Raw genomic sequence first — 115343 nt, forward strand, 5'->3', positions numbered from 1 at the left:
CCGTTTAACATTGCGTCTTACTCGCTTTTGACGATGATGATGGCTCAGCAGGCGGGTCTTGAGCCGGGCGAGTTCGTGTGGACGGGCGGCGATTGCCATATTTACGACAATCACGTTGAGCAGGTGCTTGAGCAGCTTTCGCGCGAGCCATACCCGTATCCGCAGCTTGAAATTCGTAAGGCGGATTCGATTTTTGACTACGATTACAGCGATTTTAAGGTGGTTGATTATAAGCATCATCCGACGATTAAAGCGCCGGTTGCGGTGTGATAATTGCGAAATATTTTGCTTGTTTTCGCTTGATTTGCTTGGTTTTGCTTGATTTTGCATGATTTAGTTTTTAGGTGGAGAAAATGGAAAGTAGCGTAAGTGCGGTGAATAATTTTCCTGTGCGACTGATTTGGGGAGAGGCTTTCGGTTTGGACGGCAAGCCCGGTGCGATGGGCGTGAACGGCGGCATGCCGTGGCGACTTTCCCCGGATTTGCGCTATTTTAAGGCGATGACTATTGGCTGCCCTGTGATTATGGGTCGCGGTACGTGGGATTCGATGCCGCCGAAATTCCGTCCGCTTCCAGGCCGCGAAAATATTGTGGTTACGCATAATCCGGATTTTGTGGCAGATGGAGCGCGTACTTTTACTAGCATTGACGCGGCTTTAGATTATGCGCGCGAATGGCTGGAAAATAGGGAAGCGCTGGAAAGTCAGGAAAGCGTATCTCAAGACTCGCCTCAAGACTCGCCTTTAGACGGCCCCGCAATCTGGGTTATTGGTGGCGCTGCGATTTTGCGAGAAATGCTCGCGAATTATCACGCTGACGCAGCTTACGTAACGCAAATCGACGCAAAAGTTGCGGCAGACACCTTTGCTCCCGACCTTCAATCGCTTGTTGTGGCTGGAAAATGGTGTGTTGCGCGCGAAGGTGAGTGGCAGGAAGCGCCGCTGAAAGTTGGTGGCGAAAGCAATCCTGCAAAATACCGCTTCATGGTATATAAGCCTGCAAAATAAGCTATTAAATCGCGAAATAACTATCGAATTACAAAGTAAACGAGAAATCGCAGAGTAAGCGAGGAATCGCAAAGTAAACGAGGAAAAATGACTGAAGAATCAAGCAAAATCAAGGTCGACGCGCGTCACCCATATACTGTTATGACGGTTTGCACGGGCAATATTTGCCGCTCGCCAATGGCGGAAATTGTGTTGCGCAACGAGTTCCAGTTGAGGGGATTGGGCGACGTCGTTGCCGTGCGTTCCAGCGGCGTTAGCGACGAGGAGTACGGGAATCCAATTGATCGCCGAGCGCAGAAAGAGCTTACGAAACGCGGGTATAGGCTGCCGGTTTCGCATTTTGCGCACCGAATTGAGGCGGATGAGATTGCGGCGACGAACCTGTTTTTGCCGATGACAGCTTCGCATATGCGCTCGCTGTTGCGCTTGCTTCCCGCGGAAAAGCGCGAGCTGGTGCACATGTATCGTGCGTTTGATCCGGCGCTTCCTAAGCCGCAGCCGGGTCGCGAGATGCTGCTCGATTTGGCAGATCCGTGGTATGGTGGCCCGCGCGAGTTTGAGGTTGCGATGGATCAGGTTGAGCAGTGCGCGCCTTACATAGTCGATTGGGTTGTCGCACGCATTGAGAGGGCTGACTAAACTAAGCGTTCCAAATGTGCGCTGACGACCTGCTTGAGCGCAGCATTGCGCGCGCGTTAACCGTGCGAGCGTTCTGGCGTTATTCTGGAACATTTTCGGGAGTTTTTTCCGGCGTTTGTTGTTGTTTTGGTGGTTTTTTGGAACATTTCCCGGAGTTTTTCTCCGGGTTTTGTTGTTGTTTGGCCATTTTGTGGAACATTTGCGGGAGTTTTTTCTCCGGCGTTTGCGAACAAGCTTGCGGATATAGTTGCGGATATAGTTTATAGGTATAAGTTTATAGGTGTAATTTACGGGTGCAAATTACCGTTCTGTTACTTTTACTTGGGAGGATTTATGGCAGGTTTGGCTGTTGAAGACGTGCGCGAGCGTGTGCAGGACGCTTGGAATGACGTAGTTTCCGTGCTGAATAAGAAGATTTCGCTTGCGGCGGTGTCGGCTAAGGGAATTGCCGGCGAGCATATGCAAAAGTCCGCACAATACGTGGCTGGGGTATTGCGTGAGGTTGGTATTGATGCGCGCGTTGAGCAGTCCACGAATCCGGACGGTACTCCGGGGGCTTTTGAAGTGGTCGGCTCTCGCATCGTAAACCCAAGCGCGCCAACGGTTTTGCTGTACGCGCATCACGATGTGCAGCCAGTGCCAGACCCATCCGAATGGGAAACCAACCCGTTTGAAGGTACCGAGCGCGACGGCCGCCTTTACGGACGCGGATCTGCCGACGACGGTGGCGGAATTGCGATTCATTACGGCGCTTTGCGCGCGCTCAGCGACGATTTGCGCGTGAATATTAAGGTATTCATCGAAGGTGAAGAAGAAATGGGCTCACCAAGCTTCATTCCGTTCATCGAGTCTCATAAAGACGAATTTGAATCCGACGTAATTATCGTGGCTGATTCCGGCAATTGGTCTGCCGAAATCCCAAGTCTCACAACGAGTTTGCGCGGAAATACCGACGTGGACGTAAAAGTTAAAGTTCTTGGCCATCAAGTACATTCCGGCCAGTTCGGCGGCCCAATTTTGGACGCTTACACTCTCGCTTCCATGCTTATTGCCTCGCTTTACAACGAGGCTGGCGACTTGGCGGTTCCTGGAATTGAAGCAGAGGAGCCGGTCGGCGGTTTGCAGCGTGACTTGGACGAGGCGCAGGTGCGTGCTGACGCTTCCGTGGTTGATTCGTACAAGCTTGCCGGCACTGGTTCGCTCGCCGCGCGCATGTGGACTAAGCCGAGCCTTACGGTAATCGGCATGGACGCGCACCCAGTTGAGGGCAGTTTTAATGTGATCGCGCACGAAACTAAGTTGCGTCTTTCGCTTCGTACCGCGCCTTCGCAGCGTCCGGAAGAAGCGCAAAAAGCGTTGTGTGACTTTTTGGTATCTCACGCGCCATTTGGTGCGGAAGTTACTGCAGAGCCGATTGATAACGGCATGGGTTGGGCAATGGATCCGGATGCTGTGGCAACGAAGGATGCGCTCGCTTCCATGCGTGATGCTTTCGGCGTGGAGCCGGTGAATAAGGGCGAGGGTGGCTCGATTCCGTTTATTCCGGAGCTTCAGCGCATCTTCCCGAAGGCGCAGGTACTGGTGACGGGTCCGGAAGATCCTAAGTCCAATGCGCACAGCCCTAACGAGTCGATTTCTTTGCCGGGATTGCGCGGAAATATTGTGACGGAAGCGCTTCTTTTGGATCGATTGGGCGAGTAGTTCCGCACAACTTTCCACCAACTTTCCGCACAACTTTGGTGCATAAGTGACATTTTCTTTACACTCACGTAAAGGGAATGTCGCTTTTTGGCGTGATTTCGACATTTTCTGTACACGGCTGTAACGAAACTGTCGTTTTTGGGGGAGATTTCGTTATTTTCTTTACATGACTGTAAAGGGAATGTCGCTTTTTGGCGTGATTTCGACATTTTCTGTACACGGCTGTAACGAAACTGTCGCGAGCGTTACGCCCGTATGCGTCTAGTCTGTCGCGTAATCTGCAAACATGACTTGGAATCCATTTGCAAAGAAATCCGTCGCCAACGAAGCTAGCGTCGGCGCGTCGTCGTCGAAATTAGCAGCGAAATTAGCACCGGAATCAGCACCGGAATCAGCACCTAAATCTCGCGAAAAGAACGCCCCTACGCCAAAGCGCGCTACGGCTCAGGCGCAGAATCTCCGTCCTCTGGTGCCAGCTGATCGTAAGGCCAGCGCAAAGCAGGCGCGTGCTCGAATTAGAGAGCGCGAGAACGTGCAGTATGAGGCTATGCGCACGGGTGATTTGGCACACATGCCGAAGGTTGAGCAGCTCCCATGGCGCGTGTACATCCGCGATTACGTGGATGCGCGCTTTAATATCGGCGAGTTTTTCGTGCCGGTTGCGGTGGTAATAATGGCGTGCCTGTTTGCACTTTCGCAATTTACAGTAGTGTATATTGTGCTTGCTGTGCTGTTATATGTTTATTTGTTTGCTGCAGTTATCGACATGTATATTATGTGGCGTAAGTTGCGTAAGGAACTTGCGAAACGTTTTGGTGAGGCTGCTGTCTCTCGTAAGTCGCGTTCGGGAATGTATGCTTGGAGTCGTGCGATGCAGTTGCGTCGTTGGCGTTTGCCGAAGCCGAGCACGCCAAAGCGAGGAAATTGGCCAAAGTAAGCCGAAGTTAAGCAAAAGTAAGAAATATAGTAATCGCAAACTTATCAATATTTGCACAACCTACTATTATTATTTGAGATAACTCAAAATAACGCGAATATCAGGGGATAAACGCATGGCACAAGATAAAGCACAAGACAAGGCCCACAATCCGAAGCAATCCATGAAAAAGCAGGGTATGGTTTCACAGATTATCCGCATCTATAAGTACACTCACGCGGATGATAAGCAGTTGCCGCTGTGGTTAGCGGCTGCGTTTGTGGCGCCAATAGTGGTGGCAGTGGTGATTGGACTGCTGTTGCGCTGGTCGATTGTGTCGTGGATTATGATAATTGTTACCGCGGCAATGCTTGGTTTGTTGCTGTTTACGGTGGTGCTTACGAAGCGCGCTGATAAGGTTGGTTACGCCAAGTTGGAAGGTCGACCGGGTGCGGCTGCCGGTATCGTGTCGGCGATTAACAAGGGTGGTTTTAAATTCCCGCAGCAGCCGGTGTGGGTGGATCCGCGCACGAAGGATGCGATTTGGCGTGGCACTGGTTTTAACGGTATTTTCCTGATTGGCGAAGGTAATTATGAGCGTGTGATGCACGCAATGGATCGTCAGGAGCACGCAATTAAGAGCGTAACCGCCGGTTCTAATATACCGGTTTATCGTATTTCTGTTGGTAATGGTGCGAACCAGGTGAAGCTTAAGGAATTGCGCGGTAAGGTGCTTCGCGCTAAGACGTTGCAGCCGTCGAATCACAAGTTTGCGTTGTTTAATAAGATTCACCCGAACCGCCGTTTCTTCCTTACGAAGACGGAGCTTGCAATTTTGAACGAGCGTTTGCGTACGTTGCAAAGCAAGAGCGGATTTGGTATTCCAAAGGGGATTGACCCTACTCATCCGCAGCGTATTAGCCGACGTGCGATGCGCGGTAAGTAAATTATTTTTGTTTGCGACGGATTGGCGACAGTTACTTTACGTAAGTGTGAAGTGACTGTCGCTTTTTGGTGGGATTTCGACATTTTCTGTACACAGCTGTAACGAAACTGTCGCTTTTTGGTGAGATTTCGACATTTTCTGTACACGGCTGTAACGAAACTGTCGCGCGTAAACAATCAGTCTCGTTGCAGCGTGCGTCGACGCGGTGCCGTACAATCGTCAATCGACACGGGTGCTTTGCGTTGGTGCGTTACTGCGCACCGCCAAAAGCTGAGAGAAAACCGCTTGAACGTGAATCCGGTTAATGCCGGCGCACGGAGGTCAGTTTTTCCCGTGCCTGAGAGGTGTTGCAAGGTTTCTTTGTAACGCAAAGTATTGCATTGCGCACAATGTAACGCATTGCAACACACAACAAGAAAGGCACATTTTATGTCAGAAGAAAATTATCAGGTAAATATGCAGTGGCGTGTTGCCGACATTGCAGTTGCGTCGGTTATCGGCGTTGTTTCTGCTTTTATTTATTGGGTTGTTGCAGTATTTTACGCTGTTCCTTGGGCTGCGCTCGACAACATTGTTCCAGGTTTTGGCGGTCTTATTAATGGTCTTTGGCTGTTTGCCGCTCCTTTAGCTGCTGTTATCGTGCGTAAGCCGGGTGCTGCTATTTATGCAGAAGTCGTTGCCGGTGTGCTTGAGGCTTTGATGGGCAATCAGTGGGGTGGCGCTGAAACCTTCGCTATTGCAGCTGTTCAGGGTCTGTTTGCTGAGATTGCTTTCGTTATTTTCGCTTACAAGAAGTGGAATTTGAACACCATGATTCTTTCCGGCGCATTAACTGGCATTGGCTGCTGGGGCTACACCTTCCTCGGCAAGTTGCAGGGTATTAATTTGATGGGCCCTTACGGTGTTCCATACCTCGTCAGCACTGTGGTTTCCGGTATTGTGATTGCTGGTGTTTTGATGTGGCTCCTTTACGTTGGAATCGCTAAGACCGGCGCGCTTGACCAGTTTGCTTCAGGCCGCGAAGTGCGCGAAAAATAGAGAATAGCGTATTTGCAAATAATTAAATAATCTATCATTGCCATAAAGGATTTACTATGCCTGATGCTGCTCAACCAGCAGTTGATAAAGCGTTTACTGCCGACGCAACCTATTCGCAACAAGCTGAAACTTTCCTTCCAACAGATTCGCGCGATAATAACGCTGGTAACGCAAGTAACGCAAGTAACGCTGGTAACGCTGGTAACGCTGAGCTTTGTTTTGAAAATTGGGGTTATCGTCATGCTTCCCGCCACAATTTCGCTGTGCGCGGGTTGAACCTCACGATTCAGGCCGGGCAACGCGTGCTGTTGTTGGGCGCGTCAGGCATTGGTAAATCTACGATTCTAAGCGGCGCCGCTGGCTTAATTGGCAATGATGTTGCGCGGAAGGGTAATGCCACTCTCGTCGAGGATGCCGATGGTGGTGTGAGTGAGGGGCGCGTGCTGGTTGACGGCGTATCGGTGCGTAAGGCGCGCGGTCGCGTGGGGATGGTTTTGCAGGATCCGGATGCGCAAGCGATTTTCCAGCGTTTGGGAGATAACGTTGCGTTTGGTCCGGAAAATATGAATGTGCCGCGCGGTGAGATTTGGGATCGTGTGCGCGAAAGTCTTGAAAAAGTTGGGTTGGATGGTCTGCAATTGCATCGTGCCACTGCGCATTTAAGCGGTGGGCAGTTGCAGCGTTTGGCGCTTGCTGGAGCGTTGGCGATGCAGCCGAGTGTGTTGCTTTTGGATGAGCCGACTGCGAATTTGGATCCGGATGGTACGCGGCAGATTGTGGGGGCAGTGCGCGCGGTTTTGGATTCGACGCGTGCCACGATGGTGCTTGTGGAACATCATGCGGAGCCGTGGATTGACATGATTGACCGCGTGGTTGTGCTTGGGCTTGATGGTGAGGGTGTCGCGAACAACGAAACTTCTCGCGACGAAACTGTTCACGACGACGATATTGCGCGTGCGGCTTCTTCGCACACGGTGATTGTGGCGGACGGCACTCCGGACGAGGTGTTTACGCGCGCCGACTTGGACTTTGAGGATCTTGGTATTTGGCTTCCGGAACGCTACAAGAAAAACGTAAAATCTTCTGCAAATGAATCTTCCGTAAGTAATTCTTCCGTAAGTAAATCTTCCGAAAGTAATTCTTCCGCAAATGCAGAATCTTCTGAAAAATATTACGAAAACTGCGATCCGGCAGAAGGCTACGGAGAAGTGCTGCTTTCTACGAAGGATCTTGCTATTAGTCACAATGACACGCCGATTGCGCAGCATATTAATTTAGAGTTCAAAGCTGGGCAGATTACGGCTTTGGTCGGCGCGAATGGTGCTGGAAAATCAACGCTTTCGCTCACTTTGGCTGGTCTTTTGCCGGCGGTCGGCGGCGAAGTTGTGGCGGGTGAGGAGCTTGCTAAAGGTGCGAACGGCACGGATCCAATGAAGTGGAAGTCGCCTGATTTGGCGAAACGCATTTCGTACGTTTTCCAGAATCCGGAGCATCAGTTTGCGTGTGGTTCGGTGTTGGATGAGGTGATGTTGGGGCCGCTTCGCACTGGAGCTCCGGCAAGCGAGGCGCGTGTGAAGGCGGAGGAGTTGCTGAAGCGATTCCGTTTGGATCGTTACGCGAAGGCGAATCCGTACACGCTTTCCGGCGGTGAAAAGCGTCGTCTTACTGTGGCAGCGTCGCTTGCTGCGGCTCCGCGCGTGCTGATTTTGGACGAGCCTACTTTTGGGCAGGATCACAAAACGTGGCTGCAGATTATTCGTCTTATCGCAAGTTTGCGTAGCGAGGGCGTGAGCATTATTGTGGTGACGCACGACCGTGAGCTGGTTGAAGCGTTGGGTGCGCGTTTGGTTGAGTTGGTGCCGGAAAGTGGGGAGGGTAAATCCGCCGCGACTTCCGATGCCGACGCATCTCCAGCCGCCGCATCTTCCGCCGTAGCCGACGCCGAATCTTCTGCATTTTCCGAATCTTCCGAGGCTATTTCTGCAACCACCGACGCAACCGATATTTCGCGTATCAAAGTGAGCGCCGTAAACAATCGCAACGAGGAAGCGAAACTTTCCAGCCGTTCGCCACTGCTGGCATCACTAAATCCGGTATACCGTATTTTTGGAGCGTTTATCGTATCCATGCCGTTGATGTTTACTCTCGACTGCTTGTCCGCGTCGGTGGCGCTTGTGCTGGAGTTTGCGATTTTTGCCTGCATTAAGTTGACGCCGTTGCGTGTGATTCGCCTGTCGTGGCCCGTGTGGGTGGGTGCTCCTACTTCCGCTCTCACCGTGTTGCTTTATGGCAAAAGTGGCGGAAATACTTGGTTCCAGTGGTGGCTGATGCACGCTACGGATCGCTCTGCGCTGCTGGCTGTGGCCACGTCGTTGAGGATTTTGGCGATTGGTATTCCTGCGATTGTGACGGTTATTGGTTTGGACGCCACGGATTTGGCGGATGCTTTCAGTCAGGTGCTGCATTTGCCGGATCGTTTCGTGTACGGCGGCTTGGCTGGGATTCGATTGTTTGGCGTGCTGCAGGATGATTGGGCTGCGCTGACTGCGTCGAGGCGTTCGCGCGGTCTTGGCGACGAGCGCCGGCTGCGCGCGTTCTTCCCGCAGTCGTTTGCGCTGTTGGTGCTTTCGATTAGGCGTTCGACTACGCTGGCGGTTGCTATGGAAGCGCGTGGTTTTGGGGGAGCTGGGGAGCGCTCGCATGCGAGGGTGAGTCGTGTGCATGTGCGCGATTGGTTGTTCTTGGTGGTTTGCGCGCTGGTGCCGTTGGTTGCTGTGGCGGCGGCGCTTTACTTCGGTACCTTCGCCTTCCTCGGCGGCGCGTGATGGTTGCGCTCCAAACATGGGGAACTTTTCTCGTGTTTGGAGGGTTTGTGGGTTGTATGGCGCTCCAAACTTGGGGAATTTATCTCGCGTTTGGAGGGTTTGTGGGTTGTGCGCAACGCTCGCGTTTGGGGACTTGGAGAGTAGGTAAGTCCACAAAATCGCGCACGCCAGTCACAACCTAGTTCCTAAGTATCGCAACACGACTCTGCCCTGCCTTCGTCAATCGAGACGAAGGCAGACCTCGCTTGCGTTGAAAGCACACCGGTGCTTTCAACTTGAGCAAGCTCGGCGCTCCGAGTTGCTTTCGCGCGCGCAATGCTGCGCTCAAGCAGGTCGTCGCGCGTGTCGCGCTGAAAGTGGCGGTTTTGCAAGGGTTTTGGTGGCTGGTAGGGGTTTAGCGCGGCGTTACCTTAAAGTTTTCTGGGAAAAATCTTTGAAAATGTTGAAACTACTGTTTTTTACGGTATAAAGCCGAAAGTTTAGTATTTTTTAAGGCGTTTTTGGCATGCGCAGTATTTTTTAATGCTATTTAGCGTGTTTTTTATGGTTTCTTGAGCGTGTGCGGGTCTTGACTTTTGCGAACGGGGGGGGGGTATGTTAATAACAAACGCCGGTAGATCCTAGTTTGCTGGCGTTGAGATACGACCCACCCTATTGAGTCGTATAGCAAATTTTTCTTCGCGTACCTAGCGCGAAGGAGAAGAAGAAAGGAAAATATTATGTTGAATAAGAAGGCTATCGCCGCATTCGCTGCTGGCGCCACTCTTCTTTCTGGCTTGGCTGTAGCCGCTCCAGCACTCGCTGAGAATACTAAGGACACCAAGGCTCCTGCTGCTGCTACTCAGGCTGCTCCTAAGGATGAGAAGCATGAGGCTGCTGTAAAGAAGGCTCAGGATAAGGTTAATAAGTATACTACTGCTGTTCAGAAGGCTAACGAAGCGGTTGCTAAGGCTCAGAAGGGTCTTAACAAGGCTAATCGCGCTGTTGAAGATGCTCAGGATAAGGTTGATGCTGCTCAGGATCTTCTTAATACTGCCACTCCAAAGTTTAACGAGTATAAGACTGCCAAGGATGCTGAGACTCCTCTTACTGATGCCGTGTCTGATAAGGTGTCAGATGTCAACGCACTCTTGAAGGATGGAAACCAGATTCCTGATGCTAATACCCTTGCTAACGCTGTAAAGGCCAACTTGCTTGATGGCAAGACTGAGGCCGAGTTAAATTCTGCTTTGGCTAATCTTTCCGTCGCTAAGGCAAATCTTGGCGCTGCTCAGGCTAAGACCACTGCTGCTTTGACTGCTTTCCAGACTGCTGCTAAGGGTACTGCTGCTAACTACACTGCTACTGATTTGAAGCCTTTGCAGAAGGCTGTTGAGAAGGCTAAGCAGGCTGTAGAAGACCTTAAGAAGGATGGCACTGCTTACGCTAAGGCTGATGCTGCTTTGAAGAATGCTCAGGAAACTTTGGCTGAGAAGCAGGAGCTTCTTAATGATGCTAATGCTGAGCTTGCTGAATTGACTAAGACCCCAGATTCTAAGAAGCCAGAAGGTGAAAAGAAGCCAGAAGGCGAGAAGAAGCCAGAAGGCGAGAAGAAGCCAGAAGGCGAGAAGAAGCCAGAAGGCGAAAAGAAGCCAGAAGGCGAAAAGAAGCCAGAAGGCGAAAAGAAGCCAGAAGGTGAAAAGAAGCCAGAAGGTGAAAAGAAGCCAGAGTCAGGTAAGGTTGTTCTTCCTAAGAAGGCTGAAGAGCTTAAGGCTTATGTGGAGCAGGTTAAGGCTGCTTTGAAGGCTGAGAAGGATGCTAAGAAGGCTGCTGCTGTTAAGGCTGCTTTCGATGAGTTCGGTAAGGCTGCTAAGGCTCTTAAGGCTAATAAGGATGATAAGGCTGCTAAGGCTGCTTTTGCTGCTGCTTTGAAGAAGCTTGCTACTTTGGTTCCTTACACTGCTGCTAAGCCAGCTCCAAAGCCAGAACCAAAGCCAACTGAGCCTTCGCTTGTTGATCCTGCTGGTACTGATCTTCTTAAGACGAATTATCAGGGCTTGTCTGCTGAGCTTGCTGCTCGTGGTGTGACCAATGTTGCTGCTTATGATGCTTTGCTTAATAGGCTTCAGTTTGGTTTGAAGCAGACTGGCTGGGAGAACATTTTGAAGAACTTCGGTGGCAATAACTGCGCTTACTTGAATGGTCTTCGTCGTCAGCTTCAGAAGGCTGTGCTTCACTATGGTCACGTTGAGGCTGCTGTGAATGATATCAAGGCTGAGCTTGGCGAGGATATGAAGGATGCGAAGGCTTCCGAGAATTTTGATGCTGCTAAGGTTATCAAGGAGAAGCTTGCTAAGGCTGCTGGTTTGTTGAAGATTGCTGATAACAACCGTACTCGTGCTGCTGGTTTGCTTGATTCTGCTAATGATCATGCTAAGGATTTGAGCTGCGATACTGGTGCTAAGGAAGTTCGCGATGCTATGGATAAGGAGCCTAACTCCCCATTCAAGCCAGCTCCTGCTCCAAAGCCAGCTCCTAAGACTCCTAAGGCTCCTAAGCTTCCTAACACGGGTGCTGTGGTAGCTTTGGCTGCTGTTGCTGCTTCTGTGCTTGCTGGTATGGGTGCTGCTCTTCGCAAGATCCGCCACTAAGCTGCTTAGCAGGCCTGGTGTTTAATACTGGGTTTGGTGTTTGACTGCTTAGTCTAGTGCGTTGTTTGGCGTGCTAGGCTAAGCGGTTTTTATTGATTATTCTTGTGCTCGGCGTGTGACGGCTTGTTTGGGTTTGTTGCCTCTGCTGGTGTTGTTTCTGCTGGTTGATGTGGTTTGCCGTTTTTTCTTTCTTACCATTGATGCTGGTGGGGGTGGTGCTGGTGGATGCTGAGTGCTGGGTGAGTGTTGTCTTCCGCTAGGGACGGGTGATGATGCTTGTAGTGTGAAAGGCTCGCGGTTTTTCCGTGGGCCTTTCTGCGTATTGACCTGCCGAAGCGCTTAAAGCGTAGCGCGCGTAGGCACTTCAATGCGGAAACTCGCTTAAGTTGGAAGTCCGGGGGACTTCCAACGCGAGTTTCGTAGCGAGCGCGTCGCAATCCGCGCGAGCGTTTCTCTCGTGTTTGGAGGGTTTGGCATGGTGTGGTGCTCCAAATGTGAGGAACTTTTCTCGCGTTTGGAGGGTTTAACAAGTTTTCCCGCCTCGCATCCCTACTAGCGTGTATACTTTCACAAGTTGCGGGCCTGTAGCTCAGTGGATAGAGCGTCTGCCTCCGGAGCAGAAGGTCGTGGGTTCGAATCCCATTAGGCCCACTTTTGATTTTCTACTTGATTTTCTACTTCCCTACTTATCGTCGTAGTGGCCTTTGCAGGCGTAGATTATAATCGAGTCATCTGTAAATGAGTAAACGATTCTATCCTTATCATTTACTCGTCTACTCCAGCAACCAGAATAGTTTCCTTTAAGTGGTTCAGGCTTACCTTTTCCGTCTATTGGATTCCGCATAATCTCTTTAATAATATTGTTAAGCTTTTTACGAGTCTTATTATCGCTTTCCCAATAGAGATAGTCACTCCAGGCATCTGGAGTCCAAGCAATTTTTCTCATTGTTTGAACCCTACGTCTTAATCCATTATTAGATTGTGCTCTTCGAGCTTGATTGTACCATTTCTCACGCCGTTAATTTGCGATTTCAAATATGCTTGATTTGACGGTTCGTAAAACGGATCTAGCGAAAAATCTAACGGTATCCTCTTTTCGCGGCCAATCGTTTTAATAAACACGTTCAGCGCGGCGCTCATAGAGATTCCGAGCTCCTTGCAAACTCGTTCTGCGTTGAGTTTGTCTTCTTTCTTTGCTCGAAAGTTTACGTTTACCAGATCTGTTGTTGCTGTAGTCATTTTGACTCCTATGTCTATGGTGAATTTTGTACTTTTTCTTATATCTCTCATATAAGTATATAATAATTCTATACAATGTAACGTAAATATCATTAATTATGCAAGCAATTGTTATCAAATATGTGTAATGCGAAGATGAAAGAAATAGTGATAACTGCATATATGTATAAGAAATTTCTGTATAGGAATTATCAGTGTGATGAGTGCGTGAATGATCAAAAAAGCATTATTCGATACGTTGCAGGTGATTTTATAAAAAAGGCATCTGAGTATACAAAAGAGTACGATAAAGCGAGTAAATTTAACTCATTGCTTGCTTTTATTTGTACTGTTATTGACAGTTGGATATGTGAAAGATAAAATTGGAAATGCTTGAAAACCTTAGGGTTTTGGGGGGCGGAAGTGCGAGAGCGCATCTGCCCCGATTTTTTTTTGCTGCGCAAACGACCTTTTCTTTACACTTGCGTAAAGTTTTGGTTGTGTTTTGTGAGCGCGGCTAATCCGCGCGAGCGACACGACCTGCCTTTTCGTTTGGAGCGTAGCGAGTAGGCTTGGTACGCACGCAGGCTGGCAGCACAATATGTAGTGGAAGTGTATATTTGTTATAACAACATTTAGTGCAAGACACGCCGACAAGATAAATAACTTTGTGCAAAAATAGTTGCTTTTTTTGTGTAAATTATTCGAATATTAAGTGTTCTACAGTAGATTTTTGGGTGTATTTACGTATAAACAAAAGTTTTTCGTAACTCTAAAAAAATTCTTAAAAAATCAGTTGAAATCCTTCATGGGGGGGGGGGTATAACTATTAGTGCTTCAGATTTACGATGCGCCTCATAGCATCCAGGGGTATGCTGTATTGTAGTTAATACTCTTGTATGGCTTGAGCAATTGGTTTACATCTTGATTATTGGAGTCGCGTTCGTTGACTCCTGATGTGTTTGAGTGGAAGATTGCCAATTGAATTGTTCTGGAGTTGTAGGCTCTGCAATGAATGGCTGAGATTTTTGCGTTTGAAAAAATCGCTTTTGGGGTGATTTGCGCGAAAAACGGGTTTTAATTGCGTTGTCTATACCTGTCCGCGGTATCAAATATCGTGCTGCGAAAACTTAAAACACAACTTAAAACAAAATTAAATAACAGATATTTATAGGTGTTGCCGCTGCGCATGCTGCGGCCGTGAATTAGGAAGGTGAGGATTATGCTACCAGCAAAGCTCCGTGGACTCGCATCACGCGTGGGTCGTTTTGCTCTGAATTCTTTCACTGCGCATAAAAATCACCAAACTGATGGTGTTAGGGACCATCAGTGCTCTAATTCTACGGCTTCCGCAGCTTCCGCGTCCGCATCTGCAGATTCTGACCATCACAGTACCTGCGCTCAAACTGTTTCTGTAGACGCTCGCACTGCACGCCAAGACCGCACTTTCCGTACATCGCGTACCTTCCGTACCTTCCGTCGCGCAATACTAGCGTTTTTTGTCGCCGCAATCACTGTACTAACCATGCTTATAGCTCCACCTGCAAAACAGGCAAATGCTGCAAGTGTTTGGTGGGATTACGCTGGTAATGGTTATGTTGCCCCTACCACTGAGGATAATCGTGGTAGAAAAGATAAAGAGCATACTTATGATGCTGCTGATGCATTTAGAGATATGAGGATTGAAGATCCAATTGTTGAAAAAGAAAATGGAAGAATTAAAGTAACTTATAAAATAATTTTCAACAGGAATGCAGAGTTTGCTAGGCAGCTTGATGCAGGTGAAATGCAGCCTAAAGGAAATAAACCTAAAGATGGAACTGCTTATCTCGGTAAACCTACTTTGTCAGTGTTTTTGCCTAAAGGTCTAGATAAAAGCTCAATACTTGTTAAACGCTATTGGGAAGGCTCAAGCGGTAAGGTACAAACAGGTGATACTTCTGCGCAACTTGTTCGTGAAGATCAAGATGATATGCGCATTGGTACTTTGAAAACATTTGCAGGGGCTTGGACAGCTTGGACATATACTAAAGATCCTAGTGATCGTGGGCAGTTTAAAGGTTTCAACGATAATTGGAATGATAATCTTGGACCTTCGAGTGGAGACAATGGCGTTGGTGGTGGACTTCCACATCCTTACACATACTCTCGATTGGAGGGTGGACCTGAAAATTGTCAATATGGCATGTGTGAAATATATAAGTGGAATCAGAATAATCTTTTTGAAACGTTGTTCGCTAGTTTGGAATGGGACACTGGTGATAAGCGCTTTACGTGGATTGTAAGTGCTTACTTAGAAAATGGATACACAGAAAAAGATATTTATACAAGGATGCCTGTAGCTGCTGGCTTTAGGAGTAACTGGCGTAGAAATAAGTATGCTGTTTTTGGCCCATTTGATACTGATGGTGACGGCATACCTGATTATGTAGAACACTTACATAACATGAACCCTAAAGGTGTGGATGACATTAAATATCCGCAGTATGAGGATTCTATGTTGAAGGATTATGGTAAGGACAACGTTCCTCTTACTATTTATGGTCGTAAAGTAACAATAAAGCCTATTATTAAAACAGGTAAATGGGAGGGCGACAGTTCTAAAGGCAAGTTTGTGTATGATGGAAAAACTTCCTCTGATCTACCTGATGATATTGGAATACGATACTCAATTGTAAGCAAGTCTGATAATACTATTGCAACAGTAAATTCTCCTAACAGTATGCCTGAAGGATCTGTTTATATTAATCCTAAGTCAGGATACATAACATATAATCCGCGTAAGACTGATAAATATAAGACTTTTACTTTTGGAACAAAAATTACGTATCCTAATCCTGAATTGTACAATTGCAACAATTCTAAGACTCTTGAATACACTCACGATATGAAGGTTAAGGTTATACCTCAATCGTGGATATACAATCCTGTTTACACTCCAATTGATTTGACAGAAAAAACTGGTGAAAATCAGAGAGATGTTATACCGATTGTTTACACTGCTAAACCACAAAGTGTTAAGGATCCGAGCAAGAAGAATTATAGTTTTATTCAGGCTGGTGATCTTCCTCAAGATGCTACTTTTGAGATTAAGCAGTACACAAAAAAGTCTGGTAGGAGCACTCTAAATAGCGATCCTATTCTTGATTGGTCTCGCATAGATCAGCAAGATAAAAATAATGGACAAGTCCGTTTTTATTCAAACAAGTGGAGAGAGCCTGGAGATTCCGGGAAGTACCGTACTCCTGTAGTAGTTCACTATGCGGATGGTTCTAGTTCTACTGATGGCGACGCAGGTAATGCTGATAAAAACGGTGATTTTGCTAAGAGCGTAGTGTATGCTTCGGTTAATCTTAAGCGTCCAAATCCTAGAGATTCTGAGCTGAAGCTGAATATTCATAATGGTTATGGCGGGTCTAATTTAGGAGATAATGGTTCTGTTACTATTACTGTTAACGATCCGCTCAAATCAAGTATTTGGATTGATTCGTGGGCTCAGTATCAAATTGGTCAAATATCGTTGAAGTCGCTCTGTTGGAAGGAAACAACGCAAAAAGGTGGGAAAGTAGAAAAGTCAGACTATACCTTTAGCGATTTGTCCAAAAATAATAACGATAATACTATTAACGGTTTAACTTTTAAGCAGACTGAAAAATGGCCCCACGCTAGCGATACTGAACAGGAAACTTGCTTCTCCAATGGAACATGCAATAGCAAAAAGTTGTTTGATAAGGACGCTTTTACTATTGAACGTTCGCGTGGTGAGATTTCCGGCACGCCTAAGAAGGGCGGTAAGTACGTTTGCCGTGTGTTTGCTTTGAGAGATGGAAGCCAAGCAAAAACTGATTTTGATACCGCTGTCAAAAAGAAAAACTATAACGTCACTTTGCCTAGTGGTAGCCAAAAATACGACTGGCAGTCTAAGACAGTAACTTTTGTTGCGCATTCTTTGGCTCACAAATATAACCCTCAATACGTAAAGGTGAATGTGAAGGCTGGGCATAGGGGAGGAGTTACCTCGGCTGCTCCAGTAAGCCAGAGTGGTTCTAATGGCGTGAAAGGTGACGATAAGAGTCAAAATGATCTTGTACCGAATGGTACAAGGTTGCCAAAAGGCACATGGTTTGAGTTAAAGAAGTATAAAGATTCTAAGACAGTTCTTTCATGGTCTAAGTTTGAAGGTAAGCAAAGTAACAAGAAATCAGGTGAGGATAAGCCTGACGATACTTCTTCTGAAGAGAGGTATGGTAAAGTTACTTTTGTGCCACCGAATGGTACCTTGGTCGGAGAGTATAGCACTCCTGTAATTGTGCATTATCCAGATGGTTCAACTTCTGAAGACCCTGACTCTGGTAATCTTGGCAAACCTGTTTATGCACCTGTGTCTGTGACTGATCAAGATATTCAAGACGATGATTTAAATCTCAGGGTTTATTCTCAATATGCTGGAAGACAAATTGGTGACAATGATCAAACTGGTATTCGTTTCCGCCCGGATGAAGTGTTAGGTGATGGTAAAGGCAACACTAAGCCAATGTTCTTTGACTCGTGGTCAAGCGCTAAGCCAGGAAAAATTTATCAGCGCATGCTTTGCTATAAGTTAGACAAGGCAACTAATAAGCGCTCGAACTATGAGATTGATGGTGTTAATGGTTTAACACTTGCTGGTCGAGAAGGCAATACTCTAGACGGTAAGTTTACTGATAAGAAGCCTTCTCAATGGACGAGAGCTAATAATGAGCAGAGGAATGAGTGTCAAGCCAATAGCAGTAAATGCAACAGTAACCTTTACCTATATGGTAATGAGCATGATACCACGGAGCGCACTTGGGGCTGGTTGCATGGCAAGGTAAACACTAGTGGCGACTATGTGTGCACTGTGTACGCTATTAAAGACCTTGAAAATAAAGATGGTAAGCATGGCGATTTGCAAACTAAGTTTGATACAGAGCTAAATAAGTTTGTAAAGAACCCTGGTGATCGCAAGTTTGAAGATGTTATTAAGACAGTCTTAAAGGATCATAAGGGTAGCAAAAACAATCCTATTGATGCCACTCAAAGGCACGTTGATTGGGATTCGGTAACCTTCCCAATTCATGTGCATAACGACGCTCACTACTACAACCCGAAGTATGAGACCAAGCAGATGGAGGCTGGTACCAAACAAGCCACTGAGGTGCCTAAGAGCGAGAAGAATGCTAATGGTGCGGATAAGTTGCAAGAAGATGTGCGCGTAGGCGATCTGCCGGACGGAACTTGGTTTGAGTTTAAGAAATCTTTAAGCTACACATTCTTTGAGGATGATCAAGATAATAAAGCTGACTCTGGTAATTCAGCTAAGAATCCTACGGGCAAGTTTGGCAAGGTTACATTCCGACCGCACAAGTGGTTCCCTGCTGCAACTGACAAAGTGCAGGTTATTGTTCACTATCCTGACAATTCCACTTCTGAAAATAAGGACTCCGGTAACAACGGCAAGCCTATTTATGCGAATGTGAATATTACGCGTTCGCATGATGAAGATGCTAATAATTTGCACTTGAATGTTGGTGATAAAGAAAGTAGTACCAACTGGCAAGATACTACTATTAACCTTAGTAAAGGCGAGGAGCTAAATACTACTAATAAGACGACTCGCTGGCTTGATTCTTGGTCTCAGTATAAGCCTGGCCAAATCAATTTGCGCACAATCTGCCATAGGGTTAATCCAGATCGCACTAAATCTCACTACCAGTCGGGCGGCATTGCTGGTATTACGATGCAAGATGTAAAGATTTGGGATCATACAGAGGATGCGAAACAGCAGAAAGCTTGCGAGAAGGATAGAAGCAAGTGCCACCCTGATACGCAGCTCTACGACGATTACATTACGAATGGTAACTCACGCAACACAACTGAGCGTACTCGCGGATGGATTAAGGGTACGGCTAAAGAGACTGGTGATTACGAGTGCGTAGTGTACGCGATTAAAAATAAGCAGCATCTTATTAATGACAATGACGATTTGCTTGATAGATTCGACAAAGCTGTTAAAACACTCAACAAAGATGCGAGTAAGAACAACACTGATCCTTTGAAAGACTTCAAGTGGAAGCTTGATGGTGATAACGGCAGTAAAAACGCTGTGGAAGGCGTTGACTATGCGAAGCGCACAATACCAATCCACATTCACACGCAAGCTCACAAATACAATCCTGTGTATGAGAAAGCGACTGTGCAAGCTGGTAAGGAAGTACAGTCTGGTTTACCAAAGAACAAGAAACCTACTGGCGATCAGGTAAAAACTGATTCGCTTGCATATAAAGCGATTGCGGATGACGATACAGAGTTCCCAAATGGCACGTGGTTTGAGCTAAAGAAGGACGCGTCGTCGCCTGCAACGTACGATGACGCATACGATTGGTCATTCTGGAAGAATGGTCAGAAGGATAGTAATGCGCCTAATAGGCAGAGCGTAACGGCTGGCAGTAATCCACTCAATTACAATGGTAATGATACTGGCATAGGCTCAGGTTCTAAGTATGGCAACGTCACTTTCCATCCAGATGCAACGGTTGCGTCTAAAGATTACTACAAAACGCATGTGATTGTGCACTACCCGGACGGATCCACTTCGGACGATACTGATGCTGGCAATAACCAGTTTAAGGCTTCAGCGAGCGCAACCAGCACTATGAATCCGGTGTTTGCTCCTGTAAAGGTTACGAAAAATAATAATAACAACGACCTTCAAATGGAGTTGCTAAGGTCTGAAGATGCTGATCCTCAGCACGATTCTCTAAGCACCAGTAATCCACTTACCGTTATGAGCGGCACGAGCCTTACTAAGAACCCGTATGTGCGTGCGTGGAGTGTTACTAATAAGAATCCAATCACATTCCGCATGTTGTGTACAAAAGATGGTCAGCAAAAGTGGAGTCGTGGCCTTGATGATTCGTTGAATATGCATTTGGACGATAAGAAGGGTGGTTACGGCGAGTTCGTAGAGCCATGGCCGTTTGCAACTCGTGAACAAAGAATCGCATGTAGCATGAATGACCAAAATTGCTACTCTAATTTGCTGTACGGTTTTACGAAGGGAACTGGTCCTCTCGACAAAGTTAGCGCTGTTGCGCGAAGTGAAGTAGAGATTTCTGGTATTCCTCAGCAAGCTGGCACATACACATGTTCCGTGTATGCTCTTAAAGGCGATAGAGTCGAAAATGTAGGTAACGACAAAAAGCATGTTCTTGGCGGCAATCTTGATAAATTCCAAGATATTTATAACACTGCAACTAAAACCGATAACGGAAAGTATATAACGGGCATTGATTGGTCTACTTTGCAGCCAACGCAAGGTGTGTTTAATGAAAAACATATGGGCGCATTTGGAGACAATTGGCAACGTATTACCTTTAAAGTGAACGTGATCGATCCGCCTAAATTCGCGCTGCCAAAGACCGGCGGCGAGGGGATGAGCATGGTGCTGCTGGTGGTGGCGATGATCGGCATGTGCGTTATGTGCGGCGCGTTCTTCGTTGATCAGACGAAGTGGGGTCACGCGATGCTCGCCGGCGTGGCTGCTGGCATGATGGGTGGTTTGCACGGAATCGCTCGCGGGATAACCGCAAGCCTCACGCAATCTCACGCTATGCAAGCTCGTACTACGCAAGCCAACATCGCGCGAAACAGCAACGGCAACCGTAACACCAACAGTAAGATTTCCGAAATTTGGCGCGGTTTAGTCAAAAAAGTCAAGAATATTAGGCGATTTGACGATTATTCTGCGTCCGTAAAAGATTTTGTCCGCAAAGCCACCGGATGGTTGCGTGCCGTATTGAGGCGCGTCGGAAGGTGGGCTACCGAAAGGTGGCGATGCTGATGAAAATTTTTGCACGCAAACCTGCGCTCCAGCTGGTCTAAAGACGCAACTGGCTCGCAAGCTTGCAGTGCGATTCGCGCTAAAACTTGTTGCGCACCAAAAGCGCCCGCGAAACGTGGCTTGCTTACGAAATGTGGCTTTCTCACGAAACGTGGCTCGCTTACGAAACGTGGCTCGCTAAGCGCAACACAATAACAAACAATAAACGTATTTTCCTCAAAACCTGCCCACAAGGGCACTGAACAAAGGAGAAGAAAGTGAATAAATTCACTAAACAATGCGTGGCGGCATTTGCCTCGCTCGCAATGGCTGGCACGCTGTGCGTCGCCGGCGCCGTGGTTGCAAACAACGTAGCATTTGCTAGTGGTGGAGCTCAGACAACTCCTGAGCCTGCACCATGGGATACGTCTGCTGCCCAAAAGACTGGTACTATCAAAATCACCAAGTACAAGGATGAAGGCACTAATCAAAAGAATACAAAAATTCAAGGTGCTACATTCAAGATTAGTAAGGTTGATACCATTGATAATGCACCTGTGACTCTTACCACGAAGGATGGCTGGGTTAATCTCGCTAAGAAAGTCAAAGCTTTGAATGGTGAGACAGGAACTAAACCTACTGTTACTACATCTGCAGTAACTGATGGTGAAAAAGCTACTAATAGTGAAGGTGAAGCAACATTCTCTGGCCTTGCAATCGGTTTATACAAGGTTGAAGAAGTTGCCGCTGCTCCTGATTATTCTAACGATGTTGCTCCGTTCTACATGACGGTTCCACAGATAACTCGTACGGCTAATAATACAAACAATACCTACACTTACGATATTACTGTTGATCCGAAGAACGCTTACATTAAGGATAATGTGACTAAGACTGCAGACACTACTAAGATGGTTGGTGCTGGAGATGATATCACATACACTATTAGTGCAAAGCTCAATAAGACTAAGTCAACTAACGGCAAGGATCTTACTAAGGACGATTTGCAAGATTTCACTATCTACGATGATGTTTTAACTAATGCGTATGAAACTGTGGATACAAGCATTGTTACTGAGGTTAAGATTAAAGACGAACAAACTGCAATGTCTGCAACTGATGACTATTCCGTTAGTGAAGAAGATGGAACTGCTAACAATGGTATTGGTGCAGATCGCAAGCGTATCAAGGTAACCTTTAAGACTGAAGATAATAAAGGTATCAATAAGATTGTTACAAAAGCAAATACCCTTGATGCGAATCCAGTAGAAATTCTTGTTACAGTAAAGCTTAAGTTGAAGAGCGATTTAAGTTCATTCATCGGTTCAGATAAAAAGTTGGAAAACAAGTCTGGCTTTATTCCTGGCCATAGCCCTAATATTGATCCAAAGCCAACTCCTGGTGGCAGTGCAAAGACTGAGTTCCGTAAGTTCCACATCTTCAAGTACGACGGAACGACTGAAAAAGGCACTAGCAGTACAGATGGCCGCAAGGCTTTGAAGGGTGCTCAGTTCAAAGCGTTTGCTGATAAAACTGAAGCTGAAAAGTGCGCTAAGGATCCTGATGGCACAGATACTTGCAAGAATGCTATGACCGGTTTTGTGGATGCAAAGAACACTACCGCTGGTGACAATGGCACAATTACCACCACTGGCAAAGACGGCAAGACTACTGATTACGTTGCCAAGGTTACAGATACGAATAGCAAGATTTATCTTGTTGAGGTTAAAGCTCCAGAAGGATATACCCGTTCTGAGCAGGCCTATGAAGTAAATCTTGAGTCCAAGGCTTCTACTGCTAATGATGCTGTGCTCGAGTATGAGGTTCCTAACGTCCCAGATAACAAGGGTGACTTCTGGTTCAAGCTTCCAAAGACTGGTGCCGCTGGCGTTACTATTTTCGCTATCGCTGGCATGGGCTTGGTAGGTATCGGCATCTTCGTCTTCATGCGTAACCGCAAGAAGGATGAAGAACATCAGAACGCCTGATTTGGGTTTTGATGCTCATCGTTAGGTGAGTGTCTTGTGGGGTGCAGGGGTTTATACTCCTGCGCCCCACCCAATTAATAACTAAAAATAACTAAATAATAAACTAATTCATTATTGCTCTGCTAACGTTGATTGCTTGTTGCTTAGTGAACTTTAACATTAGTGCTGCTGCACACGCTGATTACTTATTGCCTAGTGAACACTAGCATCAGTGCTCCGCAGACGTTGAGTATTTATTGCCTAGAGAACACTAGCATTCGCGCTGCTGCACACACCACACTAGACTCTACTACCACACCACAAAACACTAGCGGTTTTACTAGTAGTGAGAGATAGGAATTGCTTGTCGAGCAATATAAAAGCGGAGCGATAGTAATAATCTTGTTGATGAATAACTATTTCCGCAAAAAAGTAAGCAAAAAACTAAACTTAACTACCTGTCCACTAGATCAAATGAGGTATAGGAGCGTAGCGCTGCGAGACAAGTAATTCCTATCTCTCACAGCCACATCTCATAATTACCGCTCACACTACGCACCTAAAGCAATCTAAGCCTAATTATCCCACAGAAACGGAGGAAGCATGAAATTAAACGACGTTGTTGCTAAAGTATATGCTTTCCTCAACAAAATCTCCCAAAATAAGCTTTTCAAAAACAAAACTAACCAAACTAACGCAACCGAATCAACCGCAACCAAAGCAACCCAAACCCCCGCAACCAAAGCAAAACCCGCCAAAAAACCAAAATCTAAGCTCCGCCGCATAGTTGAGCCAATCGCATTCGTGTTGGCAGGTATCTTGTGCTTCAGTTACCCTGTGGTTTCAACGCTTTGGAACAATCGCGTGTCGAAGGAGATTTCTTCAGCGTACGACAAGTATAATCACGATCAGGCTGGGGATGTGCGCCGTGCTCACATTCGCGCCGCGAAAATGTATAACAAGCATCGTAAGAATATGCTTACCACGGACCCGTATGGTCCGGATGGCCAAAAAGATATAACTAGCACACCTGAATACAAGCGTTATCTTAAGGTGCTGGACGAGCCTATGGGCATTATGGGCATTGTGAAGATTCCGAAGATTGGCGTGAAGTTGCCGATTTATCACGGCACGTTGCAGGAGACGCTGGCGCATGGTGCGGGCCACTTGTATGGCACGGATTTGCCGGTGGGTGGTAAGAACCGTCACACGGTGGTGACGGCGCATACGGGTCTTGCGGACGCTACGATGTTTGATGATTTGGTGAATTTGAAGAAGGGTGATTTCTTCTACTTTGACGTGCAGGGGGAGACGCTGCGTTACAGGGTGTTCCGTATTAGCGTTGTTGAGCCGCACGATATTAGTTTGTTGCAGCGCGAAAAGGGGCGCGATTTGGCGACGCTGCTTACGTGTACCCCGTATGGCGTGAATTCGCACAGGTTGTTGGTGACGGGGTATCGCGTGCTGCCAGATCCGGTGAAGCCGCCGGAGGATCGTGTGCAGTGGCCGTTGTGGATGACGCTGTTTATATTGGCTTTGATTATGTCGCTGGCGGTGTTGACGACGATGATTATGGCGGTTGTTGGCAAGAAGCGTCGCGAATGGGATGTTCGCGGTAAGCATTTGGCGCTGATTTCGCGCAATGCTGCGCTCAAGCAGGTCGCCAGCGCAAACGCCGGAGATTCTCCCCGCGTTTGGAGCGCTACGCAAACTTACGTTTAGTAGAAAGCCGACAGTCAAAAACAACTGAGCTCTTGTTCTAAACAAACAAGAGCTCAATGAAATCACGTGTAGGAGCAACCTACACAGGTAAGATAAATTTTAACACATTCCCTGACTGTTTGCATCTGCCGTATTGTATTTTGTGGGAAATATCAATTAAATGTACAATATTTTCATGACTGCTAATGCAACTTTTACTCTGAAAGAAGCGCAACAATTTTGTGGCGTGGCGAGATTTGATCGTTATATGCGCGATGCAAATAATGATTTAGATACGGCAATGCTTATATGCAAGTCGAATCATGAATTAGCAGGAATATTGCATGAGCAGATTGGATATGTAGAAATATGCGTGCGTAATTCAATTGATTTAGAACTTCGCAAACTTGCATTGAAAGAAAAGCAGAATGAGGAATGGACTAATCCTCTTTATACGCCAGATTTGGTTAAAGATTTGATTGAAAATCAAATCAAGCAAGCGAGAGAAATTGCAGTTCGATCGCATGCTGGTGAAAGTGTAAATCATGATGACATTTTATCTAAACTCATGTGGGGAACTTGGGTAAAACTTGTTGGATCTTCGGAAACAAAAGGCAGCAATCGTATTCAGCAAAAACTTTGGAAAGAGGCTGTATGCAATGCGTTTCCATTTGTGAATTGCTCCAAAATTAATAAAGAAACCGATGAAGACAGGAAAATAATAGCAAAAAATCTTATTTACATTAAAGAGATTAGAAATAAAGCAGCTCATTTTGATAATTTATATAACATAGCTAAAGGGAAAAGAAATCTTACGAATGCACTGTTTACGCTACTTCATGCAGTTAATAAGTCGTTTACGACTGGATGGATTGATCCAGCAAAAATACGTAAAGCTGCTAATAAATATTTGGAACTGATTAAGTAAATTGATGAAGATGAAGTAAACAAGATTGAAGCAGATGCGCAAGTTTAGGGCAAGAAGCGTCGCGAATGGGATGTTCGCGGTAAGCATTTGGCGCTGATTTCGCGCGATGCGATGCGGAAATTGCGCGAACGATCTGCTTGAGCGCAGCATTGCGCGCGCGAAGGCCGGAGAATAATCTCCGGCAAATGTTCCATAAAATCACCAAAACAACAACAAACGCCGGAGATTCTCCCCGCGTTTGGAGTGCTCAGCCCTACTTAACCCTCCAAAATGTGAGATAACGCTCGCGCAGCGCTTTGACTGCGCCAATAACGAAAAGGCGGCATTGGGCGTTGTTTTCTCAGTTGGGTAGCTGAGTTAGTAACAGTGTTAAGGCTGTGAGCGTTGTTTTCTCAGTTGGTTGTCTGAGTTTTTAACGGTGTTTTGCTCATTGCATTTACTACTTATCTCTTGATTAGACTTGCAAAATGCCTTGGGGGGGGGGGTATAGTTGCATACGCTGTTGCTGCAATTATGAGAGATTTTGCAGTGTTGTGTGGTCTTTTATGTTGTAATGATGACTACACAATTTTGAGAGTTTGAATTTAACGAAGGGGATTAGAGATGTTTCCGCGGCGTCGTCGTAACAATCTTTCTAAGATTATGCGCGTAATTTGCGGTTTCACGTCCTGCGTGCTGACTCTCGTAGCTCTAGCTATTGTGCCTATTGCTCCGTCAAGCGCCTCAACTGAAACGCCTAAGACTTCGGAGAATTCTGAGATTAACTCTGATAAGCAGCCTAAGCAGCAGACTGAATCTAAGCCTGAGCAAAAGGTTAGTAACAAGCCTGATAGTAATACTGAGAAAAATCCTTCCGCAACGGCTAATACAAATCCTTCTGCAACAAATAATCACGAATCTGTAAATAATCAAGAGTCTACAAAGCCTAAAAGCGAAACTTCGAATAAATATAATAAAGGCAATAAAGCTGATCAAGATAAAAAAGTTGATCAAGATAAAAAAGTTGCCGAATCTACGAAAACTGGGTCGAACGGTGACAGAGGCTCTGCCGACAATGACCAAAACAGCGCGCAATACTATAATCCGGAGTACCAAAAGACTCCGAATATTGTTGCTGGCAACTTGTCTACAAGTGCAAACAATAAGTCTGGTACGCCTAAAAGCAAGAAAATACGTAAAAATAACAAAGTTAGAGTCGGATTTCTTCCTGTTGGAGCGTGGTTTGAAATTAAGCCAGATGCAAAAGATGCAGAAGACGCTTCTAAATGGGCTGTTTTTAAAGGAGAACAGTGCGAAAATTCTAAAGAATGCACGACAACAAAAGCCATTCCTAATAGTACTAGTTCTTCAAAATATGGTGTGATTACGTTCCGTCCGGATAGGTGGACTAAAAAAGGTCGTTACAAAGTGCACGTAGTTGTGCACTATCCTGATGGAACATCTACTTCCGATGATAAGAATGCTGGAAATAGTAAGAATGGCGTGTCTTCGCCTGTTTATGCATATGTCGATGTTACACGATTTGATCCGCAAGTTGGCGATTTGCAACTTTCAATAAGTAGCAAAGATGCAGAAGATTTGAAATATGGACAGTCTGATAGCACAGATTTAGTATTAATGGCTGGTCAAGAGGTTGGGAAAACCACTTTTGATGCTTCTGCGCATCTTGGTATAGGCAATATTAGTCAGCGCGTGATTTGCTACGAAAAAGATAAAAATGGCAAGCCTGTTGATGAAAAATACGAGTCTGGTGGAATTAACGGTCTTGAATTAAAACAAGATGCTACTAACGTAAAAGTTTGGCAGCATGCAAGTTATGATCAGCAAAAGAAGTGCTTTGATGATCCTTCTAAAGACTGCAGCGTAGATGATTTCCTCTATGACGATTACGTGTACAACGAGTATGTTAAAACACATCATAATTTTGAACCTAAGCGAGTAAACGAGCGTACAGTCGGACAGTTTAAGGGAACTGTGGGGAAAACCGGTGATTTTGTGTGCAAAGTTTATGCTTTAAAGAATTCCGTTAAAGATGACGGAAAGCAAAATGAAGCTGTAGTAAATAAGTTTGATGAAATAGCTGAACAAAAGAAAAATAAAATCGATGAAATTGATTCTGCGCTAAAGTCAGAAGATTTGTTTAAGTTAAGTAGAGGTATTGCTTGGGAATCTAAGACTTTGAATATTGCTGTTCGCAGAATGTCTTACTACTATCAGCCTAATTATGGTGACGGAATTAATATTCTTCCAGGCCAAGTTGCAACCTCTATTGTGCCTGTTAATAAGTGCGGCGTAGGCGATAATTGCAATAGCAAGTTAGCTCGCACGCACGATCTTCCTGACGGAACTTGGTTTGAAATAAAGCAATATAAAAAGGATGAGAAACACCCAGTTCCTGATTGGGCTTCTTTTATTGACGATGAAGATAACAGCGATCAAAGTAATAAACCTAGCGATGGAAGTAAAGTTGGAAAAGATGACAGTGAAGGTTCTGGCGCAGTGTACGGAAAAATTACTGTAAAAATGAGCACTTGGATTAAAACAGGGGATTACTATGTGCCAGTGGTTGCGCATTATCCTGATGGCTCTTCTTCAGAGGATGAAGATTCCAGTAACGAAGGCAAGCCTATTTATTTGAAAGTCTTAGTTAATAATTCTGTGAATGTTAGCGAAGGTGATTTAAAGTTACGCGTGACGACCGAAAAATCTTCTGCTGGCGGTGTTTCTGGTTCACAAGGTGATGATTATGGTGATGTGGATCCAGACCAGGGCATTACTATGATGCGCGGAATGCGCTTTTTGAATCCGTATCTTGATGCATGGTCGATTCGTGACGTTGATACTAAAATTTCGCTGAAAGTTTTGTGCACTAAGCTGAATAAAGATGGAGAAGTGGGTGCTAATGCAACCTGGTCTAGCAGTATTAATGGCTTGAGTGCTCCTACGGAGGACCAAATTCATAAATGGGGTCATATTAAAACTGTTGCTGAACTTGAAAAGTGCAAGAATAGCAATACGCAACCTTCGTGTGATGCAAGTCGTACCCTATTTAGACGAGATGTTGAAGCTAGCGACTGGGATGAGGAAAATCCGTTCTATGCCGTCGAACGCACGGATTCGATTATTGCAGGCGCGCCTAAAGAAACTGGCGACTACCAGTGCGCTGTGTATGCGTTGAAGCCGGAGGCGCTTGCTGTTTATACAAATAAAGTGGGTGGCGCAATTTCCGTAGCAAATGGCGATTCGCTTCTTGACAACGACACTAGCCTCACAAAAGGCAAGGATTGGGCGAAGTCAGTGTTCCCAATCCATGTTGTTGAGCCGTTCAGACTTCCAAAGACGGGATTCGCAGACTGGAACATGCTGCTCGGCGGTTTTGCAGCCGTTGCGACGTGCTTAATGGTTCTTGCGTTTGCTCTCGACCAAACACAGTGGGGGCGCGCATTTATGAAAAATTTTATCTACCAAAATTCTGCTCAAAAGGTCAGTGAAATAGCTGTTCAAAAGGGCACTGAAGTATCTGCTCGCAAGGGCACTGAAATAAAGGAGAAGAAATGAATAATTTCACAAAACGATGCGTCGCCGCATTCGCCTCGCTCGCAATGGCTGGGACGCTGTGCGCGGCGGGCGCTGTGACAGTGTCCGGCGTTGCGTGGGCGAGCAAGCCTGGTGTGAATCAGGGTGGTGGTCAATCTCAAGGTGGTGTTGCTGGTCTTAATAACCCATCTCAGGCTCAAGTACTTGATGAGGCTCCGTGGAAGCTCGATGATACCAAGAAGAACAAGACTTATTCCCTCACTATTTTCAAGTGGGAAGATGAGGTTGAGAACGGTAACCAGAAGAAGTCAACTCCTGTTCCTGGCGCTGAGTTCACTGTAAAAAAGGTGACGAAGATCGACGGTAAGGATATTGACTTAACTAAGTACGCCGACTGGGTTAAGGTCGCAAATAAGATTGATGGTTTTAATAAGGGTACTGCTACTGGAATAACCACTGAAACTACTGGCACTACTAAGAGTACTGGAACTGCTACGGATACTGTAAAGGGCGTTGCAAAGTTCGATAATCTCAAAATCGGCTTGTACCAAGTTCAAGAAACAACAGTTCCAACGGGATTCTCTGCTGCCGAATCCAAGCCATTCTATATGACAATCCCAAGGATTGAAAAGGATAAAACAACCAACGCAGTAGTCTACAACTATGCTCCATTCGCGGATCCAAAGAACAAGAATTTGGATAAGATTATTAAGAAGGAAGTTAATACTGAAGGCGCGATTGGTGCTGGCGATGAGGTGAAGTACACAATCACCTCCGAGCTTACCAAGATGAAGGGAACCGAAACTGGTGCCACGGATCTTCCGGCTACAGACTTTGAAAACTATTCTATATTCGATCTCGCTCCTGCTGGTTACTTCACAACTTATGATGCAAACGTAGTTAAGAAAGTAAGATTGGGAATTGGTGAAAAGGCTTTGGATACTGATACTGAACTTACTGTTAATACTGACTACACAGTTGGTGCTGCAGAAGATGTAGCTGCTGGAGCTGGTGATGTCGCTCGCAAGAAGATTCCTATTACTTTCACTGAAACCGGTAAGGCTGCGCTTGCCAAAGCTGCGAACGACAACGCTGGCAAGGTTGTAAAGGTGTTCGTTGACTTAGCTTTCACTCTTTCTGACTCAACTGCTATTAAAAGCAACACTGTTGAAAACAAGGCTGCTTTTAGTTCTTTAAGTGGCGGATCGCAGATTGTCGGTGTTAAAACTGCAAAGGTTGATTTCGTTAAGTTCTCAATCAAGAAGGTTTCTGCAAAAGATCCTAATAATACGGCGCTTTCTGGTGCAAAGTTCAAGATGTTCACCAGTGAGGATGAAGCAAAGAAGTGCTCTAAGGCTATTACCGACAATGGTGATTTAACTACCGCCTGCGCTGCTGCTAATACTCACTTCAACGAGAAAACAACTGCAGAAAAAACAGACACATCTGCAGGCACTACAAAAGGTGTAACCCCGTCTTACTCAGTTATAAAAGGTAAGACATTCTACATTCTAGAAACTGTAGCTCCAGCTGGTTATATCCGAAATCCTGAGCCTGTTAAAGTTGAAAATATTTCTACTAATACAGAATTGCCATTCCAGGATGTTCCAGACGATAGTGATCACGCTTGGTTCAACCTTCTTCCAAAGACCGGTGCTGCTGGCGTGATTCTCTTCGCGCTCGCTGGCGTGTGCTTCGTTGGCGCAGGCTTCATGGTGTACATTCACCGTCGCAAGAAGGAAGAGGAGCAGGCTAAGCTCCGCGCTTAGTTAATCCCTTTCTTTAAGCATTAACGAAAATGGGGAGTCGGGTGCGCGTTAACTAACGCTTTCCTGGCTCCCTGTTTATTTATTGGAGGAATTATGAAGTTGGCTGATTTTGCAGAGTCTGCTCGTGCGCTATTTAAGCGGCTGACTCGTATGCGCGCTAATAAGTCCTCCAAAAGTGCGCAGGATTCCGCAAGCTCGCAAACTGCAAAATCTTCGCAAGATCAATCTACACAGTCTCCGCAAGATCAGTCTCCTCAGTCTCCGCAAAATCAATCTTCCACAAAGCAAATGTCCCCACTCCGCAAGCTGGCTGAGCCGATTGTGCTTGTTCTTATTGGCATTTTGTGTTTCAGCTATCCTGTGGTTTCTACTTTGGTCCACAATCACGCTGCCAAAGAACTTTCAATCGAGTACGACAAATTAAATAAGTACGAGCCTAAAGAAACTCGCGCGGAAATTTTGCGAAAAGCGCGGCTGTACAACGCTCGTCACAAGGCGATTATTAGCGCGGATCCGTATAACGGTGGCAGCGACTACATGAATACTCCCGAATATAAAGAGTACGAAAAAGTGCTTAGCGAGCCTATGGGGATTATGGGCATTGTTAAGATTCCGAAAATTGGCGTGAGGCTGCCGATTTATCACGGAACTACTCAAGACACTCTCGCAATGGGAGCGGGGCATTTGTATGGCACGGATTTGCCGGTGGGTGGCAAGAGCAGGCACACGGTGGTGACGGCGCACTCAGGTATGCCGGATGCCACGATGTTCGACGATCTAAACACACTTAAAAAAGGTGATTACTTCTATTTTAACGTGCAAGGCAAAACCCTTCGGTACAAAGTTTTTCGCATAAACGTGGTGGAGCCGAACGATATTCGTTTGCTGCGGCGCGAGAAAGGGCGCGATTTAGCGACGCTGATTACGTGCACGCCGTACGGAATTAACACGCACAGGCTGCTGGTGACAGGCTACCGCGTGCTGCCGGATCCTGTTAACGTGCCAAGCGACCGTATGCAGTGGCCGCTGTGGATGACGCTGTTTGTGATATCGATGGTGATGTCTGCAGTGTTGTTGGCTATGATGCTTGCGATTACTTTTGGCAAGAAGCGTCGCGAATGGGATGTTCGCGGTAAGCATTTGGTGCTGATTTCGCGCGATGCGATGCGTAAGTTACGCGAACGATCTGCCTGAGCGCAGCATTGCGCGTGCGAAGGCCGGAGAATAATCTCCGGCAAATGTTCCATAAAATCACCAAAACAACAACAAACGCCGGAAAATTCCCAGCCTTTGCACTCCGACGCTGAAAGCGTTTCGTCAGCGCACACCAACCACAACCAAATTCCCAATAAACAACCACACGATTCTGTCCTGCCTTCGTCAATCGAGACGAAGGCAGACCTCGCTTGCGTTGAAAGCACCCCGTGCTTTCAACTTGAGCAAGCTCGGCGCTCCGAGTTGCTTTCGCGCGCGCAATGCTGCGCTCAAGCAGGTCGTCGCGCGTGTGCTCAACAATTTTATGATATCGTTAACGCAGTTAATTTCGGTTAATCTGTTTTTAACTAGACAGTTTTGGCTTGGGGACCGCAATTACTTGGAACCACACGTTTTTGTGATGCCCATTGTTAGGGGGATAATTTTATGGGGTGCAATAGTTTGCTGAGTTGGATTCGTTCTTCAGTCAGTTCCGCCATCTCTCACGTACGTTCGCTCAGTTCCGCCATCTCTCACGTTAGCTCATCCGTCCGTTCGTGTAGTTCGCGTAGCTCGCGTAATTCGCGTAGTTCGCTTAGTTTGCGCACTTCGCTTAGTTTCTTCACTCGTTTAGCGGCGTTAATTGTTGCTTTCGCAACGTTGATTATGCCTATTTCCTTGGCGAATGCTGCTAGCGAAAGTGCAAATAATAGTGCGGTACCTAATAATTCGCGTAATTCTGCACAATTTGCAAATAGTTTTGACGCAGAAGCTAATAAGCCAGTAACTGTTATTGTTACTTTAAAAAAGCAGCCTCGTAATCCGTCTAAGCAAGCGGAAAATAGTAATAAATCTACTCAAAACCAGCTTATTAAAGATTGGGCTGGAAAGTATAGTATGAGCGTTCGCCGTCAGTTTGGCTATTTGATGAATGCTTTTGAGGCAACTCTTCCCGAAAGTAAGATTGATGATCTTCGCGATGAGCCGGAGGTTGCGTCTGTTGAAAAAGAGCGTTTGTACTATCCTCTTAATGATTTAAAGTCTATTCACGAAATTCAGGGCGTCACTAAGGCGTTTAAGTCTAGTTATAAGAATCTTGACGGCCGTGGCATGGTAATTTCCATTATTGACAGCGGTATTGATATTAACCATAAAGATATGCGCATTGACGATGATGCGCGTTCTGCGGAAAAATTGCGTCCTATTGCCGGTTTTAATGAAAAAGTTCCGGCTGGTTTTAATTATGCCGACGAAAATTACGATGTAAAAGACGTAAGTTCAATTCAGCATGGCATGCATGTTGCTGGAATTGCGGCAGCCCATGGTTGCGATAGTGACGGTACTTGCGATATGGGTCGAATTGATGGTGCTGCTCCTAACGCGCAGTTGCTTGCTATGAAAGTCTTTTCTAATAAGCCTAATCCTGGTCCTGCTAGAGATGCGGATATTGTGGCGGCAATTGAGGATTCTGTAAAGCTTGGTGCGGATGTTATTAATCTTTCTCTCGGCTCGAGCAATGGTTTTGGCGGTAATTCTAATGCCACGTCGTATGCGCTTCGTAAGGCTTTGGAAGCTGGGGTGCTGCCGATTGTTTCCGCCGGCAACTTTGCTTCAAACTTCTCGTGGTATAAGGATGATATTAACGATTTCGGCAAGTTAGATGATGCTACTTTGGTAATGCCTGCATCTTATCCATCTGCTTTTACTGTAGCTTCTGTGGAAAATTCTTCTACAATGCAGACTGCAGGATATTACTTTGATAAGGACGGAACTAAGAATTTGCTTCCTTACTCTTGCGCGCATAGAGCTCCGAAAGGTGAGGCAGAAAATACGAAGCATGAGATTGTAAATGCTGGGCATGGCACTGCGAGTGATTTTAGTAATCTTGCTAGCAAGGGCATTAGCGTTAAAGACAAGTACGTTTTAGTTGAGCGCGGCGAAAATAAGTATTCTGAAAAGTTTGAGAATGCTAAGAATGCTGGTGCTAATGGAGTTATTGTTTATAATGAAGCAGGTAATTCAGACTTGTTCCTTGGAATGGATGGTGCTGAAGGTTTTGATTTCTTCATTGCGTCAATTCGTCGAGAAGACGGCTTGAAAATTGCGGAGGCAATTAAAAATTCTGGTAACGAAACTGCTGGTAGCGCTAGCGTAAAGGTTTCTTTTGGAAACGATATTGCTCCAATCAACAATCCGAATGCTCTGCGTCCTTCTGTATTTAGTTCATGGGGTCCAACTCCAGAGCTTGATTTTAAGCCACAAATAACTGGCGTGGGCGGCAACGTGTGGTCTACTCAAAACGATAACGGCTACGTAACAATGTCTGGAACGTCAATGGCAGCTCCAAGTATTGCTGGATTTGTTGCTTTAATGCTTGAAAATTATAAGTCGAGTAATGTTAGTGCAAGTACGCCTGAATTAGTTGTTCGGGCAAGGCAAGCGTTAATGAATACTGCAACAATTCTCACTCACGACGGCAGTGTAAGCGATGCAAGTAACGCAAGCGATACTAAAGTCCCGTATGCTCCGCGTCAAATTGGTGCCGGATTAGCTCAACTTGATAAAGCAATTGCAACTAATGTTATTGCAACTGTGAAAGACAGCAAAGATGGTAAGAAGAAAGCTTATGTGGCTCTTCGCGAACTAAAAAGTGGGTCGCACAACTTTACTGTTGAATTGCACAATTACGGTTCAAAAACTGTAGAATTTGATGTTCCTAAGCAAGTTGTAGTGAATGAAAATATTGCAGCTGGAAAGAAGATTACAACATTTATAAACTCTAATGAATCTCTTATTGCAAGCGATTCTAAAGTAAGTATTAATGCTGGCAAAACTAAGCAAGTTACATTCACGCTACAACCGCAATATGGTACAAATCACTATATTGAAGGCTGGGCTACATTTAAATCTAAGACTAGTGGTCAGCCTGATTTAGCTGTGCCGTACTTAGGGTTTGTGGGAGACTGGAATGCTGAGCCGATTCTTCTTAAGCCAGGTGAAGTATATAGCAGCACTGACGCTCCAATTACCACATCCTTAATCTCCAAATCTGGTTTTAACACTGTAAAAATTGGAGATGGCACCAATGGCACAGCTGTGTTTTCTCCTAATAGAATGCGCACGATTAAGCCATCTTTGGCGCTGTTGCGTAACGCTCAATTAATTAAGTATTCTGTTCTGGACGAATCGAAGAATCTTCTTGAAGAAGTAGGCGAGGATCATTACGTTTCCAGACCTACGATGTATGATTTAAAAGTATCTAAGAGTCGTTCCGCATTCGTTGGGTATGGTGCTTTTGACGGAACTATTTATAACAAAAAAGCAAAGAATGCTAGCGAGAAACGCAAGAATCTTCCAAATGGCAATTATTTTTACCGTATAAAAGCGTGTATTACAAAAGATATGTGCCAAACAACGGATATTCCATTTAAAATCGAAAATACGAGTAGTTCTGGCGGTGGTTTTGACAATATTATAGGCGGCTCTGGCGGTGGTTTTGGAGGCATTATTGGAGGCCTCTCTTCCAATTCTGATGCTCCAAAAATTAGTGTTATGAGTGCGGATAGCAATGGAAGTGTTGCTGTTGGTACGAACGGCATTGTAAAGCTTAGCGGTAAGGTTTCTTCTAACGATGATTCTTCAAGCAAACTTACGCTTTCTGTGATGTATAGCAAGTATGTGAAGAATGCGAAAGGCGCTTTTGAGATTAAGCCTGTAGAAGAAAAAGTTAAGTTAAATAATGGATTATTTGATACTAAAATAGAGCCAGCTGCGAACAATTCTACGATTACGTTGGTTGCAAGCAATGGTCGAAATAATACTACTAAAACTGTTGCTTTTGACAATGGGTCTGGTGCTGTTGCATCTGCTGGTGCTTCTAAGCCTGCCGGAGCTAAGCCAAACGCAAGTGGTAGTAGTTATAACGACGACAATTATGAGACTACTTTTGACGAAAATTCCTTCTATTTTGACAATGTGATGTCTTATGGCAAATACAATTGGCGCGTAGAAAGTGTGAAGGACGGTAAGTTTACTGTTTCGGGCGAAGTATATTCTGATGCGACTGAGGTTATGTTTACGCAAGCTAATCGCGTGAACGATTCTGGAACCGGATACACTAATCCTGAACCAATTGTGGCTAAAGTAGTAAAAAAGAAGTTGCTTTTTGGCAGCGAAAAAAGGTTTACTGCGCAAATCCCAATTCATACTGGCGTAAACGATTTTAGGCTTGTTATTAAAAATGGTGATAATACATTGCTTGACACTCCTGCAGTGTTCTATTTTGATAACCAACCTCCAGCTGTGACTTTCACTTCGCCAACAAAACTTTATGGCGGAAGGCTTTTCACAAAAGAAAGTACAGTAAAATTTAGCGGAAATATAAGTGACGATTTCGCTGGCTATACGCTTAGGATCAACAATCTTATTGCTGCCGATAATTCTACCGAAGATTCAAAGGGTGAAGTTACGAATAAACAGCAGTTTGATAGGGATCTTTCTGTTGAAGATGGCGATTTTGTGCTTATCACTGCTTCCGGGCGAGGAAATTACGTTAAGAATGCGTTGAGTGCGCGATTCCCTGTGGTTGTTGATACTACGGTTCCTAATGTGGAACTTGGTGTGAAAGACAACGATAAGATTGATGGGAAAAAGGGCATTGTTGTAAAGGCGAATGATGCAAATCTTAAGTCTTTGAAAGTGAAGCTTGATGGTAATGAAGTTGGTGCTGAGGAGCACAAGTTGGGCGAAACAACAGTGCAGTCAACCTTAACAACTCAAGACCCGTATTCGATTAATTTTGCAAAGCTTGGATTGGATGCTCCTTTGCAAGTGACTGTGCCAGCTGACAAGCTAACAGCGGGTGAGCATACGATTTCTGTTGAAGCGGTAGATTACGCAGGGAACGTGGCAACTGAGAATACTTCTGCGAAATTTACTGTTAAAGCTGCGGAGGAAAAGCCTGTGGCGCCTAAGCCGGTGGCTCCGAAGCCGGTGGATCCTGTGGTTCCGAAGCCGGTGACGCCGAAGCCGGTGACGCCGAAGCCTGCGGATCCTGTAACCCCTAAGCCGAAGTCTGTCACTCCGACTACTCCAAATGAGTCGTCTAAGCCGGGCGCTTCTGGTAATACGGAATCTGGTGGTGACTCTAAGTCTTCCAAGATTCCAGATGCGGATTCGGTACCTCCAACTAGTAGTGCTCCTGCTGTTGAGGCTCCTAAATCTTCTGCAAAACTAAAGGCTTCTTTAAAGAGCAATCTCGTAGTAGGAAAGTACGAAAATAACATTGCTCGCTCGGGCGCGTTAAATCCTATGAAATTGACGTTTGCTGCGAAGGGTGTGTCTGCAAAATCGCCTACGAATTTGTTTATAAAGACGCTCAAAAATAAGCGCGTTGCGTACGCTTATGCTTATATCTATTCTTCGCCTGTGCAATTGCATGGAATAGATGACAATAAAGAAACGAACTACGTAAAAGTCACCTTAGATAATAATGGCGTTCCTAGCTTTGATGCAAAGATTCCTGCTGGTTATTCAGGAAAGCATTCGATTCTTTTGGTTGATGCTCAAGGAAATCAGATTGCGTGGACTGATGTGTGGGTTGTTTCTGCGGACGCGACGGCATTTGATGAAGCTGCTGCTGAAGATAAATTGACTTATGAGCAGAATCATGGTGATGCTGCTGCTGGTGATGCTGCTGATTCTGGTGTTGGTTCTGCTTCAGAAAGCTCTGAGTCTTCCGAAGCTGCGTCTACTGGAAATAATTCGGCTGGAAATAATTCGGCTGGAAATAATTCGGCTGGAAATAATTCGGCTGGAAATAATTCTGCTGGAATTGGAACCGGCTATGCGTTGCTAAACGATTTCGTTTACACTGACGGCGTGCATAACAATAAGTTAAACAAGAGGGGAGTCGAAAAGGCGAATAATGATGCTGCTTCCGCTGCTTCTGCTTCTAGCTCGTCTGCTGCTGACTACAAGGTTAAGCGCAATCGTGCGAAATCTTTAACTTCTAAGCTTGCCGTCACTGGTAGTGGCATTATTACCGCAGTTGCTACTTTCGCAGCGCTTATGGCTGGAGGCATGATGACATTTACGGTTCGTCGCCGACATCATGTTCGTGCAAATAAGCGATAGTATTCTAGCATTACGCGCGCGTTTTGACGGAGCTTGAAATCATTGGGATTTCAAGCTCCGTCAAAACGGAAACTCTCCGGCAAATGTTCCATAATTACGCAAATTCAGCAACAAATGCCGGAGATTATCCGGCAAATGTTCCATATCAACACCTAAGCTCGCGCGAGCGCTTTGACTGTGCGAAATTGACGATGTTTCTAGTAAAAATTGACGATGCTTCTAGTAAAATGGTTTAGATTAATGAGGCATGACGGCATCATACGATTGCGCTCGCATTAGTATCAGTGCAGTTTGGTATTGGTATTGGTATCGATGTTGGTGTTGATATTGATATCGGCATTGGTATTGGTATTATGCGTTGACGCTGCGGAATTGTGGATGTTGCTTGTGTGCCGCGGTTAAGGAGAGAAGTGCTTATGAAGTCTCAGCATGCGCATTGTGTGGTAGGTTTTTTGATGCGGTTGGCGGCGTTTGGGGCGGCTGCGGCTACGTTACTTGTGTCGGTTTCGTTGGCGAATGTGGCTAACGCTGCGGGCGATGTTGCGGGCGATAGTGCTGGCGTTGCTGGTGCTGCTGCGATTAACGGTGCTGCTGGCGCTGCTGCAACTTCCAAGCGCAAGGGGCCTCAATATATAGATCCGGACTTCTTTAACTCGGTAGTCAACAATCCTGCGAACAATGCAGCAGCTGCGAATCGACCGGTGACGGTTATTGTGACGTTGAAAAAGCAGCCGCATAAGCCTTCTACGCAAGCTGAAAGTAGTAATAAATCCGCGCAAACTCAGCTTATTGGCCGTTGGAGTAGCAAGTATGGCCTGTCGGTTCGTCGCCAATTTGGGTATTTAATGAACGGTTTTGAGGCCACTATTCCGGGGGATGCTATTGACGCGCTTCGCAAAGAGCCGGAGGTTGCTTCCGTGGCAAAAGAGCGTCTGTATTATCCGCTTGCGAACGCGGGTTCTGCGTCAGGCGCGTCGGGTGCTGCGTCGGGTGCGCAAAATATTCATGAGATTCAGGGTGTAACGCAGGCGTTTAAGGCTGCGCATAAGAATCTTGACGGCCGTGGCATGGTAATTTCCATTATTGACAGCGGTATTGATATCAACCATAAAGATATGCGCATTGACGATGATGCGCGTTCTGCGGAAAAATTAAAGCCTATTGCCGGTTTTAACGAAAAAGTTCCGGCTGGTTTTAATTATGCCGACGAAAATTACGATGTAAAAGACGTAAGTTCAATTCAGCATGGCATGCACGTTGCTGGAATTGCGGCAGCCCACGGTTGCAATAGTGACGGTACTTGCGAGATGGGTCGAATTGATGGTGCCGCTCCTAACGCGCAGTTGCTTGCAATGAAAGTTTTTTCTAATAAGCCTAATCCTGGTCCTGCTAGAGATGCGGATATTGTGGCGGCAATAGAGGATTCCGTAAAGCTGGGTGCGGATGTTATTAATCTTTCTCTCGGCTCGAGCAATGGTTTTGGAGGCAATTCTAACGCTACGTCGTATGCGCTTCGTAAGGCTTTGGAAGCGGGGGTGCTGCCGATTGTTTCCGCCGGCAATTTTGGTTCTAACTTCTCGTGGGATAGGAACGATATTAGCGAGTTTGACAAGCTTGACAATGGCACTTTGGGAATGCCGGCATCGTATCCGGCTGCGTTCACGGTGGCGTCGGTCGAAAACTCCACGGTTATGAATCCTTCCGGCTACTACGTTGACAGCAAGGGAAAGCATACTATTGCTTACTCGTGTGCAACGGGTTCGTTTGACAGTAAAGAGCATGAGATTGTAAACGTTGGCTTGGGTAGGGTAAGTGATTTTAAGAATCGCAATGTTTCTGGAAAATATGTGTTAATTGAGCGCGGCGAAATTACGTATAAAGAGAAGTTTGACAACGCTAAGAACGCTGGCGCTTCGGGCGTGGTGATATATAACAAAGCCAATAATCCGGATTTGTTCCTTGGAATGGATGGAGTTAACGATTTTACTTTCTTTAGTGCGTCAATTCGTCGAGAAGACGGTTTGAAAATTGCGGAGGCAATTAAAAATTCTGGTAACGAAACTGCTGGTAACGGAAGCGTAAAGGTTTCTTTTGGAAACGATATTGCTCCAATGCTAAGTCCGAAAGCGCTTCGTCCTTCTGTATTTAGTTCGTGGGGGCCAACACCAGAGCTTGATTTTAAGCCACAAATTACCGGCGTGGGCGGCAACGTGTGGTCTACTCAAAACAATAACGGCTATATTAATATGTCTGGCACGTCCATGGCGGCTCCAAGCATTGCTGGATTTGTGGCATTAATGTTGGAAAACTACAAGTCGAGCGAAGGTAAGGCTGTCTCTGTGGGGCTAGTTGCGCGCGTGCGTCAAGCGTTAATGAATACTGCAAAAATTCTCACGCACGACGGTAGCGAAAGCAGCGAAGGCGAAGGAAATAATAACGAAAGTGATACAGGGGTGCCGTATGCTCCGCGTCAAATCGGCGCCGGACTTGTGCAATTAAATAAGGCACTGGCAACCAACGTTATCGCTACAGTAAAAGACAATAGTGACGGTAAAAACAAAGCCTACGTGTCGCTTCGTGAACTTACCAGCGGTTCGCACAGCTTCACCGTTACCTTACGCAACTACGGTTCCAAAGCTGTCACGTATAACATTCCTAAGCAGCGTGTCGTGAACGAACGGCGCACCAGCGAACGAAAAGTTACCACGTTTATTAACACTGAAGAAACGCTTACCGCAAACGCAACAAGCGTTACGGTAGCGCCTAAAGCCACAGCAACCGTTACTTTCACGCTCAACCCACAGTACGGACACGATCACTATATCGAAGGTTGGGCCCGCTTCAAATCACAAACCGAAGGGCAACCAGACCTATCCGTGCCATACCTCGGTTTTGTTGGCAACTGGAATGCTGAGCCGATTCTTGTAAAACCTGGCGAAAATTATTCGAGCAGCATAACAATGACCACATCGCTCACCTCAAGTTTCCATGGGAAAACAGTGCAAGTTGGGGACGGCAGCAATGGTACCGTAGTGTTTTCGCCTAAATATATGTCTGAGTTGAAACCATCGTTGGCTTTGTTGCGTAACGTCGAACTGTTGAAATACTCCGTGTTAGATTCTAAAGGTAACTTATTGGAAGAAATTGGTGAAGATCACTACGTTTCTAGGCCTACGTTATACGATTTGGGCGCACCAAACGGATTGGTTTCGTACATTGGTTACGGTGCGTTCGACGGAAAGATTTATAACAAAAAATCCAAAACTCCAGAAGAAAAGTTCAAGGCGCTGCCGGAAGGCTCGTATATTTATCGCGTAAAAGCGTGCATTACGAAAAATAGGTGTCAGGTAACTGATATGCCGTTCACTATAAGTAGTAGCGTGCCAAAAATTCAAGTTACTATAGACGACTTTATTCACGGAACACTTATCAATCTTCACGTTAAGTCTCACTCAAACTTAAGTAAGACGCTCAGCAAACCTGGTATACGAATCAATGGAAGCAGAGAATTTATGCACTACGATGCGCGCAAAGCGTGTCGAGAAACGCATGATTCTAGCGGCACGACGCTTAATTGCGATATTCCGCTCGGTTCGCGTAGTAAGAAGGCTAGTTCCAGCATTGAATTCGTGGATGTGTATGTTCACGATGCCGGTTTTAATGAAGCGCATGTTAAGAAGGTGCTCAAAGCTGGGAAAGATGGGAAAGCTGGTTTCAGTTCTGGTTCGCAAGTTGAATCCGACGAAACTGACGCGTCGAACTCAGCCGACGATACAAGTGACAGCTTCAACGAATACTCGTTGTATCTTAATAACGCGTCATCCTACGGAGGATACAAGTGGCGCGTTAACGGTGTCGGCAGTGACGGTAAATTCACTGTTGACGGCGGTATTGACGTAAAAAACGTAACTCAAGTGATCTTTACTCCAGCAAATCGCGTGAAAAATGACGGAAGTGAATACGCTAATCCGCAATCAATCGAGGCAACAATTCAGCATGGCAGGTGGTCCTCAAACACCTTTAAAGCTCAGCTGCCAATTCACACTGGCGTCAACGACTTCCGACTGGTTGTAAAAAATGGGGACCAAACGCTGCTAGACACTCCAGCCGTCTTCTACTTTGACAACCAGCCGCCTGTAGTAACATTTACCGCGCCAACGAAACTTTACGCTGGAAGACTCTTTACTAAAGGAAATTCGGTAAAATTCAGCGGCACAATTAGCGACGACTTTGCTGGATACACGCTGAAAATCAGTAATCTTATTGCTGCCGACAACTCTACCGAAGATTCCAAAGGTGCGATTACTAATAAGCAATCTTTCGAACGGGAACTTCCGGTGGAAGATGGCGACTTTGTGCTGATTCAAGCAATGGGTCGCGGCGATTACGCTGGCAATGTTATCAGCGCGCGCTTCCCAGTGGTGGTCGATAATACCGCGCCTACAGTGGAATTTGGTGTGAAAAATCATGAGAAAGTTGACGGCAATAAGAATATTGTGGTCAAGGCGCAGGATGCTAACCTTAGGTCGCTAGTGGTGAAAGTTGATGGCGTAAAAGTAGGGGAGGCGGCGCATACGCTTAATGAGTCCTTGCTGCAAAACATGCTTACGCAAGGTAACCCTTACGATATTCAGCTATCGAAAATGAATTTGGATAAGCCACTACAGGTGACGGTGGATCCTAAGAAGATTGCCAGTGGCAAGCATACGATTACGGTTGAGGCTGTGGATTACGCGGGCAACGTGGCGAAAGATAATTCGATTGCGTTTGAAAGGGCTGCGGATACTCTTGCGAGCACGGATATTGTGGTGGGTTCGCAGGGTGCTGTTGGTGAGGCTGGTGCCGGCGGAGCTGGTAACGGATCTGCCGGAATTGGTGTTGGCTATGCGTTATTGAACGATCTTACTTATACTGACGGTGTGCACGAAAATGGTCATGCTGGCGGGTCTACTGGTAGTTTGCATGCGGGTAAGGAAGGTAAGTCGAAGAATGACGGCAAATCTGGCGCTTCTAACAGTGTTGCTGCCGACCGGAAGCAGAATGGTGCGCGCGCTAAGGTGTTGACTTCTAAGCTGGCTGTTACTGGCAGCGGTGTTGTGGCGGCGATTGTGACTTTTGTGGTGCTTTTGATAAGCGGGCTGACGCTTACGGCGCGTCGTAGTCGCCACGCGCGCAACAGCAGTAGATTATAAACATTTGGTTTATAGTTTTGGGAGGTTTTGATTGGGTCTGGAATTTAAATGATTTCAGGCCCAATTAAGATTTAATCGAAGTGTGGGGCTATGGGGTAAAATGTGTGCGAAAATACGAAAAAACCCAAGCCGTGAAGCTTGGGTTTTTGTTTGTGCCCCCTCAGGGATTCGAACCCTGGACACGCTGATTAAGAGTCAGCTGCTCTAACCAACTGAGCTAAAGGGGCGTTGGTTATCTGTGGTTCGTTTTGCGAACCGAGTAATAACTATACTCAGAATCAGATAATGTGCAAGCCGGCGTGTCGCATTGCCCTTGCTTGAAGCTGCATTGCGCGCTTCAAGCAAGCTCAATGCGGTAGCACCGACTCAATACTGAAAGCACGGGGTGCTTTCAGTGTCGGTGCGCAAACGATTACGCTTTCTTTATTTTTTAAGAAAGCGTAATCTGATGGCCAGAAGTGAGCAACCCAATGCGGTAGCGCTTGCTCAGGGTTGAAAGCACGGGGTGCTTTCAACGCCAAAACGCTCGCGCGGGTAACGCGCTCGCTACGAAACTCGCGTTGGAAGTCCCCCTGACTTCCAACTTAAGCGAGTTTCCGCTCCGAGTTGCCTTCGCGCGCTACGCTTTAAGCGCTTCGGCAGGTCGTCGCGCGCAAACGGCTACGCTTTCTTTGTTTTTTTAAGAAAACGTAGCCTGATGAGTAATGTGTTTCTTCTCGATACACTAATGCGGTAGCGCTTGCTCAGGGTTGAAAGCACGGGGTGCTTTCAACGCAAGCGCGCATTTGTCCCTCTTAACAGTCAATCTTGAGTTATGACCTCGCCAAATATGATGCCGCAATTATTTCAGGATTATTCTCAGCTTGAACAGCAGCAACAGCAGCAAACGTTAGTGCAGCCTCAGCCGCGCCAGCTTCCGCTAAAAGCTGCCGACACGACTGCCGAAAACCCTTGGCCTGTTGCCGTTTTAAGCCAAAAGTTCCACGGTGCTGTCGAACGCTGGCCGGCAGCGTGGATTGAGGGCCAAATCGTCGAAATTAATATGCGCCGCGCTTCTTCCGGCTACATCACCCTTCGCGACAGCAACGAAGAAGTGTCGATTTCCATAATGGGCTTCAGTAATTTCGTGCAACAGGCGCGCGAACTTCGCCAAGGTGACCGCGTAGTCGTTCATGGCAAGGCCGATATTTGGGTTAAAGCGACGCGCTTAAGCTTCGTTGCGGACGAAATCAGACGCGTTGGCGCTGGCGACTTAAAAGCGCAAATTGACGAGTTGCGTAAAAAACTTAAAGGTGAGGGGCTATTTGACGCTGAAAATAAGGTGCCGTTGCCGGAATTTCCTAAGTGCATTGGTCTTGTATGTGCGCCTCAGGCTCGCGCGGAAGGCGATGTTATTACGAATGTGAATTTGCGTTGGCCTGTTACGCGCTTTAAGGTGGTGCACGCGCACGTGCAGGGCGTGCAGTGCCCGGCGGACGTTGTAGCCGCAATTAAGCAGCTCGATGCGGATCCGGAAGTTGACGTTATTATCGTTGCTCGCGGCGGCGGTAGTTTTGAGGATTTGATTGGTTTTTCGGACGAAGGTGTGGTTCGCGCTACGGCCGCGTGCGTGACTCCGATTGTGTCGGCAATTGGCCACGAGGATGATTGGACGCTTATTGATTTGGCGGCGGATTTGCGCGCGTCTACGCCTACGGATGCTGCAAAGCGCGTGGTTCCGGATGTGCGCGAGCAGTGGCAGCTTATTGATAACGCGCTGCAAACTATGCGCATGCGAATTTCTGCGCGAGTTGACAATGAGATTCGACTCGTCGAGGGTTACGCGAACCGCCCGAGCCTTACGCGTCCGAGTACTATGCTTGAGCCGCACGAGCGTTTGGTTGAGCAGGCTGTTGAGCGAATGCGTCACGGTTTGGTGCGACTTCTTGACGACGCGAGTTTAACTGTTGAGAAGGCTCACGCGAGCTTGACTGCGCTAAGTCCGCAATCGACTTTGAACCGCGGGTACGCTGTAGTGCAGCTTAGCGGTGGGCGAGTGCTTGACGATGCGTCATGCGCGAAAGTCGGCGACGATATGACAGTTACGCTTAAAAGCGGTGTGGTTCTTGGCAAGGTGACTGGCACAAAAGTAGCTGCCGGAAAGTCAGTTAAGTAAATTTTTATATATTTTAGATTTTTTAGATATTTTAGATACAACGAAAGGTTAGATATGAGCGAGAAAGCAACGCAAAAAGCGGAAGAATCAGCAGAAAATGCAGATTTTGCGAGCACTCTTACGAAAGAAGAGCGCGCTGCGATTGAGGCGATGCCGTACGAGGAGGCTCGCGAAAAGCTGGTTCAGGCGGTTCAGGCGTTGGAAGCTGGCGGTTTGACGCTGGATCAGTCCATGCGTCAGTGGGAGATTGGTGAGGCGTTGGCTAAGCGCGCACAGGGCTTGCTTGCTGCGGTTCGTGCGAAGTTGGATGCGGCTCAAGCGGAACAGTCGGCTACGGCGGCTACGGCTGGCACGCAGTCTAATCTTGAATCTTGAGCACGCTGTAGTGCGTAAACCACGCTATGGTGTATAATTGCCATTTGTTGCCTCGGTAGCTCAGTGGATAGAGCACCACTCTCCTAAAGTGGGTGTCGTCAGTTCGATTCTGATCCGGGGCACTTTTATGTGTGGACGTTGTGCAGTTTATATTTGTGCAATGGTGTTGTGTACTGTGTATAGTTTGCCTATTTTTTTTTGTTGACGAATATTAGTTTCTTTTGTACAATTGAATAGTGGTGAAGCCAGGCTGTGTCTGGTTCGCGAAGAGCCAATCAAGTGATTGATTGGCTCTTCGCGCATCTAATAGCGGGGGAATTGGTGGGGATGATGTTGATTGATAAACCTTTTACTACTATTAGGCAACAAATAGAATTGCTTAAGTCTAGAGGAGTGGTGTTTCCTGATGAGTCTAACGCTATGGAAATACTTGAAAGAGAAGGTTACTATAGCGTTGTAAATGGATATAAAAATCCATTTCTTGAGTCAAAAAATTCGAATAAATATGTTCAAGGAACAAAGTTTGAACACATTTATTATCTTTTTAAATTTGATCGTGAACTTCGCAGTGTTATCTTTGCAGCTACAACTAGAACAGAAGCATTGTTAAGGTCATCATGTTCATATTGCTTTAGCCAAATGCACGGTAATGAAGTTAATGCTTACCTTAATGAAACTAACTATGAAGACCCAAAGGAATCACGTGGTTTAATTAAAGCATTTAATCAAATTATAGAAAATAACAAGTCAAATAATCAAAAATTAGATACAGGAAAAGAGTACATACGACATTGTATTAATAATCACGATGGTCAAGTTCCATTATGGGTATTATCTAATGATCTAACTTTCGGACAGATGTTCTGGTTTTATAAAGCGCAAACTAGATGCGTGAGAGGTTTGGTTGCTAAAAAATATACTGAACTTTATAACTCTTCACACTGCTCTCAAAAAGATATTACATCAATAAAAATTGATTCTACTTATAGAAGAATTAAAGAGTTTAGAAATATTTGTGCTCACGATGAACGTTTGTATTGTGCTAGACCGCATAGTGATAATGCAACAGTCTTTCAGCTTATTAAAGATTTCGACTTATTTTTAGAGACTAACTATTACCTAGAGTTTTTAGATAAGATTGAGAAATTACTTATTGCTCTTTGTGATAAAGTTCCAAATTGCTCTAAAAATGTTATTGAATGCATTGGAATGTCTAGTATTGATGAATTTTATGATTGGAAAAATAAAATTAAAGAAAATATGGGTAAGCGGCAAAAAAGTGTATCTATTAGTCGGCGTGTCTTGAGTGAAATATCGCTTTATTGCAGTAAGTGGATACGCTATATAGTTTATAAATGTTTGAAGTGATAATAAAACGTATGCCTGCAATCCACTCGTTAAATATGCTCTAAACTCTCGTAATCATGAGTGTTAAAGAGTTTTATACATATGATGTTAATGAGAGAAATATAGTACGTCTAAAACGGTTGTATACGCCTGAATACGCGAGTACATGTTTATAAAAATGTCAAGTAATACTAAATATTAAGCTTTTTTAGCTTAATAACAGCGAGTTTTCCTTGGTATTTCAACGAAAACTCGGGTTTTTAGACACATTTTTTTGCCGCTTACCCGAAAATATTACCTTGAATAGTAACTTGCCTATTCCAAACGAGGCAACGCTTAAAGCTATGAATCATGCTAACCAAATTATGAATGGCAAAATTTCTGAAGATGGCATTGTTTTTAGCAATGCTAATGAAGCTAAGGCATTTTGGATAATATGTCATGAAAATGTCATGAAAATTATTCGCGAGTCGCGGAATCCTTCCTAATGTTAGGGGATAGTGTTACATTGTTTCTAACTTAAGCGATGATCCGTTATCGGCGGGGAGTTTTCGGAAGAACGGCGAGGATTCGTGAGGTTCTCGCTTATTAGAACCGACGGGGTTGGCCCGCATAGCCAAACACGAGAGGCTGCAAGAATAGTTGATTGCGTTACGCATGTAACTTACGTAACTTGCGTTGCGTTACGCATGTAACTTACGTAACTTGTGTTGCGTTAAGCATCTTGCAGCAAGCGAGGTGGTACCGCGGCAGTAACTGTCGTCCTCGCAGGGAAATATTCACCCTGTTGAGCGAGGAGAGCACAGTGAGCGAATCCACTAATCCAGCAGCAAACGCGTCCGAAAAATCGTCCGCAAATACGTCCGCAAATAACGTATACCCAAAGGTAAGTGTTTCGGCGTCAACGCAAGAAAGCGCCGGCGCGCAAGTTGCCCCAAATCCTTCCTTCCCAAAGCTTGAAGAATCAGTTCTCCAATACTGGGATGCAAACAACACTTTCCGCAAGTCAATCGAATACCGCCCGTCCGGCAAGGGAAGCCAAAACGAGTTCGTGTTCTTCGATGGCCCTCCATTCGCAAACGGTCTTCCTCACTACGGCCACCTGCTCACAGGCTACGCAAAAGACGTGGTTCCGCGCTACCAAACCATGCGCGGACGCAAGGTGAACCGCGTTTTTGGTTGGGATACTCACGGCCTTCCAGCAGAGTTGGAAGCGCAGAAGGAACTCGGCATCGAATCGGTTGAGCAAATCGAAAAAATGGGCATCGCAAAGTTCAACGATGCTTGCCGTGCCAGCGTTTTGAAGTACACGAACGAGTGGCAAAACTACGTGCATCGTCAGGCTCGCTGGGTTGATTTCGAGCGCGGCTACAAAACGCTGAACATTCCATACATGGAATCCGTTATGTGGGCATTTAAGCAGCTTTACGACAAGGGCTTGGCTTACAAGGGCTACCGCGTGCTTCCGTACTGCCCAAAGGACCAGACTCCGCTCAGCGCGCACGAGCTTCGTATGGATGCGGACGTGTACCAGAATCGTCAGGACACCACCGTTTCTGTCGCCGTTAAGCTTCGCGACGAAGACGACGCTTACGCAGTATTCTGGACCACTACTCCTTGGACTGTGCCAACTAACTTCGCAATCGTCGTCGGTGCAGACATCGACTACGTGGAAGTTCGCCCAACTGAAGGCAAGTTCGCTGGCAAAAAGTTCTACATTGGTAAGCCTTTGCTCGGCTCCTACACTAAGGAACTTGGCGAAAACTACGAGGTTGTGCGCGAGCTTAAGGGCGCTGAGATGGCAGGCTGGCGCTACTACCCAGTGTTCCCATACTTTGCAAACGATTCTGCGCTCGCAGAAGGTGGCACTCCTGGTCCTAACGCTTTTACGATTTTCACTGCGGATTATGTTGACACCGCTGAAGGTACTGGCCTCGTTCACCAGGCTCCTTACGGCGAGGACGATATGAACACGCTTAACGCGCACGAGATTCGCAGCGTTGACGTGCTCGACGCAGGCTGCAAGTTCACAAGCGACTGCCCAGACTACGAAGGCTTGTACGTTTTCGACGCAAATCTCCCTATTTTGCGCAACTTGCGTGCAGGAGACGGTCCGCTTGCTCAAATGACGGAAGACCAGCGCGCGTTGCTATTCCAAGAAAAAAGCTACGTGCACAGCTATCCTCACTGCTGGCGTTGCGCAACTCCGCTTATTTACAAGCCTGTTTCTAGCTGGTTTGTGTCGGTTATGAAGATTAAGAAGCGCTTGCTTGAGCTTAATCAGGAGATTAATTGGATTCCTGGAAACGTTAAGGACGGCCAGTTTGGTAAGTGGCTTTCTAACGCTCGCGACTGGTCGATTAGCCGTAATCGCTTCTGGGGTTCGCCAATTCCAGTGTGGGTGAGTGACGATCCAAAGTATCCTCGCGTAGACGTGTACGGTTCGTTGGAAGAACTTAAGGCTGATTTTGGCGATTATCCGCGCGACAACGACGGCAATGTGAATATGCACCGCCCGTATATCGATCGTCTCACTCGTCCAAATCCGGACGATCCTACCGGAAAGTCGCAAATGCACCGTATTACGGACGTTCTCGACTGCTGGTTTGAGTCTGGTTCTATGCCTTTCGCACAGTTCCATTATCCGTTTGAAAATAAGGACTTCTTCGAGGAACACTTCCCGTGCGATTACATCGTTGAGTATATTGGTCAGACTCGCGGCTGGTTCTACACGCTTCACATTATGGCGACGGCGCTTTTTGACCGCCCAGCTTTTAAGAACGTGATTTGCCACGGTATTGTGCTTGGTTCCGACGGCCAGAAGATGAGTAAGCATTTGCGCAATTATCCGGATGTTAACGGCGTTTTCAACGAGTATGGTTCGGACGCAATGCGTTGGTTCCTTATGTCTTCGCCAATTTTGCGCGGCGGCAATTTGATTGTTACTGCAGACGGCATTAGGGATACGGTTCGTCAGGTTATGCTTCCTGTTTGGAGCTCGTACTACTTCTTCACGCTGTATGCGAACGCTGCAAACGGTGGCAAGGGTTACGATGCTCGTCGCCTTCGTGTGGATGAGGTTGCGGGACTTTGCAATATGGATCGCTACTTGCTTGCGCGCACGCGTTTGCTTGTTGAGAACGTAGAAAAGTGCCTGAACGACTTTGCGATTAGTGACGCTTGTGCTGCAGTTAGCGACTTTATTGACGTGCTCACGAATTGGTATATTCGTGGCAGCCGTGACCGCTTCTGGAATGAGGACGAAGCTGCTTTCAACACGCTTTACACGGTTCTCGAAGCGTTTATGCGCGTGATTGCCCCTCTCGCTCCTATGGAAGCGGAGGCTGTGTGGCGTGGTCTTACCGGAGGCGAGTCCGTGCATTTGGCTGATTGGCCGTATTTGGTGGAGCCTGAGATGCTTTCGGATGGCGAGCCAAATCCTAAGGCTGGAGAAGTCACCGAGCTTGGTGCGGTTCTTGCGCATGACGATGCTTTGGTTGCTGCTATGGATAAGGTTCGTGAGGTTGTGTCTTCTACGCTTTCGTTGCGTAAGGCGGAGCAGTTGCGTGTGCGCCAGCCGTTGTCAAACTTGACAGTTGTGGCGGAAGATACTGCCGCTGTGGAGCCTTATGAGCAGGTGCTTGAGCGCGAGCTTAACGTGAAGAATGTTGCATTCTGCACTTTGCAAGACGCAAGCGAACACGGTTTGAAGATTGTTCACGAGCTTAAGGTGAATGCGCGCGCAGCCGGCCCTCGTTTGGGTAAGCAGGTGCAGTTTGCTATTAAGTCTTCTAAGAGTGGCGATTGGCATGTTGACGAGTCTGGTGCTCCTGTTGTTCAAACTCCAAACGGCGATGTTGCTCTCGTTGAGGGTGAGTATGAGCTGGTGAATCGCGTTGAGTCTTCGGACGCTCAAGCTGCTGCGAATACGGCTTCCGCAGCGATGCCAACGGGCGGTTTCGTTATGCTTGACACTGCTTTGACAGCTGATTTGCTTGCTGAAGGTTACGCTCGTGACGCTATCCGCGCTGTTCAGGATGCTCGTAAGGAGAACGGTTTGGACGTTACTGACCGAATCGTTTTGACTTTGAGCGTGCCTGCTTCGGACGTTGCTAAAGTTGAGCAGTTCCGTGATTTGATTGCGGAGGAGACTTTGGCTACGAGCTTTGAGGTTGTTGAGGCTGATTCTAGTGCAACTGAGCTTAGCGTAAGCCTTAAGCGTGCGTAAACATTAGTTTTGCGTAGCTTAAACGTTGCGTAAACATTAGCTAACTAAACAGAAACGTGCCGGCGTACAGTTCGTATACGTCGACACGTTTTGTTTTATTTATAGTTTTATTTCTTTTATTTGACTACCGTGTTGTAGCTACTCTAAAGAATTTCATTATTCTAAATATCCATTCAGGAATAATAAAAGTGACGTGCTTTTGTTCACTTGAGTGGTTTTCTATAGTTGGATGTTCCAAATCAAAGTACTCAAGTACATCTTCGCCGTTATCGAATTTTCTATCAATTTCTTTTCCGCTTATTTCTTTACTCGTTGTAGTGCTCTTCATAATATTGTTCCTCTTTCTTGCGTGATCTTCTTACGGAAATAATGCGAATTCGATTATTTCTTTTTGTTATTGCTGCAGTCCAATGTTTGCCGTTTATCTTTCCAAAAACTAAGTAGCGAGAGTCATCATTGCCTGAATTTTTGGATTCGGTTTCAACTGTTTCATTGTTCCAAAGTATTTGTGCTCTTTTGAAACTGATACCATGTTTAGCTAAATTTTTTAAGCTTTTTGCAGGATCGTATTCAAAATTCATACTCACCTTCTATTATCTATTTTAACGTAAAATAGCATCAATTGAAACTATTTTTGTTTGATGTTGTTTTGTATTAGGTATCGTAAATGCTTTAATTTAGCTTTCCTAGATTTTTGACGCATTGTGGTTAAAGGCTATTTATAGAAGCAAGCGCTACCGCATTGGGGCGCTTTTCACGCTACGCTTAAGCGAAAAGCGAGTCAATGCGACACTCTACTTCCTAAAGTTCCATGGGTCCCTATAGTGTCGATAAGACAACAATACAAATTTTTACTCGATTTGTATTTTGCGTTAATTTATATTGCATGATATTCAAAAAGAAAGTGCAGGTGACGAAATGAGTAAAGATGAGAAGGGGCGGTGTATTTCGTTCACGCTATAAGCGTGATTCATCTGGCGTCACCGTTCTTGCAAGAACTAATACCGGCATTGTTGCTGGAACTGTAATTATTGCTATTTTTGCGGTTTTGGCTATTTTTGCCGACGTTTTTACAACAATTACTGGCAATAATCCTTACTCTGAGCATCCGGAAATATTAGATTCCAACTCAGTTCCAGTAGGCCAGGGTGGTATTAGTTTCCAACATTGGTTCGGTGTAACTCCGCTTCGTGGTCTTGATATTTTCGCGATTATTTCGCATGGAGCGCGCGTTTCTCTTGGGATTGGCATCGCTTCTACTGTAATTTCGCTATTCCTCGGCATTCTAATCGGCATGATTGCAGGGTACTTCGGTGGTTTCGCAGACACTTTGCTTTCGCGCACGATGGATGTGTTCTTCGGTTTTCCGTTCCTGATTTTTGCAATTGCGCTGTCTGCAGTTGTGCCGCAAAATTTCCCGCGGCCGATTCTGCTAACGCTTGTTTTAGGCTTTTTTGGCTGGCCAAGCATCGCTCGTTTGGTTAGAGCGCAAACGCTTTCGCTAAAATCTCGCAATTTCACTGTGGCTTCTTACGTAATGGGTGCGAACACATGGCATATTTTGCGTGAGCAGATAATGCCGAATATGTTGCCTCTTCTTTTGGTGAATGTGACTTTTCTTATTCCTAGTCGCATTGGAGCGGAGGCTGCGTTGTCGTTCCTTGGTGTGGGCATGAATCCGCCTTCGCCTTCGTGGGGACGCGCTATTGCGGACGCAGTTCAGTGGGTTTTGGTTGATCCTTGGTATCTTCTTTTCCCTGGAATTGCGCTATTCTTGCTTACTTTCGGCTTTAATCTTATTGGCGACGGTTTGGCTAGTACTCTTCAGCCGCGAGCTTCCAAAAAGGCGGTGACGGAATGAGTAACAAGCAAAATACTCAAAATACTCAAAATACGCCGAAAATCAGCATTAATAAATCTGCTGCCAATTCGCGAATAATCGGCAAGATTTCCGATTTTCTTGTTTTTATTGGCAAGCGTGCAGCAAGCGCAATATTTGTTTTAACGCTGATTGCAGTCGTGTTATTCCTTATTTTCTTTATGCTTCCTGCCAATCCTGCGCAACTTGCTTGCGGAAAGCCTTGCACTCCTGAACGTTTGGCACGAGTTTCCGCTTTTATGGGAACTGATTCGCCATGGTATGAGCAACTTGGCAGTTATATTCGTGGCATATTCTTCGGTCGCGAGTTCACAGATAGTTCTGGAGCTGCTATCGTGTGCGCTGGTCCATGCTTAGGATGGTCGTTTACGCTAAACGAGCCTGTAACTAATCTTATTATGAGCCGTTTCGTGGTAACTGCTTCGTTGGCAACTGGTGCTGCGGTTCTTTGGCTTACTGTAGGCGTTGCAACTGGAGTTATTTCTGCTGCAAAAGAAGGATCTTTTATTGACCGCGCGCTTCGAGCGCTTTCGTCTGTAGGGATTTCATCTCCAGCGTATTTAATTGGCATGCTTGCAATACTTGCTTTTGCGGTTTATTTGCCAATTTTTCCTACGGGTGGTTACGTAAGTTTTGCGGAAAGTCCTTTAGATTGGCTTCAACATTTGCTTCTTCCGTGGCTTGTTTTGGCGCTTCTTAACGCGGCATACTATACGCGACTTACTCGCGCTCACATGCTTGACGAATTGCGGCAGGATTATATGCGTACTGCTTTGGCTAAGGGCATGCCGCGTTCGAAGGCTGTAACGCGTCACGCTATGCCTAATGCGATGCTTCCTGTGCTGACTATGTTTGGCTTGGATTTGGGCGGTTTGCTTGGTGGTGCTGTAATAACTGAGCGCGTTTTCTCTATGCAAGGTTTGGGCTCGCTGCTTCTTGATTCTGTGAAAAATCTTGATTTGCAGGTGCTTGTTGGTGTGACGCTGTTTGCGGCTGCGCTTGTTATTGTTGTGAATCTTGTGGTTGACGTCTGTTATCGCTTCGTCGATCCTCGCGCCGCAGTCTGTTAGTGGATTCGCGCGCTCATAAATTAACATAGCTCTTCAAAAGCTCCATAAGCGACATTTCCTTTACTGCTGTGTAAAGAAAATAATGAAATCTCGCCAAAAAACGATTTTTTCTGTACCCGCACGTAAAGAAAAAATCGGAATTAAGTCGATAGTCCACATTTTGAAGAGTCAAATTACAAATTTAAAAAAATACTAATAAATATAAGGGGATTATTATGTTCACTTTTAAAAATAAAAATATAAATACAAGTAAAAATGCAAATACAAATACAAACAAAGATTCAGGCGTAACTGCAGGCGTAACTTCAAGCGTAACTGCAGGCGTAACTGCAGACGTAACTGCAATTTCGAAGAAGTTTGTTGCGTCACTTGCAGCTTTCTCGTTGCTTCCGATTTCGTTACTTTCGTTACTTTCACTTTCTGCTTGCGGAAGTGCCAGCTCTACAAAATCCAGCGGTACCAACGCTTCCGCGCTAAATTCCAATCCGCAAAAAGGTGGCAGTCTTACTGTATTTACGTCGAATACCAATATGAATTTCGATCCAGCTCGCAGCCAAGGTTTGCCGATTACGTCGAATAATTTCATATTCCGCGCGCTTACAACTTGGAAAGTAAGTCCAAATTCAGGCGACAAAACGCGCGTTGTTCCAGATTTAGCAACGGATACCGGCACCACAAGCGACGGCGGCAAAACTTGGAAGTACACGCTTAAGAAGGGTGTCAAGTACGAAGATGGAAGTGAAATTACTTCGCGCGATATAAAATTCGGCATTGAGCGCTCTTTTGCTGATTCTTTAAGCGGCGGTTTTAGCTACCATAAGACTCTTCTCGTTGGTGGAGAAAATTATGACGGTCCTTTTAGTGGAAAGTCGCTTGATTCCATTGAAACTCCAGACGATCAAACTATTATTTTCCACTTAAAAGCTCCGTTTGCAGATTGGCCTTGGGTTGCGTCTTTGGCAGCGTTTGTGCCAGTTCCAGCGAATTCTGGCGACGTGCAAACGTATTCAAAGCATCCTAAAGCTTCCGGACCATACCGAATTGTGCAAAACGAAGTCGGCAAAAAAGTTGTTATGCAGCGTAATAAGTATTGGGATTCAAAGCTTGACAGCATTCGCACAGCTGGTCCTAATGAGATTGTTTGGAAGCTTGGTTCGGATGCTACTGTTGCGGCTCAGTCGATGATTCAAGGAAATTCGGATACAAAATCCGCATTTTTGGCTGATTTTGTGCCGCCTGCTCAGCTTGCGCAGGCTCAAGCAAACCCTAAGTCGCGAAGCTTGCTCACTACAAGTAGTGACGGTGCTCTTGAATATTTGGCTATGAATACGCGCAGAATAACGGACATCAATGTTCGCAAGGCAGTTCAGTATGCGGTTGATAAGCAGTCGTACCGCACGGCGAAGGGCGGCTCAATTGCCGGCGGTTTTGCAACAACTCTTATTACGCCTGGTATTTCTGGCAGGAAGCAGTTTAATCTGTACGCTACAGATCCACGCGGAGACGTTGCGAAAGCTAAACAACTGTTGAAAAAATCAGGTCAAACTGGTATTAAGTTGAGTCTTATTGCGCGTCCGGATCAAACGCAAGTAGCTTCTTCTGTGCAATCCAGCTTGCAGCGCGCCGGCATAAAAGTAACTATTAAAACCGTTGACGCAGTAAACTTTACGGACGCAATCACTTCAAATTCAGGCGACTACGATTTGGCTTTGGCTTCTTGGCAACCTGATTTTCCTTCTGCTTACGCCAATTTGGGCCCACTTTTTGATTCTTCGCAAATTGGCGGCGGTAACTGGAATATTTCTCGCTACGAAAATCCTAAAGTAGATGCCCTGCTTCGAGAAGCAATACAAACTGTTGACTCGCACGAAGCGGAAAAATTGTGGCAGCAAGCAGACCGCACTATTATGGCTGATTCGCCGGTTGTGCCGCTTATTTACTCGCATAATACGTTTATTCACGGAAGTGGCGTGGAGAATTTCTACATCGGAAGTTTCCCTGCGTACCCGAATTACGCCGCTGTATCTTTGGAGAGGTGATTAGTTGTGACTGATCTGAAAGAAAAAGTTGTTATAAGTGTCGACGGTATGTCGATTTCGATTGGCGGCCGTCAAATTACGCGAGATATATCGTTGCGCATGAGTGCGGGCGAAGTTTCGGCTTTAGTGGGTGAGTCCGGTTCTGGAAAATCGCTTACTGCTCTGGCTCTTATGGGTTTGCTTTCAGATTCTGCCAAAGTTGAAGGAAGTGCGCTTCTTAACGCTACTTATGCCAACGAATCCGCCATAGATTTGCTAAGCGAAAATGCTCCTTACGAGCGTATTCGCGGTGGAATGATTGGCATGATTTTTCAGGAGCCGTCCAGCGCATTTAATCCTGTTAAAACAATTGGTAAGCAAATTGAGGAAGCGCTAATATATCATCCTGAAAAAGCAGGAAAATTAAGCGCAAGAGAGCGCAAAAAGCGCGTAATTGCGCAGCTTTTAGAGGTTGAGCTGAGTGATGCTGATCGCGTGTATCGTTCGTACGCGCATGAGCTTTCTGGAGGTCAACTTCAGCGTGCGATGATTGCGATGGCGTTAATAAATCGTCCGCAAGTATTAATTGCGGACGAGCCTACGACTGCGCTAGACATCACTACGCAACGAGATATTTTACGGCTTATTCGCGAATTGTCGGGAAAATTACAGCTTGCTGTGCTGATTATTACGCATGATATGAGCGTTGTTCGTGCGCTTGCTAGTGAAGTGTACGTAATGCAAGGTGGAAATATTGTGGAATCTGGTAAGGTTCAACATATTTTTGCAGATCCGCAGCATGAATATACGCGCACTTTGCTGGAATCGGTTCCGAAATTTGATATGCAATATGCGCAAAACGGCGATTCTTACGAAAGTATGGAAGAAGCAGCTGAGCAGATTGTGAAAAATATTTCGCAAAATATTTCGCAAAATATTTCTGCAAATTCGGCAAATATTGATAACGTTGCGTCGGTAAAATCTTCTGCAGCGGAACCATCTGTAGCGGAACCATCTGTAGAAATTCGCGACGTAAGCGTACGCTATTCGCACGCGCGTTTTAGCAAATTAGCTAATAAATTCGCATTAAATAACGCAAACCTGCGCATTAACGCCGGTTCGACGCTCGCTTTAGTAGGCGAGTCCGGAGCTGGAAAAACCACAATTGCAAAAGTGATTTCTGGCCAAATAAAGCCAAACTCTGGCAAAGTTTTGCTAAATGGAGTAGATATTAACAGACTTCACGGAAAAAGTCGTCTAAATGCAATGCGAAGCATTGGCTACGTTTTTCAGGATTCCGGATCTGCGCTTAATCCGCGTAAAACCGTTGGTTGGAGTATTGCAGAACCGCTGCTTTTGCACACGCAGCTTGATGCTAGTGAGCGTAAGGAGTGCGTGAAGAAGATACTGGAACAAGTGCAGGTGCCGACCGATTTTGCAAAGCGTTTTCCGCACGAGCTTTCGGGCGGGCAGAGGCAGCGCGTCGGTATTGCTCGCGCGCTTATTTTGCAACCATCTTTGCTTATTGCAGATGAGCCGACTTCTGCGTTGGATGTTACAGTGCAGAGGCGTGTGTTGAATTTGTTGCGTGATTTGCAACAAAAGTACAATTACGCGTGCTTGTTTATTACACACGATTTGGGAGTTGTGCAGGAGATTGCTGACGAAGTTGCGGTAATTCGTGGCGGCAGGGTGCGGTATGTCGAGTAGTATGTTGAGGCTCGTCACTACGATAGTAAACGTTTTTAGGAGGTAGCGTATGGCATCGTCGGCACCAATTGGCGTTTTCGATTCTGGTTTGGGAGGAATTTCCGTAGCGCGCCAAATGCGGGTTGACTTACCTCACGAGCGTATCATCTATTTTGGTGACTCTGCTAACGCTCCTTACGGTATTAAAACGCCTGACGAAGTTAAAAAACTTAGTTTTTCAATAGTCGATAATTTTGTCAAACTTGGCGTCAAAGCTGTTGTTATTGCTTGCAATACCGCCACTTCTGCAGCAGTGAACGACTTGCGTGCGCATTACGATATTCCGATTATCGGCATGGAACCTGCGTTGAAATTAGCTTGTGATCTTGGCAAAGGCGAGCCTCAGCACGTAATCGTAGCTGCAACTGAGCTGACGTTACGCGAGCGCAAGTTTGCGGATTTGCTGCAACGTTTTTCACAAAACAACACTATTTTTTCGCAACCGTGCCCTGATTTGGTGCGTATTGTTGAGCAAGGTGAGCTTAATAATAGCGAAAAAGTTATGGATACTTTGCACAAGTATTTTGACGCTTACGATTTAGATAACATTGATTCGGTGGTACTTGGTTGTACGCATTTCGTGTTTTATCGCGATTATTTCCGAAAGTTGCTGCCGGAGCGTACGAATATCGTTGACGGCAATGAAGGCACGATTCACCATTTGCGCGAGGTGCTTGCGGAGCGTGGTGAGCTTGCTGATGCGTTTAGTGAAGGAAGTATAACGCTTACTAATTCCGACAAAAGCGAGCGCATGCAGCAACTCGCGCGAAATTTGTGCAATTAATCTAATAAATTAGTAAAAAATAATCTTATAGATTATTTTATAGCTTTATTGCGTCGTCATTTGGTCGTGTGGATATTAGTGTGGTAGAGATTTGAGATTTTTCGCGCTGAGCGAAGGACGCTCGCGCGGATTGCGACGCGCTCGCTACGAAACTCGCGTTAGAAGTCCACTGGACTTCCAACTTAAGCGAGTTTCCGCTCCGAGTTGCCTTCGCGCGCTACGCTTTGAGCGCTTCGGCAGGTCGTCGCGCAGAGCCGAAGGCTACTGACAAGTCGAGCGAAGAAGAAAAATCGAAAAATCTCGGCGATAGACACGGTTATTAACGATTAGCACGCAGAGTTTAGGGGGATTTCTCTACGAGCACTAAAAGAGGACTGATGGAGCAACATTCATTAAGAACGAAGCAGACATAAAAACCTTTAACAACCAGAGCGACTGAAGGACGGGACGTTTGAGGAGAGAAATCCACCAAAACTCGCGCCACATTAAGCAAATAGTAATATAATTTATAAATTAGTGACTAATTTATCAAAAGATAGCTTTCGCATACTGGCTTAAAATAAGCATAACTAATCCCGCAATCCACAGCATGTCAACTAGCAAATCGTAGCGCATACGATAATAGCGCTTAATCCAAGGGAAGCGTTGAGTAAGTAGCCCTTGTGAACTTACGCTCGCGTGTGAAAGCGACATAAACTGCACGGTAGTAGAGAACATGAGCACAATGCACCACGGGCATAGCGCGTGAATTACAAACATTGATTGCGAAAACAGCCAGTAAGCGTAAAGTAGCGCGCATAATCCGCCAAGCCAAGTGCAGACGGCAAACCAACGTGGCACGCGTACGCGAATCATGCCTATAACTGCGAGCGTCACAAATACGCTTTCGGCGGCAATTCCAAAGAAGGCGTTAGGGAAGCTTAATTCGCCAAACCTCACCACTTCTGCCTGCCAAGTTTGCGCTACGCGAGAGCACGATACTACGTTGTTGAAGTCGCAACTGAGCATTTTTTGCGGAGCACGCGCCAAAGCAAGCGTTTCTGCTGAAAGTATTAGGGACGTTACCAGCGCAATCGCAGATACGAGTAGCATAATGCCGTAAGTCCAAATTGCTGAATGTCTCCATCCGGGGAGTTGATTGTCGCAGTTTTCTTGCATGCTGACAGATTGCTGCATTGCTACTCCTACAAATTCATAAAACGTTACTACTACAGTTTACGATAATTATATGACTGTAATAAGCAATACTACGGCATACTCAGCTGGTTCTTACAATGCCGTTCAAAAAGCCGGCTGGGATTTGCATTGTCACACGGTGTATTCTGATGGCACTGCCACTCCAGAAGAACTGGTGCAGCAGGCCAGTTCCCTTGGTTTGCAAGGAGTTGCTATTACGGATCACGATACTACCGCGGGTTGGAGCGATTTCCGTAAAGCTGCGGATGCTGCGAGTTTGCCAGTATTGTTTGGTTCAGAGATTACTGCTGAGGATGCAGGCGTGTTTGTGCATATGCTCGCGTACCAGTACAATCCTCAAGACCTGTATTTAATGGATATGTTTGCGCTCACTCGTAAGCGTCGCTTTGAACGCACTAAGCGCATGGTTGAGCGTATGTCGCATGATTTTCCGATCACATGGAACGATGTGTTGGCTCAGGCTAAGCATGGTGATTTAACTACGCTTGGTCGTCCTCATATTGCAGATGCGTTGGTTTGCGCTGGAGTTTGCAAGACGCGTTCTGAGGCTTTTGCTGGCCCCGTTTCGCCTTGCAGTCCTTACTATATTCCTACTCCTTCACCGAATGTTCGCGAGGTAATTGCTGCTGTTAAACATGCTGGTGGCGTGATTGGTATTGCGCATCCGGCTGATTATAGTCGTAATGCGCGTTTGCTTTCAGACGAGCAGATTATTACGTTTGCACGTGCGGGACTTGATTGTTTGGAAGTGTATCATCGCGGAAATTCGTGCAACCAGCGTCAGCGTTTGCTCGCTTTAGCAAGACAGTACGATTTGTTGGTTACGGGCGGTTCGGATTGGCATGGTACCGGTAAGCCGAACCGCTTGGGGGAAGAAACAACAAGCCGCGACGTAGTATCCGAAATACTATCGCGCGGTTTTAAAAATACTGCAACATTAAGAGCATATTGATTAGAGAATACTAGCATTAGTGCTCTGCAGACGTTGAGTTTTGTTGATTAGAAGACACTAGCATCATTGCTACTGCATACACCACGCCAAACCAATTTTTTTTTCGTACCAACCGCAGCTTAGTTGCGCAACTTTAGTTGCACTCAGCAAACCACGCACTTTCGCAACTTTTTGCACGAGCCTATGAGTTTTGTGTTAAAGATTATTAACTTAGAGTCTAAAGAAATTTCGAGCAGAGTGCTAAAAGAGGACTAGGCGCATTGACTTGCCGGAGCGCTTAAAGCGTAGCGCGCGTAGGCACTTCAATGCGGAAACTCGCTTAAGTTGGAAGTCCGGGGGACTTCCAACGCGAGTTTCGCGAGCGAGCGTAATAAAACGCGAGCGTCTCATTACGAACAATTAAGAACAGAGCGACGAAGGACTGGGCGCGACGACCTGCTTGAGCGCAGCATTGCGCGCGCGAAAGCAACTCGGAGCGTGAGCTTGCTCAAAGTTGAAAGCACGGGGTGCTTTCAACGCAAGCTCAGCAGCGAGTACACACAAAGTGTACGAGCGTTGTATGCGATGCTGAAATTTCTTTAGACTCATCAAAGCAACAATCTAAAACATCAATCAAAACTCATAGACGAAAGCCAAGAATCTTGCAAAATAAAAGCGCGAGAAGCGAAAATCGCAAACTCGCGCAAATCAAGCTGTTATCCTTAATGTAAAGCGCCGAAGCCGACTGCGTGCTTTGGAGTGTCTCCAATAAGTGCGTAAGACAGAGATGACGCTGGCATGATAATGGTGCGGTTGTTTACGTCCTTAAATTCGAACATTTCCTGCGCACTGTTAATTATTGCGCGTACTTCATCCGCATTTTGGTTCGTTTCAAAGTCGATTGAGTCGGAAATGTTTTTCACGCCTAATACCACTCGCATATCTGCTCCTTACTTTTGATATTTTCCTGGTAACTTATTTTTCGTATCGCACGTATTGTATTTGTATTGCTTATTTTTTTGAAGTTTGTTCGTAAGTTTACTTGCTAAGCCCTGATTGCGCATCTTTCATTGCCTGCTCCTCGCGCTCGAGTAGAGGAATGATTACGGTTTCTGGTTTATCGTCGTCCGATTTGTCGGATGCGATAACGTTATTTGCGCTGCTTGCGTTTTCAGCTTCGCGAACTTCGCTTGCATTACTTTCGTTTGTGCTACTGTCGTTTACGTTACTTTCGCTTGCAGTACTTTCGCTTGCAGTACTTTCGCTAGTCGACTTGGCTTTGTTGGTTATTGTTTGTGCAATAGTTTCCGCCGTTTCGTGCGAACTATGGGAAGATTCAATGTGAGTAATAACTTGCGTTGCTGTATCGTCGGCAAGTTTTGCGGCTTCCTGAGCTTCAGCAACATTTGATACGTTCGTGCCGGCGTATTGCACATTGCGCTCGTGAGTATCGTCGTTTAATGTCACGTTGCGTTCGGCGGTAGTGTCGCTCGCGTACTGATTATTGTGGCTTGTGCTGTTTTCTACTGTGATATCGCGTTCGTCAGTTTCGTCGGTTTGAACAGTTCCCGTGTTATTTTTCGCAGCAGATTCCGCAGCTTGCCTGTTTCTTGCGTTATCTCTTTCCAACAAGGTGCCAACGGTAATAGTTGACGCTGGCATATTTGTGCCATTACCAGCTTTTGTTGAATGAGCGTGGCTAATTCTTGTTAATTCGTGTGCTAAACGCTCAACCTGTGCCTTAAACCGCATAATTCCGTTTGTATCGGCACGTTGCAATGCCTGCAGGAAATCGCCGACCTGCTCCATTTGCAGCCACAAGTTTGCGCGTAGCATAATCAGGCTATCGAGCCTTGAACCCATGATTCTACCGTATGCGGAGAGTACGGCATTGCGGCGCTGTTCATTCAGTTTGGCAAAAATCCAAGCCAAATCGCGTGCAGGATCGTTAATTTGCATACCTTGCCAATTCGTAATGGCTGTAATAGTGGAGCCTGCAAACAGCAAATCTCCATCTACAAAACCACCGTGAACAGGGCACGTATCAAATGACCACAATCCTTCAGTTTCTAATACTTTAGACCAGCTGTCAGTGATTTCTGTAGGAATGTGCCCGGCTTGGCGAAGTCTTTTAATCCAGCCGGTTAATTGCGCGCGAATTTGGCCGGTAGTGAAAGCTGGATACTTTCCTCGCGTTATAAACGTTGGACGTAAACGGTGAATTGCGCCAATAGCAGTGCCTACGTTTGCGCAGTCATCTGTAGTAAGCAGTCTCAAATCACGAGCGCTTCCTTCGAGATGTTCGCTAACTAGGATAGTTGGATCATCGTCATCGTTTGCGATAAGACTTGACATGTTTTGCATTGGCTGAGCCGCGCCATCTTCATTACCGCTGTCATTTGTGTGATTATTTGCGGCTGCTTTGTCGGTTTCGTTACGTTTTCCTGGAATAAACGTGAGCATCGTATCGTATGCGAATCCCAATGCTGCTAAATCTTTGCTGTGCTGCAGCGTCCATGCTGCGCGAGCGCGATCGTGTAAGCGTTTGCGGCCTTTGTCTTCTGAACTAATGAAAATGTCGTAAAGTTTACCGGAAACGTCTTGCACAACGGCGTGAGAAATCCCCGCGGCTGTATCAGTGTTGTTAACCTGCTCGCTGCGGCGCGTTCCTGCAAACTGTACTTCGGGCATGGCTGCAGATGCCAGTGCTGCCAACTTAAATCTACTGAGTTGTGTCACACTCCCACAGTAATACAAAGCGCCGAAATTTGCCGTGTTTTACGCTGTTAAACAGGCATTTTTTAGTTGCGTATGTCGTAGTTTATTTGGGGAGGATTATTTAGGAAAGAGGGGGAAGACTTATCCACATATTTTCTATGTTGTTGTAAAAGCGTCGGCTTTGCTGCGACAATAGTGGTATGAGTTTTTCGCCAGAAGCGTTATTAGAGGGCTTAGATGATTCGCAACGTGCGGCTGCAATGGCAGTAGAGGGGCCAGTGCGCATAATAGCTTGCGCTGGAGCTGGTAAAACGCGCACTATTACGCGTCGAATTGCGTATGCGTGCGCAATGGGGAAGTGGGATCCGAGCCGGGTTCTTGCTGTTACATTTTCGGTAAAAGCTGCGTCAGAAATGCGTTCCAGGCTTGCGGCACTTGGAGTTGCGGATGGTGCTGCAATTGCAACTTTTCACTCTGCGGCTTTGCAGCAAATTCGAAGCGTATGGGACGATGTTTGCACTGCGCCGTTCCCGGATATTATGAACGATGCTCAGCATACTATTGCTGCTGCTCTCAATAGATATCCTGATTTTGCTATGATGACGGCTTTGCAGGCGCGCGATATTATGGCGGAAATTAATTGGGCAAAGGTTTCGCTTATCGCTCCAGACGATTACATGCGTGTCTGTGCCGCAACACACCGTACACCTCCTGCAGGATTAGAAGCGCAGCAATTTGTCGATGTGTATGAGGCTTACGAAATTGAAAAAAATGCGCGTAATTGCATTGATTTTAACGATATTTTATTGCTTGCCTGCCATATTTTGCGAACTTTTCCGGAAGCTGCTCGACGTATTCGTCAAACTATTGGCTGGATTACAGTGGATGAGTATCAGGACGTTTCACCCTTGCAACACGAACTGTTGCGTTTGTGGATGGGCGAAAATCGCGATATTTGCGTAGTTGGCGATCCTGCGCAAACTATCTACTCTTTTGCCGGCGCAAGCAGTTATGATTTGCTTGCTTTTCCGCAAGAATTTGCTCCGGTTAGTGCTGATATTAGTTTGGATACAGATTACCGTTCCACCGAACGTATTATAGGTCTTGCAAATCGCGTACTTGCCGCTTCGCCGTATAAACGTGATTATGTAAAGGTAAAAGCTGTGAGTAAGGGTGGTTCGCGTGTTACGCAACAGGTTTTTGCTACGGATATCGACGAAGCGTTGGGAGTGGCACAGCAGATTGCAAAATTGGTTAGTAGTGGAGTTGCGACGCCTGGGGAGTGTGCGGTACTGACTCGTACGAATGCTCAGCAGCAGGTGATTTGTAGCGCGTTAACATCGTTAAAAGTGCCGTATCGTGTGCGAAAAGACGTGGGTTGGCAAAAAAATGTGCTCGACGCGAGTGGTGTTGTGACTGGTGCTGCGAGTGGTGACGTTGGTGAGACGGAGGGTGGTGCTTCCGTATCTACGGTAACAATATCTACGATTCATGCTGTTAAAGGTTTGGAATTTGAGCATGTTTACGTAGTAGGTTGCTCGGAAGGGCTTATTCCGTTCGGTTCTTCCTCCTCGCAAGAGTCGCTAGAAGAAGAGCGCAGGCTTATGTACGTGGCGGTGACGCGTGCGGAAAAGACGTTGCATCTTTCTTACGCGCTACGCAAAGATAACGGCATGGGTATGAATCGTACACCGAGCCGCTTCTTGGCTTAATTCCGACATTTTCTGTGCACGCTTGTAAAGAAATAATCGCTTTTCATCCAGATTTCGACATTTTCTGTACACGCTTGTAACGAAACTGTCGCTTTTCATCCAGATTTCGACATTTTCTGTACACGCTTGTAAAGAAACTGTCACTTTTTGCCGAAATAACGTTATTTTATTTACGCGACTGTAAAGAAAATGTCGCTTTAGTTGCGTGATAGATTATTTAGCCTGGTTTTCTGTACTTCCGCTTCCGTCACTTCCGTCACTTCCGTCGCTTCCGTCGGTTCCGTCGGTTCCGTCGGTTCCGTCGGTTCCGTCGCTTCCGTTATTCTCGCCCGAGTTTTTTCTTTGTTCCTTTTGGCGCGCGTCCTCTTCTAGTAACTTGCTAAGTTCAGCATCCCAATCATTTACGCCTAAATCGTCTTCTGTTAATTTTTCAAAAGATTTTTCGACATTAGTATTTTTGGTACTGCCAGTAGCACTTTCGTTATTATCTTTATTATCGTTACTTTCGCTACTTTTTTCAGATTTTTCAGTAGATTGATTAGATTGGTTTTCTGCAATGCTTTCCTTAGTATTTCCAGCACTTTCCGTAGTACTCTCCGTAAAGCTACCGGCATCTTCTGCTATATCTTCTACCGAAATTTTAGTAGTATTTTTGCCACTAGCTTCCTTCGTAACTTCATTCGTATTTTCTGGCAAAATTGGCAACAAATCTGGGTGACTCCACAAACTATCGCGCTCTTCAACGCCACGTTCGCGCGTTAACTTCTCCCACAACTGCGTTGCTTCACGCATGCGACGAGGACGCAAGTGCAAACCGAGCAGCGATTCAAAAGTGACTTCTGCCGGACCTCCCGCTGCGCGCTCGCGTCGTATCATTTCGCGCAACTGTTCAATATGTGTTACGTGAGCCATTCCTGCCTGCCAGGTGACGCAATCAACCCAGCCTTCAACTAGTGCTAGAAGCGTTTCTAAACTGTGCAATGCTTGACGCTGCTCTTCAGAATCATTACTGCCAATATTTTGCAGATTCACCGCTCCAGAAATAGCTTCCGGATTCATAGCATCCACGTCTCGGAGCTGTTCTTCCATAGCATCCAAATCGATACTAATTCCATTTGCATACTTAATAATTAGTGACTCAAAACGAGGCATCAACCACGGAACTTCCGCAAACAATCGCGCGTGGGCTGCTTCTCGCAAAGCGAGGTAGTTCATAACTTCGGTAATATCAAGTTCCCAAACTTTTGCGTATTCAATGCAATTGTAAGGAATCAAACCGCCTGCAGGATTTTGCAACAACGCAAGTCCTTGATCGAAGCTTCCGTGCACTTCGTGAGATAACGCGCCGGCTGCCTGACCAAGTTGCATAGCAAACGAAGTGTTACCTAATAGTTTCATAAGTTGTGCCGGATTATTCATTCCCTCCGGCAACGGAATCGGCACTACGCCTGCAAATAACCCTGCTACTTCAGCATTGTCAACGTCATGGAATCGTTCTGCAATAACGGAAGTAAATGCTTCGTTCACAGATTTTGCTACTGGATTGGCAAACTTTACCCACGCGCCCAAGGTTTCTTTTACCCAGTCAGCTCGCGATAGTATAGCTGGAGTTCCCGGGGCAGGGTTGAATTTGCAAGTGATATCGAGCCACAAGTTTGCTTGGCTTAGCGCGCGTCGAGCCGCATCTGCAACCTCAGCGTTAACGCTTCCTTGATCTCCTGTTGCGTTTTGTAAAGCAATAGATTGAGCAAGTTTGCGATTAATAGGCCCTTCTTCAAGCGTCGCCTCCATTTCGTGAGGATTATTAAGTCCTCCTGCACTGAAAGCTTGCATCATATTGCGCACTTCATCCGGCTTTGGAAGCTTGTCGGGACTTTGGCTCATGAGTTGTTCGCGTAGCTCAAAAGGCAATTGTTCAAGTTGATTCCACGCTTCTTCGCCCTGTATTGGCCCGAAGCATTCAATAAGCCATTGGTGAATTGCGTCATCGTTCATGAGTGTGTCCTTCTTGCTTACAAGAGCAGGTAACGCCAGTTCGCTTAAGCGTTCCGCTTGGTGTGCCTATCTGCCTAATAGCATCCATTCTACTCGGTGTTATGGTTTTTGTTTGAAGGTCTTGTTGTGCTTTTTAGAGGGGTTGTGTCATGATACAAAGCATGCCTGGGTTTTCTGCAGTTATTACTACGATGCATGCTTTTGTGTGTAAAAGTGTACCAAATTTTTTACGTCGTGTTGTGCGTAAGATTTCGGACTACATTGATTCACATTCTTTTCGTTATTTTGCAGGCTTTTTTATGGTTCTCGTAGCGTTGTTTGCGCTTACTTTGCCGAGTGCTTACGTTGTGGAATCGCCTGGGCCTACTCAAGATGTGTTGGGTAAGATATCTGGTTCTCCGGTAATCCGTATCAGTGGTGAAGGTGTGAAGGAGCATCGCGATACCGGTAAGTTGCTTATGCTTACAGTGAGCACTTCCGGAGTCCCAGGTTACGAGGTGCCGACGTTATATGCGCTTACTTCGTGGATGAATCCTCATCGTGAACTTATTCCTCGCGAGGCAGTGGTGCCTGTTGGACAAACTGCAGACGCGTACGAGAAGGAATCTACGCACGAGATGGACGATTCCCAAAACGTTGCTCAACGTGTTGCGTTACGGTATGCTGCTGAACATCTTGGCATACGCAATACGAAAGTGAAGGTGCGTTTGCGTATTGAAGATATCGGTGGACCGTCTGCAGGAATGATGTACACGTTGGGAATTCTCGATAAGTTAACGCCAGCGAATGAAACGGGCGGTAAGACTATAGCTGGTACTGGCACCATTGAAAAATCGCAAAAAGTTGGTGCTATTGGTGGTATTCGTTTAAAAATGATTGCAGCTCGGCGAGACGGTGCTACTTGGTTCTTGGCTCCTCAAGATAATTGCGACGAAGTAGTGGGGCATGTGCCTGCTGGTTTGCGTGTGGTGAGGGTGAATACGATTGATGAGGCTTATAAAGCATTGAAAACTATCGGTTCCGGTCATAATGTAGCAGCACTGCCAAATTGCAATGTGAAGCGGAATATGCACAAATAACGATTAAATTAATTAAATATAGAAACAATCCAAAATAATAATTAGACTAATTAAACTAATTAAATAAAGAAAAAATAACTAAAATTTAACCAAGAGGAAAGAAAAACCAAACGTGGGCGATGAGGGACTCGAACCCCCGACATCCACCGTGTAAAGGTGGCGCTCTAGCCAGCTGAGCTAATCGCCCGTTTCGCAACAAAGTAAAAACATACAGGAAGGTATGTACGAATCAGTTTACGCGTGGCGCGCGTCGTAACAATCGCGTACAGTATACTGAATAAGAATATCTGCTCAGGAGGTTGGTAGTCGATGGCTCAGAAACCTGATACCGCTCGCAATGCTTCGGGGATGGAGCGTGTCGGTAAACGTAAATTAGGCTATAACGTAGCGCAGGTAGATGCTTTTTTGGAGCGTGCGCATGCGTTGTATGAAAGCGATGATATTAGACTTACTCAGCAAGATATTCAGGACGTTTCTTTCGATTTAGAACATGATGGTTACGTGATTGGCCAGGTTGATGCTGCCTTGTCGCGTTTGGAGAGAGCAGTAGTAGATAAGTGCACGCAGCATGATCTTTCCAAGTGTGGTCGCGTGGTATGGAAAGCACAAGCCGACGCTTTGTATCGCAAATTATTGCAGCATGCTCAGCGTGACTATCGTGAACGTTTTGCTAGTGGTATTCCTCATCGTCCGTCGTATTCGCGCAAGCAAGTGGATATTATGGTCGATCAAGCGCTTGATAAAATTGCCAATATGCTCGGTCATAAGCTGGAATGGGAAACGGATGATGATACATTGCAGACTATTGATGCGATGTATGTGTCTAACGTGATTTTTACTCAGTGCACTGGTAAGCGCGGCTATGATGAGCGTCAGGTTGATTATTACTTGGGCACTTGCGTTCGTTTGCTCAGCAGTTTGGAATCTTTTGAACGCATTGCTCAATATGTCGATATCGACAGTAAGGTGCCGGCGTTCGCCGCTCATAATACTGTGTCACATACTCGCGCTGCGGTTGATACTAATCACACAACGGAATCTAAGAATCAGAGCGCACCTTCATTTGCGCCGGAGCCGGTTGCAACTATGTCAGCAACGGTAACCTCTGCGGCTGCAGCTGATGCGGCTGATTCTATGGCTGCTGAGGCTTCTGAAGTGGCTTCTAAAGTGGCTTCTAAGGCGGCTCAGCCTACGCAAACTTCCACAATTCCTCACGTTCCAGATTACGATAAGCAGAGTATTTTTACCCCTGTTGACTACGTAAACCAAGGTTCTGAAGATTCGTTTGAGGCTTTGCGTCAATCTGAGCGTTCTATTTTCACTCCACATACTGCTGCGGGTGTGCCATCAAATATGCTTGACGACAACACAGACAGTAATGATGAGCTGGTGCAGAGTGCAACTGTGTTACACAATGTTTCAGAGAATAATCACGCTTCTGTTGAATCGGTAGATGCTGCTGATTATGCTCCTTTGCCTCCAGCGTTCCCTCCAGTAGTGCATCGTCATGCTGCCACAGCGTCGCATCGCGATGTTGATGATCAAGTTGCGTCTTCTGCTATTCCTTCGTTCCCTCCTGCGTTGCGTGAAGCGAGTGCAAGCGCGTCTCAGGCTGCAGCGGATACTGCTTACGGAAATCAAGCTCCTGTGGTTTCTTCAGCTCCTGTGGCCCCAATATTCCCGGTAGCGTCAGCACATGAGGATGCTTCTCATACTGGCGCATCATCTAAGTCTTCTTCCTACGACATGCCGATTCTCAATGTGCAACCAAGCAAGCCTTTGAACTTGGATATTCCAGATCTTTCCTTCCCGATTATGGGCCATGTTGACGAATCAAGCCTATTTGATAATGCGCAAGATATTGCACAAGAAGACGATGATGACGCAACTGGCGAGCATCCTTTGCAATAATCGTGCTCGAATTGTATTCGTTTAGTTGCTGTTTCTTGCGGCGTTGCGAAAGCTACGAAAATTGCGAAAATGTGGAAGGTTTCGTAGCTACGCAAGCCAGCGCGAAGTAGTTATTTGGTTGTGAAAGCATGCCGGTGTATCGCGATGAAGCTGTAGTGCTTCGTACGTTCCCTCTAGGTGAGGCCGATAGGATTGTCATATTGCTCACCAAAAAACACGGTAAAGTTCGTGCTGTTGCCAAAGGTGTGCGGCGTCTTAAATCGCGTTTTGGTGGTCGTCTTGAGCCTCTTATGCGAGTGGACGTACTTCTTGCGCAAGGAAAGTCGCTTGACGTTGTGTCTCAGGCTGTGTCTGTAGCAGCATACGCTGGCGAAATTTGCGCTGATTATACTCTGTATGAGTATGCTAGCGTCATATTGGAAGTCGTAGATGCGTTAGTTTCCAACGAATATACAGATGAGTACGTGCGCGAATTTCAAGATACACAGGGGCAGTATAATCTTCTCATTGCTGCATTGTCGTCGCTTGCGAAAAGAAAGCACGCTCCCGACGCCATAGGATTATCGTACGTATTGCGAGCTATGTCTTTGGCTGGTTGGTCGCCACGTTTAACAACTTGCGTAGTTTGCGGAAAAACTGAGGAATTATGCTATATTTCGCCCGCTGCCGGTGGTGTTATGTGCGCATTGGATCATACTCCAGAGTCGATTTTGTGCGACGATAATACGCGTCTTCAACTATATGCACTTGCGCAGGGGGATTGGCCGTCTCTTGACAATGTTTCTCTCGCTTCTTCCACGCTTTACTTGATTCAGCAGTGGGCTGAATATTATCTTGAGCGTCCAATTCGTTCACTGGGGTTGTTACATTCTTAAGTATGGCTTTTGAAAACGTGGATTATACGTCGCTTAATATTCCGGCGGCACCTTTTAGTGACCCTTCTCGCATACCAGATTTTCCTAAGGGCAAGGTTCCTCGCCATGTTGGCGTGATTATGGACGGCAATGGTCGTTGGGCTAAAGAGCGCGGAATGATTCGCACGGAAGGCCACAAGGCCGCAGAACCCGTTGTCTTTGACACTATTGCCGGTGCTATTGAAGCGGGAGTGCGCTACTTGAGCCTGTACACGTTTTCTACGGAAAATTGGAAGCGCTCGCCGCAAGAAGTGCGCTTTTTAATGGGATTTTCTCGGGATATTATTCACCGCAGGGTTGCGCAAATGAACGAGTGGGGAGTACGTGTGCGTTGGGCTGGTCGTCGCCCGCGTTTGTGGAAGTCTGTTATTGACGAGTTGGAAAAAGCGCAGGAAATTACGAAGAACAACACAACTATCGACGTTGTATTTTGTTTGAATTACGGTGGTCGCGCGGAAATTGCGGATGCGTGTGCCGAAATTGCTAAAGAAATTCGTGACGGAAAAATTAAAGGTGATCGTGTCACTGAAAAAATGATTGCTGATCACTTATATAATCCGGATATTCCAGATTGCGATTTGGTTATTCGTACTTCTGGCGAGCAGCGTACCAGCAACTTTTTGCCTTGGCAAGCGTCCTACGCGGAGCTTGATTTTGTGCCGGAACTCTTTCCGGATTATGGCCGCGAAGCGCTGTGGAGGTCAATTGACCGTTATGCGCATCGCGACCGACGTTTTGGCGGCGTAAAAAATGCCTAGTATCCCACTAAGATTTATTACTTTTCGCTAGCGAGCCAAGCGCAAGCTGCTACAACTGCAGCTTCTAATCCGCGATTAAGAGTGGGCTGCAAATCTGGGGCGAATGCCGGATTGTGATTTCCAGGAGCATTCTGCATATCCGCAAAACCACCTAAGCCCCAGTAAGCGTAAGGAGTTTTAAAAGTGTTCGCGATTATAGAAAAATCTTCCGAAGCAGAAGCGCGCGAAATATCTACAGAATCTTCTCCAAAGTATTCATCAAAAGCTTTACGCACGCGCAAAGATGCATTCTGATCATTATTCGTAAGCGGATAGCGATCATAATACGTAAACTCTGGTTCTTTAGGACATCTTGCAAGCTCGCACTCTCCACGCACAATTCGTTCAATAGCATTGTGCACAAATTCTTGAGTATCTTCGCTATAAGTTCTTGTGTTAATTAAAAGCTCGGCATCATCAGGAATAATATTCGACTTACTTCCTGCATTAAGCGCGCCAACTGTAACAATTGCGTAATCTTTAGCTGCAAGTTCGCGAGAAACAATCGTCTGCAATTTAAGCACAATTGATGAAGCAACAACCACCGGGTCAACGCTCAACTCAGGCATAGAACCATGCGAACCTTTACCAAAAATGTGCACGCGAATCGAAGCTGCAGTAGTTAAGAACGCGCCCGGACGAATACCGATTGTTCCTGCAGGAATAGCACCCAACACATGCTGACCAAGGTAAACGTCGGGCTTTGCGATCATGCTCGTAATGCCATTTTCTACCAAGTCTTTTGCGCCTTGAGCTGTTTCTTCTCCAGGCTGAAAAACGCCAATGTACGTTCCTCTCCAAGCATCTTTATGTTCATTAAAAGCCTTCAAGGCATCAAGTAGGCTGGAAATATGAAAATCGTGACCGCAAGCGTGTGAAACTCCAACCGTTTTGCCATTTTCGTCTTGCGTGCTAACTGTTGAAGTGTAATCTTTTCCTGAATTTTCTTTAATTGGAAGCGCATCAATATCCGCTCTCATAGCAACAACAGGACCTTCGCCGTTTTTAATCTCTGCCACAACGCCTGTTTTTCCAACTCGCTTTGTTTCAATCCCAGCTTTGCAAAGAATATCAATAATTGTTTGAGCTGTATGATTTTCTTTCATTGACAGTTCAGGATGTTGATGAAAGTATTTGTATTGTTTTTCTCGTTCTGCTTGGGTTTCATCTAAATCGGATAATATTTTCTGAACTGCCGTAAGTTGCAGCATAAATTCCTGCTTTCTTTTGTTTTATTATAACTTTTTTGAGTTTTGAGATTATTTGATTTCAGTTTTATTCTTCTTTATTTCGTTCTTCGAGAATCTTATCTACAAGTGCGGCTTTTGCGTCAATTTGATTGCTAAAGCCGGGGCGAATGTCTAACTTGAGGATTACTCCCGTGCGGTATCCTTTGTTAACTAATGTCATCGTAGCGTCACGAACAACGCGCATAACGTCGTCAAATTCGCCCTCAATATTGGTAAACATAGCGTTTGTTTCGTTTTTCAACCCAGAATCGCGAATAACTTTCACAGCGTCCGCAACGTATTCGCTCAACTCGTCGCCAACTCCGCTCGGAGCAATGCATAACGCCGCAACCGTGTTAGTTTTGTGAGCGTCTGTGTTGTTACTTGTATTCTCGTTTGTATTCTCGCTATTATTTTCACTCATAGTAACAATCCTTTTAAAATCGTAATCTTACGCAAATTTACCAAAACAATGTAACGTCAAACAATGCGTCAACAAACCTATAGTTTATATTACTATTTGTTTGGTGTGGCGCGAGTTTTGCGCGACGACCTGCTTTCGCGCAGCATTGCGCGCGCGAAGGCAACTCGGAGCGTGAGCTTGCTCAAGTTGAAAGCACGGTGTGCTTTCAACGCAAGCTCAGTAGCGAGCGCGTTACCCGCGCGAGCGTTCCTTCTCTCCTCGCACGTCCCGTCCTTCGTCGCTCTGGTTGTTAAAGGTTTTTATGTCTGCTTTGTTCTTTATGAATGTTGCTTCCTCAGTCCTCTTTTAGTGCTCGTAGAGAAATCCCCCTAAACTCTGCGTGCTAATCGTTAATAACCGTGTCTATCGCCGAGATTTTTCGATTTTTCTTCTTCGCTCGACTTGTCAGTAGCCTTCGGCTCTGCGCGACGACCTGCCGAAGCGCTCAAAGCGTAGCGCGCGAAGGCAACTCGGAGCGGAAACTCGCTTAAGTTGGAAGTCCAGTGGACTTCTAACGCGAGTTTCGTAGCGAGCGCGTCGCAATCCGCGCGAGCGTCCTTCGCTCAGCGCGAAAAATCTCAAATCTCTACCACACTAATATCCACACGACCAAATGACGACGCAATTAAGATGCAATACAAACTATAAATTTGTGTTATTTCGATAATTTTACAAGCGTCACAGGGTTTTTCTATAATAGCAACGTTTTCACCCGAATTTTCTAGTTTTACGAAAAGGTGTATTGTGGCTGTTTCAAAGCTTGATGAAGTCGTGTCCTTGGCTAAGCGTCGAGGTTTTGTGTTCCCAGCTGGCGAAATTTACGGTGGCACGCGCTCTGCGTGGGATTATGGTCCGTTGGGCGTTGCGTTGAAGGATAATATCAAGCGCGAATGGTGGCGTTACATGGTGACCACGCGCGGCGATGTTGTTGGTGTGGATACTTCTGTTATTTTGCCTTCTGAAGTTTGGGTTGCTTCCGGCCACGTTTCCGTGTTCAACGATCCTTTAATCGAGTGCTTGAACTGCCATAAGCGTCATCGTGCAGACAAGTTGGAAGAGTCGTATGCGGAAAAGCACGGCGACAAAATGCCTGAAAACGGTTTGAAAGACATTGTTTGCCCAGATTGCGGCACCCGCGGAAACTGGACGGAACCACGCGATTTCAACATGATGCTTCGTACGCATTTAGGCCCTGTTGAAGACGAAAACAGCCTGCACTATTTGCGTCCAGAAACAGCTCAGGGTATTTTCGTCGACTTTAAGAACGTCATGACTTCTACTCGCCAAAAGCCGCCTTTTGGTATTGCAAATATCGGTAAGTCTTTCCGTAACGAAATTACGCCAGGAAACTTTATTTTCCGCACTCGTGAGTTTGAGCAGATGGAAATGGAGTTCTTCGTAGAGCCTGGAACTGACGAAGCCTGGCATCAGTATTGGATTGACACTCGCGTACGCTGGTACGTTGATTTGGGTGTGAAGCCTGAGAATTTGCGCATGTACGAGCATCCTAAAGAGAAGCTCAGCCACTATTCCAAGCGTACTGTCGATATTGAATACAAATTCGGCTTCCAAGGTTCGGATTGGGGAGAGCTTGAGGGTATTGCAAACCGTACTGACTACGATTTGTCTGCTCATGCTAAGCATTCCGGCGAGGATTTGAGCTACTTTAACCAGGCTACTGGCGAAAAGTATGTGCCTTACGTTATTGAGCCTGCGGCTGGTCTTACCCGCTCGCTTATGGCATTCTTGGTCGATGCTTACGACGTTGACGAAGCTCCAAACACTAAGGGTGGCGTTGATAAGCGTACTGTTCTTCGACTTGACCCTCGTTTGGCTCCTGTGAAGGCTGCTGTTTTGCCATTGAGCAAGAAGCCAGAATTGCAAGCTATTGCTCAAGATTTGGCTGCTGAACTTCGCCAGCACGATTGGACGATTGACTACGATGAGGCCGGTGCTATTGGTCGTCGTTACCGTCGTGAAGACGAAATTGGCACGCCTTTGTGCGTAACAGTTGACTTCGATACTTTGGAAGATCACGCTGTTACTATTCGCGAGCGCGACACAATGCAGCAGGAGCGCGTTTCTTTGGACAAGGTTGCAGACTACGTTGCTAGCCGTATTAACGAAAAGCGCGTTAAGTATCCGCAAGGTCCTGTTGAAATCGTTGGTACTCGCGCAGCTGACGGTGCCACGGATGTTGCCAAAGAAACAGGCGAAGATGAATCTCAGCCGGTGAAAATTGCTCAAGCTGGCGGTTTGTACTAAAGCGCCCGTGCACGAGCAAGGTATTAGCTCAATCAAGTGTAAATATAAATTGTAAATATAAATTGTAAATAAGTGGACGTGACTTTATGCATGATTTGCATAAGGTTACGTCCTCTTTAATGTTCTCTTTAATATTCTATTTAATTTCGTAAGCGTGACGATAAGCGTCAATGTTTGCCAATCTTTACAAAGGAAAGATGCGCGTATGCAGGAAAACGAAACTGGTGTCGACAATAATACTTTCGCCATCAAACCAGTAGATTTAGGAAAGATTCATGTTTCCACTCCTGTGGTTCTTTCTCCTATGGCAGGTATTACTAATTGGCCTTTTCGCGCAATTTGTCGCGAATTTGGTCCCGACGGCCTGTACGTAGCTGAAATGATTACTGCTCGCGCATTGGCGGCTCGTAATCCTAAAGCGTTGCGTTTATGCCGTTTCGCGCCGAGTGAGAAGGTTCGTTCGTTACAACTATACGGTGTGAATCCTGCTATTGTTGAGCAGGCTGCTCGAATCGTTGTCGACGAAAATATGGCAGATCACGTTGACTTAAACTTTGGTTGCCCGGTACCAAAGGTGACACGTAGGGGTGGCGGATCTGCTCTTCCTTGGAAAACTGACTTGCTGCAAGAAATTTTGCATCGTGTTGTTTCAGTTTGTGAACCGGTAGGAATCCCGGTTACTGCTAAATTCCGTGTTGGTATCGACGAGAGTCACGAAACGTTTATGGAAGCTGGCCATATTGCGCAGGAGGAAGGTTGCGCAGCAGTAACTTTGCACGCTAGAACTACGTCTGAATATTACGGTGGTCATTCCGATTGGCAGCGTATTGGTGAATTAGTGCAGGCTCTTAGTATTCCCGTTTTTGGTAACGGCGATATTTGGGGTGCTGAAGATGCGCTCGCAATGTTTAAGGAAACTGGTTGCGCTGGTGTGGCTATTGGTCGCGGTTGTCAGGGGCGTCCTTGGATTTTTGCTGATATTCGCAATGCTTGCGAGGGCAGTAGTGAGCGTGTTAACCCAACTCTTGCGGAGGTTGGTTCCGTAATTTTGCGCCATTTGCAGTTGCTTGTTGAGTTTTATGATGGTGATGAGCGTATGGCAGTGCACGATTTGCGTAAGCATGTTGCTTGGTATTTGAAAGGTTTCCCAGTTGGTGGGGGCACTCGTAAAGCTTTTATGGAGTGCGAGTCGATTGCGGATGTTCAACGCAATCTCAACATGCTTGACGGTTCGTTGCGTTTGCCTGAACAGTTGTTAGACACGCCGCGTGGCCGTGTGCGTTTCGCTAAGAAGGTTCATTTGCCTTACGGTTGGCTTGATAGTCGAACGACGAGTCACGAAGAACGTGAGCTGCTATTTGGTGACGACCCTATGGATGCAAGTTACTAGTTTTTTCTAGGGTTTTGTACGTTTAGTTTGTTGGTTGCGAATTCAAATTTTTATTATTAAACGGCGTAATTGCGATAAAAACTTGAGCTAGCGCGTATTTGCGTATGGTCCGGTGTATTATCGAAGCAGTGACATTTTTTCAGTTTTTATTGTTAAAACGTCGTCAATATCGAGCGTTTTGCGCTAGAATGTTGCGTAAACGTGCGTGAGTGACAGGAGACAACGGTGAGCGAGATTGCCCAGACTGACAATTTCAACGACAAGACCATTATCAAGGTAGTCGGCGTCGGTGGTGCCGGCGGTAACGCCGTCAATCGGATGATCACCGAGGGTTTACAGAATGTAGAATTCGTAGCAATTAACACTGATGCTAAGGATTTGTTGCGTTCTGACGCTGATGTAAAGATTTCATTATCTGATGCTTCAAGCCGAGGCCTCGGCGCTGGTGCTGACCCTGAAAAGGGAGCGAAGGCTGCACAAGATCATCAATCTGATATTGAGGAAGCACTCAAGGGTGCCGATATGGTATTCGTGACTTGTGGCGAAGGTGGTGGCACAGGAACGGGTGCAAGCCCTATTGTGGCGCGTGCTGCACATCAGCAGGGTGCTTTGACTATTGCGGTGGTTACGCGTCCATTCAGCTTTGAAGGCCCGCAGCGTGCTGCGTCTGCAAAGCTCGGCATTGAGAATCTTCGCAATGAAGTTGATGCTTTGATTGTGATTCCTAATGATCGTTTGTTGGAAATTTCTGATAGAACGATTGGTATTATTGATGCGTTCAAGACTGCTGATACTGCACTTCTTGCTGGCGTGCAGGGTATTACGGACTTAATCACTACGAATTCTTACATTCATGTTGATTTCTCCGATGTTACCGCCATTTTGCGTGGTGCTGGTACCGCTTTGTTTGGCATTGGTTCCGCTAAGGGCGAAGATCGTGCTACGCAGGCAGCTGAGATTGCTATCAGCTCCCCATTGCTGGAAGAAAGCATTGAGGGTGCGCATGGTGCTTTGATTAACATCGCTGGTCCAAGTGATTTGAAGCTTCAGGAAGCGTCTGCTGCTACTGAGCTTGTGCGTAAGGCTATTCATCCAGAAGCACAAATTATTTGGGGTCTTTCGTTGGATGATTCATACGGAGATGAAGTACGCGTAACTGTTATTGCTGCAGGTTTTGATGCTCATCCTAAAGCTGAAGAGTCTGCGAAGGCTGGGCAATTTGTCGATATGCAAGCAGATGTGAAGCCTGTAGCTCCAGCTAAGTCTACTTCTCCTGTGACTCCGGAAGCTCCTGCAACTGTTCAGCAGCCTGCTCAAGCGTCGGTGCCTTCGATGTTTGATACTGCAGTGCATCAGCAGTATTCAGCTGCTCCAATGGATACTCAAACTCAAGCTGCTGTCGAGCCAGACGAGTTAGATATTCCTGATTTTCTGCGTTAAGAGTAACGAGAGGAGGGCTACTTCATGGCTGGTTTTATGAAGAACGTGATGTCATACGTTGGCATGGCGGATGTGCCGGAAGATGATGATTATACCGAAACTGAAGCTCCAGAGACTTCATTCGATAACGATCATTCAGTAACTCCTGTTGTGTCGCAGCATAATGAGGAATCGCGTTCTGGTGTTGCTTCTGCTAGAGCTAGCATGAATCGTATGAGCCGTATCACTACCATTCACCCAAAGTCTTATGATGATGCGCAAATGGTTGGTCGTGCTTTACGAGATGGTGTTCCGGTTGTGTTGAATCTAACTGGAGTTACCGAATCAGTAGCGTATCGTATTGTTGACTTCTCTGCTGGAGTGGTGTTTGGCGTGCGCGGTTCGATTGAGCGAGTTACGCCTCGAGTATTCTTACTCAGCCCAGCGCAAGTAAATATCAAAGTAGAGGATACTCCGACTGCTAATTCTGCACGCGACTTGTTCTCTTAAGGATTTTGTTTATAAATAAAATTAATTAAGCAGCGTTTGCGTAACAGCTTTCGCTGCTTTTTTATACTTTTTGGTAGCATAAAAGCGATACATACGCGTATGACTAAAATCATGCGACTGTTAAAAACTAAAGGCGCGCAGCCGAATAACGAAAGTAATCTAATGAGCAGTGAAAATGAAAACGAAAACACTACGCAAGCCAAGCAACGCACTGTATTGTCGTTTGTACGTCGTTCTGGACGCTTAGATGAGCGTTTACAGCATGCTCAGGAGCGTTACGCAAGTCAGTACCTATTAGACGTTAATAAAGCTCCTGGCTCCTTTAGATTACGGGAAGATTTGCTCATTACGCCTGAATGGATTAAAGATACTTGGGGCAATAATAATCCGCTTATTGTTGAAATTGGTTCCGGACAGGGCGAAAACATTGTTGCAGCAGCCGAACGTCTTCCGGAAACTAACTTTTTAGCGCTTGAAGTTTATGATCCAGGCGTAGCTCATACAATGCTTCTTGCTGGAAAGCAAGGTTTAACTAATCTTCGTATTGCGAAAATTAACGCTCCTGATTTCTTCGTAGCTTGCGATTTAGGAGTTTTAGAAGAGGTTTGGACTTTCTTCCCGGATCCATGGCCTAAAATGCGTCACCACAAGCGTCGTATCGTGCAACCAGAGCTTGCCTCTACAATACATAGGGCATTGCGTGAAGATGGTATGTGGCGCATTGCTACGGATATTGAGGATTATGCTTTGCACGTGCACGAAGTTATGGATTCTCGCGAAGATTTCGCGAATGTTGGCGAATTGAAAGTAAGTCTTCCAACTGAGCACGTTGGAAAAGGTACAGCCGACACTGCATCTGTCCTTCCGCACGCAGAGTTTAGCGAATCTGAGCGTTTTGCTGGTCGCGTTCTTACGAATTTTGAGCGCAAAGGCTTGGAGGCTGGTCGCACTATTCACGACTTCACCTACCGCGCATTAGTGCTTTGCGAACGCTGAGTATTCTTGCCTAGCGAACACTAGCATTCGCGCTGCTGCACACACCACACCAAACCCAATCTTCCCATCCGCAACACGCCGTGAGTTGCGTGCTGCTTTCCAGAATGTTAATATCATATGGTTTGGTTCGAAGCCCCCTTCGTCTAACGGTTAGGACACCAGACTTTCAATCTGACAACAAGAGTTCGACTCTCTTAGGGGGTACAAGTTATAGCGCCGCTCAGTTTTGGGCGGCGTTTTTGTTAATTTTCCTGCCGCTTACGGCGATTGCACCGTTTATCCTTGCCCTTGCCTTTGCCCTGAACTATTTTGACTCAGCCTTATATTTTTTCTATAGGTTGTTATTACTTTTTCCAATGTTATGAATTCCACAACGTGTGTGTTGATTTTTCTGTAAAGTGCTAAACTTGCTCGTTGGCGCTTCTGCCCGGGCTGCGCAGGTCGGGGAGCGCTCTGGTGAGTTATACAATGCGCGGCAGTTTAAGATAAGGATCGCTCATGAGTGATATTTTCAATAATGATAAAGGTGACATTAATTCAACAACTTCTGTATCAGATTATGCACAAACGCAGGAAGCTGAGGAGCTTTCGGTTGCTGCGAACTACCGTTGGCGTGTGGCAGATATCGCTTTGGGATCTGCTCTTGCTGCCGTTTTTGGTGTTATTTTGTGTGGCTACGGCTTGGTGTTTATTCCGATTATTCGTACGTTGAACGCTGCTGTACTCCCTGGTTTTGCGAGTATTACTCACGGTGTGTGGTATTTGTCCGGAACACTTGCTGTGTTGCTTATTCGTAAGCCTGGTTCTGCGGTGTATGTGAATGTGGTGGCTGCGCTTATTCAGGTGCTTCTTGGTTCTCCGTTCTCGTTCACTGGTACTGTTATTTCTGCTTTGATGCAGGGTGTGTTTGCGGAGATTCCGTTCTTGATTTTCCGTTTGCGTAAGTTTAATTTGACGTTGAGTATTGTTTCTGGTGTACTTGTTGCGCTTGAGTATGGTGTGTTCTTAACGTTTACTAAGTATCAGGCAAAGGCTCCTTCTTATATCACTGTGCACATGATTACGGAGCTTATTAGTGGCTTCTTGCTTTCTGGTGTACTGGTGTGGTTTGTGTATTTGGCTTTGCGCGCAACTGGTGCTCTTGATAACTTTTCATCTGGACGCTCTGACCGAGCTTGAAATCATTGGGATTTCAAGCTCCTTCAGACTAGGCAAGCTCAAAAATTCGACTCACTGAGTTGGCGACGTTTATGGGTATGTGCTAATCTAGCTGTTGCCGGTTACGGCGTGGGGCTTTAGCTCAGTCGGTTAGAGCAGCGGACTCATAATCCGTCGGTCCAGGGTTCAAGCCCCTGAGGCCCCACTAAAAAAGCGCCACTTCACTACGTTTGGTGAGGTGGCGCTTTATTTGTTACTTACTTCTGTACTATTTTCCAGCTTTCGCAAGATAATCTGGTATCTGCTTAGGGTATTGAGGCCATGCACCTTCTTTAGTGCACACGAATGCTGCCGTATTCACTGCAGCGCGGTGAGCCTCCTTTAGTGATTCCCCTCTGAGAATATGTGTAGCGAATACGCCAGAAAATGCGTCTCCAGCTCCTACAGTATCAATAATGTCAACATGCGGGGTAGGTATAGTAGAACTTTCGCCAGTGCTGGTAATAATCGTGCTGAAGGTCGAGCCACCTGTAAGAATCACATAATCAAGTCCGTAGCGTGCCTGGAACCATTTGCAAGCTTCGTCGTCGGAGGTGTCGCGAATATTGAACATGTCACGCAGTAGGAACAATTCGGAATCGTTAAGCTTAAAAACGGTCGCTTCCTGCAAAAGCGTATCAATGAGATCCTTAGAATAATGGTCGCTGCGAATGTTGATGTCAAAGAACTTCATAGCTCCAGGCTTAGTATGCTTCAATAATTGAAGAATAGTGTCGTGAGTTTCTTGCGAACGAAGGCTAAGAGTTCCGAAGCATACGGCATCAGCCCGTTCTACTAAGTCGATAAGTTCTCGAGTGTAAAGAATGTGGTCCCATGCTATGTTTCGCAAAATAGTATATTCTGGAATTCCGTTTTTCAGTGCTATTTCCACAGTGCTTGTTGGCCATGCGTTGCGCTGAATAATTGAGGTGATTCCGGCCTTGTTTACTCTGTCAATCAGTTCATCTCCGAGCTGATCTTGGCCGACTGCGCTAATCATGCAGCTTTGCGCGCCGTGGCATTGTGCGTGATATGCAAAATTTGCTGGCGCTCCGCCGACGCGTTTTCCGTGGGGAAGTAAGTCCCATAACAGTTCGCCGAGTGAAAGAACAATTGGCTTAGACATAACATTCCTTTCGAGCGCATCAGTGCAGCAAACTGATAGTGTTGCGTAGCATAAGCTGTCAGTTTCGTAACAGTTAGGTGCGTAAAATTATGCGTGTAAACTATTACATAAACAATTATGGTGCGCCCTTACGATAAAGCAACATGCGTTATGCGTGTTACTGTTCGTGAGAACGCACCATACGTATTTTAGAAAATATTAATGCTCGAAAATATCATTTTTTTGAGCGCGATCAGCCATCCAAGCTTCAACATCCTCAATCTGCTTTGGAATGTCGATAGAAAGCCATTCTGGGCCGTTTTCGGTCATCAGCACGTCGTCTTCGATACGAATTCCAATGCCGCGCATTTCTTCTGGGAGCATTAAATCGTTCGCAGCAAAGTACAAGCCTGGTTCGATCGTGAAAATCATGCCCGGCGTAATCTTTGCGCCTTGATAAGACTCGTAGCGTGCTTGCGCGCAGTCGTGCACGTCCAAGCCGAGATGGTGAGCTACACCGCATGCGTGCCAGCGGCGATGTTGCTGTCCTTCTGGAGAAAGTGATTCTTCAACGCTCACCTTCAAAATTCCCCACTCGTGCAAGTGCTCTGCAAGCACGCGCATGCAGGCGTGGTGAATGTCGGAGTACGTGGCACCTGGCTTAGCAGCCTCAAAACCGGCTTGTTGAGCATCCAACACGCACTGGTAAAGCTTCTTCTGCAAATCAGTAAACTTGCCGTTTGTTGGGAAGGTGCGCGTAATATCTGCGGTGTAGAGGCTGTTGACTTCCACGCCTGCATCAATAAGCAGCAATTCACCGTTAGAAACTACGCCGGTGTTTCGCATCCAATGCAAAATTGGCGCGTGCTTGCCGGAGGCAACAATCGTATCGTATCCAACTTCGTTGCCTTCTTCGCGAGCGACGGAATTAAACGCGCCTTCAATCATGCGTTCGGAATGTTCCTTGCCAAGAGCTTGAGGCAAGCGTGTAAGCATGCGGTCAAAGCCGAGTTTTGTAGCGGCCACAGCTTTGCGCATTTCGCGAATTTCGTAATCGTCTTTAAGCATGCGCGCTTCTGCAGCGAACTCGTGTAGTTTGTCGTCGGCGGAAGTGTTTGCATCTTCGTCGGTAAATCCGCTTGCTTCACGCATTGTTTCAACTTTTGCGGTAAGTTCAGGGTCGGTTTCGCGAATAATGCGTACTCGAACGCCTTCGCCGTTAGCGTCGTCGCTTACGTTCTTAGCAAGAGCGTCTTCAAGCTCAGCAATATCGCGCGTTTCGATGCCGGTCATGGCTTTAAGTTCCTTCAAGCCGGCGCGAGGACCAACCCAATATTCACCGTAGTGAGGATCTTTATAGAATGCTGCAGTGCTGTTATCTGCGCGTGGAGCTACAAAAAGCTCAGGAATATGTGTTTTTCCAGCTTTAGCTTCTTCGCTTTCTTTTTCAACAGGTTCCATTACGAGTACGGCACCTGCTTCGTAATCCTGGCCTAAGCCGGTGTAGTAAGCAAAAGTAGTGTCTGGACGGAAAGCGTAATCGCAATCGTTATTGCGCACTTTTGGCTGACCTGCAGGAATAATTAAACGTTCGCCTGGGAAGCGCTTTGAAAGAGCTTCTAAACGTGCTGGAATGTACTTGCTGGATTCAAGAGGCTTAACTTCTGGCTCCTGATTATCCCAGCTGCTTGTCATAAAATCTTTGAAAGAGTCACTATTTGGACGAAGGGAGCGATTGTTTACGCGGTCTTCTGCTTTTTGTGTGCCGTCAGCTTTCAGTTCTTCACCGTGTTCAGTTGGTGTGTGTTCTGCCATTTGCGAGACTCCTTAACTCTTCTTTTCGTATGCAAATTTTCGTATGCAAATCGTACTAACGAACAATAAACTAACATAGTCGTATTTATTGTTTTATGCGAGTTTTTATTTAATAAAGTTGCAATATTTTATAAATTAGTTGTCAGTTTAATGTGCGTGTGTTGTTGGCATAAACTAATCTATATATTTGGAAAATGAGTAAGTGAGCACAAAATTAGGGGAGTGTAGTTATGTCTATGGAACATCCAAATCGTAACAGTGAACGCATTATTGACGTTGAGCGCAATATTATGAGCCGCGCGCCTGAACATAATAAAACTAATCTCGACTTAGACAGGATGCGCTTAATTCTTGATATTCTTGGTCATCCGGAAAAGTCTATGCACGTTATTCATATTACCGGCACGAACGGCAAAGGTTCTACAGCTCGCATGGCCGAGTCGATTTGCCGCGCGTACGGTTTGCGCACAGGACTTTATACTTCTCCACATTTGGAGCGCATAAACGAGCGCATTATGATTGACGGCCAGGAAATCGGCGATGACGATTTTGTGGACGTTTGGGATCAAATGAAAGATATTATCGACATGGTTGACGCTCGCATGGAGGCTGACGGTAAGCCAAAAATGAGCTTCTTTGAAGTGCTTACAGCCATGGCGATTTGGGCTTTTGCGGACGCTCCTGTTGACGTTGCTGTTATGGAAGTTGGCATGGGTGGCGAATGGGATGCCACGAACGTTATGAATGCGGATGCTGCAATTATTGGCCCTGTGGATATGGATCACATGCAGTGGCTTGGAAACACTGTTGAGGAGATTGCTCGCACGAAGGCGGGCATTATTAAGCCAAATTGCACGGTAATTTTGGGTCCTCAGCCGCATGAAGATAAGGTTTTGCCAATTATTAAGGAAGTTGCCGAGCGTAATCATGCCACATTGTTGCGCGATTCTTCTTATGGTGACGGCGAGCTTGAAGTTGTGTCTCGCACTCCTGCGGTTGGCGGCCAGGTTGTTACTTTGCGCACGCCTCTTGGCACTTATGAGGATGTGCCAATCGACAAGTTTGGTGAGCATCAGGCACATAATGCTTTGGCGGCGCTCGCTGCTGCGGAGGTTGTGTTGCCGGTAAACGGTGCCTTGGATGGTGATTTGGTTGCTGAAGCGTTAAGCCAGGTTAAGGTTCCGGGGCGCATTGAGCAGGTTCGTACTTCGCCGACTATTATTATTGACGGTGGTCATAATGTGAATGCGGCTGAGTCTCTTCGTAAAACGATTGAGGAAAACTATCATTTTGAGCAGCTTATTGGTGTTGTTGCGATGATGGCAGATAAGCAGGTTGAAGAATACTTGGGTGTGCTTGAGCCGGTTTTGACGAAGATTATTGTGACTCGCAATTCTTGGCGCGACCGTGTAATGGATCCGGAAGATCTTGAGAAGGTAGCTGTAAGCGTATTTGGTAGGGATCGCGTGATTCGCGTTGATGAACTGCCAGATGCTATTCAGACGGCTGTGAATTTGGTTGATGAGGACGATGAGCTTGGCGTGGGCTATGGTCACGGCGTGCTTATTTGCGGTAGTTTCGTCACGGCAGGGGATGCGCGCACAATGCTTGTTGAGCATGTGAATCCAGACTTAACAAAGTCGAAAGAGCAGCGCGTTGTGATTCACCCAAATATTGACGAATCTGGCAGTGATAGTCGCGAGTAGTAGGCGAAATTACTTTTGTAAGCCTTCTACTATTAGATAATATTGGCTAAACGGTGCAGATTATAAACCGTACTATAATCAGGATTCAAATCGTTTGAGGTTTGAATCCTGATTGCTTTAAGATTCTAAAGATATGGTTACGTGGCGATTTTTCTGTTGCGTCACTAGTTGTGTTACTAATTATATCGCCTAATAACCGTCGCCTTATTGAATTCCAAAGAGACGCTTTACAACGAAAGAATCACCCTCGTAAGGTATGTGTTTGTTGTGTAATTTAATCCAACGTTCGTCGCCTTTTCCTATTACCAACAGAATGTTGCGTCTTTTTTCTTCCTGCGTACTTTTTTGGGCTTCAGCGTATGCAGTTTCGATTGCTTGGGTCCTGTCGAGAATGATTTGTGAGGCAACGTGTGGGTTTGTTACGTAACCTTGCATAATTGTGCAAATATCGGATACGCTTTCCGTATTAGTATCTTCGGCTGTAAAAATAAACTCGTCAATGCGATTTTGTGCCGCGTCAACAATTTCCTTGCGCCTATCGACAGCCTTGTCTCCTGTGGATCCGGTAATTAGAGTAATGCGAGGATTCTCGTTGCCGTAACGTTCTTGTACAAAATCGATAACTGATTTTGTAGAAATATAGTTGTGTGCGTAATCGACCACAGCGACCATGTTGGAATGAGTGTCGTTAAACACTTCCATACGCCCTGAAATAGTGATTGTTTCGATTGCATGTAAGGCTTGTACGTCGTCACCTATTCCGAGCTCGTTGGCTATAGCGATTGCGGCGGTTGCGTTTTCATAGTTAAAGGATCCTGCAATTGATAGTGTAAACGTGTCAATAGGATTGTAATGCGCTTCCTCTAAAGCATTTTCACAATTGCTTTCGTTTTCGCAATTGTCGTTACCGTTATTGCTTTCAGAGGCAAGTTTTGCAATATAGTAAGTTTCGCTGTGAGAATCTACCGGTATTGCTGCGTAATCCGGAAGCATAAGTTTAGGATAGTTGTCTAAAGTATCCGTAATTTTTTCTTCGCAGATTGTGTTGCTGTTGTCGCTGTTAGTATTGTCAGCTTCTTCTTCATCTTTGAAACGCGCTACGGTGGTTACTTTTGTATGATGCTGTTCGGCATCCTGCATTAGTAAGTCAGCGTGATCAGTATCAGCGTTAAGTACCAAGCATTTGGAATTTGCAATAAGCTGACGTTTGCAGTACAAGTAGTCTTCAAAAGTTGGGTGCTCAATCGAACTAATGTGGTCGGGACTAATATTCAAAAATGCGCCAACATCGAATTTTAATCCGAACACTCGGTCCACTTTGTAAGCTTGAGAGGAAACTTCCATCACCAGGTATTGCATGCCGTTATCCACTGCTTCGCGCATCATACGGAACGCGTCCAGGCTTTCTGGAGTAGTTAAATTCGATTCCGTGTAATGCTTTCCATCCAAGCAGTTGTCTACTGAGGAGAATAGTGCTGCTTTGCCGTGGGAATGTGCATTGAGAATGGCGTGGGTAAAGTAAGCTGTGGTCGTTTTGCCTTTAGTTCCCGTAATTCCAACGATACTAAGATGTTCTTGAGGGGAACGATAGTATGCTGCAGAAAGCACGCTCATTGCTTTTCGTACATCGTTAACAATAATTCCAACAGCGTGAGTGTTTTGTGCATAGCTTTGTTCAGAAACGTACGCTATAAGACCTTTTTCGTCTGCTCCATTAAGATATTCGGCTTTAAAGTTTCCCTTAACAAATAAGAGCGTGCCAGGCTTAATATCGCGGGTGTCGTAAGTTATGTGCTCAAAAGCTTCGTTGGCTTTCACTGTTTCAAAATCTGATGCGTTCAAAGACCAGATTTCGTTTCTTACGTGGGTAGTGTCGGCGTCGCTCGCGGATTGAGTGGCATTGTTGTGGCGATACTGAATCATTTCACGAAGCAGACCGTAGTGTTGCAATAGTCTGCTTGCTGATTCTAGTGACAGTGTATCTTGCGTAGTCATGGTTGCTTCTTTCCGCAAATATTCCTTTTTTAATAATTAACTTGTAATGATAACCTACGTGAAGGTATTCGCGTTGCGTAAGTGTGTTTTATAACCAAGTGCCAGTAATTGGTTCTTTTCCGTGCGCTTGAAGCCAAGTATTGAAACTATCCCGCCATTTTATGTAGGCTGCACGCTGCCATTGCATAATATCGCTGAGTGGTAATCTTCCAACTGACTCATGAAGTTCGCAGATAGGTGCAATTAAATCAAGTGCTGCAACTGTGTCGGCTGTAGCGTCGTGGAAGTCTCCAATTGGTTCAACGCCGTAATATTGCGAGGTGAGAGTTAGCGTGCGTTTTCCTGTTCGTCGGGAAATAGTGCGATCAATAACAAGAGGGTCAACAGTTAGCACGTCTTCTTGCGTAAGCGTGTTGATAGTGCTCGTTGGTCGCTGATTTAGTGGCGTGAGTTGCCAACGCTGTAAATCGTGCCGCAACATCGTTACGTCAAAAGGTGCGTTGTATGCCAGAAGTGGAATATTTTTTGACTGAGTTGCGCTGATAACTTGCGCCAGTAATTCGAGTTCTTGCGTAGGCTCGCCGCCGTGTGCTTGAAGATACTCGTCAGTAAATCCGTTTACTTCGCTTGCTTTAGGATTCATAGGTTGATGTGGATTAATCAACCAAGTAGATACTGTGTCTCCTTTGTGACCTAACGCAGGGTTGCGAAGTACGAGAGTTGCAGATACGATGGCATCTTTGCCAAGGGTTGCTCCCGTTGTTTCTGTATCGAAACCAAGCAACCATGATTGTGCAAGCGGTGTGTTTTCGCTTTGCGAAGGCGCTGCAGCGATTGCATCTAATAATTCTTGAATGTATGTCGGCATACGCATAATCTTACCGCAATATGCAGTTATGATAAGTATATATTTTGCAATACGAGCTTAGCAGTTGGGAGAAGTAACTTTTTACCTACTAAATACCAACCTTCTTGCGAGTATCATGGATAGTATGAATAAGCAACATCATGTAGTAAGTGTTCAGCACGATACTACTAAGCCTAACTACTCGCTTACTTCACGCGCGTCTCATAAGATTCACAATCGCCGACATGAGCAATTTGAGCAGCTTATTCGGCCTTGCGTAGATGCTCTTTATACTCAAGCTATGCGCTTAACTCACAATTCTCAAGACGCTCAAGATCTCGTACAAGATACGTTCGAGCGTGCGCTTAAAAGTTTCTCCACATTCCAACCGGGCACTAATTTTGGTGCTTGGGTTAATCGTATTGAACGAAATTTGTATTTTAACCAATATGCTCAGGCAAAACGTCGCCCTCAGCGTGCTAACGATGCTACGGGGGATTATGACGATTGGGATATTTATGAAGCGTCAAATCATAATCCGAGTGGATTGCTTTCAGCCGAGCAAGAATATTTAGAAGGTTTTGCACCACAAGAAATTATGGCGGCATTAAATACGTTGCCTCCGGAGCGTAAAAAAGTTTTTGTTGAAGCTGCTATACGCGGGAAGTCGTATAAGCAGATTGCACAAGAAGAAGGCGTAAAAATTGGTACGATTATGAGCAGATTAAATCGTGCTCGTGCGCAATTGAAGCGCGAACTTGCTGATTATGCGAATGAATAACAAAAAAGCCCGTGAATTATCACGGGCTTAATAGTATGTATAAGCGAACTACAGCTTAAGCATTTGGCCTTTTGCCATGATTCGCTGCTTTTTTACGACGCGCCTTGCGCTTGCGGCCACGCATACCCATAATGCACTCCTTAACGTTTAATGAACAACCTTAGGGATTATCGCACGTTGCCAAGACGTTACTGCGTTATCTGTCTATTTTTGGCGACATTTCCTTCAGTGTGTTCGGCACTTTGCTGGTACTTACGGTAAGTAATATCACGCTAGTATCAACGCAAATGTCTGCAATTAGTAAATGTACTCTTATGCGGCAATATCTGCTACTGTTGCGCTCAATAAGGTAACAATATCCTTAGGATTGAGGACAACGTCAAGTCCACGCTTTCCTCCCGAGACGAGAATCTCATCAAACTGCATAACGCTGCTGTCGAGTACTGTTTCGTGATGCGTTTTCTGCCCGAATGGTGAAATGCCGCCAACAACGTAGCCGCTTTCACGTTGAGCAACTTCAGGACTTGTCATACTCGCTTTTTTAGCGTGTACTGCGCTCGCAATTGCTTTCATATTAAGGCGTCCGTTTACTGGAACTATGCCAACCACTCGCTTTTCGCCCGTGTCTACCATCAGTGTTTTGCACACCTGAGCTGCGCTAACTCCGAGTTTTTCTGCTGCTTCTATGCCGTAGCCGTCGTCCATGTGATCGGCGTCGTGATCGTACTCGGCCACTCTAAAAGCGATACCAGCTTCCTCAAGTTGGGCGATTGCTGGTGTTGCTTTGCCGGTTGCTGCATGTTTTTTACTCATTGCGCTTCCCCTTGTTGTTTTGTATTGCTATAGCAATTGTGATACATGATATGCTATACCGACTATTGACTTAACGCGTATTGACGTATTTTAGAGACTGCGTCGATTGTGTGTCGTTCATTTATTTTTTGAATAATTTCATAACAAAACCCCTTGCGTTGCTTTAGATAAGCTCACAAGGGGTTTTGTTAATAATATTCGTCAATCAGATTTTACTGACTGCTTTACTTAAAATTTCACTCGGAGATTTCAGCGAAGTAAAGCAGGGTGCGAATCATGTTGGAGGTGAAGCCGTACTCGTTGTCGTAGAAGGTAACGGTACGAGCCAAGGTGACACCGTCAACAGTGTTCACATCGGTCTGAGTTGGATCGAAAACGCCACCGTGGGTGTCGCCGATGATGTCGGAGGACACGATGCTGTCGGCATTGTAACCGAAGTACTCGCAGTTCTCGAAAGCCTTCTTGAAGGCTTCGTTGATTTCTTCAGCGGTTGCTGGCTTCTCAAGAACAGTGGTCAATTCGGTGACGGAACCATCTGGAACCTGAATGCGCTGAGCGTGACCCTGGAGCTTGCCGTTGACCTCTGGCACAACCTTGCCGATTGCCTTAGCTGCACCGGTGGAGTGCTCGATGGTGTTGCAAGCTGCGGAACGGTTGTTGCGTGGCTTGGAGCCGCGTGGGCCGTCAAGAATCATCTGAGTGCCGGTGTAAGCGTGGATGGTGGTCATGAAGCCGGACTTAATGCCCCAGTTATCCTGCAGCAACTTGACCATAGCGGCCATGGAGTTGGTGGTGCAGGAGCCAGCGGACACGATGTTATCGGTTGGCTTTAAGATTTCGTGGTTCACGCCAAACACGACGGTTGGGGTGGTCTCGTCCTTAGCAGGAGCAGAGATAAGCACCTTCTTGGCGCCAGCGTTCAAGTGAGCCTGGGACTTTTCTGCAGAAGTGTAGAAACCGGTGCATTCAAGCACGAATTCAACGCCATCGTTCTTAACCCATGGAATGTTGTTAGCATCTTTTTCAGCGTATACCTTGTAGGTCTTGCCATCTACGACGATTGCGTCTTCGGTGGAGGTCACCTCAACTGGGGTGCCGTCATCGTGACGGAAGGTGCCGTGGGTGCTGTCGTACTTCAACAAGTAAGCAAGCATAGAAGGAGTGGTCAGATCGTTGATGGCTGCGACTTCGATGTCACCGGCTTGACCGCCACGAGCCTGAAGCTCGAATATGCGGCGGAATGCGAGACGACCGATGCGACCGAAACCATTAATACCAATCTTGACTGTCATGTGGTTCTCCCTTGAGTGAGACCTCGTGCGCAACGTTTAAGTCACGCGATTTTCGCGATGAAAACTCACGCATTGTGGTCATCTTTATTGAACTAGCGGTGTTCATTTTAGTGTGCGGTGTGTACGAAGAGTTGACATATAGCTCACTTTTGTTGGGATATGGTGGTGTCGTGATAGTGAGCGTTAACATGCTGTGTTTTTTGAGTGTTTCTGTGCATTTTTTGATATATTAACGTTGCGTTTTGCTCGTACTTGCGCGGTAAATTTCTGTTCATTTGAACATATACTACGATGCGACTGCCGTTACGACACGTTTGCTGTTGCGTTACGTTTGCTATGAATTATTTTTTGAAAAGTAGAAATAAGCAAGCGAGGTGATGAAACGCTTAAGAAGAAACGTAACAATATAGAGAAGGCTGGCGAGTATTGAGTGGAAAAAATACTCGCCAGCCATATTTGCGCGGAAAATTCGTCGCGCAACTTACTCACTGTACGTCATAGATTCTGCAGCTGCAGTCGTGGAATCAGTTGGTGTTACTTCACTATCTAATGGTACTGCAAGTGCTTCAGATACTGACATATCAACTTCTCCCAAGTCTCCAACAGGTCGCTTAAACCAGCTCACCTGAGGAAGTGGAGTATCTATTGGGAACGTTACAATAAGTGTGCCTTCGTGAACATCTATATGAGCCGGCGTATTGTCCAATAATTCATTACTCAATCCCTGAACAGCATCGCCGTGCATGGTGGCATGGCTAAGCTGATATTTCAACCCCAGTTCGTTGACATCGGTTGAAATAGGCGTATGAGAAAATACAGAAACAATGCGTGAACTATTTCCGCTCGATGCAGGAAAATCAAGAGATCCGTCGTGAATAGCGGTAACGATTTGGCCGTCACCATACAAAAAGCCTATGCCACCTCGGATTGCAAGGCGCACCATCAGCTGAATGTTGGAAATAGTATGGTCAACGCGTCCACCAAGTCCTCCGAAAATATGGAATTCTCGTGAACCTTTTGACCAACCAACCTTCAATGCTGAGAGCAAATCCGGATCGTCTTTTTCTGCAGGAAGACGAGTAATTATTGCATCAGTTGGCAATTTAAGTCTTACGGAATCAAAATCTCCAATAAGTGCGTCGACGTGCAGGCCAAGGCTACAAGCGTGATCCCAACCTCCGTCCGCAGCAATAGTGAGAGCGCGGTCAGGCACGTGCTCGCGTGTGTGATCGTAATAATCTCCAGCTGCCAAAACGACGCAGCGTTGCAAAGGTTCCATGCCCTCATCATAACGCTGCATAAGTACTGACGACATTACTTTTCAACAAGAGTTTATAGCAGGCAAGTCAACTGTAATTGTGTTTATTTATAAGGGTTATGCGTATCCTTTTTTGGGGCGATTTTGTTTATGCAGCAAATTCACAAGCAGTTGTGCAGATAATACTCAAATAATACGAACGTTTAACTTAAAGTGCTGCTTGCAACTTTGTCAAGGCTTGTAGTATACTGAACATTTGGCTTGAGTAATCAAGAAAGTGGGATGTCCCCACCTGGAAGCCTACTGTGGTTTCGGGTTCATGACTTCGGTCACGCGTGTTCGCTTTGTTGTAAGCTGCACGTTGCGCTTATATAAGCAATACGTAAGCGTTTTATTGATATGAAGTGTGAATCTCTAAGCTCTTGGACTTCTTGGTGTATTACATCTTACCAATATTTAGAAGGATTGGAGTCATCATTAGCGACGAACCACGCATTAACGACGAGATTCGCGTCTCCCAAGTACGCCTTATCGGACCGAAAGGCGAGCAGGTGGGTGTTATCGCGACCTCAGTCGCATTAAACCTTGCAAGGGAAGCGAACCTCGATCTCGTCGAAGTTGCGCCTACTGCTAAGCCTCCAGTAGCCAAGCTTATTGACTACGGTAAGTACAAGTACAACGAAAAAATGAAGGCTCGCGAAGCGCGTCGCAATCAGAGCACCGCTGAGATTAAGGAAATTCGTTTCCGTCTCAAGATTGATGATCATGATTTCGACGTGAAAAAGGGTCATGTGCTTCGTTTCTTAAACGGTGGTGACAAAGTTAAGGTCACTATTATGTTGCGTGGCCGAGAACAGTCTCGTCCTATTGGTGGCGTTGAACTGTTACGTAGACTTGCAGATGAAGTCAGTGACAGCGGCACCGTTGAGTTTGCGCCGAAGCAAGAGGGTCGCAATATTATTATGACTCTCGCTCCAAAAGGCAAGAAGATTCATACGCAGTCTGAACAGCGTCGTCGTGGCGCTGAATCGCGTGCTGAGCGTCAAGCTCGCCAGGCTGCGCGACTTGCAGCAAAGCAGGAAGTGCAGGCACAAGCTGCAGCTGCAGCACAAGCTATGCAATCCGATCAACATCATAAGGAGGGCAGCAATGCCGAAGATGAAAACTAATTCCGCAGCGTCCAAGCGCGTTCGTCTTACCGGTACTGGCAAGGTGATGCACGATGGTAGCGCCATGCGCCACAACTTGGAGCACAAGTCGGCTCGTAAGCGTCGTGCTCTTTCTGAGGATAAGGTGTTGGCTACTGCGCAGAGCAAGAAGCTTAAGGGCTTGCTCGTTAAGTAAGTAAAAGCAAGTAAACAAGTAAAAATTGCTTGTAAACGAAGACGCAATCGAAAATTTTTAAGAAAGCTGAGGAATACTTATGGCACGAGTAAAGCGCGCAGTAAACGCTCACAAGAAGCGTCGCGTTGTTCTTGAGAGGGCTTCTGGCTACCGCGGTCAGCGCTCCCGTCTTTACCGCAAGGCAAAGGAGCAGCTGCTCCACTCATTCACTTATAACTTCCGCGACCGCAAGGCTCGCAAGGGTGATTTCCGCAAGTTGTGGATTCAGCGTATTAACGCTGCTGTCCGCGCTGAAGGCATCACCTACAATCGCTTCATTCAGGGCTTGCACTTGGCAGGCATCGAATTGGATCGTCGTGCTCTTGCTGAGCTTGCCGTCTCCGATATTGAAGCTTTTAAGGCTGTTGTAGAAGCTGCTAAGGCCGCTTTGCCAGCTGATGTAAACGCTCCAGTTGAAGCCTGATTTCGCTGTAATAGCGTTTGATTTTAAGCCCACCCTTTTTAGGTGGGCTTTTTTATATTAAAATTCGTGTAAGCAACCCTTGCTATTAATCCACGTAAGCAACAATTTACTTATTGGTTATAATAAATTTTATGCGCCAAAATCTTGACTCTGCAAATGCTGCAAACGGTACTACAAGCAATATTCCTAAAGAATTTTTACCTTATATTCAGCAATTTATTGCGCATATTGATATTGAGCGCGGCCTTTCCAAAAGAACAGTATCCGCATACGTTTCAGATTTACAAGATTACACTTTTTGGCTACGAAATATTCGCAATATCAACAGTATTACCACTATTACCCAGTTAGATATTGAATCTTATATACAAACTTTACACGAAGCAGGTTTAGGGACGCGCACGATTGCGCGCAGACTTGCAAGTATCCACGAATGGCACCGTTTTATGCTGTCGCATGGTGACATAAGCAACGATGTTTCCTCTGATATTAAAGCTCCCAAGATTGCCGCGCATTTGCCGGATATTTTAAGCGTGGACGAAATCAGTCGCGTTATTGAAGCCGCGGGAAATTTCGGAAGTTTAGACGCAATTTCTTTAAGAGACGCAGCTTTACTTGAGTTTTTGTACGCTACGGGAGCGCGAATTTCAGAAGCGGTAGACGTAAAGTTTGAAGATCTTGATTTAGACGAATCAGTAGTAAAACTTACCGGCAAAGGTAATAAGCAGCGTTTGGTGCCGGTTGGTGGCTGTGCGGTGCGTGCACTTCGTAAGTATATTCAACAAGCTCGCCCTGTGTTATCCGCCAAAGGCAAGCGTGAGCTGCATACTATTTTCTTAAACAAGCGCGGTAACGCTTTGTCTCGCCAATCCGCATGGGAAGCGGTTACTCAGGCAGGGAAGCGTGCAAAACTTGGTAGGGCTTTGCACCCGCACACACTTCGACATTCGTTGGCGACGCATTTGATTGCGGGAGGAGCTGATGTTCGCACAGTTCAAGAGCTACTCGGACACGCTTCAGTGACAACTACGCAAATTTACACGCATATAAGCCCTGATGCTTTGGTTGAAGCTTATATTATGAGCCATCCTAGGGCTAAGTAGCATCCTAGGGCTAAGTAGGTTGCGTAAATTTCCCGTTAGGGATAATAGTTTGTAATTCATTTTGAAGCTTATACAACGTTTTAGTGCGTTGCGGGTTTCGTGAGTATACCTTTTGCTACAGTAGGGGGCATGCCTACTGATTTGCTTGGACGTGAATATGAAACTTTTCATGCGCCGGAACCGCTTACTTCTCACGGTCCTGCGCGTGTTATCGCTATGTGTAACCAGAAGGGTGGTGTTGGTAAGACTACGAGTTCTATCAACATTGCCGGTGCGTTAAGTCAGTATGGCAGGCGTGTGCTAATAGTGGATTTTGATCCGCAGGGTGCGGCAACTGTTGGTCTTGGTATTAATGCCAATGCTCTTGATAATACGGTTTATACTGCATTGTTCGATTCTTCGGTAGATGTGCACGATGTTATTCGGCATACTAATACCGAAAATATTGATATTATGCCTGCGAATATTGATTTATCCGCTGCAGAAGTTCAGTTGGTTACAGAAGTTGGCCGCGAGCAGATTCTAGCAGGCGTATTGCGTAAAGTGCGTGACGAATACGATGTGATTATTATTGACTGCCAGCCTTCGCTTGGTTTGCTTACAGTTAACGCTTTAACTGCTGCAGATGGTGTTATTATTCCGCTTGCTGCAGAATTCTTTGCTCTTCGTGGCGTTGCTCTTTTGATGCAGTCTATTGAGAAGGTTCAGTCGCGTATTAATCCAAATCTCAAGGTATTTGGCGTTTTGGTCACCATGTACACGCGCACTTTGCACAGTGAAGAAGTGCTGCAGCGTATCTACGAGGCTTTCCAAGATCGTGTTTTGCACTCCGTAATTTCTCGCTCTATTAAATTGCCGGATTCTACGGTTGCGGCTGTTCCTATTACTATTTTCGCCCCTGAGCATAAGACTGCTAAAGAGTATCGCGAAGTTGCGCGCGAGTTGATTGCTAAAGGCGTGGTTGCGTAAGTCCTTTTGGCTGCTAGCTAGCGTAGTTTAAACGCTGTCTGCGCTCACGAGTAGAATCGGTGCGGTTTGGCAGCTTGCCTATTTTTTGGTGTTTGCCAATAATGAATTGCTACTATTTGTGCTTTGTTTAGAGCGTAAATGGTTGCGCATATATGACTACTTACAACGCGAAGAATGGAAGAGGTTTGTGATGGCTGTTCGCGGTGATATTCGAAATGTGGCAATTGTGGCGCACGTAGACCACGGTAAGACCACGCTGGTAAACGCCATGCTTCAGCAGTCGCATGTATTTTCTGAGCGTGAGGAAGTTCCAGATCGCGTAATGGATTCCAACGATTTGGAACGCGAAAAGGGCATTACTATTCTTGCTAAGAATACGGCTGTGCAGTATACCGGTCCGTTGGCTGAAAAGTATGGTCACCCGGAAGGCATTACCATTAACGTAATCGATACTCCTGGCCACGCTGATTTCGGCGGCGAGGTTGAGCGCGGTATTTCTATGGTTGATGGCGTCGTTTTGCTTGTTGACGCTTCTGAAGGCCCACTTCCTCAGACTCGCTTCGTTTTGCGCAAGGCTTTGGAAGCTAAGCTCCCTGTAATTTTGTGCGTAAACAAGGTTGATCGTCCAGACGCTCGTATTGAAGAAGTTGTTGGTGAATCCACTGATTTGCTTCTCGGCTTGGCTCAGGATGTTGTTGAGGAAGGTATCGAACTTGATCTTGATGCTTTGCTCGATTTGCCTGTAATTTATTGCGCTGCAAAAGCTGGTTATGCTTCCGTAAATCAGCCTGCAAATGGTGCTTTGCCGGATAACGACAATTTGGAACCATTGTTTGATTCTATTATTTCTAACATTCCAGCTCCTGAATATGAAGAGGGTGCTCCTCTTCAGGCGCATGTTGCAAACATTGATTCCTCCGACTTCCTTGGTCGTCTTGGTTTGGTGCGCATTTATAACGGCACTTTGGAAAAGGGTAAGACTTACGGTCTTTCCCGCGTTGATGGTTCCGTTGAAAACTTCCGTGTTTCTGAGCTTCTTCGCACTCAAGGCTTGGAGCGTACTCCTGTAGCTTCTGCAGGCCCTGGTGACATTGTGGCTGTTGCTGGCGTTAACGACATTATGATTGGCGAAACGATTGTTGACCAGAACGATCCAAAGCCTCTTCCATTAATTCACGTTGACGATCCTGCAATTTCTATGACTTTCGGCGTAAACGATTCTCCTCTTGCTGGTACGGAAGGCAAAGATCATAAGCTTACTGCTCGTATGATTAAGGATCGTTTGGATCGCGAGCTTATTGGTAATGTTTCTATTAAGGTTATTCCAACTGAGCGTCCAGATGCTTGGGAAGTTCAAGGTCGTGGCGAGCTTGCGTTGGCTGTGTTGGCTGAGCAGATGCGTCGCGAAGGCTACGAGCTTACGGTTGGCCGTCCTCAGGTTGTTACTAAGACTATTGATGGTCAAATTAACGAGCCTATGGAAAGTACAACTATTGACGTTCCAGAAGAGTACATGGGTACTGTTACCCAGCTTATGGCTGATCGTAAAGGCCGCATGGATTCTATGAGCAACCACGGTTCTGGTTGGGTTCGTTTGCAGTTTACTGTTCCTTCTCGTGGTCTTATTGGTTTCCGCACGGCTTTGCTTTCTGCTACTCGCGGAACTGGTATTGCAAGCTCTATTTCCGCCGGTTATGCTCCATGGGCTGGTCAGATTGTGACTCGCCAGAATGGTTCTATGGTTTGCGATCGTAAGGGTGTTGCAACTCCTTACGCTATGCAGCGTTTGCAAGCTCGCGGCATTTTCTTCGTTGATCCGCAAAGCCCAGTTTACGAAGGCCAAATCGTTGGTATTAACAATAAGCCAGACGAGTTGGATGTGAACATTACGCTTGCCAAGCACATGACGAATATGCGTTCTTCGACTGCTGATGTGCTTGAGACTTTGACTCCGCCAATTAAGATGAGTTTGGAAGAGTCTCTTGATTTCGCTAACGAAGACGAGTGCGTTGAAGTAACGCCTGAGTCTATTCGCGTGCGCAAGATTATTTTGAGTCGTGACGAATGGTACAAGTGGCGTGCAAAGCAGCGTCGTCAAAACAATGCTGCGTGATATAACGCTAGATACTGTTTTGTTAACTGTGAGTCGTTAGGCTAGTTATGGCAGAGAAACCGTGGTCGCATCGCTTACCCTGGTGGGGTAGGTATGCGACCACGTGTGTTTCTGCCGTGGTGTGTGCGCTGATTGGTACTTTTGTGCATCGTTGCGGAGCAATGGATAACATCCCTTACGGATTTGCAGTGGCGATGATTTTGCTGTTTTTATCCGCTTGGTGTGCTAGATCTCGCAGCGGTTGGTTTGGTTTGTTTATTCATACAATAGTTTTTTCTGCTGTTGCCTGGATTCTTGCACTAGGTTTTATTGGTAGTGCTGTGCTTGTGCCGGTTGGTTTTACAATACCATTGCCGTGGTGTGCGCAATATGTCGGGTATTTCTGGCTGTATGGATTAATTATTGCTCACGCAATTTTGTTTTGTATGCCTCAGCGTTGGTTTGCTGTTGTTAGTGCTAAGTAAGCGTTTAGAGAATTTGCAGTAGTTTTATTTACAATAGTCTTGCTTACAATAGTCTTGCTTACAATAGTTCTACTTGCAATAGTTTTAAGGAATAGTTATGAATGGTAATAAGAACAGTCAGAGTGCCCGTAAATTATGCTATTTAGGGCCGGAAGGTTCTTTTACGCATCAGGCTGCTTTAAAAGTTCAACAACAGTGTCAATTATGGAAAACTTTGCAACTTATTCCAACTGCGTGCGAAAATGTTCGTAATATTGCCAGCGAAATTGAAGATTATCACCATTGGGGTGTTATCGCGTGGGAAAACAATATTGAAGGCGTTGTAATACCTAATTTAGATTTACTAATTGACGCAAAAAATATGGTTGGTATTGCTCGCGTAGGCGTTGATATTAGTTTTGATGCTGTTATTTGCAAGTCGGATTCAATCGATAATTGTTCTACTATTGTTGCTCACCCGCACGCGTTGGCGCAATGCCGTAAGTTTACTCAAGAGCACGGGTTGCAAGAAAAAACCGCGTCTTCAAACGCTGCTGCTTGTAGAGATTTAGTTCCTGGCGAAGTTGCTTTATGCCCTAGAATTTGTGCTGATTTATACAATAGGCAGATTGTGAGCGAAGGTGTTGAAGATTTTTCTGGCGCTCGCACTGAATTTTTATTGTTAGCTCCTCGAGATGAGGCTTTAGATTTTATTAATGTGCAGCGCGAAAACTTTTCATCATTTTCATCAATTATTGCCTTTATTCCGCGTTGCACAGGTGCTGGAGTGTTAGCAAATTTGCTTGATGTTGTACGCGATCACGGTCTTAATATGACATCTTTTATGTCTAGGCCGATTAAGGGGCAGGGCGGTTTATATAGTTTTATTGCAACTGTTGATGCTGCACCTTGGGATTCTATGTGCAAGACTATGATTCAAGAGGTTGTTGAACATGGCGATTGGGTTCGAGTTTTAGCAGTATATCCTTCTGATAAGCATAATAATCCGGTGATGGATGATTGGATGCTGCCTCATGGGGGAGTGTGTGTTGAACCTTCGGTTGATGCTTTGCGTAATTTGAACGTATTGCAGGCAGAAAGAGAATTATTATGGTAGATGATGCTGAATTTTCTCAAAAATTTTCTGTTGGTATTGTAGGACTTGGTCTTATAGGTGGGTCGATTGCTAAGCGACTTGCTAAGTTGCCGAATTGTGCAGTTTACGCGTGGAACCGTCACCATAATCCATACGAAGAAGCTGAAAGATTAGGAATTACTTGCGTAGAAAAGGTGCAAGATTTAGCAAAACTTCGCCCAAACGTTCTGATTTTGTGCAATGCTTTGTTTGCTATGCCAAGTATTTTGCAAGAAATCGCACCTTATGTTGACAAATCTCGCACAACTATTAGCGATGTTGGTAGCGTAAAAACTTTGGTTCGTGAGCAGGTTGCTGCAGCCGGTTTGCAAGATTGCTATGTTGGTGCTCATCCTATGGCTGGAAGCGAATTTACTGGTTGGGGAGCTTCTAGCGCTGAACTTTTAGAAAATGCTTTGTGGGCATTAACTGTTGATAGTAGCACGGAATTTTGGCGAGTTTGCAATATTTTACAAATGATTGTTTCTTTATGTAAGAATCGCGCAATAGTTTTGGATGACGAAACGCACGATAAGTCTGCAGCTCTTATTTCTCACATGCCTCACGTTGTTGCAACTGCTCTCGCAAATGTTTTGTGTGAACAATCTAATCGCGCTATTGCTTTGCAATTATCTGCCGGCTCTTGGCGAGATATGACGCGCGTCGCTCTTACGGATCCTCAACGCACTCGCGCAATGGTAAGCGAAAATCGGCATAATACTGCAAAATTATTGCGTTCCGTAATTTCGGAACTTACGTTTGCTGCGGATATGCTAGACCAGGATGCAGAAGTTGCTGATAATAGTGAGCAAGCGTTTTTTGCTAAAGCTCAATCGTGGCGAGAATATAAATACCAGCAACGCAACTCGTCTAAAACTAATGCGAATCAAAGCGATGCTGCAAATCAAAGCGATGCTGAGAATGGCAGATTGTGGAAGTATGATTCCAGAAGCAATTGGCAGCAAGAGTTACTAGAATCTGCGCGCTTAGGTGAATCCATTATTGCGCTTTCCGGATTTAACACCAACGAATCTCCGCAACTCTTATTGCGCTCAGATGCTTCTCTAAGCAACTTATAATGTGAGTTTGTGCTTGATGTGGCGCGAGTTTTAATGTCTATATTTTGAGTGGCTTTTGGAATTTGCGTTCTGGCATTGGCTTTAGACGCGCAATTGTGCTGGCGTCAATAAACATTTCTTCGGCAGCTCTAGTTCCGTTTGCTGCCGGGTCTCGAAGTAAATGAAGCGTAGTCCCGTCCCACTCGAGTACGTGACCAATTGCGTCATGATACTCGATTTTTTGCACTCCATCGTTATTTTCTTCTATAATTTTGTATGTTCTTACTACTATGCGCGTGCCTGCAGGTATTCGCTGTGGTAGTGTAGTCAAGTTTTTTATACGTGTTTCCATAACATGCTCCTTGTTGTATTATGCATGTGACCGACGCGTATAGCAAACGTTTTGTAAAGTTACGGAAGGGTGATTAGGAGTGGAAAATAAGCAGTCTTCTGTTAATGATTTCGTTAATTTACCTTCTCAATATGCAGGTTTATTGGAAGATTATATTGAATACTTGCGTGCGAATAAGGGCTTGGGTGAGCGCACGCAGCGAGCTTACGAAAACGATATTCAGCAATGTTTAGCATGGTGCAATCGGCACGGTTCTAATAATATTTCGGATCTTACTACGGATGATTTGCGTTCGTGGATGGCATACGCTTCTAAGAATCATGCGCGCTCAAGCTTAGCTAGAAAAGTCGTTGCTGTGCGTGGATTTTTTGCATGGTGCAAGCATATTGGACGTATAAGCAGTAATCCTGCAGAAATTTTAATGACTCCAAAAATTAAGAATATGCTGCCTACGGTGCTTGATGAGTCGCAGGCAGAGGAGTTGATGAATAGTGTTGACGAACAGACGCATAATTCTTCCGAAAATATGAGTGAATATTCTTCCGAAAGTGTTTCGTGCGATGGTACATCTTCGTATTTGCCTCGACAAGTTGCAATTAAGTTACGTAACGCTGCAATATTGGAACTTTTATACGCAACTGGTATGCGAGTGGGGGAGCTTACTAGCTTAAATATGCAGGATGTTAATTTTGACGCACACACTGTAAAAGTTACCGGTAAAGGGAATAAGCAACGCGTTGTGCCTTTTGGAATTCCTGCATCTCGAGCATTATCCGCATGGCTCTCAGAGAATGGTCGAAAAGTTTTATCGCAAAATTCTTCTGAAACTGCAATATTTCTTGGCGCTCGCGGTAAGCGTATTGATCAGCGTTTAGTAAGGGAAATCGTGCATAATGCAGCTCAGAATGCGCATGTGCCAGATATTGCTCCTCACGCATTACGGCATAGTGCTGCCACGCACATGCTTAATGGTGGTGCAGATTTGCGCGAAGTGCAGGAAATGTTGGGGCATTCCTCATTGAATACTACGCAACGTTATACGCATGTGTCTATAGAAGCGTTAAAACAGCGTTATTTACAAGCTTTTCCGCGTGCTTAGTAGAAGTTAATTAGTAATTTCATTATTACCAATTAACACATCCTTTACAATATGATCGGCATTATTTACATATATGTAATATATAAAGTGCAGTAAAAAAATGGGAAAATTTTTTGTCAAAATATTAAAAAATATAGTTTTTATATAAAAATTAAGGGTTTAGTGACTAATTATTACAAACAAACAGTAAATTTTACGATTTTTTCTCGCTCTTGCAATATTGGAAAAAATACGTACTATTGAATTTTAATCAACGGAGAGGCCTTGTCATTGGCTAAAAGAATCCATCTGGCAATAAAACTAGATGGATTTATTTTATTCATGACTTGGCTTTTTGTATTGATATAGCATCTGCCTACCAGACGTTAGGAGAATAAATATGAAGAATAAGGCTTTAGCTTTTGCTGCTGCGGCCTGCTCGCTGGCCATGTTGCTTGGTGGTTGCGGCTCATCTGCTTCGAAGACTGCTCAAACAAACGGTGGAAAAGTTATTATTACCGTAAATAACACTGAGCCACAGAACGAATTGGTGCCTGGCAACATTAACGAAAACGCTGGTGCACGTCCTGCTATGTTGGTCAACTCAACGTTGATCACTTTTGATGAAAAGGGCAACCCAGTAAACGAGGATGCTGAAAGCGTGACTCCAAACGCAGACGCAACTCAGTACACTGTTAAGCTTAAGGAAGGCAAGAAGTTCAGCGATGGTACTCCTGTTACCGCTGAAAGCTTCACTAAGGCTTGGAGCTTTGTTGCTAACGCTAAGAATGCACAAAAGTGCGCTTCCTTCTTCCAGACCATTAAGGGTTATGACGAATTGCAGAAGGATGGTTTGAAGGGCGACGAGCAGCTTGACGGTTTGAAGGTTGTAGATAAGAACACCTTCACTGTTGATTTGAAGCAGCCAGATTCCGTGTTCCCAATTAAGGTTGGCTACTTGGCATTTGCTCCACTTCCAGAATCCTTCTACAAGGATCCAAAGGCTTACGGTGAAAAGCCTGTTTCCTCTGGTCCATACTTGTTCAAGTCTTGGGATCACAACAGGCAGATTGAAGTTGTGAAGAACCCAGCTTACGAAGGTCCGCGTAAGGCTCAGAATGATGGCGTTACCTTCAAGATTTACACCGATGGCAATGCTGCTTACCGTGACGTACAGTCCGGCAACCTCGACATGACCGATAACATTCCAGATACTGAAACCAGCAACTTCCAGAGCGATAGCACAATCACTGCTTATAACAAGCCTGGTTCTGTAATTCTTCAGTTCACTATTGCTTCCAACCTCCCACACTTCGATGTAACTACAGAAGAAGGCCGCTTGCGTCGTCAGGCAGTTTCCATGTCTATCGACCGTAAGGCAATTGCTGAAAAGGTGTTGAACAAGACTGCTGCTCCTGCAAACGACTTCACTTCTCCAAAGACCCCAGGCTACGATCCTAATTTGAAGGGTAGCGAGCATTTGAAGTTCGATGCAAAGAAGGCTAAGGAATTGTGGGCTAAGGCGGATGCAATTTCCAAGTATGATGGTCCTCTTACCTTCACCTACAATGCTGATAACGCTGTTGCTAAGTCCGTGTTCGATGCAGTTGTGAACTATTTGAAGAACAATTTGGGTGTTAAGGCAGAAACCACGCCAATCCCAACCTTCCAGGAGTTCCGCGATGCATGCACCAAGCGTAAGATTAAGGGTGCATGGCGTGCAGGCTGGATGCCAGATTATCCAAGCCCAGAAAACTACTTGACTCAGCAGTTTGCTTCTGTTGCAGCTGATGGCAACGGTTCTAATGATGGTGATTACAAGAATCCAAAGTTTGATGAATTGCTTACTAAGGCTACTGCATCTTCCGATGCAAGCGAAGCAACTAAGCTTTATCATGAAGCTGGCGAAACCCTTCTTGAGGATCTTCCATCTGTACCACTGCTTTACATGAATGCTAAGGCTGTTATGAATCACAATTTGAAGGGATTCGTAATGGATTGGCAGAACATGCCACTTTACTACCAGCTTCATAAGTAAGATTTAAATCTTCATATGGAGTTTGTATAAATTAATTTCATGATATTCAGAAAAATACTTAATTCTGATATCGCCTCTCAATAATTTAATATCGCTTATAGCGAAATTGCTGCTCCAGTTGAAGGAATGAAGGAAATAATCCAAAAAATTTCTTCAACTGGAGTGGCGCTTTGTTGTTTTTGCGAGTAATTGTTAACAATTCAAGGAGAAGCCGATGGGTAAGTACATTCTGCGTCGAATTTTGCAGATGATTCCTGTTGTTCTCGGCACAACATTATTGGTTTATGCATTAGTATTTGCTTTGCCGGGTGATCCGGTAAATGCAATGTTTGGCGATAAACCAGTTAATCCTGCTGTCGCGGCACAAATTCGAGCTAATTATAATCTAGATAAACCATTTATTATTCAATATTTACTGTTCTTAAAGAATGCTCTTACTCTTGACTTTGGCCAAACCTTTGCAGGTCAGCCTGTTATTGACGAAATTGGTCGTGCATTCCCTGTAACCATTCAACTTGCTATTATGGCATTCGCTTTTGAAGCTCTGTTTGGTGTAACTTTCGGTATTATTTCCGGTCTTAAAAAAGGTAAATGGTACGATAGCGTAATTCTTATTGTTTCTTTGCTTCTTATTTCCGTACCAACATTCGTAACCGGTTATGCTATGCAATATTTGCTTGGTATTAAGTGGCATATTCTCCCTCCTAATGTAAGTAATGATCCTGGATTCTTAGATATGCTCACTCCTGCAATGGTTCTTGGATCTGTATCAATGGCATATGTAATTCGACTTACAAGGTCTGAAGTTTCGTCAAATATTGCGCTCGACTATGTTCGTACAGCTCGTGCAAAGGGCTTAAAAGAAGGCGCTGTTATTATTCGACACATTCTTCGAAACTCTTTAATTCCAGTAGTAACGTTCCTAGGTCAGGATTTGGGTGCTCTTATGGGCGGCGCTATGATTACAGAAACAATATTTAATATTCATGGTATTGGCTTCCTCACTTATCAAGGTATTTTGAAGGGTGAAAGCAACCTGGTAGTTTCTGTAGTTACCTTGCTTATGCTGATTTTCGTAGTCAGTAATTTACTTGTTGATATCTTGTACGCGGCTCTTGATCCGCGAATTCGTTACGCGTAAGGAGAAGCATAATTATGCAAGAAAAAGTTGAGGAAAATTTGACTGCTGCAGATATTGTTCTTCCAGGTCAGGAACGTTACGTTGCTTCCTTGGATGAAACTCCGTTACAAGAAGTTGATTCCGTTGATGAGTCTGCTCCTGCTACAAGCATGTGGGCTGATGCTTGGCGTACTTTGAGACGAAATCCTTTGTTTATTATTTCCGCAATATTGATTATTGCAATTTTCTTTATTGCATTATTCCCAGGATTGCTTGTTAAGCAAGATCCAATGTATTGTGTACTTAATAACTCTTTGATGCCAAGGTCTTCTGGTCATCCTCTTGGATTCGATAAGCAGGGATGCGATATTTACGCTCGTGTAATATACGGCACTCGCACTTCTGTAACAATCGGCATAATTGCTACAGCTTTGGTTGTTTTGGTTGGTTCTTTAATTGGCGCTATTGCTGGCTTCTTTGGAGGTTGGGTTGATGCTGTTCTTAGCCGCATTACCGACATCTTCTTGGCTTTGCCTATGCTTCTTGGCGCTATAGTTGTTCTTCAAATGTTTAGAACCACAAAATCAATGTGGAAGATAATTCTAGTTATGGTTCTATTCGGTTGGGTTAGTGTTGCTCGAATAGCTAGAAGTGCTGTTATGGAATCAAAGAATCTAGAATTTAACACAGCTTCTACAGCTTTAGGATCTAGACCTATACGCAATCTTTTCAGGCATATTATTCCAAACTCTTTGGCTCCAATCATTGTTGTTGGCACAACTTCTCTCGGCTCCTACATTGTGTTGGAAGCAACACTTAGCTTCCTCGGTATTGGTTTGCCAACTACTACCGTGAGCTGGGGTGGAGATATTGCTACTTACAGCAGGTACTTCAATAACAGTCCAGAAGTATTGTTCTATCCGTCATTTGCGCTTGCTATTACAGTTCTTGCCTTCATTATGATGGGTGATGCTGTAAAGGATGCGTTGGATCCAAAGAGCCGTAAGGCGTGAAGTTAGCGTGGAGGAATAAAACTTATGAGCATTTCAACGCATAAAAATGTAGACGCTCTCGCTATGCAGCGTGAGCAAGGTCCATTGCTTGAAGTGAAAAATCTTCAGGTTGATTTCACTACTGATTCCAAGAAAGCTGTTCACGCTGTTCGAGATGCAAGCTTTAGCGTATATCCCGGCCAGTGGGTTGCAATCGTAGGTGAGTCTGGTTCTGGAAAGTCCACTTCTGCAATGGCAGTTTTGGGTTTGCTTCCAGGAACAGGTCATGTTACGGGCGGTTCTATTAAGCTTAAGGGTCAAGAAATTAGCAAACTAAAGCCAAAAGAGTTTGCTTCTTTGCGTGGCACTGCAATGGGCTTGGTGCCTCAAGATCCTATGAGTAACTTGAACCCTGTTTGGCGTATTGGCACACAGGTTAAGGAAGCTCTTCTTGCAAATGGTGTTGACGTAAGTCATGAGAAGCGTTCTGCTTTGGCGGAAGCTCTCGCAGGAGATGCTGTAGAAGTCAAAAGCAATGATGACGAAACATTCCTCGGTTCTAAAGAATTACCAGAATTGATGGAAGCTGCCACAAAAGAGTTAGCAGAAGTTGGGCTTGATAATCAGCATAATGCTGAAAAGTTCAACGAAGCCATGTCTTACTACAAAAAAGAGTGGGTTCCAGGTTCCGAAACTCGTTGGCGCGTTGCAGATGACTTAATCAAGTACGGTGTGAACGACGACAAAGCTTGGGAAATTGCCAAAAAGTATGTTGTTGGCGCAAGTGTTGAAGACCGTATTGCAGGTTTGCTTGACGAAGCTGGTTTGCCAGATGCAGCAACTCGTGCACGTCAGTTCCCGCACGAGTTTTCTGGCGGCATGCGTCAGCGCGCTTTGATTGCTATCGGCTTGGCTTGCCGTCCAGATTTGCTGATTGCAGATGAGCCAACTTCCGCACTCGACGTTACTGTGCAAAAGCGTATTCTTGACCATTTGCATACGCTTACCGATTCTCTTGGAACTTCTGTTCTGTTCATTACTCACGATTTAGGTTTGGCTGCAGCTCGCGCACAGCATGTAGTTGTTATGTATAAGGGTCGTGTTGTTGAATCTGGTCCATCTTTGGACGTTTTGCAGCATCCACAGCATCCTTACACTAAGCGACTTGTTGCTGCGGCTCCAAGCCTTGCTTCCCAGCGCATTATTTCCGTTAAGGAGCATGGTGGTAATGTGGATAATTTGCTTGAGCATCACGTAGTAGGTGAGCAAACTCTTGAAAAGAGCGAGCATATTATTACAGTCGACCATTTAACTCGCGAATTTAAGCTTCCTCGTAAGAAGGAACTTTTCAAGGCTGTTGATGACGTTTCGTTCTCTATTAAGCGCGGCACAACGTTGGCAATTGTAGGCGAATCTGGTTCTGGTAAGTCTACTGTTGCAAACATGGTTTTGCGACTTCTTAAGCCAACAAGCGGAACTGTTACTTACGAAGGCAAGAATATTGCTGACTTTAAGGGTGCAGATTTGCTTGACTTCCGTCGTCACGTTCAGCCAGTATTCCAAAATCCTTACGGTTCGCTCGACCCAATGTATTCGATTTATCGTTCGATTGAAGAGCCTTTGCGCATTCACAAGATTGGCGATAAAAAGAGCCGCCAGAATCGTGTGCGTGAGCTTTTGGATATGGTTCGTATGCCTGCTTCTGTTATGACTCGCTTCCCGAACGAGCTTTCAGGTGGCCAGCGTCAGCGCATTGCAATCGCGCGCGCAATGGCATTGGATCCTGACGTTATCGTTTGCGACGAAGCTGTGTCGGCTTTGGATGTGCTTGTGCAAGATCAGGTTTTGCATTTGCTTAACGATTTGCAGGCGGAACGTGGTTTGAGCTACTTGTTCATCACTCACGATTTGGCTGTGGTTCGTCAGATTGCGGACGAGGTTGTTGTTATGCAACACGGAAAGCTTGTTGAGCACGCTACAACCGATGAGGTATTTGATCATCCTCAAAAGGAGTACACGCGCGACTTGCTTGACGCAATTCCTGGTGGAAATCTGGAGCTTGGCTTGGATTAATTTGGATTAATTTGGATTAATTTGGATTAATTTGGATTAATTTGGATTAATTTAATCTAAATATTTAATCTAATTTAATTTAATTTAATCTAATCTAATCTATAAATAAGGTGCAGGGTTTATAACTTGGTTAATAACTGAGTTTATAAATCTTGCACCTTATTTTTTGCTTTGTGAACGCGCATATTTGTGTAGCATACATATTTGTGTAACGCGCATATTAGAGTTAGATTTATGATTACAATTACGACTTCAAACTTAAATGGTATTCGTGCGGCCGAGCGTAAGGGGATGCTCGACTGGTCTGATGCTCACACTCCTGACGTATGGTGTATGCAAGAAGTGCGTGCTCCGCAGGACGCAATTGACCCAATTATGACGAAAATTGAAATGGGATATCGTGCGTCTGAAAATAGCGTGAATTTTGCCGGAAATAACGATTTTTCGTATATAAACGAAGTTTGTCGTGTAAAGGGACGGGCTGGAGTAGCTTTGGTTACATCGCTTCCTGTAGTAGCAAAGCGTTACGGTTTGCCAGGTTTAAGTGAGGATGTAGATTCTGGGCGTTGGGTTGAAACAGACGTGCGAACTCCGGACGGGTACGAAATTACTATAGCTTCTGTGTATGTTCACGCTGGGAATGTGGACGATCCGCAAAAAATGCAACAAAAGTTCCGCTTTTTAGACACAATGCTTACTCGTTTAGGTGAGCTTAGGGAAATTGCGGCAAACGGCGGAAATCAGGCGATTTTATGTGGTGACTTTAATATTGCACACACGCCACTTGATATTAAAAATGCTAAAGCGAATGAAAAAAGCGCAGGATTCTTGCCGGAAGAACGCGCGTATATTGATCGTTGGATTAATGAGTATGAGTTCGTGGATGTTATGCGTATGCTTGCAGGAGATATTCAAGGACCGTACACTTGGTGGAGTCAGCGCGGCAAAGCTTTCGATAATAATGTTGGCTGGAGGTTAGACTACCAGTTTGCAACTCCCGAAATTGCGGAAAGCGCTTGTGGATTTGTAATTGATCGTGCTCAAAGTTACGACGCGCGATGGTCTGATCACGCTCCGCTGACAATAAAATATGCGGTATGAGAAGTAATTTGCTCAATTTCTGATTGGTAAGCATTATCAAATACGTGAATTAAAAAATTTCGGTGCTTTGCTTGTGATAATCTAGTGAAGCTAAGCAATCTACAATAATAAGCGATAAGGTTATTTCTGTAGGCTTATTGTTCAAAGAAATGAGGAATAATGGGTTGGTTTTCAGGACGACGTGCAGCAGGTAAGACTTTGCAAGATTCCACTAAAGATTCCACGCAAAATTCTGTTGAAGTCTCGAAAGTAAAAACTGGTCCGTGGGATTGCAACGACGAAGATGCTCCGGATTTCAGCAGTTATCTCGATTTTGGATCAATCCATATCCCATATTTGCAAGGCATTGAATTGCGTGTAAAAAAGCAAAACGGAACTGGTCGAGTGCTTGGTGCGACGGTAACATACGGTTCGTCAAGTGTAGAAATTGAAGCATTTGCGGCGCCTAAAACAGCTGGCATTTGGCAGGAAGTGTGTAAAGATTTACTTGACGGCAATAGTCAAGCTCGCACAACGCAAGGCGAGTTCGGTACCGAGCTTCTATTGCCAGTGCAAGTAGGAGAGAAGACAATTACCACTCGCATTGTGGGAATCGATGGACCTCGTTGGATGCTTCGCGGCGTATTTTCTGGACCTGCAGCAATCGAATCTGCGGAAACAAATGACGAAACTAAACAACTCAACCAATGGTTCGCCAATATTGTAGTAGATCGTGGCGAAGAACCATTAGCTCCGCGCGATCTCATACCTATGCACAATCCTATGACTCAAGCAGAGAAAGCTGCCAAGCGAAAAGCGGAAGAAGAAAATCAGGACGAGGAGAATAGTACTACTCGCGAAGATTCAGCAGATCCGTTAAAGAAACAAGATAAACCGTTAGGTTACGATCAGCAAGTAGAAGTAAAAACTACGCTAACTCGCGGGCCTATGTTCTCTGAAGTTAGATAGCAGTAAGTTAAGTAACATAAGTTAAGTAACATAAGGATACCGTCTTGAAAAATAATGCTTGTGGCAAAAAAAGTTCTGGGCTTGCTTCCCTTGCTTCTATCGGTTCTGATGGAAGCAACTTTTCTGTAATCGATTCAATGGGCGGTATTCGAGGAATAATCGAATCCATGCTACCAGGCTTGCTGTTTGTTATTTGCTTTGTTGTAACTAGAAATGTACAAACGACGGTTATTGTATCGGCTGTGATTGCTGTTTTACAAGTTATAGCTAGGCTTATTCAAAGGCAGTCACTGATGGGCGCAATTAGTGGACTTGTTTCCATTGCAATCTGCCTTATATGGGTGTGGACGAGTCATCAAGCGCGCGACTACTACATGATGGGTTTTATTACAAATGCTGTATACGGCGCGCTTCTTGCTATTTCTATGATTGTTCGCGTGCCTGCTTTAGGTCTTGTGATTGAGTCAATTCGCAAAATGCCTACGGAAAATTTTGGCGCTTGGCTTCATGAGTGGCTTGACTATAAGCCGCTTAAGCGTGCGTATATGTATGTTACTGGATTGTGGATTGGTGTTTTTGCGCTGCGACTTGTTTTGCAAGTGCCATTATATTTGACGAATCACGTTGTATGGCTTGGCACAGTGCGTTTGATTATGGGATTGCCATTCTGGGCGCTCGCAATTTGGGTTTCTTACTTGATTATTGCAACGCCGTTTATGCGTCTTCATCATAAAAATAGTGAAGAAAATCAGAGCGACGAAAATCAGTTTAACTAAAATCAGCGTTAGAAAATCAGAATTAGAAAATCAGCTTAGCAAAACGCAAAAATAAGGGGTAACTTATGCAGGTGACGATGCGAATCGAGCGTTATGCGGATCAAGGAAGATGCGTAGGTCATCTTGACGGACGTGTTGTATTTGTGCGATTTGCGTTGCCTGGAGAGCTGGTTGTTGTGCGTATGGATGAGCCGATGCGTGCAAAAGCTCACTTTTTCACTGGCGAAGTTGTGGAAGTTTTGGAGCCTAGTGCGGATCGTGTGGAGCCACAATGGAAGCTCGCTGGTCCTCTGGCTCAGGGCGGCGGAGTTGGAGGCGCGGATTTAATTCACGTTTCTTTGCCTGGGCAGATTCGTTGGAAGGCATCCGTAATTGCCAATCAATTCCAGCGTTTAGCGCATATGGATGTTGCGGATAGCGATATTACTGTTGAGCGCATACCTGGGGATGAGGAGCTTAACGGATTTAACTGGCGCACGCGCATGGAATTGGTGGCGGATGATGAAGGGCGATTGTCTATGCGAAAGCGTGAGTCGCACGACCGCATTGCGATTGATACTATGCCGCTCGCATCGCGCGCTGTTTTAGCAGTTGCGGATTCTTTGGATTTGTGGAATCGCAAGTTTGATCCAAATTCGCAAATTCGCCTTGCTGTTCCAGAGCCGCGTGTTGATGGTTTGGATTTTAATGATAAAACTGCACTTCTTGATGCGATTGGCGAAAATTATGCGCTTATAGTAAATGATGAGTTGGTTGCAGGTTCGGCTTTGTTGCGAGAGCGCGTGCGAGTTGCGGTTGATGGTGATTTATCGCGTATTCGTACTTTTGATTACGATGTTGACGCGCGCGGTTTTTGGCAGATTCACCACGCAGCTCCAGAGCATTTAGTGAGCTATGTTTTGGGATTAGTTCGTTCTGCGCTTGTTGGGCGCACTAAGAATACTGTTTTGTGGGATTTGTATTCAGGTTCGGGTTTGTTTACGATTCCGCTTGCGACTTTGGCTAATGTTGGCGGAGATTCTTCTGGTGTTGTGGGTGCTGCAGGTGTTGTGGGTGCTGCAGAGCCAGCCCGTGTTCTTAGTATTGAGGGTGCACCGATTGCTGTGAAGAATGCAAGGCGAAACATTGGGCGAGCTGGACTTAGCAGAGATGTTGTTGAAGCGCTTGAAGGCGATGTTGCGCAAACGCTTGAGTCACAGGTGTTTAAGGCGAGTAAGTCGTCTAAGATTGTTCGTCGATTTGCGCATCCTGATGTTGTTGTGTTGGATCCTCCGCGTGCTGGAGCTAAAGCTCAAGTTTGTAAGCAGATTGCGAAGTCTGGAGCAAGAAGCGTTGTGTATGTTGCTTGCGATCCAACTAGTCTTGCTCGCGATGTTGGCACGTTTAAGGAGCTTGGCTACAGAGTCCAGTCTTTGCGCGCGTTCGACATATATCCCAACACTCATCACGTCGAGAGTGTCGTATTGATGTCAAAGGCTTAATAGGTGGGTGCAAATTTGCCCTTGTGTAGCAGGGCTTAGCGAGGGCTATCGTTAAAAGGTTTAATGCGAAGCGGCTTCAAGCTGATTCCTTGCGGTTTTTGAGCGCAGTTTGGCTGTTTGAGGGAAGATATCAACGCTCTGGGGTCGAGTGCACAGGATGGATAACGTTAAAAAGTGCACCCACTTTGCACCCACCCTGCACCCAGCTTGTGGAGTGGGAAAATAAGGTTTAGGCTAATTATCATGGAGAAGAAATCTAAGTTTCGTTAGTCTAAAAATAAGGAGAGATGGCTATGGATAAGATAGATGAGCTAAATAAAGATGTGATAGTCATCCATCCTCAGCGTGTGATTAAGGATTATGCGGTTGGGGTTTATGCTCGTGTGAGTACGAATCGTAAAGAGCAGCTGGATAGTCTTTCGACTCAAGTGTCTGGTCTTACTCGTCTTGCTTCTGCTCACATGACTTGGTTTGTTGCTGATATTTTTCTTGATGTTGCTTCAGCTAAGGTTGGATCTTCAAGAAACGAGTTTAATCGAATGATTGATGAGTGTGAGAAAGGTAATCTTGATATTATTCTTACTAAAAGTGTGAGTCGTTTTGGTCGTGATACGAAAGAAGGATTAGAGGCTATTAGAAAGATTCGATCATGTGGTACGAGGATTATTTTTGAGACAGATAAGATTGATACGGAAACTGTCGATGATGAACTTTTAATCAGTGTGGTTCAGGCTTGTAGTCAAGCGGAGAATGATTGGCGTAGTGAGAATATTGTTTGGGGATTAAGGCGTAGAGCAGAAGATGGCACATCAGGTCTTTATAGTAGGGCTTGTTATGGTTATAAAAAAGATAAGCATGGAATGCTTATTATTGATGAAGACCAAGCACAAGTGGTAAGAGATATTTTTGACTGGTATTTAAAAGGATTAAGTATCGGCGGTATTATTAAAAGGTTAAAAAGTAGAGGTGTTAAGTCTCCAAAGGGGAAAGACGTTTGGAGTAAACGGGCTGTTGAGAGCACTTTGACTAGGCGTAAATATACAGGCGATGTGGCTATAGCTGATTCAGGCGGTTCTGACAGGCAATATTTGTATTCGGATCATCATTCCGGAATTATTTCTAAAGAGAAGTTTGAAGCCGTTGAGCTTGAGATGGCAGCTCGGAGTAATTTGGAAGTTGGAGAGGACGGAACGGTCAAACGCAAGTCGAAGAAATATAGCTCGAAGAAACGGTAATAACGGAGGTGAAATATGTCAAAGTATGCTTATCGAGACCAAAACAGAAAAGTAATAGTATCTGCTGATCAAGCCATGGGAGAAGACCGAAATAATGTGTTCTATTGCCCTAATCCCTTATGTGATGCAAAACTATATATTTGTTCGATTGATGGTAGTAAAGAAGCTTATTTCAGAGCAACAAAATCTGAATATAGACACGTTGAAAATTGTCTATTTAATAATAGCAGTATAGATTTTGATAAGAATAGATATGACGAATCACAATTCGTTTATGATGAAGCAATAAATAATCTATTACAACCGACTAAGAAAGCTAGAACAAAGAATAAAGGTGGTAAGGATAAAAAGGGCAAATCAGTTGCTCATCCACTTAGAACGCTGGGACAAATATATTC

Annotated in this window: 81 protein-coding genes and 6 tRNA genes (2 of these 87 only partly in view); 66 read left to right on the plus strand and 21 right to left on the minus strand. The window is 45.6% G+C overall.

All coding sequences use genetic code 11. The features are described 5' to 3' along the window. The 10 genes from HXT56_RS00750 to HXT56_RS00795 all read left to right on the plus strand — a co-directional run. Positions 1 to 270, plus strand: the end of a protein-coding gene (locus HXT56_RS00750) for a thymidylate synthase (RefSeq protein WP_421778180.1). The gene continues 603 nt to the left of window position 1, outside the view; 270 of the gene's 873 nt are visible here — the last part of the coding sequence; its start codon lies beyond the left edge, outside the window; the stop codon is at positions 268 to 270. Positions 271 to 353: 83 nt separating this feature from the next. Next, entirely contained in the window at positions 354 to 1007 is a 654-nt protein-coding gene (locus HXT56_RS00755; RefSeq protein ID WP_421778181.1) for a dihydrofolate reductase, read from the plus strand. Between the two features lie 87 nt (positions 1008 to 1094). Next, positions 1095 to 1646 carry a low molecular weight protein-tyrosine-phosphatase gene (locus HXT56_RS00760; RefSeq protein WP_421778182.1) on the plus strand — a complete coding sequence of 184 codons (552 nt, stop codon included), beginning with the start codon at positions 1095 to 1097 and terminating at the stop codon, positions 1644 to 1646. A 333-nt stretch (positions 1647 to 1979) separates the two neighbouring features. Next, positions 1980 to 3347 (plus strand): dipeptidase, encoded by a 1368-nt coding sequence (locus HXT56_RS00765; protein WP_421778183.1) that lies wholly within the window; start codon positions 1980 to 1982, stop codon positions 3345 to 3347. Between the two features lie 286 nt (positions 3348 to 3633). Further along, positions 3634 to 4284 carry a DUF3043 domain-containing protein gene (locus HXT56_RS00770; protein WP_421778184.1) on the plus strand — a complete coding sequence of 217 codons (651 nt, stop codon included), beginning with the start codon at positions 3634 to 3636 and terminating at the stop codon, positions 4282 to 4284. A gap of 115 nt (positions 4285 to 4399) precedes the next feature. Continuing rightward, positions 4400 to 5209 carry a DUF4191 family protein gene (locus HXT56_RS00775; protein ID WP_116712076.1) on the plus strand — a complete coding sequence of 270 codons (810 nt, stop codon included), beginning with the start codon at positions 4400 to 4402 and terminating at the stop codon, positions 5207 to 5209. 429 nt (positions 5210 to 5638) lie between these two features. Then, entirely contained in the window at positions 5639 to 6247 is a 609-nt protein-coding gene (locus HXT56_RS00780) for an ECF transporter S component (RefSeq protein WP_421778185.1), read from the plus strand. Between the two features lie 56 nt (positions 6248 to 6303). Next, entirely contained in the window at positions 6304 to 9072 is a 2769-nt protein-coding gene (locus HXT56_RS00785; RefSeq protein ID WP_421778186.1) for an ATP-binding cassette domain-containing protein, read from the plus strand. A 719-nt stretch (positions 9073 to 9791) separates the two neighbouring features. Continuing rightward, positions 9792 to 11702 carry a hypothetical protein gene (locus HXT56_RS00790; protein ID WP_421778187.1) on the plus strand — a complete coding sequence of 637 codons (1911 nt, stop codon included), beginning with the start codon at positions 9792 to 9794 and terminating at the stop codon, positions 11700 to 11702. A gap of 578 nt (positions 11703 to 12280) precedes the next feature. Further along, positions 12281 to 12353 (plus strand) — tRNA-Arg (locus tag HXT56_RS00795). Positions 12354 to 12384: 31 nt separating this feature from the next. Here HXT56_RS00795 and HXT56_RS00800 read toward each other — a convergent pair. Together HXT56_RS00800 and HXT56_RS00805 are read right to left on the minus strand one after the other, a co-directional pair. Continuing rightward, complete coding sequence (locus HXT56_RS00800) at positions 12385 to 12648, minus strand: Txe/YoeB family addiction module toxin (protein WP_116712112.1); 264 nt, start codon at positions 12646 to 12648, stop codon at positions 12385 to 12387. 17 nt (positions 12649 to 12665) lie between these two features. Continuing rightward, positions 12666 to 12941: a type II toxin-antitoxin system RelB/DinJ family antitoxin gene (locus HXT56_RS00805; RefSeq protein ID WP_421778188.1), complete on the minus strand. Its 276-nt coding sequence runs from the start codon at positions 12939 to 12941 to the stop codon at positions 12666 to 12668. Positions 12942 to 14142: 1201 nt separating this feature from the next. On the opposite strand from HXT56_RS00805, the gene HXT56_RS00810 reads away from it, so the two are divergent. The 9 genes from HXT56_RS00810 to HXT56_RS00850 all read left to right on the plus strand — a co-directional run bounded on the left by HXT56_RS00810 (position 14143) and on the right by HXT56_RS00850 (position 43183). After that, positions 14143 to 20781, plus strand: a complete 6639-nt coding sequence (locus HXT56_RS00810; protein ID WP_421778189.1) for a hypothetical protein — start codon at positions 14143 to 14145, stop codon at positions 20779 to 20781. Positions 20782 to 21038: 257 nt separating this feature from the next. After that, positions 21039 to 22748: a SpaH/EbpB family LPXTG-anchored major pilin gene (locus HXT56_RS00815; RefSeq protein ID WP_421778190.1), complete on the plus strand. Its 1710-nt coding sequence runs from the start codon at positions 21039 to 21041 to the stop codon at positions 22746 to 22748. Positions 22749 to 23330: 582 nt separating this feature from the next. Beyond that, positions 23331 to 24449 carry a class C sortase gene (locus tag HXT56_RS00820; protein ID WP_421778191.1) on the plus strand — a complete coding sequence of 373 codons (1119 nt, stop codon included), beginning with the start codon at positions 23331 to 23333 and terminating at the stop codon, positions 24447 to 24449. A 175-nt stretch (positions 24450 to 24624) separates the two neighbouring features. After that, on the plus strand, positions 24625 to 25356 hold the full coding sequence (locus tag HXT56_RS00825; protein WP_421778192.1) for an Abi family protein: 732 nt from the start codon (positions 24625 to 24627) through the stop codon (positions 25354 to 25356). 603 nt (positions 25357 to 25959) lie between these two features. Then, positions 25960 to 28914, plus strand: a complete 2955-nt coding sequence (locus HXT56_RS00830) for a hypothetical protein (protein ID WP_421778193.1) — start codon at positions 25960 to 25962, stop codon at positions 28912 to 28914. Further along, entirely contained in the window at positions 28911 to 30662 is a 1752-nt protein-coding gene (locus HXT56_RS00835; protein WP_421778194.1) for a SpaH/EbpB family LPXTG-anchored major pilin, read from the plus strand. The genes HXT56_RS00830 and HXT56_RS00835 overlap by 4 nt, the downstream gene beginning before the upstream one ends. A 93-nt stretch (positions 30663 to 30755) precedes the next feature. Then, positions 30756 to 31856: a class C sortase gene (locus HXT56_RS00840; protein ID WP_421778195.1), complete on the plus strand. Its 1101-nt coding sequence runs from the start codon at positions 30756 to 30758 to the stop codon at positions 31854 to 31856. 666 nt (positions 31857 to 32522) lie between these two features. Further along, a complete protein-coding gene (locus HXT56_RS00845) occupies positions 32523 to 37991 on the plus strand; it encodes a S8 family serine peptidase (RefSeq protein WP_421778196.1) in 5469 nt (1822 codons plus the stop codon). Positions 37992 to 38407: 416 nt separating this feature from the next. Next, positions 38408 to 43183, plus strand: a complete 4776-nt coding sequence (locus HXT56_RS00850; RefSeq protein ID WP_421778197.1) for a S8 family serine peptidase — start codon at positions 38408 to 38410, stop codon at positions 43181 to 43183. Between the two features lie 153 nt (positions 43184 to 43336). On the opposite strand, the gene HXT56_RS00855 is transcribed toward HXT56_RS00850, so the two are convergent. After that, positions 43337 to 43410: transfer RNA gene (locus tag HXT56_RS00855), tRNA-Lys, on the minus strand. Positions 43411 to 44012: 602 nt separating this feature from the next. Here HXT56_RS00855 and xseA point away from each other — a divergent pair. The 6 genes from xseA (at position 44013) to ileS (ending at position 51288) form a co-directional block, all read left to right on the plus strand. Then, the gene (gene xseA / locus HXT56_RS00860; RefSeq protein ID WP_116712367.1) at positions 44013 to 45338 is read left to right on the plus strand and encodes an exodeoxyribonuclease VII large subunit; all 1326 of its coding nucleotides are present in this window, start codon (positions 44013 to 44015) and stop codon (positions 45336 to 45338) included. Positions 45339 to 45392: 54 nt separating this feature from the next. Beyond that, entirely contained in the window at positions 45393 to 45713 is a 321-nt protein-coding gene (locus HXT56_RS00865) for an exodeoxyribonuclease VII small subunit (RefSeq protein WP_421778198.1), read from the plus strand. A gap of 49 nt (positions 45714 to 45762) precedes the next feature. Next, positions 45763 to 45835: transfer RNA gene (locus HXT56_RS00870), tRNA-Arg, on the plus strand. Between the two features lie 205 nt (positions 45836 to 46040). After that, positions 46041 to 47081, plus strand: coding sequence for an Abi family protein (locus HXT56_RS00875; protein ID WP_421778199.1), 1041 nt, complete (start codon positions 46041 to 46043; stop codon positions 47079 to 47081). Between the two features lie 278 nt (positions 47082 to 47359). Next, positions 47360 to 47548, plus strand: a complete 189-nt coding sequence (locus HXT56_RS00880; protein WP_421778200.1) for a hypothetical protein — start codon at positions 47360 to 47362, stop codon at positions 47546 to 47548. A 317-nt stretch (positions 47549 to 47865) separates the two neighbouring features. Beyond that, complete coding sequence (gene ileS / locus HXT56_RS00885) at positions 47866 to 51288, plus strand: mupirocin-resistant isoleucine--tRNA ligase (RefSeq protein WP_421778201.1); 3423 nt, start codon at positions 47866 to 47868, stop codon at positions 51286 to 51288. 124 nt (positions 51289 to 51412) lie between these two features. On the opposite strand, the gene HXT56_RS00890 is transcribed toward ileS, so the two are convergent. After that, positions 51413 to 51616, minus strand: coding sequence for a hypothetical protein (locus HXT56_RS00890; protein ID WP_421778202.1), 204 nt, complete (start codon positions 51614 to 51616; stop codon positions 51413 to 51415). Next, positions 51594 to 51869 (minus strand): BrnT family toxin, encoded by a 276-nt coding sequence (locus tag HXT56_RS00895; protein WP_421778203.1) that lies wholly within the window; start codon positions 51867 to 51869, stop codon positions 51594 to 51596. Before HXT56_RS00895 ends, HXT56_RS00890 begins: the two co-directional genes overlap by 23 nt. Before the next feature lie 347 nt (positions 51870 to 52216). On the opposite strand from HXT56_RS00895, the gene HXT56_RS00900 reads away from it, so the two are divergent. The 5 genes from HXT56_RS00900 (at position 52217) to murI (ending at position 58788) form a co-directional block, all read left to right on the plus strand. Beyond that, positions 52217 to 53149, plus strand: coding sequence for an ABC transporter permease (locus HXT56_RS00900; RefSeq protein ID WP_250309991.1), 933 nt, complete (start codon positions 52217 to 52219; stop codon positions 53147 to 53149). Next, positions 53146 to 54237 carry an ABC transporter permease gene (locus tag HXT56_RS00905; protein ID WP_250309990.1) on the plus strand — a complete coding sequence of 364 codons (1092 nt, stop codon included), beginning with the start codon at positions 53146 to 53148 and terminating at the stop codon, positions 54235 to 54237. Before HXT56_RS00900 ends, HXT56_RS00905 begins: the two co-directional genes overlap by 4 nt. Positions 54238 to 54452: 215 nt before the next feature. Further along, positions 54453 to 56276, plus strand: a complete 1824-nt coding sequence (locus HXT56_RS00910) for an ABC transporter substrate-binding protein (protein WP_421778204.1) — start codon at positions 54453 to 54455, stop codon at positions 56274 to 56276. 48 nt (positions 56277 to 56324) lie between these two features. Continuing rightward, on the plus strand, positions 56325 to 57965 hold the full coding sequence (locus tag HXT56_RS00915; RefSeq protein ID WP_421778515.1) for an ATP-binding cassette domain-containing protein: 1641 nt from the start codon (positions 56325 to 56327) through the stop codon (positions 57963 to 57965). Between the two features lie 49 nt (positions 57966 to 58014). After that, positions 58015 to 58788, plus strand: coding sequence for a glutamate racemase (murI, locus tag HXT56_RS00920; RefSeq protein ID WP_421778205.1), 774 nt, complete (start codon positions 58015 to 58017; stop codon positions 58786 to 58788). Between the two features lie 528 nt (positions 58789 to 59316). Here murI and HXT56_RS00925 read toward each other — a convergent pair. Next, the gene (locus HXT56_RS00925) at positions 59317 to 59964 is read right to left on the minus strand and encodes a vitamin K epoxide reductase family protein (RefSeq protein WP_421778206.1); all 648 of its coding nucleotides are present in this window, start codon (positions 59962 to 59964) and stop codon (positions 59317 to 59319) included. Positions 59965 to 60016: 52 nt separating this feature from the next. Here HXT56_RS00925 and HXT56_RS00930 point away from each other — a divergent pair, with 52 nt between their 5' ends. Then, positions 60017 to 60937 (plus strand): PHP domain-containing protein, encoded by a 921-nt coding sequence (locus HXT56_RS00930; protein ID WP_421778207.1) that lies wholly within the window; start codon positions 60017 to 60019, stop codon positions 60935 to 60937. 701 nt (positions 60938 to 61638) lie between these two features. Here HXT56_RS00930 and HXT56_RS00935 read toward each other — a convergent pair. Both HXT56_RS00935 and HXT56_RS00940 read right to left on the minus strand, forming a co-directional pair. Then, positions 61639 to 61857: a DUF3107 family protein gene (locus tag HXT56_RS00935; protein WP_421778208.1), complete on the minus strand. Its 219-nt coding sequence runs from the start codon at positions 61855 to 61857 to the stop codon at positions 61639 to 61641. A 97-nt stretch (positions 61858 to 61954) separates the two neighbouring features. Beyond that, the gene (locus HXT56_RS00940; protein WP_421778516.1) at positions 61955 to 63607 is read right to left on the minus strand and encodes a phosphotransferase; all 1653 of its coding nucleotides are present in this window, start codon (positions 63605 to 63607) and stop codon (positions 61955 to 61957) included. 227 nt (positions 63608 to 63834) lie between these two features. Between HXT56_RS00940 and HXT56_RS00945 the strand changes: the two genes are divergently transcribed. Continuing rightward, a complete protein-coding gene (locus tag HXT56_RS00945; protein ID WP_116712342.1) occupies positions 63835 to 65346 on the plus strand; it encodes an ATP-dependent helicase in 1512 nt (503 codons plus the stop codon). Between the two features lie 213 nt (positions 65347 to 65559). Here HXT56_RS00945 and HXT56_RS00950 read toward each other — a convergent pair whose 3' ends face one another. Beyond that, a complete protein-coding gene (locus tag HXT56_RS00950; protein WP_421778209.1) occupies positions 65560 to 67341 on the minus strand; it encodes a zinc-dependent metalloprotease in 1782 nt (593 codons plus the stop codon). A gap of 191 nt (positions 67342 to 67532) precedes the next feature. On the opposite strand from HXT56_RS00950, the gene HXT56_RS00955 reads away from it, so the two are divergent. Continuing rightward, positions 67533 to 68420, plus strand: coding sequence for a PDZ domain-containing protein (locus HXT56_RS00955; protein ID WP_421778517.1), 888 nt, complete (start codon positions 67533 to 67535; stop codon positions 68418 to 68420). A gap of 113 nt (positions 68421 to 68533) precedes the next feature. Here the strand turns inward: HXT56_RS00955 and HXT56_RS00960 are convergent. Beyond that, positions 68534 to 68607 (minus strand) — tRNA-Val (locus HXT56_RS00960). 122 nt (positions 68608 to 68729) lie between these two features. On the opposite strand from HXT56_RS00960, the gene HXT56_RS00965 reads away from it, so the two are divergent. The 3 genes from HXT56_RS00965 to HXT56_RS00975 all read left to right on the plus strand — a co-directional run bounded on the left by HXT56_RS00965 (position 68730) and on the right by HXT56_RS00975 (position 72003). Continuing rightward, positions 68730 to 70331, plus strand: a complete 1602-nt coding sequence (locus tag HXT56_RS00965) for a cell division protein DivIVA (protein WP_421778210.1) — start codon at positions 68730 to 68732, stop codon at positions 70329 to 70331. 128 nt (positions 70332 to 70459) lie between these two features. Next, entirely contained in the window at positions 70460 to 71206 is a 747-nt protein-coding gene (gene recO, locus HXT56_RS00970; RefSeq protein WP_421778211.1) for a DNA repair protein RecO, read from the plus strand. Positions 71207 to 71208: 2 nt separating this feature from the next. Continuing rightward, entirely contained in the window at positions 71209 to 72003 is a 795-nt protein-coding gene (locus HXT56_RS00975) for an isoprenyl transferase (RefSeq protein ID WP_116712338.1), read from the plus strand. A gap of 17 nt (positions 72004 to 72020) precedes the next feature. Here the strand turns inward: HXT56_RS00975 and HXT56_RS00980 are convergent, their stop codons facing one another. Next, entirely contained in the window at positions 72021 to 73253 is a 1233-nt protein-coding gene (locus HXT56_RS00980) for a M20 family metallopeptidase (RefSeq protein WP_421778212.1), read from the minus strand. A gap of 64 nt (positions 73254 to 73317) precedes the next feature. Continuing rightward, complete coding sequence (locus tag HXT56_RS00985) at positions 73318 to 73695, minus strand: MTH1187 family thiamine-binding protein (RefSeq protein ID WP_116712336.1); 378 nt, start codon at positions 73693 to 73695, stop codon at positions 73318 to 73320. 783 nt (positions 73696 to 74478) lie between these two features. Between HXT56_RS00985 and HXT56_RS00990 the strand changes: the two genes are divergently transcribed. From HXT56_RS00990 to HXT56_RS01025, 8 genes are all read left to right on the plus strand, one after another. Next, positions 74479 to 75999 (plus strand): glycine--tRNA ligase, encoded by a 1521-nt coding sequence (locus HXT56_RS00990; protein WP_421778213.1) that lies wholly within the window; start codon positions 74479 to 74481, stop codon positions 75997 to 75999. A 205-nt stretch (positions 76000 to 76204) separates the two neighbouring features. After that, the gene (dusB, locus tag HXT56_RS00995; protein ID WP_421778214.1) at positions 76205 to 77389 is read left to right on the plus strand and encodes a tRNA dihydrouridine synthase DusB; all 1185 of its coding nucleotides are present in this window, start codon (positions 76205 to 76207) and stop codon (positions 77387 to 77389) included. Positions 77390 to 77614: 225 nt separating this feature from the next. Then, positions 77615 to 78829 (plus strand): cell division protein FtsZ, encoded by a 1215-nt coding sequence (ftsZ, locus tag HXT56_RS01000; RefSeq protein WP_421778215.1) that lies wholly within the window; start codon positions 77615 to 77617, stop codon positions 78827 to 78829. 24 nt (positions 78830 to 78853) lie between these two features. After that, on the plus strand, positions 78854 to 79318 hold the full coding sequence (locus tag HXT56_RS01005) for a cell division protein SepF (protein WP_116712332.1): 465 nt from the start codon (positions 78854 to 78856) through the stop codon (positions 79316 to 79318). A 162-nt stretch (positions 79319 to 79480) separates the two neighbouring features. Then, complete coding sequence (gene trmB / locus HXT56_RS01010) at positions 79481 to 80314, plus strand: tRNA (guanosine(46)-N7)-methyltransferase TrmB (RefSeq protein WP_250310007.1); 834 nt, start codon at positions 79481 to 79483, stop codon at positions 80312 to 80314. 132 nt (positions 80315 to 80446) lie between these two features. Then, positions 80447 to 80518 (plus strand) — tRNA-Glu (locus tag HXT56_RS01015). Between the two features lie 294 nt (positions 80519 to 80812). Further along, the gene (locus HXT56_RS01020; protein ID WP_116712330.1) at positions 80813 to 81493 is read left to right on the plus strand and encodes an ECF transporter S component; all 681 of its coding nucleotides are present in this window, start codon (positions 80813 to 80815) and stop codon (positions 81491 to 81493) included. A 110-nt stretch (positions 81494 to 81603) separates the two neighbouring features. Next, positions 81604 to 81677, plus strand: a tRNA-Ile gene (locus HXT56_RS01025). Between the two features lie 63 nt (positions 81678 to 81740). Here the strand turns inward: HXT56_RS01025 and HXT56_RS01030 are convergent. Continuing rightward, entirely contained in the window at positions 81741 to 82637 is an 897-nt protein-coding gene (locus HXT56_RS01030) for a carbohydrate kinase family protein (protein ID WP_116712329.1), read from the minus strand. 198 nt (positions 82638 to 82835) lie between these two features. Further along, the gene (locus tag HXT56_RS01035) at positions 82836 to 84431 is read right to left on the minus strand and encodes an aminopeptidase P family protein (RefSeq protein ID WP_116712328.1); all 1596 of its coding nucleotides are present in this window, start codon (positions 84429 to 84431) and stop codon (positions 82836 to 82838) included. A 230-nt stretch (positions 84432 to 84661) separates the two neighbouring features. On the opposite strand from HXT56_RS01035, the gene HXT56_RS01040 reads away from it, so the two are divergent. Then, positions 84662 to 86137, plus strand: coding sequence for a bifunctional folylpolyglutamate synthase/dihydrofolate synthase (locus tag HXT56_RS01040; protein ID WP_421778217.1), 1476 nt, complete (start codon positions 84662 to 84664; stop codon positions 86135 to 86137). A 204-nt stretch (positions 86138 to 86341) separates the two neighbouring features. Here the strand turns inward: HXT56_RS01040 and HXT56_RS01045 are convergent, their stop codons facing one another. Both HXT56_RS01045 and HXT56_RS01050 read right to left on the minus strand, forming a co-directional pair. Then, complete coding sequence (locus tag HXT56_RS01045; protein ID WP_421778218.1) at positions 86342 to 88132, minus strand: UDP-N-acetylmuramoyl-L-alanyl-D-glutamate--2,6-diaminopimelate ligase; 1791 nt, start codon at positions 88130 to 88132, stop codon at positions 86342 to 86344. Between the two features lie 88 nt (positions 88133 to 88220). Then, positions 88221 to 89000 (minus strand): exonuclease domain-containing protein, encoded by a 780-nt coding sequence (locus HXT56_RS01050; protein WP_421778518.1) that lies wholly within the window; start codon positions 88998 to 89000, stop codon positions 88221 to 88223. A 115-nt stretch (positions 89001 to 89115) separates the two neighbouring features. On the opposite strand from HXT56_RS01050, the gene HXT56_RS01055 reads away from it, so the two are divergent. Further along, the gene (locus HXT56_RS01055; protein WP_421778219.1) at positions 89116 to 89760 is read left to right on the plus strand and encodes a sigma-70 family RNA polymerase sigma factor; all 645 of its coding nucleotides are present in this window, start codon (positions 89116 to 89118) and stop codon (positions 89758 to 89760) included. A gap of 55 nt (positions 89761 to 89815) precedes the next feature. On the opposite strand, the gene HXT56_RS01060 is transcribed toward HXT56_RS01055, so the two are convergent. The 4 genes from HXT56_RS01060 to HXT56_RS01075 all read right to left on the minus strand — a co-directional run bounded on the left by HXT56_RS01060 (position 89816) and on the right by HXT56_RS01075 (position 93144). Beyond that, complete coding sequence (locus HXT56_RS01060) at positions 89816 to 89890, minus strand: 50S ribosomal protein bL37 (RefSeq protein WP_369803150.1); 75 nt, start codon at positions 89888 to 89890, stop codon at positions 89816 to 89818. A 182-nt stretch (positions 89891 to 90072) separates the two neighbouring features. Next, a complete protein-coding gene (gene ybaK, locus HXT56_RS01065; protein ID WP_250309970.1) occupies positions 90073 to 90573 on the minus strand; it encodes a Cys-tRNA(Pro) deacylase in 501 nt (166 codons plus the stop codon). 236 nt (positions 90574 to 90809) lie between these two features. Next, positions 90810 to 91865, minus strand: coding sequence for a type I glyceraldehyde-3-phosphate dehydrogenase (gene gap, locus HXT56_RS01070; protein ID WP_116712321.1), 1056 nt, complete (start codon positions 91863 to 91865; stop codon positions 90810 to 90812). Between the two features lie 481 nt (positions 91866 to 92346). After that, positions 92347 to 93144, minus strand: coding sequence for a thiamine diphosphokinase (locus HXT56_RS01075; RefSeq protein ID WP_116712364.1), 798 nt, complete (start codon positions 93142 to 93144; stop codon positions 92347 to 92349). 410 nt (positions 93145 to 93554) lie between these two features. Between HXT56_RS01075 and infC the strand changes: the two genes are divergently transcribed. The 9 genes from infC (at position 93555) to HXT56_RS01120 (ending at position 101772) form a co-directional block, all read left to right on the plus strand. After that, entirely contained in the window at positions 93555 to 94292 is a 738-nt protein-coding gene (gene infC, locus HXT56_RS01080) for a translation initiation factor IF-3 (protein ID WP_205727527.1), read from the plus strand. After that, positions 94273 to 94467: a 50S ribosomal protein L35 gene (rpmI, locus tag HXT56_RS01085; protein WP_004128670.1), complete on the plus strand. Its 195-nt coding sequence runs from the start codon at positions 94273 to 94275 to the stop codon at positions 94465 to 94467. Before infC ends, rpmI begins: the two co-directional genes overlap by 20 nt. Before the next feature lie 79 nt (positions 94468 to 94546). Further along, on the plus strand, positions 94547 to 94930 hold the full coding sequence (gene rplT / locus HXT56_RS01090; RefSeq protein ID WP_004105106.1) for a 50S ribosomal protein L20: 384 nt from the start codon (positions 94547 to 94549) through the stop codon (positions 94928 to 94930). Positions 94931 to 95061: 131 nt separating this feature from the next. Beyond that, positions 95062 to 96033, plus strand: coding sequence for a site-specific tyrosine recombinase XerD (xerD, locus tag HXT56_RS01095; protein WP_421778220.1), 972 nt, complete (start codon positions 95062 to 95064; stop codon positions 96031 to 96033). A 129-nt stretch (positions 96034 to 96162) separates the two neighbouring features. Beyond that, entirely contained in the window at positions 96163 to 97002 is an 840-nt protein-coding gene (locus HXT56_RS01100; RefSeq protein ID WP_116712319.1) for a ParA family protein, read from the plus strand. Positions 97003 to 97192: 190 nt separating this feature from the next. Beyond that, a complete protein-coding gene (typA, locus tag HXT56_RS01105) occupies positions 97193 to 99115 on the plus strand; it encodes a translational GTPase TypA (protein ID WP_116712318.1) in 1923 nt (640 codons plus the stop codon). A gap of 47 nt (positions 99116 to 99162) precedes the next feature. Beyond that, entirely contained in the window at positions 99163 to 99579 is a 417-nt protein-coding gene (locus tag HXT56_RS01110) for an alcohol dehydrogenase (protein WP_116712317.1), read from the plus strand. A 97-nt stretch (positions 99580 to 99676) separates the two neighbouring features. After that, positions 99677 to 100675 (plus strand): prephenate dehydratase domain-containing protein, encoded by a 999-nt coding sequence (locus tag HXT56_RS01115; protein ID WP_116712316.1) that lies wholly within the window; start codon positions 99677 to 99679, stop codon positions 100673 to 100675. Beyond that, positions 100669 to 101772, plus strand: coding sequence for a prephenate dehydrogenase (locus HXT56_RS01120; protein ID WP_421778221.1), 1104 nt, complete (start codon positions 100669 to 100671; stop codon positions 101770 to 101772). The genes HXT56_RS01115 and HXT56_RS01120 overlap by 7 nt, the downstream gene beginning before the upstream one ends. Positions 101773 to 101809: 37 nt before the next feature. Here the strand turns inward: HXT56_RS01120 and HXT56_RS01125 are convergent, their stop codons facing one another. Next, complete coding sequence (locus tag HXT56_RS01125; RefSeq protein ID WP_116712314.1) at positions 101810 to 102103, minus strand: DUF6725 family protein; 294 nt, start codon at positions 102101 to 102103, stop codon at positions 101810 to 101812. 79 nt (positions 102104 to 102182) lie between these two features. Between HXT56_RS01125 and HXT56_RS01130 the strand changes: the two genes are divergently transcribed. The 11 genes from HXT56_RS01130 to HXT56_RS01180 all read left to right on the plus strand — a co-directional run. Further along, positions 102183 to 103202, plus strand: coding sequence for a tyrosine recombinase XerC (locus HXT56_RS01130; protein ID WP_421778222.1), 1020 nt, complete (start codon positions 102183 to 102185; stop codon positions 103200 to 103202). A gap of 379 nt (positions 103203 to 103581) precedes the next feature. Next, positions 103582 to 105219 (plus strand): peptide ABC transporter substrate-binding protein, encoded by a 1638-nt coding sequence (locus tag HXT56_RS01135; RefSeq protein ID WP_421778223.1) that lies wholly within the window; start codon positions 103582 to 103584, stop codon positions 105217 to 105219. Between the two features lie 214 nt (positions 105220 to 105433). Beyond that, positions 105434 to 106360, plus strand: coding sequence for an ABC transporter permease (locus HXT56_RS01140; protein ID WP_421778224.1), 927 nt, complete (start codon positions 105434 to 105436; stop codon positions 106358 to 106360). Between the two features lie 14 nt (positions 106361 to 106374). Continuing rightward, positions 106375 to 107352, plus strand: coding sequence for an ABC transporter permease (locus HXT56_RS01145; RefSeq protein ID WP_421778225.1), 978 nt, complete (start codon positions 106375 to 106377; stop codon positions 107350 to 107352). A 24-nt stretch (positions 107353 to 107376) separates the two neighbouring features. Continuing rightward, on the plus strand, positions 107377 to 109404 hold the full coding sequence (locus tag HXT56_RS01150) for a dipeptide ABC transporter ATP-binding protein (protein WP_421778226.1): 2028 nt from the start codon (positions 107377 to 107379) through the stop codon (positions 109402 to 109404). A gap of 234 nt (positions 109405 to 109638) precedes the next feature. Continuing rightward, positions 109639 to 110505 carry an exodeoxyribonuclease III gene (locus HXT56_RS01155; protein WP_116712309.1) on the plus strand — a complete coding sequence of 289 codons (867 nt, stop codon included), beginning with the start codon at positions 109639 to 109641 and terminating at the stop codon, positions 110503 to 110505. A gap of 159 nt (positions 110506 to 110664) precedes the next feature. Next, positions 110665 to 111453: a DUF3710 domain-containing protein gene (locus HXT56_RS01160; protein ID WP_421778227.1), complete on the plus strand. Its 789-nt coding sequence runs from the start codon at positions 110665 to 110667 to the stop codon at positions 111451 to 111453. A gap of 44 nt (positions 111454 to 111497) precedes the next feature. Further along, positions 111498 to 112229, plus strand: a complete 732-nt coding sequence (locus tag HXT56_RS01165; protein WP_421778228.1) for a DUF3159 domain-containing protein — start codon at positions 111498 to 111500, stop codon at positions 112227 to 112229. 65 nt (positions 112230 to 112294) lie between these two features. Beyond that, positions 112295 to 113710 (plus strand): class I SAM-dependent RNA methyltransferase, encoded by a 1416-nt coding sequence (locus HXT56_RS01170; protein ID WP_421778229.1) that lies wholly within the window; start codon positions 112295 to 112297, stop codon positions 113708 to 113710. 323 nt (positions 113711 to 114033) lie between these two features. After that, positions 114034 to 114945 carry a recombinase family protein gene (locus tag HXT56_RS01175; protein ID WP_415695744.1) on the plus strand — a complete coding sequence of 304 codons (912 nt, stop codon included), beginning with the start codon at positions 114034 to 114036 and terminating at the stop codon, positions 114943 to 114945. A gap of 15 nt (positions 114946 to 114960) precedes the next feature. Beyond that, positions 114961 to 115343, plus strand: the 5' portion of a protein-coding gene (locus HXT56_RS01180) for a hypothetical protein (RefSeq protein WP_415693787.1). The gene runs 370 nt beyond the window's last position; the window shows 383 of its 753 coding nt (coding positions 1-383); the start codon lies at positions 114961 to 114963; the stop codon falls past the right edge of the window.

It is taken from the genome of Gardnerella nova, from assembly GCF_049244055.1.
Lineage (GTDB): Bacteria > Actinomycetota > Actinomycetes > Actinomycetales > Bifidobacteriaceae > Bifidobacterium > Bifidobacterium vaginale_H.

What these genes read in the sequence shown, in the direction of transcription:
- HXT56_RS00770 (WP_421778184.1), top strand. Translation starts at nt 3,634, where the DNA reads ATGACTTGGAATCCATTTGCAAAGAAATCCGTCGCCAACGAAGCTAGC.
- rpmI (WP_004128670.1), top strand. Translation starts at nt 94,273, where the DNA reads ATGCCGAAGATGAAAACTAATTCCGCAGCGTCCAAGCGCGTTCGTCTT.
- HXT56_RS00790 (WP_421778187.1), top strand. Translation starts at nt 9,792, where the DNA reads ATGTTGAATAAGAAGGCTATCGCCGCATTCGCTGCTGGCGCCACTCTT.
- HXT56_RS00850 (WP_421778197.1), top strand. Translation starts at nt 38,408, where the DNA reads ATGAAGTCTCAGCATGCGCATTGTGTGGTAGGTTTTTTGATGCGGTTG.
- HXT56_RS01150 (WP_421778226.1), top strand. Translation starts at nt 107,377, where the DNA reads ATGAGCATTTCAACGCATAAAAATGTAGACGCTCTCGCTATGCAGCGT.
- HXT56_RS00950 (WP_421778209.1), bottom strand. Translation starts at nt 67,341, where the DNA reads ATGAACGATGACGCAATTCACCAATGGCTTATTGAATGCTTCGGGCCA.
- HXT56_RS01100 (WP_116712319.1), top strand. Translation starts at nt 96,163, where the DNA reads ATGCCTACTGATTTGCTTGGACGTGAATATGAAACTTTTCATGCGCCG.
- HXT56_RS01125 (WP_116712314.1), bottom strand. Translation starts at nt 102,103, where the DNA reads ATGGAAACACGTATAAAAAACTTGACTACACTACCACAGCGAATACCT.
- HXT56_RS00965 (WP_421778210.1), top strand. Translation starts at nt 68,730, where the DNA reads ATGGCTCAGAAACCTGATACCGCTCGCAATGCTTCGGGGATGGAGCGT.
- HXT56_RS00900 (WP_250309991.1), top strand. Translation starts at nt 52,217, where the DNA reads ATGAGAAGGGGCGGTGTATTTCGTTCACGCTATAAGCGTGATTCATCT.
- HXT56_RS00915 (WP_421778515.1), top strand. Translation starts at nt 56,325, where the DNA reads ATGTCGATTTCGATTGGCGGCCGTCAAATTACGCGAGATATATCGTTG.
- xerD (WP_421778220.1), top strand. Translation starts at nt 95,062, where the DNA reads ATGCGCCAAAATCTTGACTCTGCAAATGCTGCAAACGGTACTACAAGC.
- xseA (WP_116712367.1), top strand. Translation starts at nt 44,013, where the DNA reads ATGATGCCGCAATTATTTCAGGATTATTCTCAGCTTGAACAGCAGCAA.
- HXT56_RS00985 (WP_116712336.1), bottom strand. Translation starts at nt 73,695, where the DNA reads ATGAGTGAAAATAATAGCGAGAATACAAACGAGAATACAAGTAACAAC.
- HXT56_RS00830 (WP_421778193.1), top strand. Translation starts at nt 25,960, where the DNA reads ATGTTTCCGCGGCGTCGTCGTAACAATCTTTCTAAGATTATGCGCGTA.
- HXT56_RS00810 (WP_421778189.1), top strand. Translation starts at nt 14,143, where the DNA reads ATGCTACCAGCAAAGCTCCGTGGACTCGCATCACGCGTGGGTCGTTTT.
- HXT56_RS01140 (WP_421778224.1), top strand. Translation starts at nt 105,434, where the DNA reads ATGGGTAAGTACATTCTGCGTCGAATTTTGCAGATGATTCCTGTTGTT.
- HXT56_RS01145 (WP_421778225.1), top strand. Translation starts at nt 106,375, where the DNA reads ATGCAAGAAAAAGTTGAGGAAAATTTGACTGCTGCAGATATTGTTCTT.
- HXT56_RS00760 (WP_421778182.1), top strand. Translation starts at nt 1,095, where the DNA reads ATGACTGAAGAATCAAGCAAAATCAAGGTCGACGCGCGTCACCCATAT.
- HXT56_RS01030 (WP_116712329.1), bottom strand. Translation starts at nt 82,637, where the DNA reads ATGTCTAAGCCAATTGTTCTTTCACTCGGCGAACTGTTATGGGACTTA.
- HXT56_RS01050 (WP_421778518.1), bottom strand. Translation starts at nt 89,000, where the DNA reads ATGCCGACATACATTCAAGAATTATTAGATGCAATCGCTGCAGCGCCT.
- dusB (WP_421778214.1), top strand. Translation starts at nt 76,205, where the DNA reads ATGCAGGAAAACGAAACTGGTGTCGACAATAATACTTTCGCCATCAAA.
- HXT56_RS00805 (WP_421778188.1), bottom strand. Translation starts at nt 12,941, where the DNA reads ATGACTACAGCAACAACAGATCTGGTAAACGTAAACTTTCGAGCAAAG.
- HXT56_RS00930 (WP_421778207.1), top strand. Translation starts at nt 60,017, where the DNA reads ATGACTGTAATAAGCAATACTACGGCATACTCAGCTGGTTCTTACAAT.
- HXT56_RS00845 (WP_421778196.1), top strand. Translation starts at nt 32,523, where the DNA reads ATGCCTATTTCCTTGGCGAATGCTGCTAGCGAAAGTGCAAATAATAGT.
- HXT56_RS01035 (WP_116712328.1), bottom strand. Translation starts at nt 84,431, where the DNA reads ATGGCAGAACACACACCAACTGAACACGGTGAAGAACTGAAAGCTGAC.
- HXT56_RS01160 (WP_421778227.1), top strand. Translation starts at nt 110,665, where the DNA reads ATGGGTTGGTTTTCAGGACGACGTGCAGCAGGTAAGACTTTGCAAGAT.
- HXT56_RS01040 (WP_421778217.1), top strand. Translation starts at nt 84,662, where the DNA reads ATGTCTATGGAACATCCAAATCGTAACAGTGAACGCATTATTGACGTT.
- murI (WP_421778205.1), top strand. Translation starts at nt 58,015, where the DNA reads ATGGCATCGTCGGCACCAATTGGCGTTTTCGATTCTGGTTTGGGAGGA.
- HXT56_RS01045 (WP_421778218.1), bottom strand. Translation starts at nt 88,132, where the DNA reads ATGACTACGCAAGATACACTGTCACTAGAATCAGCAAGCAGACTATTG.
- HXT56_RS00800 (WP_116712112.1), bottom strand. Translation starts at nt 12,648, where the DNA reads ATGAGAAAAATTGCTTGGACTCCAGATGCCTGGAGTGACTATCTCTAT.
- HXT56_RS00875 (WP_421778199.1), top strand. Translation starts at nt 46,041, where the DNA reads ATGATGTTGATTGATAAACCTTTTACTACTATTAGGCAACAAATAGAA.
- HXT56_RS00935 (WP_421778208.1), bottom strand. Translation starts at nt 61,857, where the DNA reads ATGCGAGTGGTATTAGGCGTGAAAAACATTTCCGACTCAATCGACTTT.
- trmB (WP_250310007.1), top strand. Translation starts at nt 79,481, where the DNA reads ATGAGCAGTGAAAATGAAAACGAAAACACTACGCAAGCCAAGCAACGC.
- HXT56_RS01020 (WP_116712330.1), top strand. Translation starts at nt 80,813, where the DNA reads ATGAGTGATATTTTCAATAATGATAAAGGTGACATTAATTCAACAACT.
- HXT56_RS01075 (WP_116712364.1), bottom strand. Translation starts at nt 93,144, where the DNA reads ATGGAACCTTTGCAACGCTGCGTCGTTTTGGCAGCTGGAGATTATTAC.
- HXT56_RS00835 (WP_421778194.1), top strand. Translation starts at nt 28,911, where the DNA reads ATGAATAATTTCACAAAACGATGCGTCGCCGCATTCGCCTCGCTCGCA.
- HXT56_RS00825 (WP_421778192.1), top strand. Translation starts at nt 24,625, where the DNA reads ATGACTGCTAATGCAACTTTTACTCTGAAAGAAGCGCAACAATTTTGT.
- HXT56_RS01110 (WP_116712317.1), top strand. Translation starts at nt 99,163, where the DNA reads ATGGCAGAGAAACCGTGGTCGCATCGCTTACCCTGGTGGGGTAGGTAT.
- HXT56_RS00910 (WP_421778204.1), top strand. Translation starts at nt 54,453, where the DNA reads ATGTTCACTTTTAAAAATAAAAATATAAATACAAGTAAAAATGCAAAT.
- HXT56_RS00975 (WP_116712338.1), top strand. Translation starts at nt 71,209, where the DNA reads ATGGCTTTTGAAAACGTGGATTATACGTCGCTTAATATTCCGGCGGCA.
- HXT56_RS00925 (WP_421778206.1), bottom strand. Translation starts at nt 59,964, where the DNA reads ATGCAGCAATCTGTCAGCATGCAAGAAAACTGCGACAATCAACTCCCC.
- HXT56_RS00765 (WP_421778183.1), top strand. Translation starts at nt 1,980, where the DNA reads ATGGCAGGTTTGGCTGTTGAAGACGTGCGCGAGCGTGTGCAGGACGCT.
- HXT56_RS00890 (WP_421778202.1), bottom strand. Translation starts at nt 51,616, where the DNA reads ATGAAGAGCACTACAACGAGTAAAGAAATAAGCGGAAAAGAAATTGAT.
- HXT56_RS01170 (WP_421778229.1), top strand. Translation starts at nt 112,295, where the DNA reads ATGCAGGTGACGATGCGAATCGAGCGTTATGCGGATCAAGGAAGATGC.
- HXT56_RS00865 (WP_421778198.1), top strand. Translation starts at nt 45,393, where the DNA reads ATGAGCGAGAAAGCAACGCAAAAAGCGGAAGAATCAGCAGAAAATGCA.
- HXT56_RS00775 (WP_116712076.1), top strand. Translation starts at nt 4,400, where the DNA reads ATGGCACAAGATAAAGCACAAGACAAGGCCCACAATCCGAAGCAATCC.
- typA (WP_116712318.1), top strand. Translation starts at nt 97,193, where the DNA reads ATGGCTGTTCGCGGTGATATTCGAAATGTGGCAATTGTGGCGCACGTA.
- HXT56_RS01115 (WP_116712316.1), top strand. Translation starts at nt 99,677, where the DNA reads ATGAATGGTAATAAGAACAGTCAGAGTGCCCGTAAATTATGCTATTTA.
- HXT56_RS00785 (WP_421778186.1), top strand. Translation starts at nt 6,304, where the DNA reads ATGCCTGATGCTGCTCAACCAGCAGTTGATAAAGCGTTTACTGCCGAC.
- HXT56_RS00945 (WP_116712342.1), top strand. Translation starts at nt 63,835, where the DNA reads ATGAGTTTTTCGCCAGAAGCGTTATTAGAGGGCTTAGATGATTCGCAA.
- HXT56_RS00905 (WP_250309990.1), top strand. Translation starts at nt 53,146, where the DNA reads ATGAGTAACAAGCAAAATACTCAAAATACTCAAAATACGCCGAAAATC.
- HXT56_RS00840 (WP_421778195.1), top strand. Translation starts at nt 30,756, where the DNA reads ATGAAGTTGGCTGATTTTGCAGAGTCTGCTCGTGCGCTATTTAAGCGG.
- rplT (WP_004105106.1), top strand. Translation starts at nt 94,547, where the DNA reads ATGGCACGAGTAAAGCGCGCAGTAAACGCTCACAAGAAGCGTCGCGTT.
- HXT56_RS00780 (WP_421778185.1), top strand. Translation starts at nt 5,639, where the DNA reads ATGTCAGAAGAAAATTATCAGGTAAATATGCAGTGGCGTGTTGCCGAC.
- gap (WP_116712321.1), bottom strand. Translation starts at nt 91,865, where the DNA reads ATGACAGTCAAGATTGGTATTAATGGTTTCGGTCGCATCGGTCGTCTC.
- HXT56_RS00755 (WP_421778181.1), top strand. Translation starts at nt 354, where the DNA reads ATGGAAAGTAGCGTAAGTGCGGTGAATAATTTTCCTGTGCGACTGATT.
- HXT56_RS01055 (WP_421778219.1), top strand. Translation starts at nt 89,116, where the DNA reads ATGGATAGTATGAATAAGCAACATCATGTAGTAAGTGTTCAGCACGAT.
- HXT56_RS00820 (WP_421778191.1), top strand. Translation starts at nt 23,331, where the DNA reads ATGAAATTAAACGACGTTGTTGCTAAAGTATATGCTTTCCTCAACAAA.
- HXT56_RS00940 (WP_421778516.1), bottom strand. Translation starts at nt 63,607, where the DNA reads ATGCCCGAAGTACAGTTTGCAGGAACGCGCCGCAGCGAGCAGGTTAAC.
- HXT56_RS01155 (WP_116712309.1), top strand. Translation starts at nt 109,639, where the DNA reads ATGATTACAATTACGACTTCAAACTTAAATGGTATTCGTGCGGCCGAG.
- ybaK (WP_250309970.1), bottom strand. Translation starts at nt 90,573, where the DNA reads ATGAGTAAAAAACATGCAGCAACCGGCAAAGCAACACCAGCAATCGCC.
- HXT56_RS01005 (WP_116712332.1), top strand. Translation starts at nt 78,854, where the DNA reads ATGGCTGGTTTTATGAAGAACGTGATGTCATACGTTGGCATGGCGGAT.
- HXT56_RS01120 (WP_421778221.1), top strand. Translation starts at nt 100,669, where the DNA reads ATGGTAGATGATGCTGAATTTTCTCAAAAATTTTCTGTTGGTATTGTA.
- HXT56_RS00955 (WP_421778517.1), top strand. Translation starts at nt 67,533, where the DNA reads ATGCATGCTTTTGTGTGTAAAAGTGTACCAAATTTTTTACGTCGTGTT.
- HXT56_RS00895 (WP_421778203.1), bottom strand. Translation starts at nt 51,869, where the DNA reads ATGAATTTTGAATACGATCCTGCAAAAAGCTTAAAAAATTTAGCTAAA.
- HXT56_RS00980 (WP_421778212.1), bottom strand. Translation starts at nt 73,253, where the DNA reads ATGCTGCAACTTACGGCAGTTCAGAAAATATTATCCGATTTAGATGAA.
- recO (WP_421778211.1), top strand. Translation starts at nt 70,460, where the DNA reads ATGCCGGTGTATCGCGATGAAGCTGTAGTGCTTCGTACGTTCCCTCTA.
- HXT56_RS01135 (WP_421778223.1), top strand. Translation starts at nt 103,582, where the DNA reads ATGAAGAATAAGGCTTTAGCTTTTGCTGCTGCGGCCTGCTCGCTGGCC.